103 protein-coding genes are annotated in these 109,174 nt (G+C 67.1%); 60 read left to right on the plus strand and 43 right to left on the minus strand.

Translation table 11 applies throughout. The features are described from left to right. Nucleotides 1-169: 169 nt before the first annotated feature. The 6 genes from cheZ to DBV14_RS22325 all read left to right on the plus strand — a co-directional run bounded on the left by cheZ (nt 170) and on the right by DBV14_RS22325 (nt 8,276). A complete protein-coding gene (gene cheZ / locus DBV14_RS22300; protein ID WP_124462174.1) occupies nt 170-811 on the plus strand; it encodes a protein phosphatase CheZ in 642 nt (213 codons plus the stop codon). 120 nt (nt 812-931) lie between these two features. Continuing rightward, nucleotides 932-2,074, plus strand: coding sequence for a flagellar biosynthesis protein FlhB (gene flhB, locus DBV14_RS22305; protein ID WP_124462176.1), 1,143 nt, complete (start codon nt 932-934; stop codon nt 2,072-2,074). Next, nucleotides 2,071-4,167: a flagellar biosynthesis protein FlhA gene (flhA, locus tag DBV14_RS22310; RefSeq protein ID WP_124462178.1), complete on the plus strand. Its 2,097-nt coding sequence runs from the start codon at nt 2,071-2,073 to the stop codon at nt 4,165-4,167. The genes flhB and flhA overlap by 4 nt, the downstream gene beginning before the upstream one ends. Beyond that, the gene (gene flhF / locus DBV14_RS22315) at nt 4,164-6,647 is read left to right on the plus strand and encodes a flagellar biosynthesis protein FlhF (RefSeq protein ID WP_260397183.1); all 2,484 of its coding nucleotides are present in this window, start codon (nt 4,164-4,166) and stop codon (nt 6,645-6,647) included. The genes flhA and flhF overlap by 4 nt, the downstream gene beginning before the upstream one ends. 10 nt (nt 6,648-6,657) lie before the next feature. Beyond that, nucleotides 6,658-7,506: a flagellar biosynthesis protein FlhG gene (locus DBV14_RS22320; RefSeq protein WP_124462180.1), complete on the plus strand. Its 849-nt coding sequence runs from the start codon at nt 6,658-6,660 to the stop codon at nt 7,504-7,506. Between the two features lie 35 nt (nt 7,507-7,541). Then, on the plus strand, nt 7,542-8,276 hold the full coding sequence (locus DBV14_RS22325) for an RNA polymerase sigma factor FliA (RefSeq protein ID WP_124462182.1): 735 nt from the start codon (nt 7,542-7,544) through the stop codon (nt 8,274-8,276). Between the two features lie 58 nt (nt 8,277-8,334). Here the strand turns inward: DBV14_RS22325 and DBV14_RS22330 are convergent, their stop codons facing one another. From DBV14_RS22330 to DBV14_RS22345, 4 genes are read right to left on the minus strand one after another with little or no spacing between them, the layout of a single operon-like run. Then, nucleotides 8,335-8,673, minus strand: coding sequence for a hypothetical protein (locus DBV14_RS22330; protein ID WP_124462184.1), 339 nt, complete (start codon nt 8,671-8,673; stop codon nt 8,335-8,337). A 46-nt stretch (nt 8,674-8,719) separates the two neighbouring features. Further along, complete coding sequence (locus DBV14_RS22335; RefSeq protein WP_124462185.1) at nt 8,720-9,625, minus strand: NAD(P)-dependent oxidoreductase; 906 nt, start codon at nt 9,623-9,625, stop codon at nt 8,720-8,722. Continuing rightward, nucleotides 9,622-10,191 carry a gluconokinase gene (locus tag DBV14_RS22340; protein WP_124462187.1) on the minus strand — a complete coding sequence of 190 codons (570 nt, stop codon included), beginning with the start codon at nt 10,189-10,191 and terminating at the stop codon, nt 9,622-9,624. The genes DBV14_RS22335 and DBV14_RS22340 overlap by 4 nt, the downstream gene beginning before the upstream one ends. A gap of 3 nt (nt 10,192-10,194) precedes the next feature. Beyond that, entirely contained in the window at nt 10,195-10,956 is a 762-nt protein-coding gene (locus DBV14_RS22345; protein WP_124462189.1) for an SDR family oxidoreductase, read from the minus strand. Nucleotides 10,957-11,147: 191 nt separating this feature from the next. On the opposite strand from DBV14_RS22345, the gene DBV14_RS22350 reads away from it, so the two are divergent. Together DBV14_RS22350 and DBV14_RS22355 are read left to right on the plus strand one after the other, a co-directional pair. After that, nucleotides 11,148-12,101, plus strand: coding sequence for a 2-hydroxyacid dehydrogenase (locus DBV14_RS22350; protein WP_124462191.1), 954 nt, complete (start codon nt 11,148-11,150; stop codon nt 12,099-12,101). 18 nt (nt 12,102-12,119) lie between these two features. Next, nucleotides 12,120-13,181 (plus strand): L-idonate 5-dehydrogenase, encoded by a 1,062-nt coding sequence (locus DBV14_RS22355; RefSeq protein WP_124462193.1) that lies wholly within the window; start codon nt 12,120-12,122, stop codon nt 13,179-13,181. A gap of 5 nt (nt 13,182-13,186) precedes the next feature. Here the strand turns inward: DBV14_RS22355 and DBV14_RS22360 are convergent, their stop codons facing one another. Next, nucleotides 13,187-14,197 (minus strand): LacI family DNA-binding transcriptional regulator, encoded by a 1,011-nt coding sequence (locus tag DBV14_RS22360; protein WP_124462346.1) that lies wholly within the window; start codon nt 14,195-14,197, stop codon nt 13,187-13,189. Between the two features lie 232 nt (nt 14,198-14,429). On the opposite strand from DBV14_RS22360, the gene DBV14_RS22365 reads away from it, so the two are divergent. From DBV14_RS22365 to DBV14_RS22380, 4 genes are all read left to right on the plus strand, one after another. After that, nucleotides 14,430-15,365, plus strand: a complete 936-nt coding sequence (locus tag DBV14_RS22365) for an SMP-30/gluconolactonase/LRE family protein (RefSeq protein WP_124462195.1) — start codon at nt 14,430-14,432, stop codon at nt 15,363-15,365. Beyond that, nucleotides 15,362-16,894 (plus strand): sugar ABC transporter ATP-binding protein, encoded by a 1,533-nt coding sequence (locus tag DBV14_RS22370; protein WP_124462197.1) that lies wholly within the window; start codon nt 15,362-15,364, stop codon nt 16,892-16,894. The genes DBV14_RS22365 and DBV14_RS22370 overlap by 4 nt, the downstream gene beginning before the upstream one ends. Next, entirely contained in the window at nt 16,891-17,979 is a 1,089-nt protein-coding gene (locus DBV14_RS22375) for an ABC transporter permease (protein WP_124462199.1), read from the plus strand. The genes DBV14_RS22370 and DBV14_RS22375 overlap by 4 nt, the downstream gene beginning before the upstream one ends. Before the next feature lie 67 nt (nt 17,980-18,046). Further along, complete coding sequence (locus tag DBV14_RS22380) at nt 18,047-19,174, plus strand: substrate-binding domain-containing protein (RefSeq protein WP_124462348.1); 1,128 nt, start codon at nt 18,047-18,049, stop codon at nt 19,172-19,174. Between the two features lie 41 nt (nt 19,175-19,215). Here the strand turns inward: DBV14_RS22380 and DBV14_RS22385 are convergent, their stop codons facing one another. Next, on the minus strand, nt 19,216-19,617 hold the full coding sequence (locus DBV14_RS22385) for a phage holin family protein (RefSeq protein ID WP_124462201.1): 402 nt from the start codon (nt 19,615-19,617) through the stop codon (nt 19,216-19,218). Then, nucleotides 19,611-20,012 (minus strand): VOC family protein, encoded by a 402-nt coding sequence (locus tag DBV14_RS22390; protein WP_124462203.1) that lies wholly within the window; start codon nt 20,010-20,012, stop codon nt 19,611-19,613. The genes DBV14_RS22385 and DBV14_RS22390 overlap by 7 nt, the downstream gene beginning before the upstream one ends. Nucleotides 20,013-20,168: 156 nt before the next feature. Here DBV14_RS22390 and DBV14_RS22395 point away from each other — a divergent pair, with 156 nt between their 5' ends. Further along, nucleotides 20,169-21,593 carry a HAMP domain-containing sensor histidine kinase gene (locus DBV14_RS22395; protein ID WP_260397185.1) on the plus strand — a complete coding sequence of 475 codons (1,425 nt, stop codon included), beginning with the start codon at nt 20,169-20,171 and terminating at the stop codon, nt 21,591-21,593. 601 nt (nt 21,594-22,194) lie between these two features. Beyond that, entirely contained in the window at nt 22,195-22,959 is a 765-nt protein-coding gene (locus tag DBV14_RS22405) for a hypothetical protein (RefSeq protein WP_124462207.1), read from the plus strand. A gap of 126 nt (nt 22,960-23,085) precedes the next feature. Here the strand turns inward: DBV14_RS22405 and DBV14_RS22410 are convergent, their stop codons facing one another. The 8 genes from DBV14_RS22410 to DBV14_RS22445 all read right to left on the minus strand — a co-directional run bounded on the left by DBV14_RS22410 (nt 23,086) and on the right by DBV14_RS22445 (nt 31,148). After that, on the minus strand, nt 23,086-23,685 hold the full coding sequence (locus DBV14_RS22410; RefSeq protein ID WP_124462209.1) for a response regulator transcription factor: 600 nt from the start codon (nt 23,683-23,685) through the stop codon (nt 23,086-23,088). 73 nt (nt 23,686-23,758) lie between these two features. After that, complete coding sequence (locus DBV14_RS22415) at nt 23,759-25,099, minus strand: tryptophan--tRNA ligase (protein WP_124462210.1); 1,341 nt, start codon at nt 25,097-25,099, stop codon at nt 23,759-23,761. 25 nt (nt 25,100-25,124) lie between these two features. Further along, a complete protein-coding gene (locus DBV14_RS22420) occupies nt 25,125-25,796 on the minus strand; it encodes a site-2 protease family protein (RefSeq protein WP_124462212.1) in 672 nt (223 codons plus the stop codon). Nucleotides 25,797-25,840: 44 nt separating this feature from the next. Further along, nucleotides 25,841-26,476: an L-threonylcarbamoyladenylate synthase gene (locus DBV14_RS22425; RefSeq protein WP_124462214.1), complete on the minus strand. Its 636-nt coding sequence runs from the start codon at nt 26,474-26,476 to the stop codon at nt 25,841-25,843. Between the two features lie 16 nt (nt 26,477-26,492). Then, a complete protein-coding gene (locus DBV14_RS22430) occupies nt 26,493-27,470 on the minus strand; it encodes a DMT family transporter (RefSeq protein WP_124462216.1) in 978 nt (325 codons plus the stop codon). Further along, on the minus strand, nt 27,467-28,324 hold the full coding sequence (locus DBV14_RS22435) for a 3',5'-nucleoside bisphosphate phosphatase (protein WP_124462218.1): 858 nt from the start codon (nt 28,322-28,324) through the stop codon (nt 27,467-27,469). The genes DBV14_RS22430 and DBV14_RS22435 overlap by 4 nt, the downstream gene beginning before the upstream one ends. A gap of 109 nt (nt 28,325-28,433) precedes the next feature. Continuing rightward, on the minus strand, nt 28,434-29,477 hold the full coding sequence (locus DBV14_RS22440) for a transporter (protein WP_124462220.1): 1,044 nt from the start codon (nt 29,475-29,477) through the stop codon (nt 28,434-28,436). Nucleotides 29,478-29,510: 33 nt separating this feature from the next. After that, on the minus strand, nt 29,511-31,148 hold the full coding sequence (locus tag DBV14_RS22445) for an inorganic phosphate transporter (protein WP_124462222.1): 1,638 nt from the start codon (nt 31,146-31,148) through the stop codon (nt 29,511-29,513). Nucleotides 31,149-31,304: 156 nt separating this feature from the next. On the opposite strand from DBV14_RS22445, the gene ppk2 reads away from it, so the two are divergent. Both ppk2 and DBV14_RS22455 read left to right on the plus strand, forming a co-directional pair. After that, a complete protein-coding gene (gene ppk2 / locus DBV14_RS22450) occupies nt 31,305-32,228 on the plus strand; it encodes a polyphosphate kinase 2 (RefSeq protein WP_185546092.1) in 924 nt (307 codons plus the stop codon). A gap of 57 nt (nt 32,229-32,285) precedes the next feature. Then, nucleotides 32,286-33,329, plus strand: coding sequence for a PHB depolymerase family esterase (locus tag DBV14_RS22455; protein WP_124462224.1), 1,044 nt, complete (start codon nt 32,286-32,288; stop codon nt 33,327-33,329). An 18-nt stretch (nt 33,330-33,347) separates the two neighbouring features. Here DBV14_RS22455 and DBV14_RS22460 read toward each other — a convergent pair whose 3' ends face one another. Further along, nucleotides 33,348-34,277, minus strand: a complete 930-nt coding sequence (locus tag DBV14_RS22460) for an AraC family transcriptional regulator (protein WP_124462226.1) — start codon at nt 34,275-34,277, stop codon at nt 33,348-33,350. A gap of 116 nt (nt 34,278-34,393) precedes the next feature. Between DBV14_RS22460 and DBV14_RS22465 the strand changes: the two genes are divergently transcribed. Together DBV14_RS22465 and DBV14_RS22470 are read left to right on the plus strand one after the other, a co-directional pair. Next, on the plus strand, nt 34,394-34,780 hold the full coding sequence (locus DBV14_RS22465) for a hypothetical protein (RefSeq protein WP_124462228.1): 387 nt from the start codon (nt 34,394-34,396) through the stop codon (nt 34,778-34,780). 64 nt (nt 34,781-34,844) lie between these two features. After that, nucleotides 34,845-36,314 (plus strand): MFS transporter, encoded by a 1,470-nt coding sequence (locus tag DBV14_RS22470; RefSeq protein WP_124462230.1) that lies wholly within the window; start codon nt 34,845-34,847, stop codon nt 36,312-36,314. A 17-nt stretch (nt 36,315-36,331) separates the two neighbouring features. On the opposite strand, the gene DBV14_RS22475 is transcribed toward DBV14_RS22470, so the two are convergent. Beyond that, nucleotides 36,332-36,760 carry a hypothetical protein gene (locus DBV14_RS22475; protein WP_124462232.1) on the minus strand — a complete coding sequence of 143 codons (429 nt, stop codon included), beginning with the start codon at nt 36,758-36,760 and terminating at the stop codon, nt 36,332-36,334. After that, nucleotides 36,744-37,433, minus strand: a complete 690-nt coding sequence (locus DBV14_RS22480; protein WP_260397186.1) for a nucleotidyltransferase domain-containing protein — start codon at nt 37,431-37,433, stop codon at nt 36,744-36,746. The genes DBV14_RS22475 and DBV14_RS22480 overlap by 17 nt, the downstream gene beginning before the upstream one ends. Before the next feature lie 9 nt (nt 37,434-37,442). Between DBV14_RS22480 and DBV14_RS22485 the strand changes: the two genes are divergently transcribed. From DBV14_RS22485 to DBV14_RS22520, 7 genes are all read left to right on the plus strand, one after another. Beyond that, on the plus strand, nt 37,443-37,775 hold the full coding sequence (locus tag DBV14_RS22485) for a nucleotide pyrophosphohydrolase (protein WP_124462234.1): 333 nt from the start codon (nt 37,443-37,445) through the stop codon (nt 37,773-37,775). A 116-nt stretch (nt 37,776-37,891) separates the two neighbouring features. Further along, on the plus strand, nt 37,892-39,160 hold the full coding sequence (gene urtA / locus DBV14_RS22490; protein WP_093058616.1) for an urea ABC transporter substrate-binding protein: 1,269 nt from the start codon (nt 37,892-37,894) through the stop codon (nt 39,158-39,160). A 204-nt stretch (nt 39,161-39,364) separates the two neighbouring features. Further along, nucleotides 39,365-40,921: an urea ABC transporter permease subunit UrtB gene (urtB, locus tag DBV14_RS22495; RefSeq protein ID WP_124462236.1), complete on the plus strand. Its 1,557-nt coding sequence runs from the start codon at nt 39,365-39,367 to the stop codon at nt 40,919-40,921. Beyond that, the gene (urtC, locus tag DBV14_RS22500; RefSeq protein WP_124462238.1) at nt 40,918-42,147 is read left to right on the plus strand and encodes an urea ABC transporter permease subunit UrtC; all 1,230 of its coding nucleotides are present in this window, start codon (nt 40,918-40,920) and stop codon (nt 42,145-42,147) included. The genes urtB and urtC overlap by 4 nt, the downstream gene beginning before the upstream one ends. Further along, nucleotides 42,144-43,022 (plus strand): urea ABC transporter ATP-binding protein UrtD, encoded by an 879-nt coding sequence (urtD, locus tag DBV14_RS22505; RefSeq protein WP_124462240.1) that lies wholly within the window; start codon nt 42,144-42,146, stop codon nt 43,020-43,022. Before urtC ends, urtD begins: the two co-directional genes overlap by 4 nt. Nucleotides 43,023-43,565: 543 nt before the next feature. Further along, nucleotides 43,566-44,258 carry an urea ABC transporter ATP-binding subunit UrtE gene (gene urtE, locus DBV14_RS22515; protein WP_124462243.1) on the plus strand — a complete coding sequence of 231 codons (693 nt, stop codon included), beginning with the start codon at nt 43,566-43,568 and terminating at the stop codon, nt 44,256-44,258. Between the two features lie 133 nt (nt 44,259-44,391). Then, the gene (locus DBV14_RS22520) at nt 44,392-45,657 is read left to right on the plus strand and encodes an MFS transporter (RefSeq protein WP_124462245.1); all 1,266 of its coding nucleotides are present in this window, start codon (nt 44,392-44,394) and stop codon (nt 45,655-45,657) included. Nucleotides 45,658-45,686: 29 nt separating this feature from the next. On the opposite strand, the gene DBV14_RS22525 is transcribed toward DBV14_RS22520, so the two are convergent. The 3 genes from DBV14_RS22525 to DBV14_RS34005 are packed head-to-tail and all read right to left on the minus strand — an operon-like array spanning nt 45,687 to nt 46,938. Then, nucleotides 45,687-46,385 (minus strand): anti-sigma factor, encoded by a 699-nt coding sequence (locus DBV14_RS22525; protein WP_124462247.1) that lies wholly within the window; start codon nt 46,383-46,385, stop codon nt 45,687-45,689. Beyond that, nucleotides 46,372-46,761: a sigma-70 family RNA polymerase sigma factor gene (locus DBV14_RS22530; protein ID WP_260397192.1), complete on the minus strand. Its 390-nt coding sequence runs from the start codon at nt 46,759-46,761 to the stop codon at nt 46,372-46,374. The genes DBV14_RS22525 and DBV14_RS22530 overlap by 14 nt, the downstream gene beginning before the upstream one ends. 15 nt (nt 46,762-46,776) lie before the next feature. Beyond that, on the minus strand, nt 46,777-46,938 hold the full coding sequence (locus tag DBV14_RS34005; protein ID WP_260397187.1) for a sigma factor: 162 nt from the start codon (nt 46,936-46,938) through the stop codon (nt 46,777-46,779). Nucleotides 46,939-47,075: 137 nt separating this feature from the next. Between DBV14_RS34005 and DBV14_RS22535 the strand changes: the two genes are divergently transcribed. From DBV14_RS22535 to DBV14_RS33490, 17 genes are all read left to right on the plus strand, one after another. Beyond that, nucleotides 47,076-48,386: a plastocyanin/azurin family copper-binding protein gene (locus DBV14_RS22535; RefSeq protein WP_260397188.1), complete on the plus strand. Its 1,311-nt coding sequence runs from the start codon at nt 47,076-47,078 to the stop codon at nt 48,384-48,386. Nucleotides 48,387-48,461: 75 nt separating this feature from the next. Then, entirely contained in the window at nt 48,462-50,033 is a 1,572-nt protein-coding gene (locus tag DBV14_RS22540; RefSeq protein ID WP_124462250.1) for an alkaline phosphatase, read from the plus strand. Nucleotides 50,034-50,114: 81 nt separating this feature from the next. Further along, nucleotides 50,115-51,125 carry an aldo/keto reductase gene (locus DBV14_RS22545; protein WP_124462251.1) on the plus strand — a complete coding sequence of 337 codons (1,011 nt, stop codon included), beginning with the start codon at nt 50,115-50,117 and terminating at the stop codon, nt 51,123-51,125. A gap of 238 nt (nt 51,126-51,363) precedes the next feature. Next, nucleotides 51,364-52,860, plus strand: a complete 1,497-nt coding sequence (locus DBV14_RS22550; RefSeq protein ID WP_124462253.1) for an efflux transporter outer membrane subunit — start codon at nt 51,364-51,366, stop codon at nt 52,858-52,860. 4 nt (nt 52,861-52,864) lie between these two features. After that, nucleotides 52,865-54,121, plus strand: a complete 1,257-nt coding sequence (locus DBV14_RS22555) for an efflux RND transporter periplasmic adaptor subunit (protein ID WP_124462255.1) — start codon at nt 52,865-52,867, stop codon at nt 54,119-54,121. Next, entirely contained in the window at nt 54,118-57,312 is a 3,195-nt protein-coding gene (locus tag DBV14_RS22560) for an efflux RND transporter permease subunit (protein ID WP_124462257.1), read from the plus strand. The genes DBV14_RS22555 and DBV14_RS22560 overlap by 4 nt, the downstream gene beginning before the upstream one ends. A gap of 50 nt (nt 57,313-57,362) precedes the next feature. Beyond that, the gene (locus DBV14_RS22565) at nt 57,363-58,067 is read left to right on the plus strand and encodes a heavy metal response regulator transcription factor (RefSeq protein ID WP_124462259.1); all 705 of its coding nucleotides are present in this window, start codon (nt 57,363-57,365) and stop codon (nt 58,065-58,067) included. Between the two features lie 23 nt (nt 58,068-58,090). Further along, nucleotides 58,091-59,473, plus strand: coding sequence for a heavy metal sensor histidine kinase (locus DBV14_RS22570; RefSeq protein ID WP_124462261.1), 1,383 nt, complete (start codon nt 58,091-58,093; stop codon nt 59,471-59,473). Nucleotides 59,474-59,592: 119 nt separating this feature from the next. Beyond that, nucleotides 59,593-60,531, plus strand: a complete 939-nt coding sequence (locus tag DBV14_RS22575; RefSeq protein ID WP_124462263.1) for a DedA family protein/thiosulfate sulfurtransferase GlpE — start codon at nt 59,593-59,595, stop codon at nt 60,529-60,531. Between the two features lie 88 nt (nt 60,532-60,619). Next, entirely contained in the window at nt 60,620-61,918 is a 1,299-nt protein-coding gene (locus DBV14_RS22580) for an MFS transporter (protein ID WP_311732858.1), read from the plus strand. 59 nt (nt 61,919-61,977) lie between these two features. After that, a complete protein-coding gene (locus DBV14_RS22585) occupies nt 61,978-62,907 on the plus strand; it encodes a phosphotransferase family protein (RefSeq protein WP_124462265.1) in 930 nt (309 codons plus the stop codon). A 122-nt stretch (nt 62,908-63,029) separates the two neighbouring features. Next, nucleotides 63,030-63,986 (plus strand): TraB/GumN family protein, encoded by a 957-nt coding sequence (locus DBV14_RS22590; protein ID WP_260397189.1) that lies wholly within the window; start codon nt 63,030-63,032, stop codon nt 63,984-63,986. 22 nt (nt 63,987-64,008) lie between these two features. Continuing rightward, nucleotides 64,009-64,893 carry a DUF4272 domain-containing protein gene (locus tag DBV14_RS22595; RefSeq protein WP_221621909.1) on the plus strand — a complete coding sequence of 295 codons (885 nt, stop codon included), beginning with the start codon at nt 64,009-64,011 and terminating at the stop codon, nt 64,891-64,893. A gap of 26 nt (nt 64,894-64,919) precedes the next feature. After that, complete coding sequence (locus DBV14_RS22600) at nt 64,920-66,305, plus strand: cache domain-containing protein (RefSeq protein ID WP_124462269.1); 1,386 nt, start codon at nt 64,920-64,922, stop codon at nt 66,303-66,305. Continuing rightward, entirely contained in the window at nt 66,302-66,943 is a 642-nt protein-coding gene (locus DBV14_RS22605; RefSeq protein WP_124462271.1) for a response regulator transcription factor, read from the plus strand. The genes DBV14_RS22600 and DBV14_RS22605 overlap by 4 nt, the downstream gene beginning before the upstream one ends. A gap of 365 nt (nt 66,944-67,308) precedes the next feature. Further along, nucleotides 67,309-67,551: a hypothetical protein gene (locus DBV14_RS22610; protein ID WP_124462273.1), complete on the plus strand. Its 243-nt coding sequence runs from the start codon at nt 67,309-67,311 to the stop codon at nt 67,549-67,551. Nucleotides 67,552-67,561: 10 nt separating this feature from the next. Beyond that, nucleotides 67,562-67,735, plus strand: coding sequence for a hypothetical protein (locus tag DBV14_RS33490; RefSeq protein ID WP_185546093.1), 174 nt, complete (start codon nt 67,562-67,564; stop codon nt 67,733-67,735). Nucleotides 67,736-67,816: 81 nt separating this feature from the next. On the opposite strand, the gene DBV14_RS22615 is transcribed toward DBV14_RS33490, so the two are convergent. Next, nucleotides 67,817-69,154: a glycosyltransferase gene (locus DBV14_RS22615; RefSeq protein WP_124462275.1), complete on the minus strand. Its 1,338-nt coding sequence runs from the start codon at nt 69,152-69,154 to the stop codon at nt 67,817-67,819. Between the two features lie 444 nt (nt 69,155-69,598). Here DBV14_RS22615 and DBV14_RS22620 point away from each other — a divergent pair, with 444 nt between their 5' ends. Beyond that, on the plus strand, nt 69,599-71,056 hold the full coding sequence (locus tag DBV14_RS22620) for a beta-propeller fold lactonase family protein (RefSeq protein ID WP_185546094.1): 1,458 nt from the start codon (nt 69,599-69,601) through the stop codon (nt 71,054-71,056). A gap of 129 nt (nt 71,057-71,185) precedes the next feature. On the opposite strand, the gene DBV14_RS22625 is transcribed toward DBV14_RS22620, so the two are convergent. Next, entirely contained in the window at nt 71,186-71,491 is a 306-nt protein-coding gene (locus tag DBV14_RS22625) for a hypothetical protein (protein WP_124462278.1), read from the minus strand. Next, entirely contained in the window at nt 71,469-72,137 is a 669-nt protein-coding gene (locus DBV14_RS22630; RefSeq protein WP_124462280.1) for a hypothetical protein, read from the minus strand. Before DBV14_RS22630 ends, DBV14_RS22625 begins: the two co-directional genes overlap by 23 nt. Nucleotides 72,138-72,361: 224 nt before the next feature. Between DBV14_RS22630 and DBV14_RS22635 the strand changes: the two genes are divergently transcribed. Both DBV14_RS22635 and DBV14_RS22640 read left to right on the plus strand, forming a co-directional pair. Further along, nucleotides 72,362-72,817 carry a DUF5990 family protein gene (locus tag DBV14_RS22635; protein ID WP_124462282.1) on the plus strand — a complete coding sequence of 152 codons (456 nt, stop codon included), beginning with the start codon at nt 72,362-72,364 and terminating at the stop codon, nt 72,815-72,817. Between the two features lie 132 nt (nt 72,818-72,949). Beyond that, entirely contained in the window at nt 72,950-73,573 is a 624-nt protein-coding gene (locus tag DBV14_RS22640) for a DUF938 domain-containing protein (protein WP_124462284.1), read from the plus strand. 58 nt (nt 73,574-73,631) lie between these two features. On the opposite strand, the gene DBV14_RS22645 is transcribed toward DBV14_RS22640, so the two are convergent. Together DBV14_RS22645 and DBV14_RS22650 are read right to left on the minus strand one after the other, a co-directional pair. Then, the gene (locus tag DBV14_RS22645; RefSeq protein ID WP_185546096.1) at nt 73,632-74,474 is read right to left on the minus strand and encodes a HEAT repeat domain-containing protein; all 843 of its coding nucleotides are present in this window, start codon (nt 74,472-74,474) and stop codon (nt 73,632-73,634) included. A gap of 81 nt (nt 74,475-74,555) precedes the next feature. Next, nucleotides 74,556-74,981: a VOC family protein gene (locus DBV14_RS22650; protein ID WP_124462288.1), complete on the minus strand. Its 426-nt coding sequence runs from the start codon at nt 74,979-74,981 to the stop codon at nt 74,556-74,558. A gap of 125 nt (nt 74,982-75,106) precedes the next feature. On the opposite strand from DBV14_RS22650, the gene DBV14_RS22655 reads away from it, so the two are divergent. From DBV14_RS22655 to DBV14_RS22670, 4 genes are all read left to right on the plus strand, one after another. Next, a complete protein-coding gene (locus DBV14_RS22655) occupies nt 75,107-75,799 on the plus strand; it encodes a YafY family protein (RefSeq protein WP_124462290.1) in 693 nt (230 codons plus the stop codon). Between the two features lie 91 nt (nt 75,800-75,890). Continuing rightward, complete coding sequence (locus DBV14_RS22660; protein WP_124462292.1) at nt 75,891-76,619, plus strand: hypothetical protein; 729 nt, start codon at nt 75,891-75,893, stop codon at nt 76,617-76,619. Between the two features lie 27 nt (nt 76,620-76,646). Continuing rightward, complete coding sequence (locus tag DBV14_RS22665; RefSeq protein WP_124462294.1) at nt 76,647-77,156, plus strand: hypothetical protein; 510 nt, start codon at nt 76,647-76,649, stop codon at nt 77,154-77,156. A gap of 78 nt (nt 77,157-77,234) precedes the next feature. Beyond that, entirely contained in the window at nt 77,235-78,338 is a 1,104-nt protein-coding gene (locus DBV14_RS22670; RefSeq protein ID WP_124462296.1) for an SMP-30/gluconolactonase/LRE family protein, read from the plus strand. Between the two features lie 12 nt (nt 78,339-78,350). On the opposite strand, the gene DBV14_RS22675 is transcribed toward DBV14_RS22670, so the two are convergent. After that, nucleotides 78,351-79,559: a serine hydrolase gene (locus DBV14_RS22675; protein WP_124462299.1), complete on the minus strand. Its 1,209-nt coding sequence runs from the start codon at nt 79,557-79,559 to the stop codon at nt 78,351-78,353. A gap of 160 nt (nt 79,560-79,719) precedes the next feature. On the opposite strand from DBV14_RS22675, the gene DBV14_RS22680 reads away from it, so the two are divergent. Together DBV14_RS22680 and DBV14_RS22685 are read left to right on the plus strand one after the other, a co-directional pair. Continuing rightward, nucleotides 79,720-80,826 carry a helix-turn-helix domain-containing protein gene (locus DBV14_RS22680; RefSeq protein WP_260397190.1) on the plus strand — a complete coding sequence of 369 codons (1,107 nt, stop codon included), beginning with the start codon at nt 79,720-79,722 and terminating at the stop codon, nt 80,824-80,826. A gap of 182 nt (nt 80,827-81,008) precedes the next feature. Then, nucleotides 81,009-81,287, plus strand: coding sequence for an HU family DNA-binding protein (locus DBV14_RS22685; protein WP_124462301.1), 279 nt, complete (start codon nt 81,009-81,011; stop codon nt 81,285-81,287). 10 nt (nt 81,288-81,297) lie between these two features. Here the strand turns inward: DBV14_RS22685 and DBV14_RS22690 are convergent, their stop codons facing one another. Beyond that, entirely contained in the window at nt 81,298-82,707 is a 1,410-nt protein-coding gene (locus tag DBV14_RS22690) for an MFS transporter (protein ID WP_124462302.1), read from the minus strand. A gap of 106 nt (nt 82,708-82,813) precedes the next feature. On the opposite strand from DBV14_RS22690, the gene DBV14_RS22695 reads away from it, so the two are divergent. Beyond that, nucleotides 82,814-83,764 (plus strand): LysR substrate-binding domain-containing protein, encoded by a 951-nt coding sequence (locus tag DBV14_RS22695; RefSeq protein WP_124462304.1) that lies wholly within the window; start codon nt 82,814-82,816, stop codon nt 83,762-83,764. Nucleotides 83,765-83,814: 50 nt separating this feature from the next. Further along, nucleotides 83,815-84,309, plus strand: coding sequence for a C40 family peptidase (locus tag DBV14_RS22700; protein ID WP_124462306.1), 495 nt, complete (start codon nt 83,815-83,817; stop codon nt 84,307-84,309). Between the two features lie 17 nt (nt 84,310-84,326). Here the strand turns inward: DBV14_RS22700 and kdsA are convergent, their stop codons facing one another. Further along, nucleotides 84,327-85,172, minus strand: a complete 846-nt coding sequence (kdsA, locus tag DBV14_RS22705; RefSeq protein ID WP_124462308.1) for a 3-deoxy-8-phosphooctulonate synthase — start codon at nt 85,170-85,172, stop codon at nt 84,327-84,329. 186 nt (nt 85,173-85,358) lie between these two features. Here kdsA and DBV14_RS22710 point away from each other — a divergent pair, with 186 nt between their 5' ends. The 3 genes from DBV14_RS22710 to DBV14_RS22720 all read left to right on the plus strand — a co-directional run bounded on the left by DBV14_RS22710 (nt 85,359) and on the right by DBV14_RS22720 (nt 90,060). Then, nucleotides 85,359-87,431: a carbon starvation CstA family protein gene (locus DBV14_RS22710; protein WP_124462310.1), complete on the plus strand. Its 2,073-nt coding sequence runs from the start codon at nt 85,359-85,361 to the stop codon at nt 87,429-87,431. Nucleotides 87,432-87,436: 5 nt separating this feature from the next. Next, entirely contained in the window at nt 87,437-87,643 is a 207-nt protein-coding gene (locus tag DBV14_RS22715; protein ID WP_124462312.1) for a YbdD/YjiX family protein, read from the plus strand. Nucleotides 87,644-87,894: 251 nt separating this feature from the next. Next, nucleotides 87,895-90,060, plus strand: a complete 2,166-nt coding sequence (locus DBV14_RS22720; RefSeq protein ID WP_124462314.1) for a TonB-dependent siderophore receptor — start codon at nt 87,895-87,897, stop codon at nt 90,058-90,060. A gap of 27 nt (nt 90,061-90,087) precedes the next feature. Here DBV14_RS22720 and DBV14_RS22725 read toward each other — a convergent pair whose 3' ends face one another. After that, nucleotides 90,088-91,035, minus strand: coding sequence for a LysR substrate-binding domain-containing protein (locus DBV14_RS22725; protein WP_221621910.1), 948 nt, complete (start codon nt 91,033-91,035; stop codon nt 90,088-90,090). A 70-nt stretch (nt 91,036-91,105) separates the two neighbouring features. Between DBV14_RS22725 and DBV14_RS22730 the strand changes: the two genes are divergently transcribed. Both DBV14_RS22730 and DBV14_RS22735 read left to right on the plus strand, forming a co-directional pair. Next, on the plus strand, nt 91,106-92,158 hold the full coding sequence (locus tag DBV14_RS22730) for a YeiH family protein (protein WP_124462316.1): 1,053 nt from the start codon (nt 91,106-91,108) through the stop codon (nt 92,156-92,158). A gap of 126 nt (nt 92,159-92,284) precedes the next feature. Further along, the gene (locus tag DBV14_RS22735; protein WP_124462318.1) at nt 92,285-92,704 is read left to right on the plus strand and encodes a sel1 repeat family protein; all 420 of its coding nucleotides are present in this window, start codon (nt 92,285-92,287) and stop codon (nt 92,702-92,704) included. Nucleotides 92,705-92,712: 8 nt separating this feature from the next. On the opposite strand, the gene metC is transcribed toward DBV14_RS22735, so the two are convergent. From metC to DBV14_RS22755, 4 genes are all read right to left on the minus strand, one after another. After that, on the minus strand, nt 92,713-93,915 hold the full coding sequence (gene metC / locus DBV14_RS22740; RefSeq protein ID WP_124462320.1) for a cystathionine beta-lyase: 1,203 nt from the start codon (nt 93,913-93,915) through the stop codon (nt 92,713-92,715). Between the two features lie 39 nt (nt 93,916-93,954). Further along, the gene (locus tag DBV14_RS22745; RefSeq protein ID WP_124462364.1) at nt 93,955-94,953 is read right to left on the minus strand and encodes a tripartite tricarboxylate transporter substrate binding protein; all 999 of its coding nucleotides are present in this window, start codon (nt 94,951-94,953) and stop codon (nt 93,955-93,957) included. A gap of 107 nt (nt 94,954-95,060) precedes the next feature. After that, nucleotides 95,061-96,668 carry a rhodanese-like domain-containing protein gene (locus DBV14_RS22750; protein WP_124462322.1) on the minus strand — a complete coding sequence of 536 codons (1,608 nt, stop codon included), beginning with the start codon at nt 96,666-96,668 and terminating at the stop codon, nt 95,061-95,063. 122 nt (nt 96,669-96,790) lie between these two features. After that, nucleotides 96,791-97,381, minus strand: coding sequence for a cysteine dioxygenase family protein (locus tag DBV14_RS22755; RefSeq protein WP_124462324.1), 591 nt, complete (start codon nt 97,379-97,381; stop codon nt 96,791-96,793). Between the two features lie 107 nt (nt 97,382-97,488). Here DBV14_RS22755 and DBV14_RS22760 point away from each other — a divergent pair, with 107 nt between their 5' ends. Continuing rightward, the gene (locus DBV14_RS22760; protein WP_124462325.1) at nt 97,489-98,367 is read left to right on the plus strand and encodes a LysR substrate-binding domain-containing protein; all 879 of its coding nucleotides are present in this window, start codon (nt 97,489-97,491) and stop codon (nt 98,365-98,367) included. A 33-nt stretch (nt 98,368-98,400) separates the two neighbouring features. On the opposite strand, the gene DBV14_RS22765 is transcribed toward DBV14_RS22760, so the two are convergent. The 9 genes from DBV14_RS22765 to DBV14_RS22805 form a co-directional block, all read right to left on the minus strand. Next, the gene (locus tag DBV14_RS22765) at nt 98,401-99,945 is read right to left on the minus strand and encodes a GGDEF domain-containing protein (RefSeq protein ID WP_260397191.1); all 1,545 of its coding nucleotides are present in this window, start codon (nt 99,943-99,945) and stop codon (nt 98,401-98,403) included. Nucleotides 99,946-100,101: 156 nt separating this feature from the next. Continuing rightward, nucleotides 100,102-101,307 (minus strand): lysophospholipid transporter LplT, encoded by a 1,206-nt coding sequence (lplT, locus tag DBV14_RS22770; RefSeq protein ID WP_124462326.1) that lies wholly within the window; start codon nt 101,305-101,307, stop codon nt 100,102-100,104. Beyond that, nucleotides 101,304-102,146: a GNAT family N-acetyltransferase gene (locus DBV14_RS22775; protein ID WP_124462328.1), complete on the minus strand. Its 843-nt coding sequence runs from the start codon at nt 102,144-102,146 to the stop codon at nt 101,304-101,306. The genes lplT and DBV14_RS22775 overlap by 4 nt, the downstream gene beginning before the upstream one ends. A 16-nt stretch (nt 102,147-102,162) precedes the next feature. Continuing rightward, complete coding sequence (locus DBV14_RS22780; protein WP_124462330.1) at nt 102,163-103,257, minus strand: hypothetical protein; 1,095 nt, start codon at nt 103,255-103,257, stop codon at nt 102,163-102,165. Beyond that, the gene (locus DBV14_RS22785; RefSeq protein WP_124462332.1) at nt 103,257-104,228 is read right to left on the minus strand and encodes a methyltransferase; all 972 of its coding nucleotides are present in this window, start codon (nt 104,226-104,228) and stop codon (nt 103,257-103,259) included. Before DBV14_RS22785 ends, DBV14_RS22780 begins: the two co-directional genes overlap by 1 nt. Next, nucleotides 104,222-105,112, minus strand: coding sequence for an iron-containing redox enzyme family protein (locus DBV14_RS22790; protein WP_124462334.1), 891 nt, complete (start codon nt 105,110-105,112; stop codon nt 104,222-104,224). The genes DBV14_RS22785 and DBV14_RS22790 overlap by 7 nt, the downstream gene beginning before the upstream one ends. Nucleotides 105,113-105,227: 115 nt before the next feature. Beyond that, nucleotides 105,228-106,058 carry an urease accessory protein UreD gene (locus tag DBV14_RS22795; RefSeq protein WP_124462336.1) on the minus strand — a complete coding sequence of 277 codons (831 nt, stop codon included), beginning with the start codon at nt 106,056-106,058 and terminating at the stop codon, nt 105,228-105,230. A gap of 44 nt (nt 106,059-106,102) precedes the next feature. Further along, nucleotides 106,103-106,657 carry a nucleoside deaminase gene (locus DBV14_RS22800; protein WP_124462338.1) on the minus strand — a complete coding sequence of 185 codons (555 nt, stop codon included), beginning with the start codon at nt 106,655-106,657 and terminating at the stop codon, nt 106,103-106,105. Next, nucleotides 106,654-107,700: an ABC transporter substrate-binding protein gene (locus DBV14_RS22805; RefSeq protein WP_124462340.1), complete on the minus strand. Its 1,047-nt coding sequence runs from the start codon at nt 107,698-107,700 to the stop codon at nt 106,654-106,656. The genes DBV14_RS22800 and DBV14_RS22805 overlap by 4 nt, the downstream gene beginning before the upstream one ends. A gap of 341 nt (nt 107,701-108,041) precedes the next feature. On the opposite strand from DBV14_RS22805, the gene DBV14_RS22810 reads away from it, so the two are divergent. After that, entirely contained in the window at nt 108,042-109,130 is a 1,089-nt protein-coding gene (locus DBV14_RS22810; protein ID WP_124462343.1) for an aromatic ring-hydroxylating dioxygenase subunit alpha, read from the plus strand. Nucleotides 109,131-109,174: the final 44 nt, after the last annotated feature.

The following is a 109,174-nucleotide window of genomic DNA, read 5'->3' on the forward strand; positions in this document are numbered from 1 at the left end:
TGCCGCAGCTCGCGGTGCTGGGCTTTGCCGACGTGCGTGCGCGCGGCACCACCTACCGCGTGTTCTGTGAGCGTCGCCCTGAATGAACCCGAACCGAACAGCAGCGCGCAAAACAACAGCACTCGAATTACAAGCAAGCCGCAACACAAACGCGTGATGGAACACTGACATGACCTTAGATGCATCGGGAGCCGCAGACCCGACAGACACCGCGGAAAAACTGCTGGGCCGCATTGGCCAGCTCACTCGACAACTCAGAGAGGGCCTGCGCGAGCTTGGGCTCGACAAACAGGTTGCCAAGGCCGCGCAAGCCATCCCGGATGCGCGCGACCGCCTCAGCTACGTTGCCGCCACCACCGAGCGTGCCGCGCATCGGGCGCTCAACGCCATCGACGTCGCGCAGCCGCTGCAGGAAGCGCTTGCCACCGACGCCAAGGGCCTCAGCCAGCGCTGGGACGAATGGTTCGAGAACCCCATCGAGCTCGACCATGCGCGTGAGCTGGTCCTGGACACCCGCGGCTACCTCAACGAAGTGCCGCAGCGTGCCAGCGCCATCAACTCCCAGCTCATGGAAATCTTGATGGCCCAGGACTTCCAGGACCTTACCGGCCAGGTCATCAAGAAGATGATGGAAGTCGTCAACGACGTCGAGACGCAACTGCTCCAGGTGCTGATCGACAACTCCCCGCCCGAGAAGCGCCAGGAGGCCGTGCACAGCCTGCAGAACGGCCCGCAGATCAAGCCCGGCAACCCCGACGCCGTGACCGACCAGGCCCAGGTCGACGACCTGCTGGAGAGCCTCGGCTTCTGAGCCCCATTGTCCGAATTGCAGGGCGATACCGGCCCTGATCGACGGATTGTTCCGAGCGACCGGATTCAATAATTTGGTCTTGAGCAAGGCGTACTTCGCCAGTGCTGGTTCGGAGCATGAATGGCTGAGGAAAGCGATCTCGAGAAAACGGAACCCGCCTCCGAGCGGCGCCTGGAAAAGGCGCGCGAGGAAGGCAACGTGGCCCGTTCGCGCGAGCTCACCACCTTCGTCATGCTGGCCACCGCCAGCGCCGGGCTGTGGTTCGCGGGGGAGTCGCTCAACACCGGCATGAACGGCGCGCTGCGCCGCGGTCTGCAGTTCGACCGCGCCAGCGCCTTCGATCCCTCGCACATGCTGTCCCAGACCGGGCTCATGGCGCTGCAGGCGTTCATTGCCATCGGCCCGCTGTTCGCCATGATGGTGGTCGCGGCGGTGGCCGCGCCGCTGATGCTGGGCGGCTGGATGTTTTCCACCGAGGCCGTGGCGCCCAAATTCAGCAAGCTCGATCCGCTGGCCGGCATTGCCCGCATGTTCTCGGCGCAGTCGCTGGCCGAACTGGTGAAGGCGCTGGCCAAGTCGGCGCTGATCGGCGGCGTGGCGTGGTGGGTCATCGTGGACGACATCGAGGCCGTGATGGCGCTGATGGCGCAGCCCGCGCACTACGCGCTGCCCCACGCGATCATCCTGGTGGCCAAGCACTGCGCGCTGATCGCGGCCACGCTGCTGCTGGTGGCGCTGGTCGACGTGCCGTTCCAGCTGTGGAGCTACTACCGCAAGCTGCGCATGTCGCGTGAAGACGTGCGCCAGGAGCACAAGGAAAGCGAAGGCGATCCGCACATCAAGGCGCAGATCCGCCGGCAGCAGCAACAGATGGCACGCCGCCGGATGATGTCTGAGGTGCCCAAGGCCGACATCGTGCTCACCAACCCGACGCACTTCGCGGTGGCGCTGCAATACCTCGACAGCGACATGCGCGCGCCGCGCGTGGTGGCCAAGGGCACCGAGCTGGTGGCCGCGCGCATCCGCGAACTGGCCAAGGACAACAAGGTCGCCATTCTCGAAGCGCCGTCGCTCACGCGTGCGCTCTACAAGCACACGAGGCTGGGTGAAGAGATCCCGACCGGGCTCTACACCGCGGTGGCCGAGGTGCTGGCGTGGGTCTACCAGCTCAAGCGCTGGAAGAACGAGGGCGGCGACGCGCCCCGCACGCCGACCGACCTGCCGGTGCCCGCAGATCTTCAATATTCAGTGGACACCGCATGAACGCGATGACAAACCTTTTGCGTCACCCGACGCGAATGCTCTCCGGCGTGCCGCTCAAGGGGCTCGCGGGCCCGGTGCTGATCATCCTGATCCTGAGCATGATGGTGCTGCCGCTGCCGCCCTTCCTGCTCGACCTGCTGTTCACCTTCAACATCGCGATGTCGGTGATGGTGCTGCTGGTGAGCATGTACACCATGAAGGCGCTGGACTTCGCGGCCTTCCCGGCGGTGCTGCTGTTCTCGACGCTGCTGCGCCTGTCGCTCAACGTGGCGTCCACGCGCGTGGTGCTGATGCACGGCCACACCGGGCCCGATGCCGCGGGCAAGGTGATCGAGGCCTTCGGCCACTTCCTGGTGGGCGGCAACTTCGCCGTCGGCGTGATGGTGTTCATCATCCTCGTGCTGATCAACTTCATGGTGATCACCAAGGGCGCGGGCCGCATTGCCGAGGTGGGCGCGCGCTTCATGCTCGACGCGATGCCGGGCAAGCAGATGGCCATCGACGCCGACCTGAATGCCGGCCTGATCGGCGAGGAAATTGCCCGCAAGCGCCGCACCGAAGTCGCGCAGGAAGCCGACTTCTACGGCTCCATGGACGGTGCCAGCAAGTTCGTGCGCGGCGACGCGATTGCGGGCCTGCTGATCATGGTGATCAACATCATCGGCGGCCTGGTGGTCGGCATGGTGCAGCACGGGCTGGACTTTTCCACGGCCGGCAAGACCTACACGCTGCTGGCCATCGGCGACGGCCTGGTGGCGCAGATTCCGGCGCTGGTGATCTCCACCGCGGCCGGCGTGATCGTGTCGCGCGTGACCACCGACGAAGACGTCGGCAGCCAGCTGACCGGCCAGCTCTTCTCCAACCCGCAGGTGCTGTTTCTCACGGCCGGCATCATCGGCCTGATGGGCATGATCCCGGGCATGCCGAACCTGGCGTTCCTGCTGATCGCGGGTGGCCTGGTGTGGCTGGGCCGCCGCCTGCTGATGCGCAAGCCGCGCGAAGCCGCTCAGCAGGCCGCCGCCGCCGAGGCCGCGAACCTTGCGCCGGCGGCCGAGATGGCCGAGGCCACCTGGGACGACGTGGCCATGGTCGACCCGCTGAGCATGCAGGTCGGCTACCGGCTGATTCCGCTGGTGGACCAGTCGCAACAAGGCGAACTGCTGGGCCGCATCAAGAGCATCCGCAAGAAGATCGCGCAGGAGATCGGCTTCCTGGTGCCGGTGGTGCACATCCGCGACAACCTGGAGATCAAGCCCAACACCTACGTCATCAGCCTGAAGGACGTGGAGATCGGCCGGGGCGAGGCCTTCCCCAACCAGTGGATGGCGATCAACCCGGGGCAGGTCACAGGCACCTTGCCCGGCACGCCCACGCGCGACCCGGCTTTCGGCCTGGCCGCCACCTGGATCGACGCCAGCCTGCGCCAGCAGGCGCAGGTGTACGGCTACACCGTGGTCGATGCCTGCACCGTGATGGCCACGCACCTGAACCACCTGATCCAGACCCACGCGGCCGAGCTGCTGGGCCGCCAGGAAGTGCAGCAGCTGCTCGACCAGATCGCCAAGACCGCGCCCAAGCTCACCGAGGACTTGGTGCCCAAGGTGCTGTCGCTCAGCACGCTGCACAAGGTGCTGCAGAACCTGCTCGACGAGGAAGTGCCGATCCGCGACATGCGCACCATCCTCGACGTGATGGCCGAGCACGCGCCGACCATCAAGGACCCGACCGAGCTGACCACGCTGACGCGCCTGGCCCTGGGCCGCGCCATCACGCAGCAGCTGTTCCCGGGCGACACCGAGATGCAGGTGATCGGCCTGGACGGCTCGCTCGACGGCGTGCTGCAACAGGCACTGACCAACAGCAGCGGCATCGAGCCCGGCATTGCCGACAACCTGCTGCAGCAGGCGCAGGCCGCCATCGTTCGCCAGGAGCAGATGGGCCTGGCGCCCGTGCTGGTCGTGCAGCACTCGCTGCGCGTGCTGCTGTCCCGTTTCCTGCGGCGCAGCCTGCCGCAACTCAAGGTGCTCTCGCATGCCGAGATCCCTGATTCCCGGACCATCAAGATCACTGCCGCCATTGGAGGACGCGTTTGAATTCCCAGCAGACCGACATGCGCGACGTGCGCACCACCGCACGCAAATTCGTCGCGGCCACCGGCCGCGAAGCCCTGCGCCTGGTGCGCGAGACGCTCGGCGCCGAAGCCATCGTGCTCACGCACCGCGCCACCGCCGAGGGCGTGGAGATCGTCGCCATGGCCGAGGGCGACGTGCAGGAGGCACTGGAGAACGCGGCGCCCGCGATCCAGGTGGAGCCCGTCGTGCCCGTGGCACCGGTTGCCGCGCCGGCACCGATGCCGCTCGCCGCGATTGCCGCTGCTGCTGCTGTAGCTACGGCCTCCACTGCTGCTGCAGCGGCCGCGCCGGCCGACACCACGGTGCTGAGCGAACTGCACTCGATGCGCGGAATGATCGAGGAACAGCTGGCCAGCGTGGTCTGGAACGACAAGCAGCGCCGCGACCCGGTGCGCGGCCGTTTGCTGCGCACGCTGCTCGGCGCCGGCTTCAGCGCGCGGCTGTCGAAGGCCATGCTCGAGAAGCTGCCGACCGGGCAGAGCTACGCCGAAGGCATGGCCTTCGTGCGCTCCGAACTCATTCGCGCCGTGCCGGTGCATGAAGACGAAGACGCCCTGTTCGCGCAGGGCGGCGTGTATGCGCTGATGGGCCCGACGGGCGTGGGCAAAACCACCACCACGGCCAAGCTGGCCGCGCGCTGCGTGATGCGCTTCGGTGCCGACAAGCTCGCGCTGGTCACCACTGACAGCTACCGGATCGGCGCCTACGAGCAACTGCGCATCTACGGCGAAATATTGAACGTGCCGGTGTACGCCGTGAAGGACGCGGCCGACCTGCACCTGGTGCTGCAGGACCTGCGCGACAAGCACATGGTGCTGATCGACACCGTCGGCATGAGCCAGCGCGACCGCGCCGTGTCGGAGCAGATCGCCATGCTCGGGAACAGCCACCGGCCGGTGAAGCGGCTGCTGCTGCTGAACGCCACCAGCCACGGCGACACGCTCAACGAAGTGGTGCATGCCTACCGCAACGGCCACGACCTGACGGGCTGCATCTTCACCAAGGTCGACGAGGCCACGCACCCGGGCGCGCTGATCGACACGGTGATTCGCCACCGCCTGCCGGTGCACTACATCTCCAGCGGCCAGAAGGTGCCCGAGAACCTGATGCAGGCCGACCGCGCGCAGCTGGTGGACAGCGTGTTCCAGCCGCGCCAGCACAGCCCCTTGTTCGTGCCCGCCGAGACCGACCTGAACGACGAACCGGCGGGTGCCGGCCCGTCGGCGCAGGTGGTGCAGGCGCAGGGCGAGACCGACCGGCTGCGCCTGAAATACCAGAACCTGATTCGCGCCATGGCGCACGACGCGCAGGAGCTGGCCACGGCCGCCAGCGCGCTGGCCGGCGCGCAGATCGGCTTCGAGCGCGCACGCGGCCTCTGGCGCCAGGCGGGCGACGACGAGATCGGCCACAAGGCCGTGCTGCAAGATCTTGCCGAGCATGCCCGCAGCGAAGTGGCCGCCGGTTGCGAGACCCATGTGCTCGCCCTGAGCGGACAAGTCGGTCTGCGTTCCAGCGAAAGCGGCGACGCGTATGAATGCCACGGCAGCCTGCTGCTGTCGGACCGCACCGGCCTGCCGCTGGCGGCGCCGAACCAGTGGCTGTCGACCGCCGCCGTGCGCGGTGGCGCGACGGATGCCGCGCGCAGGTCCGGCATGCGTCAGGCGCAGTGGCTGCGCCAGCAGGACTTCGGCAAATCGCTGGTGCACGCGCTGGGCAAGCTGCCCGGCCTCGATGCGATGGTGCAGTGGCAGGCGTCGGGCCAGCGCTGGCTGGCGCGCGCGCCGGGCTCGACCCCGGTGACCGACGTGCGCACCGGCGCGGCCTGCACGCTCGCGCGCATCGGCTTCGAATTCGGCGAGGCGCGCCCGGTGAGTTTCCGTGGCAAGCCCGCGCTGCAATGCGAGGCGCATGCCGAGGTGGTGCCGCGCGCCGGTGCCGCCGCATTGGCCGCCGGCATCGACCGCGATGCATTGCCCACGCTGCGTTGCGTGGCAACGCAGGTGCTCGACGCGCGCAGCCGCAAGGTGCTGGCGCAGGGCTATGCGCTGTCCAACGTCGGCGCCGAGGTCGGCGTGCAGCAGCTCGCCCAATGGCAGGGCTGGGCCAGCGAGGCCGAGCCGTGCTTCCGCCTGATGCGCGACGGCGTGCAGCTGGCCGGCGGCATGGGCGAGCTGGGCGACCCGAACATGATGAAGCGGCTGCTGATTGCCGGCCAGATGAGCACCACCGTGTGGCGCCTGCTGCAGGCGGACGGCGATTGGGCCGAGCGCACACGCATGCTGCTGGGCCAGCTGACGGGGCGCCCGGTGCGTGCCGGCCGGCCGATGACCGGCGGCGCGCTGTATGCGGGCGTGGGCAAGTTCTTCCTGCTGCTCGAAGCGCTGGGCACCGAGTCGACCGCGCCGACGCAGGCGCCTCGCGCATTGGCGCGGATGGGGTGAGGGGGATCGCATGAGCAAGCTGGTCACGGATCAGGCGGACGGGCTGCGGCGCCTGCTCGCGCAGACGCCGACGCGCGTCGTTGCCGTGGCGGGCATGGGCCAGGGCGCGGGCGCCACCACGGCCGCCATGAGCCTGGGCGCGGCGCTGGTGCAGCAGGGCAAGAACGTGCTGCTGCTCGACGAACACTGCCCGAAGGAAGGATCGGCCTGCGACGTGTGGGGCATCGATCCGCTGGGCAACCTGGCCGACGTGGCGGCCCATCGCCTGGCGATAGAGCAGGCCGCCATGCGCGCGGCTTCTGGTGTGCACGTGCTGCCCGCACCGCCCGGCGTGGCGCCCGACGCGACCGACCCGCGTTCGATGTGGCCCAGCGGCGTGGTCATCGTCGATGCGGCCTTCGACGGCGAAGGCCGCCTGTCGGCACTGGCCCAGGGCGCGGACGAACTGCTGCTGGTGCTGCAGCCGCAGCCCTCGGCCATTACTTCGGCCTACGCCGGCATCAAGCGGCTGCACTACGCGCATGCGCGCAAGCAGCTGCGATTCCTGGTCAACGGCGTGGCCGATGTCGAGGCCGTGCAAAAGATCATGAGCAACCTGGCCAATGCCGGCAGCCGCTACCTGGCGGTGTCGCTGCAACCGGCCGGATGGGTGCGCGCCGACCCCCGGCTGGCCGATGCGTGGCGGCTGGGGCAGACCATCGTCGAGGCCTTTCCCACCAGCGCGGCGGCCGTCGACTTCCGGCGCATTGCCGACGACATGGGGCGCTGGCCGTGGCGCGAGGCGGCGGTGCCGCGCGCGCCTTTGCTGTCGCCGTCCTTGTCGTCGATGCCATCGACGTCGCACGCGGTCGCGGCCTGACCCCGCCGCCACGGGAAGAAACGGAAAGGACGGCCGTGTACACCGCACAGGGAACCATCGAGAAATCGCATCTGCTGGCGCAGCATCAGCCGCTGGTGCGCCGCATCGCGTTGCAGATGATGGCCAAGCTGCCGGCCAGCGTGGAGCTGGACGACCTGATCCAGGCCGGCATGCTGGGCCTGCTGGACGCATCGAGCCGCTACCAGGACAACCGTGGTGCGCAGTTCGAGACCTTCGTCAGCCAGCGCATCCGCGGCGCCATGCTCGACGAGTTGCGCGCCAACGACTGGGGCTCGCGCGGCCTGCGCCAGTCGGCGCGCGGCATCGAGAAGGCCATCCAGGCGCTGGGCCACCGGCTCGGGCGCGCACCCTCCGAAGGCGAGATCGCCAAGGAGCTGAAGATGGACCTGGAGGCCTACCAGTCGATGCTGCAGGAAATCCAGGGCTGCCAACTGCTGTATGTCGAAGACTTCGCCAAGGGCGAGCCCGACAACCCGTTCCTGGACATGCACGCGCAGGAAGTGCGCAAAGACCGCCGGGGCGGCGACGACCCGCTGGCGCAACTGCTCGAAAGCGGCTTCCGGCACCAGCTGGTGGACGCCATCGGCACGCTGCCCGACCGCGACCAGCTGCTGCTGAAGCTCTACTACGAGGAAGAGCTGAACCTGCGGGAGATTGGCGCCATCCTGGAGGTGAGCCAGTCGCGCGTGTGCCAGTTGCACAGCCAGGCGATCAGCCGGCTGCGGGCGAAACTGAAGGACGTGCTGTAGGCGCTGGCATGCGCTGGCACGCGCTGGCACGCGCTGGCACGCGCTGGCGTGTGCCGCTTCAGCCGTTCGGCAGCGGAAATTCTTCGGCGCCGAACACCGTGTGGAAGACCGTGCCGTCGAACATCTCGAACAGCGTCTTCGAGACCTCGCGGCTTTCGAAGCGCACCGGGGATTCGAGCGCGCGTGCAATGTCTTCGCGGCTCGCATAGCGGATGGACAGCACCATCGCCAGCTCGGGGTCGGTCACGTCGCTTTCGAGCTGGCGCAGCACGCGCACTTCGAGCGCACCGGGAAAGCGAGTCCACAGCGGCACCAGCTTCTGTTGCACGTGGCGGTTGAAGGCTTCTTCCATGCCGGCCTTGACCCGGCCTCTGAAAAACGCGCAGCGAATGAACATGGGTGTCTTCCTTCGGGTTTGAAATGGGTGGGTGCGAGCGTGCCGTTCAGGCCCGGTCGTAGCCGCTGAACTGCCGCATCATCGCGGCCGTGTCCTCGGCACCGAGCCCGGCTGAAACGAAGGTGCGGTGCAGCTCCGAGACGGCACCGGTCAGCGGCAACGGCAGGCGCTGGCCTTGCGCAAAAGCCTGCACCGCTTCGAGATCTTTCAGCATGTTGTCGATGCGGCCGGTGGGCGTGTAGTCGCGTGCGGCCATCTTGGGACCGAACTCGCGAAGGATCTGGCTGTCGGCGCGACCACCCGCCAGTGCGGCGGGCAGCTTCGATGCATCGACGCCGCCGGCTTCGGCCAGCCGCACGGCTTCGGCCACGGCCTGGAAGCCGATGGCGCACAGCAGCTGGTTGACCAGCTTGGTGGTCTGGCCCGCGCCGCTGTCGCCCATGTGCGTGTAGTTGGCGCACAGGCTGTCCATCACGGCGCGTGCGCGCTGCACGTCGCCGGCGCCGCCGCCCGCCATGACCGTCAGCTGGCCGAGCAGCGCCTTGGGCGCGCCGCCCGACAGCGGCGCATCGACGAAGCCCATGCCCGTGCGTTCGCGCAGCGACTGCGCCAGCTTGCGGGTGGAGGGCGGGTCGATGGACGACATGTCGATCAGCAGCCGCTGCGCATCGGCGGGCGCGGCGGCAATGCCGGCGTCGCCGAAGATCGCGCGCTCGACCACGGCGGCGGAGTTCAGGCTGGTGATGACGAAGTCGCTCGCCGCCGCCGCGTCGGCCGCGGAGTCGGCGACGCGCGCGCCGTGCGATGCCAGCGCGGCGAGCTTCTGCGGATCGAGGTCGAACACGCTGACGGCGTGGCCGCATTCGAGCAGCCGGCGCGCGATGGCCGAGCCCATGATGCCGACGCCGATCACGGCCACGCGCCGGCCGGGAGTGGGGGGTGAAGAAATCATGCGGGGGCTTTCGTTGAATCGGCTTTCTTGCTTTGAAGCAGCCGCGCGCCGATGTGGGCAACGGCCAGCGCAACCGGCGCGTCGATGCCGGCATGCAGCACGTCGGGCTCGTCGTCACCCGGCCGTTCGAGCGTGTGCAACTGGCTGTCGAGCAGCGCCGGCGGCATGTAGTGCCCGCGGCGCTGTTCGAGCCGCTGGCGGATGAGCTGCGCCGGGCCGTCGAGAAACACGAACCGGAGGCCAGGTGCCGCGGCGCGCAGCCGGTCGCGGTAGGCGCGCTTCAGTGCGGAGCAGGCCACCACCACGCCACCGGGCGCGGCCGTGCCATCGGCCAGGCAGGCACCGATGCGGTCCAGCCAGGGCCAGCGGTCGTCGTCGGAAAGCGGCAGGCCGGCCTGCATGCGTGCCACGGCCGCGGGCACGTGCAGGTGGTCGCCATCGACCCAGGGCAACCGCAGCGTGCCGGCCAGTGCCGCGGCCACGCTGCTCTTGCCGGTGCCCGACACGCCCATCACCACCACGGCCAGCCGCTGCCGAGGCTGCTGCTCCTGCTCCGGAGGGGACATGGGCTACAGGCTCGCGGTGATGCCGCCGTCCACGTACAGGATGTGGCCGTTGACGAAGCTCGATGCGTCGGAGGCCAGGAAGATGGCAGCGCCACCCAGTTCTTCGACGTCGCCCCAGCGGCCGGCCGGCGTGCGGCCCGAGAGCCAGGCCGTGAAGGCCTCGTCGGCCACCAGCGTTTGCGTGAGCTCGGTCTTGAAGTAGCCCGGCCCCAGGCCGTTGACCTGGATGCCGTACTTGCCCAGGTCGATGGCCATGCCCTTGGTGAGCATCTTCACCGCGCCCTTGGTGGCGGCGTAGGGCGCAATGCCGGGGCGGCCCAGCTCGCTCTGCACCGAGCAGACGTTGATGATCTTGCCGCGCTTGCGCTCGATCATGCGTTGCGCCACGAAGCGGCCCACCAGGAACACGCTGTCGATGTTGGTGCTGGTGATCTTGTGCCACGCATCGATGGGAAATTCGGCGAACGGCCCGCGGTGCTGCATGCCGGCGTTGTTGACGAGGATGTCGATGGCGCCGATGTCGGCCTCGATGGCGGCCACGCCGGCCTCGACCGCGGCGGCATCGGTGACGTCGAAGGCCATGGCCTCGGCCGCCACGCCCTGGGCGCGCAGCGTGTCGCGCGCGGTGGCGAGCGACGCGGCATCGCGCGCATTGAGCACGACGCGCGCGCCCGCCGCGCCAAGCGCCTGTGCCAGCGCAAAGCCGATGCCTTTGCTGGAGCCGGTGATGAGCGCGGTGCGCCCGGACAGGTCGAACAGTTTCAAGAAAAGCTCCTGGGAGTGGGCGCGGCGAGGCGCCTTGTGCGTGACAGCGGGAGATACGTTACCGGTATCTTGTTTGAGCGTCAACCCGGTGAAACCTGCGTTGCCGCGTTCGGCGCATGCTCATAGAGTTACCGGTATCCATTCAATCGAATCACCCGATCGAATCCGAACGCCATCCGCAGGAGACACGCTTGACCGCTACCGCAACTTCCCCGCACGTGCTGATGCCCGGCCCCTACCCGGAATGGGACATGGCGCCGATGCAGGCGGCCTACACGCTGCATCGGCTGTGGGAGTCAACGGACCGCGCTGCTTTCATCGCGCAGCACGCGCCGGGCATCCGTGCCATCGCGACGCGCGGCGAACTGGGCGCCAATGCCGAGCTCATCGCGGCGCTGCCCCAACTGGAGCTCATCGCCTGCTACGGCGTGGGCACCGATGGCATCGACCTGGCCGCCTGCCGCGCGCGCGGCATCCGCGTGAGCAACACGCCCGACGTGCTGAACGGCGACGTGGCCGACCTGGCCGTGGGGCTCACGCTGGCGCTGCAGCGGCGCATTCCGGCGGGCGACGCGTTCGTGCGCAGCGGTGCCTGGGCCAACGGCGGCATGCCGCTGACCACGCGCGTCTTCGGCCAGCGCATCGGCATTGCCGGCTTCGGCCGCATCGGCGGCACCATCGCGCGGCGGCTTTCGGGCTTCGACGTGGAGCTGGGTTACTTCAGCCGCACCCCGAAAGCGGACAGCCCGCACCGCCACTTCGCCAGCCTGCCGGCCATGGCCGACTGGTGCGACGTGCTCATCGTCATCCTGCCCGGCGGCGAGGCCACGCGCGGCATCGTCGATGCGCAAGTGCTGCGTGCGCTCGGCCCCAGCGGCTGGCTGGTGAACGTGTCGCGCGGCACCACCGTCGATGAAGGCGCGCTGCTGCAGGCGCTCGAGCAGAAGGCCATTGCCGGCGCCGCGCTCGACGTGTTCCTCAATGAGCCGCGCATCGACCCGCGCTTTGCGGCGCTCGACAACGTGGTGCTTCATCCGCACCATGGCAGCGGAACAGAGCAGACGCGCCGCGCCATGGGCGAGCTGGTGCGCCGCAACCTGGAGGCCCACTTCGCGGGCCTGCCGCTCGTCACACCCGTGGCTTGACTGAAGGAGAAAAACATCATGCGTCTGCGTTGCATGTGCCTCGTGATCCACGCCCCCGACGACCTGCGCCTGGACGAGCAGGATGCCGGCGAGATCGGTCCCGGCCAGGTGCTGGTGAAGGTCGGCATGGGCGGCATCTGCGGGTCCGACCTGCATTACTTTCACAACGGCGGCTTCGGCACCGTGCGCATCAAGGAGCCGATGGTGCTGGGCCATGAAGTGGCCGGCACCGTGGTGGCCGTGGCGCCCGGCGTCGAGAGCGTGCGCATCGGCGACAAGGTGGCCGTCAACCCCAGCCGGCCTTGCGGCGCCTGCAAGTTCTGCCTCGAAGGCCTGCCCAACCAGTGCCTCGACATGCGCTTCTATGGCAGCGCGATGCGCACGCCGCACGTGCAGGGGGCATTCCGCAACATGCTGCTGTGCGAGGCCACGCAATGCGTGAAGGTGGCCGAGCACGTGCCGCTGCGGCTGGCGGCATTGGCCGAGCCTTTCTCGGTGGGGCTGCACGGCGTCTCGCGCGCCGGGCCGCTGCTGGGCAAGCGCGTGCTGGTGTCGGGCTGCGGGCCCATCGGCGTGCTGGCCATCGCGGCGGCACGCGCGCATGGGGCGGCCGAGATCACCGCCACCGACGTGGTCGACGAACCGCTGGCCATTGCGCGCGCCATGGGCGCCGACCAGGTCATCAACGTCGCGCAGGACAAGGCCTGGGTGTCGCGCTATTCGGTCGACAAGGGCACCTTCGACGTGATGCTCGAATGCTCGGGCAACGAGCGCGCGCTGCGCGACGGGCTGGAAGTGATGCGCCCGCGCGGCGTGGTCGTGCAGCTCGGGTTGGGCGGCGACGTGAGCATTCCGCAGAACATGGTGGTGGCGAAGGAACTGAGCATCTGCGGCTCGTTCCGCTTCCATGCGGAGTTCGCGCTGGCGGTGCGGCTCATCAACGAAGGGCGGGTCGATCTGTCGCCGGTGGTGACGCATACCTTCCCGATGCTGAAGGCGCGCGAAGCCTTTGAGCTGGCGAGCGACCGGAAGCAGGCGATGAAGGTGTTGATCGACTTTGCGGATGCGGCGGCTGCGTAGCCGCCTCAGGAGCTTTCGCGCTGCTCGATGTGGAACGGGATCATCACCGTCTCCGCCGGCGGCCGGTGCCCCTCGCGCGCACCGTCCATCACGCGCAGCAGCAACTCGCCCGCCGCCTTGCCGATGCCCACGCAGTCCACCGCCACCGTGGTGATGCGTGGATGGCAGGCACGCGCGACTTCGAAATCGCCGAAGCCGGCGATCGCGATGCGGCCCGGCACGTCCCAGCCCTGGCGCTGGCATTCCATCAGCGCGCCGAAGGCCGAGAGGTCGGACACGCAGAGCACAGCGTCCACGTCGGGCCACTGGCGGATCAGCTGCACCACCGCCTCGCCGCCCTGCGCCATCGAGATGGGCGGCTGGCCGAAGCTGATGACGCGGCCGTCGGGCAGGCCCAGTTCGCGAACGGCCTTGGCGTAGCCGCGCTGCCGGTCGGCGCCGCGCGTGTCGCGGTTCGAGGTGCCGCCGATGAAGGCAATGCGCCGGTAGCCCTTGCCGTGCAGGTGCCGCACCATCGCGGCGGCAGCTTCGGCATTCGAAAAACCGACGGTGTGACCGATGGGCGTGGCGGGCAGGTCCCAGGTCTCGACCACCGGCACGCCGGCCGCCTGCAGCATGGCGCGCGCGGCGGGCGTGTGGGCGCCGCCGGTGAGGATCACACCTTCGGGCCGGCGCATCAGCATCGAGCGGATGAGCTTCTCTTCGTTTTCCTGCCGGTAGTCGGTGTAGCCCAGCAACACCTGCAGGCCGCGCGCTTCCACCGCCGCGGTAATGCCCTGCGCGGTCTCTGAAAAGTTGGAGTTGTTGAGCGACGGGATCAGCACCGCGATGAAGCCCGAGCGCTTGGTGGAGAAGGTGCGCGCCGTCTGGTCAATCACGTAGCCCATCTCTTCGCAGGCCTGCAGGATGCGCTGGCGCAGCGCCGCCGAGGTGACGCGGTCGCTGCCCACGCTGCGGTTGAGCGCGCGCGAGACGGTCATCTTCGAGACGCCGACGCGCGCGGCCACGTCGGCCATCGTGGCCGGGCGGGAAGGGGGAGCGGGGGCGTTGGTCGGGGGCAAGGGACTCTCTCTTGAAATCGGTCTCGAGGATATGCGACGCTCGATGAGATACCGATAACTGATTGGACGACTGGACAGGGGCTGCGAGAAATCTCCCTCTGCCAAAAATTCTAGGGGCAGATGCCGTCCGCGGCATCTGCGGGAAAAGCCTAAGTTACCGGTATCTTTTTAATGCCAGACTCCGGCCATGTCCATCGAAGTCTTCGACGCCCGCTTTTCCCTGGCCGTGCCGCGGGCCGGTGCCACGCTCGAGCGCCTGTGCACCGGCGCCATCTGGAGCGAAGGCCCGGTGTGGATGCGGGAAGACGGCTCCGTGCTGTGGAGCGACATCCCCAACAACCGCATGCTGCGTTGGCACGCCGACAGCGGCATGCAGGTGTGGCGCGAGGCGGTGGAGTTCACCAACGGCCACACGCGCGAAGCTGATGGCGCGTTGCTGCATTGCTCGCACGGCCTGCGCGCCATCGTGCGCACGCGCTTCGCACCGGGCACCGTGCCGCCGCAGCCATTGGCCGACGAAATGCTGGTCGATCGCTACCAGGGCCGCCGCCTCAACTCGCCGAACGACGTGGTGGTGAAGCGCGACGGCAGCATCTGGTTCACCGACCCGCCCTACGGCATTGCGTCCGACCACGAAGGCCACAAGGCCGAGAGCGAACTGGGCCGCAACCATGTGTTTCGCTTCGACCCCGCCAACGGCGCGCTGCGTTCGGTGAGCGACTTCGTCGAGGAACCCAACGGCCTGGCCTTCTCGCCCGACGAAAGCACGCTCTACGTGAGCGACACCTCGGCCGCCTTGCGCACCGATGGTTCGGGCCATCACCACATCGTCGCGTTCGACGTCATCGGCGGGCAGGACCTGGCCAACCCGCGCGTGTTCGCGGTGGTGAACCCGGGGCTGGCCGATGGCTTTCGCGTCGACGTGCACGGCTTCGTCTACACCAGCAGCGGCGACAGCGTGCAGGTCTATCACCCCGACGGCACGCGCATGGCGCGCATCGCGGTGCCGGAGAAGGTGGGCAACCTCACGTTCGGCGGTGCCGGCGGCAACGAGCTGTATGTGTGCGCTTCGACCTCGCTCTACCGGATCTGCCTGAACACACGGGGAGCGACCTGCGCATGAGCAACGCCACGACGCCCCTGCTGCAGTTCCAGGCCATCAGCAAGCGCTTCGGCGGCACGCAGGCCGTCGACAGTGTGACGCTCGACGTGCGCGCCGGCGAAATTCTTGCGCTGCTCGGCGAGAACGGCGCGGGCAAGTCGACGCTCATCAAGCTGCTGGCGGGCATCTACCCCGCGGACCAGGGCGAAATTTTCTTCGATGGCCGTGCGCAGGCCGACTGGCGGCGCAGTGACCGGCGCGAGCAGCCGGTGGCCTTCATTCACCAGGACCTGGGCCTTGTCGAGTGGATGACGGTGGCCGAGAACGTGTGCCTGGGCACCGGCTACCCGCGCCGATTCGGCCTGATCGACTGGCCGGCCGCCAGCGCCACCGCGCGCCGCGTGATGGCGCGCGTGGACTGCGACATCGACCCCGGCCGCCGCGTGTTCTCGCTCACGCGCGCCGAAAAATCATTGCTGGCCATCGGCCGCGCGCTCGAAGTGAAGGCGCGGCTGCTGGTGCTCGACGAGCCTTCGGCCAGCCTGCCGATGAGCGACGTGGAGCGCATGTTCGGCGTGCTGCGCGAACTGCGCCGCCAGGGCATGGCGATGCTGTATGTGTCGCACCGGCTCGACGAGGTCATGGCCATCTCGGACCGCGCGGCCGTGATGCGCGACGGCAAGCTGGTGGCCGTGAAGACCACCGCCGAAACGAACGAGGCAGAACTCGTGGGCCTGATCGTCGGCAAGGCCTTGTCGGCCTCGGTGCAGAAGGCCAGGGCGCCTGCGCGCAGCGAGCCCGCGTTGCTGCGGCTCGACGGCGCGGCCAGCGGCAACGCTGGGCCGCTGAGCCTGTCGGTGCATCGCGGCGAAGTGCTGGGGCTGGTGGGCCTGCGCGGCGCGGGGCATGAAGCCATCAGCCGCGCCATCTTCGGCCGCGAGCCGCTGTCGGCTGGCCGCATGCACCTGCTGGACAACGCCTGCGATTTCACTTGCCCCGCCGATGCCATCCGCGCGGGCGTGGCCTACGTGGCCGGCGAGCGGCTCGAAGAAAACCTGGCCGGCGCGATGACGGTGCTGGAGAACCTTTTCCCCAACGCCGCGATGCATGGCGACCGCGGCCTGGCCTTCGGCCGCCCGCGCCGCGAGAACGACAGCGCGCTGGGGCTGATCCGCCGCTTCGACATCAACCCGCCCGCGCCTTCGGCCGAGGTGCAGCAGCTGTCGGGCGGCAACCAGCAGAAGGTGGTGCTGGCGCGCTGGTTCCACCTGGACAAGCCGCTGGTGGTGCTCGAAGAGCCCACGGCCGGTGTCGACGTCGGCGCCAAGCGGCAGATCTACGGCGTGCTGCGCGAACGCGCGGAGGCCGGCACCGCGTTGGTGGTGGTGTCCACCGACTTCGAGGAAGTCGCGACCGTCTGCACCCGGGTGCTGGTGTTCCGCGATGGCCTGATTGCCGCCGAACTCGAAGGCGAGGCAATCACGGTCGAAAAACTTCTGGCATTGGCAGCAGGCGCCGTCGTGGCGCGCGACGAGGAAATTTCCGCATGAGCAGTTCGATCAAATCCACCGCGCTGGAACCCGACAAGTCCCTCGACGGCGAGGCGCTGTCCCTGGCGCAGCGCATCGGCCGCGCCATGCCGGTCTACGGGCTGGTGGTGCTGATGGTGGGGCTGGCGCTGTTGTTCTCGCTGCTGCTGCCCGACACTTTTCCGACGCTGTTCAACCTGCGCGCGATCCTGGCCGACAAGTCGGTCATTGCCTTGCTCGCGCTGGCCGCGACCATTCCGATGATCACCGGCAAGATCGACCTCACGGTGGGCTACGGCATCGTGCTGTGGCACATCCTGGCGATCAGCCTGCAGACGCAGCTGGGCCTGCCATGGCCCGCCGCCGTGCTGGTGGTGCTGGCCTGCGCCGCGCTGTTCGGCGTGCTCAACGGCCTGCTGGTCGAGCTGGCACAGATCGATTCCTTCATTGCCACGCTGGGCACCGGCACCGTGATCTATGCGGTGGCCATGTGGCACAGCGGCGGGCGGCAGGTGGTGGGCGAGCTGCCCGACGGCTTCGTCGGCATCGCGGGCGGCGACCTGCTGGGCCTGCCCATCGGCGCCTTCTACGTGCTGGCGGTGAGCGTCACCCTGTGGGTGGTGACCGAGTTCACGCCGCTGGGCCGCGCGCTGTATGTGATCGGCGCCAACCCGAAGGCGGCGCAGCTCAACGGCATTGCGGTGCGCAAGCACGTGATGGGCGCGTTCGTCGCGTCGGGCCTGCTGTCGGGCTTCGCGGGCGTGCTGCTGGCTTCGCGGCTGCAGATCGGGCAGGCCAGCGTGGGGCTCGAATTCCTGCTGCCGGCGCTGGTGGGTGCCTTCCTTGGCTCGACCACCATCCGGCCCGGCCGCGTGAACGTGTGGGGCACGCTGGTCGGCGTGGCCATCCTGGCCATCGGCATTTCGGGCATCCAGCAGTTCGGCGGTGCCTTCTATGTCGAGCCGCTCTTCAACGGCTTGACGCTGCTGGTGTCCATCGGCATTGCGGGCTGGGCGCAGCAGCGCCGCAACCGCTCGATCAAGCGGCGCATTGCCGAGCGGCAGCTCGACCACGCGCAACCGGTTCCCTCGGCGCCGTCGAAGTGACGGCCTCTTTCAACGACTGCAATTACTTCAACTATTGCAACGACCACAACGACTGGAGACACGCATGATGATGAAGAAGAGTGAGCGTATTCACGCAGCACGCACCGTGGCCGCCGCCGTGCTGGCCCTGTGCGCCGCCACGCTGGCGCCCAAGGCCATGGCCGACGACTTTCTCGACGCTGCAAAGAAGAAGGTCGAGGTCGCCACCATGACCAAGGAAAAGTGGGACGGCCCCACCACCGGCCCCAAGGCCAGTGCGGGCAAGACCATCGTCTTCGTTGCCGGCGACATGAAGAACGGCGGCATCGTCGGCGTCAGCAAGGGCGTGGAAGAAGCGGCCCGCGCCATCGGCTGGACGGTGCGCGTCATCGACGGGCAGGGCACGGTCAGCGGGCGCACCGCGGCGCTCAACCAGGCGCTGGCCGTCAAGCCGGCCGGCATCGTGGTCGGCGGCTTCGACACCACCGAGCAGAAGGCCGCGTTCTCGGGCGCGGCCAAGTCGGGCATTCCGCTGGTCGGCTGGCACTCGGGCGAGCAACCCGGCCCCAACGACAAGGCCGGCCTGTTCGCCAATGTGACCACCGTGACCGACGACGTGGCCGATGTGGCGGCCTCGTGGGTGGTGGCCGATTCGGGCGGCAAGGCGGGCGTGGTGATCTTCACCGACTCGCAGTACGCCATTGCGCTGTACAAGGCCCGCGCCATGGAGGCCGTCATCAAGAAGTGCGGCGGCTGCACCGTGCTGAGCTTCGAGGACAGCCCGATTTCCGAAAGCTCCACCCGCATGCCGCAGCTCACCACCTCGCTGCTGCAGCGCTTCGGCGACAAGTGGACGCATTCGCTGGCCATCAACGACCTGTACTTCGACTTCATGGGCCCGTCGCTCACGGCGGCGGGCAAGAAGGGCGACGGCGCGCCCAAGGCGGTGTCGGCCGGCGACGGCTCCGAGGCCGCTTACCAGCGCATCCGCACGCAGCGCTACCAGGCCGGCACCGTGCCCGAGCCGCTGAACATGCAGGGCTGGCAGATCGTCGACGAACTGAACCGCGCCTTCGCCAAGGAGAAGTGGTCGGGCTACGTGCCCAAGGTGCACCTGGTGACGGCCGGCAACGTGGGCAAGGACGGCGGGCCGAAGAACGTGTTCGACCCCGACAACGGCTACCGCACGCAGTACAAGACGGTCTGGGGCAAGTAGGGCCGGGCCGGCAAGCGGCAAGCGGCAGGAGACTCAGAGCCTTAGAGCCAGTTGCCGCTTTGCGGCATCTGCACCTTCTCGGCCGGGTCGTTGCTCGTGACGAACGAGCCGATGACGATGCTCAGCAGCGAGATGAAGATGCTCGCGAACAGGGCGGTCCAGAAACCGGACACCCGGAATCCCTTCACCAGCGCCGCCACCAGCAAAATCATCAGCGCGTTGATGACCAGCAGGAACAGCCCGAAGGTGACCAGCGTCAGCGGCAGCGTGAGCACGATCAGCAGCGGCTTGACGATGGCATTGGCCAGGCCGAGCAGCAGCGCCGAGACCACCAGTGCGCCGGTGCTGTCGAACTTCAGCCCGCGAAACAGGTGGCTGGCCACCCAGAGCGACACGGCGGTAATGGCCCAGTGGATGAGGAAAGGGGTCAGGTTGTTCAGCATGTCGGTGAAGGGGTGTGGCAGCAGACGCAGAGTTTGTTTCCGTCCGGATCGCGGAAGTAGGCGCCATAGTAGTTGGGGTGATAGTGCGGCCGCAGCCCCGGCGGGCCTTCGCACACGCCGCCCTGGCCCAGCGCCGTGGCATGGGCGCGGTCGACGCTGGCGCGGTCGGCGGCCATCAGCGCCACCATCTGGCCGTTGCCCGGCGCCGCGGCATGGCCGTCGAACGGACTGCCCACCAGGAACAGCGGACGCGGCGCATCGGGGCTCTGCCAGCCGGCCCAGGGCCTGGTGTCGTCGCGAAACCTGAGCTTCAGGCCGAGTTCGTGCATGAGAGCCGTGTAGAAAGAAAACGCGCGCTCGAAGTCGGTCACGCCGATGAAAACATGGGACAGCATGCGGAGTTTCCTTCCTTGGTTTTCAGCATTATCGGGGTCTGTTTTGATTTGTTGCCCCGTGAAACAATGCACGACGGCCCGTTAAGATCGCCGACTTCTTCCCGCCCCCTCTTTCGTCCGATGGGGCTTTTTTCAGTGGCCGGATAAATAAGGGTCATGCGCCATATGGCCAATGCGTCGATCGCCAGCTTGACACCCGCCCCGGCTTCGGCCGACGAGGCCGAATCGTGGGTGCGCGGCGAGCTCATCCGCAGCCTGATGCGCTCGGCGCGCGGCTCGTACTTCGTTTCCTTCGCGCTCATGCCGGCCATGGTCGGCCTGAACTGGGCCTATGTGCCCCGCTGGGAACTGCTCACCTGGCTGATGGCCGGCATCATTGCCACGGCCTGCCGTGCCTGGGGCGCGCGCGTTTATGCGGTGCGCTACGCCGGGCGCAGCGCCACGGCGCAGCAGCAGTTCACCGAGCGCTATGGCTTCATCTGGAGCACCAGCGCGGTGGTGTGGGGCTTCTCGATCCTGCTGTTCTTCGAGCGCACGCCGCAGGTCAACCAGTTCATGAGCTGGCTCATCGTGGCCGGCGTGGGCACCTTCCCGCTCAACGGGCTGGCGCTGCATCCGCCGCTGCTCAAGCGTTATGTGAACACGCTGTTCATCACGATGCTGGGCGCGGTGCTGATCCGTCTGACGGTGCTCGTGTTGCAGCACCCGCAGTTCCAGTACAGCTACCTGATGCCGATCTTGCCGATCCTTCACTGGTTCCTGCTGCTCAGGGCGGGGCGGCACATCCACGAGACGGCGCGCAACAGCCTGGAGCTGCTGTTCCACAACCACATTCTGATCAAGTCGCTGACCCAGCAACGCCAGGCGGCGGTGTCGGCCGTGGCCATGAAGAACCGCTTCCTGGCCAGCGCCGAGCACGACATGCGCCAGCCCGTGCTGGCACTTTCGTTGTATGCCGACTGGTTGCGCAACGAGCCCGAACTGGTGCTGGAGCTCGCCCCCAAGATCGTGCGCGCCACGCACGCGGTGAACGCGCTGTTCGACTCGATGTTCGACCTGGCGCGCATCGACTCGGGCCAGGTGCGCCTGCACATCGAGCGCGTCGACGTGTCGGAGCTGCTGCACGACCTGGAGCTGCAATACCGCCCGGTGGCCGAGAGCCGCGGGCTGGACTTTCGCGTGCACCTGACCGAGGGCTCGTTCCTGACCGATCCGATTCGCGTGCGCCGCATGATCGGCAACCTGCTGGCCAACGCGATCAAGTACACGACCGAAGGCGGCGTGTTGCTGGCCGCCCGGCAGACGCGCGAAGGCATGCGCGTGGAGGTGTGGGACACGGGAATCGGCATTGCACCGGAGCATCTGCGCGATGTGTTCCTGGAGTTCTACAAGGTGGCGGACCATGCGGGAACGTCCGACGGTTTCGGCCTGGGGCTGGCCATCGTGGCGCGGCTGTCGCATGTGCTGGGGCACCCGGTGAGCGTGCGTTCGCGGCTGGGTGGGGGCAGCGTGTTCCGCGTGGCTTTGCATGATGCCGACGAGGCTGTGGCGCAGGCCCGTGTGAGTGCTTCGGGCGGGTGAGTGAGTGCCTGCGCGAAAGCCCACGGCGCGATTCAGTAGTTGTTCGTGCTCCGACCGCGCGCGTCGCGTTCACGAATCTCTACAGCCCGCTCTTTCATAGGGTTGCCAAGGGCCTCGGGTAACTTGACCTGCTATCTTCATCCGCCATGTACAAGCTCCAGAACCGAGATTCTGCGAGCAGGAGACCATCTTCAAAAGGGCGGGGGATCAAACAGGTATGACGCGTCAATTCAGGTACGTCTTGGGCGGGATCGCGCTCGCGTTGTTGGGCGCATGCGGAGGAGGCGGTGGTTCATCAGGCGGGGGTTTCCCGTTGCCGCTGCCAGTGACGGGTTTACCTGGCGTCGCTTCGCCGCCGGTCGCTGTGGTGACGAAATCTTCCAGTGGCATATTGGGCCAGATACTTACTCTCGATGGCAGCGCGAGCACCACGTCAAACGGGAAGTCGCGGACGTTCACGTGGACATTGGAGTCCCAGCCTCTGAACAGCCAGGCTGTGCTTGCGGACCCGGGTAGCGCAAGGCCATCCTTTGTCTTGGATGTTGTGGGCGACTACGTCGTGCGCCTCGTCGTGAGCGATGGAGAAAGGGACAGCGACCCCGTGCTCACCACGATCACACCGGTGGTGCCGGCTGTCGCTGGTCCACTGTTGAAGTTCGCGATCATTGAAACGACCGCGGCGCTTGGTGCGCAAAGGTCCGCAACGTATTCGGCATGCGATGCAGACAGACCAGAAAAATACCTTGCCGACTTCTGGCCTCCCGAATTGAGCGCAGGAACTTGCTATGGCGCAGCTGGAGTTCCCTCCGATTTCTATAGCAGCGCCAGGCTTTTCCTGGGCGGTGTGCTGATCGACAAGGACGGGGTCGTCGGAAGAATCGCGGGGCTGACTGACACTGCGCCCGGCGTATTCCCTGTTGATGCGCCGGCGACGCCGGTCAGCATGAGCTATGAGGCAAGCACAAACGTCGTGGGACTGGCACGTACGCCTCTTGGGAGGGGCGCTGGGGCCTCGATGGCCTACCGCATTCCTGGTTACCGGATGGTCTACATGCCCGACGTGATGGGGCTGCCACCCCAACGCCCCAAGGCCAGCTACCGAATCGTGGGTGCAGTAACTCCACAGAACGCGCCGCCGGGATGGGAAGCCTATGTTGAAACGCTGGTGCAGTTCGATGTTGCTACCTATACCGGCTCGAGTTTCAATTCCCGCTTCACTGCTTATTCAAAGAAATTCACCACGGATTTTTCCGAGGACTTCGAGTTCGATCTGAATGCGGTCGCTCACAGCCAGTTCACCGGTGATCAGGCGGCTTATGAAATAGCGGTAATCCACCAAGTGGCATACCGACGAAAGTCGAACTGAGGGTAGGGCCGACGCGCCATTGCACGGGCGTTTGTTTTCCCAAGAAAAAAACCGCGCACAAAGCGCGGTTTCTTTTTTGGGGAAACCCTGAGGAGCCGGCGTTGCCGGTCCTCGGGTGAGGGGCGTTCAGCCCGACAGCAATCCGTTGGTACGCGCGAAGTGCAGTGCCTGCGTGCGGCTCTTCACACCCAGGCGGCGGAACAGGCGCCACAGGTGAACCTTCACCGTGTGCTCGCTGATTTCCAGGTCCGTCGCGATGTCGCGATTGCTCATGCCCTTGTCGAGCATGGCGATCAGCTGCGTCTGGCGCTTCGACAGCTTGCCGCTGTTTGCCGCCGGTGGTTCGTCGGCCTCTTCCGAGCCCGCCATCAGCAGCCCGCGCAGGGCCGCCGCCAGCTCGTTCGAGCTTGCCGACTTCTCGATGTACGTGTCGGCACCCGCTTCGATGCATGCGTCTTCCATGTCCGCTGCCGGCGCCGCCGAATACACGGCGATCGGCACGTTCGGATAGACCTGCTTGACCGCGATCACACCCGAGACGCCGTTCGTGTCCGGGAGCTTCAGGTCCAGGCAGAAAAGGGTGGGAGCGCCACGCTGCTGGACCGAGCCCGCGAGCTTGTCGAGGCGTTCGAGCTCGACGATGTTCTCGGCCGGTCGCAAGCGCCGCAAGACCATCACGATCGCGTCGCGCATCAAGGGGTGGTCGTCGATGACATAAATGCTCATGTTTTCTTCCTTTGTGATCGCACCGTCTTCTCTCTTCCTGCTCACCGGCGGATCGGCCGGTGGGTCTGCCGGCTCAACGCCCGTCGGTTGTGGTCGTCGTTGCCTCCGCCAGTGCCTCCAGCGCCTCGGTGACGGCGCGTGTTCCTTCTGTGTCGAGCGGCTCGAGCTGCGCGGCCAGGGTGGCCAGTGCAGCGCCGCGCTGCTCTTGCAAAACCGCGATGGTACGGCCGGCTTCTTGCGGCGACGTGAAACCACGGCTTTGCAGCAAGGTTTCGCCACGCGCATCGAGCAGCTTGAAGTAGAAGAGCCCGTCGGCACGCTCGCGGTATTGCTTGAAGCTGGGTTTGGCGGCCTTGTGGGCCGCCTTGCCGGCGCCGCCCTTGTCCTTGCCCGCCGCGAGGTTGCGCAGGCCGACAGCGTGGCGCAGGCGCGTCAGGAAGGGCTTGGAGAGGGCGCGTGCCTTCTCCGCGCCGACGAGCAGGATGCGCTCGATCTCGGCGGGGTCGTTCATGAGGGCTTCGTAGCGGGCGCGCAGCGGTGCCACTTCGAGGTCGATGCGCTCGAACAGAAGCTGCTTGGCGTCGCCCCAGCCGATGCCGTCGGCGTAGGCCTTGCGGAGCATCTCGGTTTCGTCGGCGTCGGCAAAGGCCTGGTAGATCTGGAACAGGGCCGAGCCTTCGGTGTCCTTGGGTTCGCCGGGCGCGCGCGAGTCGGTCACGATGCTGGCAATCTGCTTTTGCAGGTACGCACGCGGCGCGAACAACGGGATCGTGTTGTTGTAGCTCTTGCTCATCTTGCGGCCATCGAGGCCGGGCAGGGTGGCAACCGCATCGTCGATCTCGGCGTCGGGCAGCGTGAAGTGCTCGCCGTACTGGTGGTTGAAGCGCTGCGCCATGTCGCGCGCCATCTCGATGTGCTGCACCTGGTCGCGGCCCACGGGCACCTTGTGGGCGTTGAACATCAGGATGTCGGCGCCCATCAGCACCGGGTACATGAACAGGCCGGCCGTGACGTCCGCATCGGGGTCGTCGCCCTTGGCGATGTTCTTGTCGAGCTGCGCCTTGTAGGCATGCGCGCGGTTGAGCACGCCCTTGCCGGTGACGCAGGTCAAAAACCAGGTCAGCTCGGGAATCTCGGGGATGTCCGACTGGCGGTAGAAGGTCACGCGCTCGGGGTCAAGCCCGCAGGCCAGCCAGCTGGCGGCAATTTCGAGCGTGGAGCGCTGGATGCGCGCGGGCTCCTGCACCTTGATGAGCGCGTGGTAGTCGGCCAGGAAGAAGAAGCTCTCGACACCGGGCGCGACGCTTTGCCGCACCGAGTGGCGGATCGAGCCGACGTAGTTGCCAAGGTGCGGCGTGCCCGACGGCGTGATGCCGGTCAGGACGCGCAGGGGAGCGGAGGAAGACGAAGCCATGTGACGTGCGTGCGAGAAAACCTGCCTAGAGCAGCAATGCCTTGAGCGGCGTAATGATCAGGTTGATGACGAAGTAGCCGACGTCCATCAGCGGCCGCAGCCAGTAGGTGCTGACGACGCCCGCAATGACCAGGCCCATCACGATGAAGAAGCCATAAGGCTCGATGCGCGCCAGGAAATTCTGCGCCGGTCCGTTGGGCAGCAGGCCCGCCAGCACGCGCCCGCCGTCGAGCGGCGGCAGCGGAAACAGGTTGAAGGCCCACATCACGAGGTTGACGAGCACACCGCCCTGCGCCATCTTGATGAAAAAGGTTTCATTGACGCCGGCCGCGACCAGCGACACCAGCACCAGCGCCCACAGGATGGCCTGGATGAAGTTGGAGGCCGGCCCCGCCAGCGCCACCCACACCATGTCGCGCTTCGGATGGCGCAGCCGCCCGAAGTTGACCGGCACCGGCTTGGCATAACCGAACAGGAAGGCGCCCGAGGTTGCGAAGTACAGCATCAGCGGCATCAGGATGGTCCCGATGGGGTCGATGTGCTTCATCGGGTTGAGGGTGACGCGTCCCATCACCTCGGCCGTGTTGTCGCCGAAATGGCGCGCCACATAGCCGTGGGCCGCTTCGTGCACGGTGATCGCGAAGATCACGGGCAGTGCGTAGATGAGAACGGTCTGTATCAGATTGGAAATATCCACCGGGCGATTGTGTCAGACAGGCAATGGTTATCAGGCGCAACTTTTCAGAGGCCGAGCACGGCCAGCGCGCCGCGTCCCTGGCGCACCACGACCGGGTCGTCGCCCGTGCCCATGGGCGTCAGGTCGACCACCGTGGTCGGCTGCGAAGGGCAGGCGCCGGCGTCGATGACGGCGCCGATCTGCTTCTCGAAGCGCTCGCGGATGGTCTGCGCGTCGTTCAGCGCCTCGGTTTCTCCGGGGGCGATGAGCGTGGTGGCCAGCAGCGGCGCGCCGTGCAGCGCGAGCAGCTCCAGCAGCACCTTGTGGTCGGGCACGCGCAGGCCGATGGTCTTGCGCTGCGGATGGCTCACGCGGCGCGGCACTTCCTTGGTGGCTTCGAGCAGGAAGGTGTACGGGCCGGGCGTGGCCGCCTTCAGCAGGCGGTATTGCTTGTTGTCGACGCGCGCGTAGTTGGCCAGCTCGCTCAGGTCGCGGCACAGCAGCGTGAGGTGGTGCTTGTCGTCGACCTGGCGGATGCGGCGCAGCTGGTCGACCGCGTCCTTGTCGTCGAGGTGGCAGGCCAGGGCGTAGCTGGAGTCGGTGGGCACGGCCACGATCTCGCCGCGCTCCAGCAGCGTGACGGCCTGCTTCAGCAGGCGCTGCTGCGGGTTCTCGGGGTGGACTTCGAAGTACTGGGCCATGAAAACTATCTCCTGATCAGGATTCCGCGGGTTCGATCGGCACGCGCCGCTCGCGCACCGTGAGCCACGCGCCGGCTGCGCCGCAGACCGCGATCATCGCCATGCCGATGAGCGAAAAGCGGTCGGGCACATGGGAAAAAATGAGCCAGCCGCCCAGCATGGCAAAGGCGATCTGCGCATAAAGATACGGCGTGAGCGTGGATGCGGGCGCGCGCTGGTACGCAAGGATGAGCATGAAGTGTCCCACCGTGCCCATGAAACCCATGAGGCACAGCAGCGCCCACCACTCCCACGAGGGCAGGGCGGTCCACACGAAGGGCAGCGCCAGCGACGCGATCAGCGTGCCCACCCAGCCCGTATAGAAATGCATGGTCAGCGGGTTTTCGGTCTGCGCCAGCTTGCTGGTGAGCACCTGGAACCACGCGTTGGTCAGCACCAGCCCCAGCGGCAGGAAAACGGCCCAGCTGAAGCTGCCGCCGCCCGGCCGAAGAATGACCAGCGTGCCGATGAAGCCGCCCGCCACCAGCGACCAGCGCAGCGGCGACACGTGCTCCTTGAGCGTGGTGGCCGCCAGCAGCGTGATCACCAGCGGCGCGATCAGCACGATCGACGTGAACTCGGCCAGCGGCATGTAGCGCAGGCTCAGGAACGCGAAGATGCTCGACGCCAGCAGCAGCGCGCCGCGCAGCAACTGGTAGCGCGGATGCCGCGTGCGCAGCAGCGCGGTGCCGTGCAGCGGCAGCAGCACCAGCGTGGTCGCCACGGCCTGGAAGGCATAGCGGAACCACACGCCCATGAGAATGGGCACGGCCAGGGTGGAGTACTTGGTGGCGGTGTCCAGCGTGGCAAAGCAGCCCACGGCCAATATCACGAGGCCGATGCCCGCGAGGATGCGTTCCGACTCCTTGCTGCGGCTGTGCTGTTGCGCCGCGCGTGCATTCGCCAGTGCAACGCTGGCCGCGTTGTCGATACCGGGCCCGGGGCTCTGGCTCACTGCTGGATGCGATCGCCGAGCAGTTCCCACACCGGCGTGAGCGCGCCGGGCAACGGTGGCAGCTTGCCGAGATCGCAATGGCTTTCGTCGGGGCTGTGGAAATCGCTGCCGCGCGAGGCGGCGAAACCGAACTCGAGCGCCTTGTCGGCGTACTCGACGTACTCGGCGGGCGTGTGGCTGCCGGTGACGACTTCGATCGCCTGGCCGCCATGCGCCTTGAATTCGAGGAACAGCGCGTATTCCTCGTTGGCCGTGAACTTGTAGCGGCCGGGGTGCGCGATCACGGCCATGCCCTTGGCGGCGGTGATCCAGTGCACCGCATCTTTCAGCGAGGCCCAGCGGTGCGGCACGTAGCCGGGCTTGCCTTCGGTGAGGAACTTGCGAAACACCTCGGGCGTGTCGCGGCAGTGCCCCTGCTCGACCAGGAAGCGCGCGAAGTGCGTGCGCGAAATGAGCTCGGGATTGCCGACGAAGCGCAACGCGCCTTCGTAGGCGCCCTGGATGCCGACCTTGGCCAGCCCCTCGGACATTTCTTGCGCGCGCTTGCCGCGACCGCCGCGCGTGTCGTACAGGCCCTGCGTCATGGCGGCGTCGTCGGGGTCGAAGCCCAGGCCGACGATGTGCACGGTTTCGTTCGCGAAGGTCACCGATATCTCGGTGCCGGTGAGGTAGCGCATGCCGTTCTCGCGCGCTGCCGCGGCGGCGCGGTGCTGGCCGCCGACTTCGTCGTGGTCGGTGAGGGCCCAGAGCTCGACCCCGTTGGCGGCTGCGCGCGCGGCCAGCGCTTCGGGCGTCAGTGTGCCGTCGGAGACCACGGAGTGGCAGTGAAGATCGGCATTGAGAATGGAGGACACCCCGCCATTCTATGGGGTCTGGAACATCGATGCGGGCGCATGGATGCTGCGTCAAACGCTACTAAATAAATAGCATTACTGCGCCGCTGCATGCGCCATTGCGCGGGGTTCAGCGCTTCTTGCGAAAAGCCGCCCAGGCCGCCACCGCGGTGAAGCTGGCGACGATCGCCACCACGATCCAGAAGCCGTGCTTGTGCTCCGCCAGCGGAATGCCGCCCACGTTCATGCCGAACAGGCCGGCCAGGATGTTGATGGGCAGCGCCAGCACCGTGACCACCGTCAGCACGAACAGGCTGCGGTTGTTGTCCTCGTTCACGTTGGCGGCTATTTCTTCCTGCAGCAGCTTGATGCGCTCCTGCAGCGCCTGCATGTCGCGCAGCACCACCGAGAATTCTTCGGTCGAGCCGCGCAGCGCCTGCGCATCGGGCTCCGACATCCAGGTCGGCGGACCCTGCAGCAGGCGGAACAGCGCGGCCGGCTCGGGTGCCAGCAGCCGCTGCAGCCGCACCAGCAGCCGGCGCAGCACGCCGAGCCGCGCGCGCTTGTGGTCGAGGCGGCCGGCCAGCAGCTCGTCTTCGATGTGGTCGATGCGCGAGGTCACGCCGCGCACGATCTTCACCAGCACGTCGGCCTGCGCGCGCAGCAGGTGTTCGAGCAGCTCGGTGCTGGAGCGTGGCGCGTCGCCCGCCTTCACGGCCGTGCGCAGCGCATCGACCGAGCGCAGCGGCTTGGTGCGCGCCGTGACCACCAGCCGCGGGCCCACGCTGATCCAGAGCGTGGAAATGTCCGAGGGCTCGAAGCTGAACTCGAAGTGCACGTCGTTGATGACCGCGATCAGCGAATCGTCGGCGCGCTCGATGCGCGTGGAGGGCAGCCCTTCGTGCAGCGTCTCGTAGAAGATGTCCGACAGCCCGGCGTGCCGCACCAGCCAGCGTTCCGCATGGGCGTGGCTCAGGTTGAAGTGCAGCCAGACGTACGGAGGGTTCTCGCCCTCGTCGCCGCGCTGGCCATGCTCGGCCAGCCACGCCGCGGCCTGCGCCGAGTCGATGGGCCGCGCGGGCTCCGGCGCCGAGGCGTCGAACAGGTAGCCGGAAATCAGTCCGGCTTCGTCGCCGCCATAGGACTGGGCGGCGAGGTCATGAAATGCCGACAAGATGCTGCGTGATGAAAAGGTAGCTTCAGGAAATCAGAAGAGGCGGGTGAACAGCCAGTACAGCGAGCCCGACAGCAGCATCGCCACCGGCAGCGTCAGCACCCAGGCCAGCGCAAGGTTGCGCAGCGTGGACATCTGCAGGCCCGAGCCGCTCGCCGTCATGGTGCCGGCCACGCCGGAAGACAGCACGTGCGTGGTCGATACCGGCAGCCCGTACATGTCGGCCGCGCCAATGGTGACCATGGCCACCAGCTCGGCCGAGGCGCCCTGCGCGTAGCTCAGGTGCGTCTTGCCGATCTTCTCGCCCACGGTAACCACGATGCGCTTCCAGCCGATCATGGTGCCCAGCCCGAGCGCGATGGCCACGGCGATCTTGACCCACAGCGGAATGAAGCGCGTTGCGGTGTCCAGTTCCTGGCGGAACGTGTTGACGCGCAGCTTGGTCTCGTCGTCGAACTTCGCGGCGCCGCTCTTGTCGAGGTGGCGAATGGCTTCCGAAGCCAGGTACATGTCGTTGCGAACGTTGGCAACGGAGTCGGCCGGCACGGCAGCCAGCGAGCCGTGCGATTTGACCTGCTGGCCGATGCTGCCGGCGGTGACGGCCAGTGCCGGCACGACCGAGGCGTTGAACTCGCGGGTGCGCACATAGGTCGAGAGCGTGTCGCGCGCGGCCGTGGGTTGCAGTGCGGGCAGCGACGTGGGCAGGCTGCGGTTCAGCGCGGTCTGCGCCATTTCGGCCACGGCCACGAACTTGATCGTTTCGTTGGCCGGCATGGCGCGGTTCAGCGCATAGGCCATCGGCACCGTGCCCACCAGGATCAGCATGATCAGGCCCATGCCTTTTTGCCCGTCGTTGGAGCCGTGCGCGAACGACACGCCGGTGCAGGTCAGGATGAGCAGGCCGCGAATCCACCACGGCGGCGGCGCGCTGCCCTTGGGTTCTTCATACAGCGCGCGGTTCTTCACGAAGGCGCGCAACGCCAGCAGCAGCAGGGCGGCGCAGCCGAAGCCGACCATCGGCGACAGCAGCAGCGAATAGCCCACCTTGGTGGCCTGTGCCCAGTCGACACCGCTGGTGCCGTCGCGGCCATGCATCAGTGCGTTGGCCACGCCCACGCCGATGATCGAGCCGATCAGCGTGTGCGAAGAAGAAGCCGGCAGCCCGAGCCACCACGTGCCCAGGTTCCAGATGATGGCGGCGATGAGCAGCGCGAACACCATGGCAAAGCCGGCGCCCGAACCCACCTGCAGGATCAGCTCCACCGGCAGCAGTGCAATGATGCCGAAGGCCACCGCGCCGCTGGACACCAGCACGCCCAGGAAGTTGAAGAAGCCCGACCACACCACCGCGAAGTTGGGCGGCAGCGAGTGCGTGTAGATCACCGTGGCCACGGCGTTGGCCGTGTCATGGAAGCCGTTGACGAATTCGAAGCCCAGCGCAATCAGCAGCGCCACGCCCAGAAGAATGTAGGGAACCCATGTCGTGACCGGTGCGCCGGAGGCGGTGACGTCGCCGACCAGGCTCCAGGCCGTGAAGAGCAGGCCGGCGGCCAGCAGGCCCACGAAAGTGATCAGCGTGATCGGGCCCGGCTTGGCGTCGAGCTTGGGGCGATGTGCACCGGAGGGCGCGGGCGGCATCTCGGCGGCGTGCGGAGCGGCTAGCGTGTTCATGGACGGTTTTTCCCCTGTTGTATTGGCTGCAGATGGTGTTCGCGCTATATGACAACGGCGTGTCGGCTTACAGAAAGCAACCATCAAACCGTCACGCCGCAGTCATATGGGGCGTGCAGCATGCTTTTTTCTTCCCCCACTTTCCTTCTTCCCATCATGCTGACGAGCTCTCTTCCAGACCACGAAGAACTGATGCAACGCATCGCCCGCGACCTGATCGACAGCTACGACGAAGAGCTCGAGCTGGAGATCGAAGACCGCAACATCGACGGCCTCGACGCCGCCACCGCCAACACCCCGACCGACAAGGCGGCCCGCCAGGCCTACTTCAAGGAGCTGTTCCGCCTGCAGGGCGAACTGGTCAAGCTGCAAGATTGGGTGCAGCACAGCAAGCAGAAGGTCGTCATCCTGTTCGAAGGCCGCGATGCGGCGGGCAAGGGCGGCGTCATCAAGCGCATCACGCAGCGGCTGAACCCGCGCGTGGCCCGCGTGGCCGCGCTGCCGGCGCCCAACGACCGCGAACGCACGCAGTGGTACTTCCAGCGTTACGCGGCGCACCTGCCGGCCGCCGGAGAAATGGTGCTGTTCGACCGCAGCTGGTACAACCGCGCCGGCGTTGAGCGCGTGATGGGTTTCTGCAGCGACGACGAGTACGAGGAGTTCTTTCGCACCGTGCCCGAGTTCGAGAAGATGCTGGTGCGCTCGGGCATCAAGCTCATCAAGTACTGGTTCTCCATCACCGACGACGAGCAGCACATGCGCTTCCTGGGCCGCATCCACGACCCGCTCAAGCAGTGGAAGCTGAGCCCGATGGACCTCGAAAGCCGCCGCCGCTGGGAGGAATACACGAAGGCGAAGGAAATCATGCTGGAGCGCACCCACATTCCCGAGGCACCGTGGTGGGTGGTGCAGGCGGTCGACAAGAAGAAGGCGCGCCTGAACTGCATCAGCCACCTGCTGGGCCAGTTGCCCTACCAGGAAGTGGCGCATCCGCCGGTCGAGCTGCCATCGCGCGTGCGCCACGACGACTACCTGCGCCAGCCCGTGCCGGCCAACATGATCGTTCCAGAAATCTACTGACGTGCGACGGCCTTCGCGGTCGTTTGGCCGCCCGGCGCTTTGCCCTCACACTGCGCCATGGCCCGTCGATCCACCGCTTCCGTCTTTGCCCGCGCTTACGAGCGCAACCTGAAGGCGCTCACCCGACTCACGCTGAGCAGCAGCAAGCGCGTGGCGGGGCAGGTCCAGCGCGCGGCCGCCAAGCGGCTCAAGCCACCGCCCGGCAAGGGCGACTGGCTGAGCGGCATGGCAATGGGCGCGGGCGGCGCGCGCGGCTATCACCTGTTCCGCCCGGCCGACCTGCAACTGCAGCCCGGCGAAAAACTTCCGTTGATGGTCATGCTGCACGGCTGCGGCCAGACCGGGCGCGACTTCGCGGCCAGCACGCGCATGAACGCGCTGGCCGTGCGCCAACGCTTCCTGGTGCTCTACCCCGAGCAAGACCGGCTGGCCCATCCGCAAGGCTGCTGGAACTGGTATGAGCGCCGCTCGGGCAAGGCCGATGCCGAGGCCGCCACGCTCATGGCCGCCGTCGACCAGGCCTGCGTGCTCTACCCGGTGGACCGCGATCGCATCGCGCTGGCTGGCCTTTCGGCCGGCGCCAGCATGGCGGCCTTGCTGGCCACGCGTTACCCGAACCGCTTTCGCGCGGTGGTCATGCATTCGGGCGTGGCACCCGGCGCCGCCAAGTCGTCGGCCACCGCACTCGGTGCCATGCGCGGCCAGAACGTGCCGCCGATGCCCGTTACCGCGGTCGGCAAGGCGATGGGTGCCGCGGCCGTCTTTGCGACCCTGCCGCCGATGCTGGTGCTGCACGGCGACGCCGATGCCGTGGTGGCGCCCAGCAATGCCGTCAGCAGCGCGGCCGTGTGGGCCACCGCCATGGGTGCGCGGCCGGGGCTGGCGCGCGACGTCCAGCGCGGCAAGCGCCGGGCGATGCGCGTGACCGACTTCAAGCGCAAGGGCCGCACCGTCGTCATGCTGTGCGAGATCGCGGGGCTCGGGCACTCGTGGAGCGGCGGCGCGGCAAGGCTGATGTTCAGCGACCCCGACGGTCCCGACGCCACGCGCATGGCCTGGGCTTTTGCGAGCGCGCAGTTCAAGCAGGCAGCCAAGGCCTGACCAGAAGCAGGGCCGTTGCTACGCGGCCACCGCCGTTTCGCGTGCGGCCGTGCGCCAGGCACCCGGCGCCATGCCTTTCTCGCGCTTGAAGGCCTTGCTGAAAGCGGCCTCCGACTCGTAGCCCACCGCGCCGGCGATCGTGCCCACCGCGGCATTGCCCTGGCCCAGCATGTTGCCGGCCTTGAACATGCGCCATTGCGTGAGGTACTCCAGCGGCGCCTGCCCCACGCGCTCGCGAAAGCGCTGCGCGAAGGCCGAGCGCGACAGGCTCGCGGCGGCCGCCAGCGATTCGACGGTCCAGTCGCGCGCCATGTCCTTGTGCATCGCGCGCAGGGCCGGGCCGATGCGCGCGTCGGCCAGCGCGGCCAGCCAGCCCGTCTGCGATTCGCCGTGGGCTGCGGCGTGGGCACGCACCGCCTGCACGAACACGATGTCGGCCAGCCGGCTCACGAGCAGGCTGGAGCCCAGGCCGGGCTCACTGGTTTCCATCGCCAGCAATTGCAGCGTGCCCTGCAGCGCCAGCGCGCGCGCCCGTTCCATCTTCACGTGCAGCAGCACCGGCAGCAGGTCGAGCAGCGGCTTCGCGGCGCGCTGGTCGAAGTGAAACCAGCCGCAGATCACGGAAGCGGCCGTGCCCGTGCCACCCAGTTCCACGAGGCCGCCGATACGGTCGCGCACGACCGAGACGCAACTCACCGTGGGCGTGTCGGGATGGTCGCGCAGCACATAGGGCGTGCCGTGCGCCAGTACGTAGCAGTCGCCCGCAGCCAGCGCCACGGGCTGGTCCATGCCCTCGACTTCGAGCAGGCAGCCACCGCGCACGACGAGGCCGAACCTCGCGCTTTCTCCGCCCGCCAGGCTCACGCCCCAGGGCGCGCCGGCTTCGAGGCGCGCATACACCGCGCTGCGCACGCGCATGGCGGCGAAAACGTCGTCGAGTGGGTCCATTGAAGCTCCTGCATTGGTGGACGAATGGACAAGATTGTCGGCTCTTCAGGCATTCATTGTCCATCGATGGCGGAAGAAACTGCAGCCTCACTATTTCGCCGCACTGGAGAAGACCCATGAATGCCAACACCGCTTTTGCCGAACTTGCCGACCGCTACGTCGCCGTCTGGAACGAGACCGACGCCGGCGCGCGGCGCGATGCCATCGCCAGCCTCTGGACCCCTGAAGGCGAGCACTTCGTGCGCACGCTGCAGGCCAAGGGCTACGAAGCGCTGGAACAGCGCGTCACCAGCTCGCACGAAAAGAACGTGCGCGATGGCGGCTTTCGCTTCATTGCCACGGGCGATGCCCAACTGTTGCGGAACACGCTGATGTTCCATTGGCAGATGGTGCCGACCGGCGGTGGCCCCGTGGCGGCACTCGGGCTGGAGTTCCTGCAGTTGGCCGAAGACGGCCGCATCGACAAGGACTACCAGTTCATCCTGCCGACGCCCGCCGTCTGAAGCCCGGCGATGACCTTCGAGGTCATTGCCGCCATGCGCCGCCAACCCAAGACTTGAGTCCACCATGACCACTTCCAACTCCGCTGCTTCCGCGGCATCGCTTTCCTCCCCGGGCGTTCACGGGGCGGGCGCAACGAAGCCCGGCCCGCTGGGCTTGTGGGTCATGCTCAGCGGCACCTTCCTGGTGGTGCTGGACTTCTTCATCGTCAACGTTGCGTTGCCTTCGATGCAGCATGAGCTGCAGGCCGGCACCGCCACCCTGCAACTCGTGGTGGCCGGCTACGGCCTGGCCACCGCCGCCGGCCTCATCACCGGTGGCCGGCTCGGCGACATGTTCGGCCGGCGCCGCATGTTCATGCTGGGCCTGCTGCTGTTCACGCTGGCATCGGCCGCCTGCGGCTTCGCGCCGAACGCCGAGCTTCTCGTGGCGGCGCGCGTGCTGCAGGGCCTGGCCGGCGCGCTGCTGCAGCCGCAGGTGCTGGCGATGATCGGCCTGGCCTATGCAGGTGAAGACCGTGCGCGTGCCTTTGCCGCCTATGGGCTCACGCTGGGGCTCGGCGCCACGCTGGGGCAGCTCGTGGGCGGCCTGCTGATCCATGCCGACCTGGCAGGGCTGGGGTGGCGCAGTTGCTTTCTCATCAACGTGCCCATCGGCCTGCTGGCGCTGGTGCTTGCACCGCGCGTGATTCCGCCGACGGCAAATAGCGGCAGCCACAACAGCAAGCTCGATCTGGTCGGCATGCTGCTGGTGGCTGCGGGCTCGGTCGCGGTGGTGCTGCCGCTGGTGGAAGGCCGCCAGCAAGGCTGGCCGCTGTGGAGCTGGCTGTGCCTTGCCGCCGCGCTGCCCTTGCTGGCCGCGTTCGCCTTCCAGCAGCGCCGGCTTGCCGCGCGCGGCGGCGCGCCACTGGTGGCGCCGGCCTTGTTGGCGAACAGCCGCTTCGTCATGGGGCTGCTCACCGTGCTGGCCTTCTACGTGGGCAATGCCTCGCTGTACTTCGTGGTGGCCCTCTACCTTCAGCAAGGGCTGGCGCTGGGCCCGCTGACCTCGGGCATCGTCTTCACATCGCTGGCGGTCGGCTTCCTCGCCACCTCGATGGCCGGCGCGCGCCTGGCACGCCGCTTCGGCGGCAAGCCGCCCATCGCGCTCGGTGCCCTCGTGCTGGCCGCGGGCCACGCGCTGCAATTCGTCAACGTGGCCGGGTGGGCCGGTCACACGCATGTGGTCGCGTGGATGGTGCCGCTGCTGCTGGTGCAGGGCGCGGGGCTCGGCATGGTGATGGCGCCGCTGGTGTCGACCGTGCTGGCCGGCCTGCCGCCGCAGCATGCGGGCGTGGCGTCGGGCGTGCTGTCGATGGTTCAGCAGGGGAGCAATGCGCTGGGGGTGGCGTTGATTGGCATCCTGTTCTATGGACGGTTGGGCGATGCATTGAACGAAGCCAGCTACAACAGCGCATTCGGCATTGCATTGCTGTACCTGGCGGTCTCCGCGTTGGTGGTGGCCGTGCTGCACCACAGGGGAGCGCGCCAGCATTAGACGCGGGGCCGGCTTGTTCAGCCCTGCCCGGGCGGAGGAAGAGCGAAGAGCCTTGAGGCCACGCGCTGGCATGCGGCGATCAGGTCGCGAACGATGCGTTCATCGACGTTCATGTCGCCTTCATACTCGCCAAGGTTGCGTATTTCGTGCCCCTTGGCCAATACGCGCCATACCTCCGGCCCCAACTCCAATGTGTGGGGAAGCACCTGGAAGACGATGAAGCGGTTGCTCGACCGGTAGCCATGCCAACGCAGCGCCGCAAGGCACATGGCGTGCGCCGCGTTGTAGGCAAGATCGAAGCGCCCCTCGACGGAGAGTTGCATCACCTGGGCATCTGCCAGGCGCGCAAGGCCGGAGCGCATCAGGCCTGCAAACTCGCGCGCATCCGGGGATTCCGCGGTCAGCGGCTTGGCCGGACCGCACAGGTTCTCAAGCGGGGAGGGCATGCGGGTCGCCGATGACCCAGAGCTTGGGTTGCTCCATGACGCGCTTCACGAACGATTCGGCATCCTTGTGTTTTCGCATCAGTTCTTTTCTTGTGAACATGGTCGGGTTCACTGTACGGCCGAGGCGCGCCGATACCGCGTCGAGCGCAAGAAACAGATCCGAATACGCAAGTTCATCACTGATCAGAAGCAGGTCGATGTCGCTCGAGGCCGTGTCGCTCTTCTTCGCCACCGAACCGAACACGAAGGCAGCCTCGATTTTTTTGGCGACCGGTTCCAATGCCTCGCGCAACGGACCGGCCAGGCCGAAGGTCTTGCGAACGATGCTGCTCAACTCGTCGTAGATCGGCGCTGCGGCGTTGGCCTGGTAGTGCTTCTGATTGCCGACACGGGAGGTGATGAGCAGGCCGCTGTCGGTCAACTGCTTGAGCTCGCGTTGCACGGCGCCCGAGCCCGCGCCGGTAAGCTTGATCAACTCGCTGGAAAAAAAACTGCGGTCGGGCTGGCCGAAAAGGTAGCCAAGCACGCGCTGTTGAGTCGTCGTGAAAAGGGCATCCGCCAGGCTGGCGGGCTTCTCGGTTCTTGATGGCAAAGGCGATTTACCCATTTTGGGCATTTTAAAGCCCAAATTGGGTTTGTTGGTGTCGAGGTTGATGAGTTTGGCTTTGGACAATGGAGTGACATGGCTACCGATCTGCAACAGCTGAATCAGGCGCTGCGCGAATTCGCCCAGGCCCGGGACTGGGAGCAGTTCCACTCCCCCAAGAACCTCGCGTCGGCCTTGTCGGTCGAAGCGGCCGAGCTGCTGGAGCATTTCCAGTGGCTCACCGAAGCGCAGAGCCGCTCGTTGCCGCAAGACAAGCGGGCCGAGGTCGGCGCCGAGATGGCGGATGTGTTTCTGTACCTGCTGCAACTGGCCGACAAGCTCGGCATCGATCTGGTCGAAGCGGCGCGAAACAAGATGGTGTTGAACGCGCTCAAGTACCCGGTGCCACCGCGAGCGCCACCCGCCTGAGTACCTCCGTGTACGCCACCCGGCGTATTTCCCCTTGTTGGTGCATTCCGCAGACTCCTCTCCATCGCCAGCCATGCGCTGTCGACAAGGTTCAACCCACCGGAGCAGGAGTCCACATGCAACGTCGTTTCACACTCAAGGCGCTCACCGCCGCCGTCGCGCTGGCCAGCATTTCTGCTGCGCCCGCATTTGCCGCCGACACCATCAAGGTCGGCGTGCTGCACTCGCTGTCGGGCACGATGGCCATCTCGGAAACCGTGTTGAAAGACACGGTGCTGATGGCCATCGACGACATCAACAAGAAGGGCGGCGTGCTGGGCAAGCAGTTGGAGCCCGTGGTGGTCGACCCGGCCTCCAACTGGCCGCTGTTCGCTGAAAAAACCAAGCAGCTGCTCGGCCAGGACAAGGTCTCGGTGATCTTCGGCTGCTGGACCTCGGTGTCGCGCAAGTCGGTGCTGCCGGTGGTCGAGGAAATGAACGGCCTGCTGTTCTACCCGGTGCAGTACGAAGGCGAAGAGCTCTCGAAGAACGTGTTCTACACGGGCGCCGCGCCCAACCAGCAAGCCATTCCGGCGGTCGATTACCTGATGAGCAAGGAAGGCGGCGGCGCCAAGCGCTGGGTGCTGCTGGGCACCGACTACGTGTACCCGCGCACCACCAACAAGATCCTGCGCGCCTACCTGAAGAGCAAGGGCGTGAAGGACACCGACATCGACGAGAAGTACACGCCCTTCGGCCACAGCGACTACCAGACCATCGTCGCCGACATCAAGAAGTTCTCGGCCGGCGGCAAGACGGCGGTGGTCTCGACCATCAACGGCGACTCGAACGTGCCCTTCTACAAGGAACTGGGCAACGCGGGCCTGAAGGCCAAGGACGTGCCTGTGGTCGCCTTCTCTGTCGGTGAAGAAGAACTGCGCGGCGTGGACACCAAGCCGCTGGTCGGCCACCTGGCCGCATGGAACTACTTCATGTCGATCAAGAACCCGACCAACACGGCGTTCATCAAGCAGTGGAGCGACTACGCCAAGGCCAAGAACATCGCCGGCCACAAGGACAAGCCGCTCACCAACGACCCGATGGAAGCCACCTGGATCGGCATCCACATGTGGAAGCAGGCGGTCGAGAAGGCCAAGAGCACCGACACCGACAAGGTGATCGCGGCGATGGCCGGCCAGACCTTCACCGCGCCCTCGGGCATCGTGTCGAAGATGGACGAGAAGAACCACCACCTGCACAAGAGCGTGTTCATCGGCGAGATCAAGGCCGATGGGCAGTTCAACGTGGTGTGGAAGACGCCGGGTCCGGTGAAGGCGAAGCCGTGGAGCCCGTACATCGAAGGCAATGACAAGAAGCCGGATTACCCGGCTGGCAAGTCGATGTAACTCTTCGACAACTCCCTTGCTCTTGCTCCCTCTCCCCTTGGGGAGAGGGCAGGGGTGAGGGCAACGGCGGTCGATCTGGCCGCCGCGCTCGTTGGAAGGCCGCAGGCCCTCACCCCAACCCTCTCCCCGAGGGGAGAGGGGGCAATACCAAATTTCATGATGCTTCGACGAACCCTTCACTGCGTGATTCCTGCCTTGGCCGCCATGCTCCTCATGGCATCGGCCGCCCACGCGCTGACCGCCGACGAAGCCAGGGCCATCGCCTCCGGCGAGTCCGAAGCCCGCATTGCCGCGCTCAACAAGGCCGTGCTCACGGCCGACGACAAGACCGCAGCGTTCATCCAGGCCATGTCCGACGACGCGGTCAAGTACACCGAAGACAAGGTCTTCGTGATGAAGGACAGTCCTGAAGGAAAGGGCTACGACCCCGTCACCGGTGCCGAGCTGAAGGTGCCCGACACCGCCGAAGACGTCGTCAACAACAACCTCATGCGCGGCGCGCTCGATGCCGCGCAAGCTGCGCTCAAGCTCACCAGCAAAGACGACGCGGTGCGCGCCGAAGCGGCGCAGGCGCTGTTCAAGGAGCCCGACGAATCGCGCATCCCCATGGTCGAGAAGGCGCTGGCCGCCGAGACCAATCCGAAGATCAAGGCACAGCTCGAACTGGTGCGCGCCGCCAGCATGCTCACCAGCGCCGACAAGACCAAGCGCCTCGTGGCCGCGAAAGAGCTGGGCAACAACCGCAACCCCGACACCAAGCTGCTGCTCAACCAGCGACTGGCCGACGAGACCGAAGCCGACGTCAAGGCCGCCATCGTCGCGTCCATCGCCAGCATCGACGGCTCGCTGGTCTGGGGCGACCGCATCAACGCCGTGTTCAGCGGCATCAGCCTGGGCTCGGTGCTGCTGCTGGCAGCGCTCGGCCTGGCCATCACCTACGGGCTGATGGGCGTCATCAACATGGCGCACGGCGAGCTGATGATGATCGGCGCCTACGCCACCTACGTGATGCAGGGCATCTTCCAGAAGTACATGCCCGAGGCGGCGTTTGGCTGGTACCTGGTCGCGGCGATTCCCGTGTCGTTCCTTGCATCGGCGCTGGTGGGCGCGGTGCTCGAGCGCGGCGTCATCCGCTTCCTGTACGGCCGGCCGCTCGAAACGCTGCTCGCCACCTGGGGCATCAGCCTGATGCTGCAGCAGCTGGTGCGCACGCTGTTTGGCGCGCAGAACGTCGGCGTCGAGAACCCCGGCTGGATGAGCGGGGGCTTCACCATGCTGAGCAACGTCACGCTGCCGTGGAACCGTATCTGCATCATCATCTTCGCGGTGCTGGTATTGCTTGCGATGGGCTGGCTCATTGGCAAGACACGCCTTGGTCTGTTCGTGCGCGGCGTCACGCAGAACCGCCCGATCGCTTCGTGCATGGGCGTGAACACCGCGCGCATCGACACCTACGCCTTCGCGCTCGGCTCCGGCATCGCGGGCCTGGCGGGCTGCGCGCTGAGCCAGATCGGCAACGTCGGCCCCGACCTCGGCCAGAGCTACATCGTCGACAGCTTCATGGTGGTCGTGATGGGTGGCGTCGGCCAGCTCGCGGGCACCGTGTACGCGGCGCTGGGGCTGGGCATTCTCAACAAGTTCATCGAAGGCTGGGCGGGCGCTGTGCTCGCGAAGATCGCGGTGCTTGTCTTCATCATCATCTTCATTCAGAAGAGACCTCAGGGCATCTTTGCCATGAAGGGCCGGAGCGCGGAAGCATGAGCAAGGTTGCACTACCCACCAAAGGTCCGCTGCTGAGCGGCAAGGGCTGGACGGCCTTCTTCGTCGCGCTCATCGTGGTGTGCGCGGTGGCGCCGGTACTCAACATCTGGGTGCCGGTCGACAGCCCGCTGCACATGAGCGACTACGCCGTGGCGCTGGTCGGCAAGATCATGTGCTACGCCATCTGCGCGTTGGCCATGGACCTGATCTGGGGCTACACCGGCATTCTTTCGCTGGGCCACGGCCTCTTCTTCGCGCTCGGCGGCTACATGATGGGCATGTACCTCATGCGCCAGATCGGCCGCGACGGCAACTACAAGAGCGACCTGCCCGACTTCATGGTGTTCCTCGACTGGAAGACGCTGCCCTGGCACTGGACCTTCAGCGACAGCTTCATCGCCACGCTGGTCCTCATCGTCGCGGTGCCGGGCCTCATCGCCTTCGTGTTCGGCTTCTTCGCCTTCCGCTCGCGCATCAAGGGCGTGTACTTCTCGATCATCACGCAGGCCATGACCTTCGCGGCGATGCTGCTGTTCTTCCGCAACGAGACGGGCTTCGGCGGCAACAACGGCTTTACCGACTTCAAGCGCATCCTGAACATTCCCATTGCCACGCAAGAGATGCGCATGACGCTCTTCGCGCTCACCGGCCTCACGCTGCTCGGCTTCTTCCTGTTCGCCAAGTGGCTCATCGGCAGCAAGTTCGGCCGCGTGCTGCAGGCCATCCGCGATGCCGAAACGCGCGTGATGTTCTCGGGCTACAACCCGCTGCCGTACAAGCTCACCATCTGGGTCATCTCTGCCGTGATGTGCGGCGTGGCCGGTGCGCTGTATGTGCCGCAGGTCGGCATCATCAACCCCGGTGAAATGAGCGCGGCGAATTCCATCGAGATCGCGATCTGGGCGGCAGTGGGTGGGCGCGCCACGCTGATCGGGCCGATCATCGGCGCCTTCATCGTCAACGGCGCGAAGAGCTGGCTCACCGTGGCCTACCCCGAGTACTGGCTGTACTTCCTGGGCGCCTTGTTCATTGCTGTCACGCTGTTCCTGCCGAACGGCATCGTGGGTCTGGTGAAGAAGTGGTTGTCGCGCGAGAAGAAGGCAGCGCCTGCCGATGCGGCCGATGCGGTGCAGGAGGCACGCCGCGCGGTGGCAACGGAGCAGGGCGTGGAGCCCGATGCACTGCTGGCCTCGTTGCCCGTGGACGCGAAGGGAGCCCGCACATGACGCCCGACCTGATGGAAGCCGGCGCCGAGCGCGCCGCACGCGCCCAGGGCGCCGTCTACAACAGCGGCAGCACCGAATCGGGTGGCCGCGCCGCCGACTTCGGCCGCCACGTCACGCCGGGCGAAGTCGACGTGACGCACGGCCGCATCCTGTACCTGGAAGACGTGAGCGTGAGCTTCGACGGCTTCAAGGCCATCAACAAGCTCTCGCTCGACATCGCACCGGGCGAGCTGCGCTGCATCATCGGCCCGAACGGTGCCGGCAAGACGACGATGATGGACATCATCACCGGCAAGACCCGGCCCGACTCGGGCACGGTGTTCTTCGGCAGCACCATCGACCTGTTGCGCCACCGCGAGGCCGACATTGCGCAGCTGGGCATCGGCCGCAAGTTCCAGAAGCCGACGGTGTTCGAGCACCTGACCGTGTTCGAGAACCTCGAGCTGGCGCTCAAGACCAACAAGGGCGTTCGCGCCTCGATGCTGTTCAAGCTCGACTCGGCGCAGAGCGACCGACTGGCCGAAGTGCTGGAGACGATTCACCTGGCCGACAGCGTGTCGCGCCTGGCGGGCAACCTGAGCCACGGCCAGAAGCAGTGGCTCGAAATCGGCATGCTGCTGATGCAGGACCCGAAGCTGCTGCTGCTCGACGAGCCGGTGGCGGGCATGACCGATGAAGAGACGGCCCGCACGGCCGAACTGTTCCTTACCCTCAAGGGCAAGCATTCGCTGATGGTGGTGGAGCACGACATGAGCTTCATCCGCACCATTTCCGAAATCGTCACCGTGCTGTGCGACGGCTCCGTGCTGGCGCAAGGCACGCTCGACGAAGTGCAGGCCGACGAACGCGTGATCGAGGTTTATCTTGGGCGCTGAGATGGTCGCTGCTGTTGTCCGGGGTTCGGCGATGGAGGTTGAGTCCTTGGGCGGCCGACGTCACCGGCCCTTCGGGCTTCCCTGCGCTGCTCACGACGGGCGGGGTCTCGCAGAACTCGCTTCGCTCAAACAGCTGCGAGCCCTGATCCGCCCATCGCTCCGCTGCTCGGCGGTGCCTCAACGGCCGCCCAAGGACTCAACCTCCATCGCCTTATTCAGCGCCGTAGTTGATCGCCCCTCTTCGGCGCCTTGTCCCCATGTATTCCTCCCTCTCCCTTCGGGAGAGGGTTGGGGTGAGGGCAGCAGCCTCAACGCCACGGCAAGCGCCCGGTATGCGGCACGGCGCGCTCAGCCCCTCTGGGCCGCCGAGGAGCGCAGCGTTTCGCGGATCAGGGCTCGCAGCTGTTTGAGCGCAGCGAGTTCTGCGAGACCCCGCGAAACGCGAGCACCGCAGGGAAGCCCGAAGGGCCGGCACAGCGGGGCTGAGCGCGCCGTGCCGCGTACCGGGCGCCTCTGCCAAAGTCAAAAGGAAGGCGTCCCAAAATGCTGACAGTAAAAAACATCCACCAGTACTACGGCGGCTCCCACATCCTAAGAGACGTGAGCTTCCAGGCCACCCTCGGCAAGGTCACCGTGCTGCTCGGCCGCAACGGCGTAGGCAAGACCACGCTGCTGAAATCGCTTATGGGCCTCGTCCCCATCAAGAGCGGCAGCATCGAACTCGAAGGCAAGCCCATCCAGAAGGCCACGCCCTACGACCGCGCAAGAGCAGGCATAGGCTTCGTCCCGCAGGGCAGAGAAATTTTCGCAAGGCTCACGGTAGAAGAAAACCTGCGCATGGGCCTGGCCTACAAGAGCGGCAGCACGCCCATTCCCGCCGAGCTGTACGAACTGTTCCCCGTGCTCAAGCAGATGATCAACAGAAGAGGCGGCGACCTCTCCGGCGGCCAGCAACAGCAGCTCGCCATTGCGCGCGCCCTTGCGCCCAAGCCCAGGCTGCTCATCCTCGACGAGCCCACCGAAGGCATCCAGCCCAGCATCATCAAGGACATCGGCCGCGTCATCCGCATGCTCGCCGACCGCGGCGACATGGCCATCGTGCTCTGCGAGCAGTACTACGATTTTGCGCAGGAGCTGGCCGACGACTACCTCGTCATGGAGCGCGGCGAAGTCATTGCCCGTGGCCTGGGCAAGGACATGGAAGCGCAGGGTGTGCGCCAGCTCGTGGCCATCTGACCCCTCTGGGCAGTGCCCGCAAAGCCACGCCGATACAGGGCGTCCGGCATCTGCGTATCGGCACGATTTCAGGGTTTACCCTAAAATCGCGGCTCTGCCCGTCGCCGCCGGGCATCCTCCCAGGAGCCTGGCCGTGAACGCCTCCCCACCCGCGCTGGACAGCGCGGACACCGACATTTCCGCTTCCTCTTCCTCTTCGACGCCTGCGTCGGCCACATCGCCCCCCAATTTCCTGAGGGCGGTGCTCGCGCTCGGCGTCGGCGGCTTTGCCATCGGCACCGGCGAGTTCGTCATCATGGGCTTGCTGCCCGAAGTCGCGAAAGACATCGACGTCAGCATTCCCCAGGCCGGCCACGTCATCAGCGCCTATGCGCTCGGCGTGGTCATCGGCGCACCCGTGCTGGCGGTGCTGGCCGCCGGCTGGGGCCGCCGCGCATTGCTCATCGCGCTCATGGCCGTGTTCGCCGCCGGCAACTTCGCCAGCGCATTGGCGCCGGGCTACATGTCGCTGAACCTGCTGCGCTTTGCGACAGGGCTGCCGCACGGCACCTACTTCGGGGTTGCGGCACTCGTGGCCGCCACGCTCGCGCCGCCGGGGCGCCGGGCCCGCGCCGTGGGCCTCGTGATGCTGGGGCTCACCGGCGCCACGCTGGTCGGGGTGCCCATTGCCGCATGGCTCGGCCAGCTCTTCGGCTGGCGCGCGGCCTTCGTGTTCGTCGGCGTCATCGCGCTGGTCGCCGTAGTGCTGCTGCGCCGCGACATTCCCGACATCGCGGCACCCGCGGGCGCCAGCCCGTGGCGCGAACTCGGCGCGCTCAAGCGCAAGCAGGTGTGGTTCACGCTCGGCATCGGCGCCATCGGCTTCGGCGGCATGTTCGCGGTGTTCAGCTACATCAAGCCCACGCTCACCGAAGTGGCCGGCCTGCCGCTGGGCGGCGTGCCTTTCGTGCTCGCGCTGTTCGGCCTCGGCATGGTCATGGGCAACCTGGTCGGTTCGCGGCTGGCCGACAAGTCGCTGATGCGCACCATCGGCGGCCTGCTGGTCTACGCGGCGCTGGTGCTGGCGATGTTCACCTTCGCGGCGCACAACGTGTACACAGCGGCGTTCAACGTGTTCCTGATCGGCACCACCGTCGCCATCGGCCCGGCCCTGCAGATCCGCCTGATGGACGTGGCCGGCGATGCGCAAACGCTGGCCGCCGCGCTCAACCATTCGGCCTTCAACATGGCCAATGCGCTGGGCGCGTGGCTCGGCGGCGTGGCCATTGCCGCGGGCCTGGGCTGGACCTCGACCGGCTGGGTCGGCGCATTGCTGGCGCTGGCGGGCATGGGCGTGTTCGGCTGGGCCATTGCCAGCGCGCGCGCCGAGGCGCGGCAGCCGAGCACGGTGGCCTGCTGAGTTCCGCTCGCGCCACCGTCCACTGAGGGCTAGGGGCGCGCGACGGCCGGCGCGGTGCGCTCGCGCATCAGCGACGCGAAGTTCTGCAGCTCGGCCGCATTCAGGTCCGACACCGCCCAGGCCTGCATGCCGCCCTGGGTCCAGCGCATGAGCTGGTAGCCCTGCCTGGTGGAGAGCACAGGCGCCGCCGGCTTGGCATCCGCCGCCGCGGGCCAATAAAAGAGATTGATGACGTGCGGCCCCGACCGGTAGACCAATGCGGCCACCGTGCGCCCATCGAGGTAGTCGAGCCGCCCGCCCGTCAGCGGAAAGCCTTCGGCCGCCAGGTCGACCACGGGCGGCGAGAAATCGAGCTTGCCCGCAAACCACGGCTTCACCGTGTGCTGGTCGGACGAGGCCACGTCGGCCAGGTGCGATGCCATCAACGAGCGCACGTGGTTGCCCGTGACCGCTTCGGCGAGCACGTCCTGCGGTGGCACCGGGCTCGCCAGCAGGACGAGCGCCAGGCCCCATGCCGTTGCCGCGCCGGTGCCGAACCAGGCCAGGCCCTTCCATGCGTCGCGTGTCTTTCGAGGCGGTGCTGACACCGACACCGGTACCGGCGCAGCGGCGGCCGCCTCGGCCCGCACCGACTGGCGGATGCGCTCCGCCAGCCCCTCGGGCGGTGCGTGCCGCTGCGCATGCCGGCGAATCAGCGGGCCCAGTTCGTCGTTGTCAGAAGCCTGCATGGTGTGTCCTTTCTCCCGAGCCGCCGGGGCGTTCCGCGCGCAGGCTGTCGCGCAGCAGGGCGCGTGCGCGCGACAGGCGCGACATCACCGTGCCCAGCGGCACGCCGGCAATGCGTGCGATGTCTTCGTAGCGCATCTCTTCCAGTTCGCGCAGCACGATGACCTCGCGGTAGACCGGCGGCAATGCGTCGATGGCGGCGTTGACGCGCTCGCCTTGCGCGCGCTGTTCCCACAGCCGCGCCGGATCGCCCGCATCGGCCGAAGCCGGCGCGCCTGCCGATTCGCTGTCGCGCAGCTCATCGAATTCCACCTGGTCGGCCAACTGCCGGTTCTGCCGCATCCAGTCGTAGCAGGCATTGCGCACGATGCCGAGCAGCCATGGCCGCGCGCTCTAGCCGCGCAATCCGTCGAAGAAACGGAACGCGCGCAGGTACGCCTCCTGCACCGCGTCGTCGGCCAATTGGTCGTCGCGCAGAAGCCAGCGCGCAAGGTTCCACGCCGCATCGAGATGCGGCAGCGCGGCGGCTTCGAACTGGCGTGTGCGGTCGATCAATGGGCTTCTTCTTCCTGCATGACGTGGCGGCCCCGCGCTTTATTCCCACTTTTTTTCAACGACCTGCAGGGAATAAGCAGGGCACGCCATGCGTCATGCCCTGTGCAGATTTTGCGCTTCACCAGGAGTTTTTCACCATGACCGCCACGTCTCGCTTCATTCGATTCACCCGACTCACCCGCATCCTCATTGCGCTCGCGGCCCTGTCCGCCTTCGCCGCCACGGCTTCCGCCGCCGGCCCCAAGGCCTACGTAGGCAACTTCAAGGACAGCACCGTCAGCGTGATCGATACCGGCAGCGAAGCCGTCATCGCCACCGTGCCCGTTGCCGCCGGGCCGGACGGCATCGTGGTTTCCGCCAACGGCCGCGATGTGTATGTCAGCGGCTCCAGCGCGTCGGCGGTGAGCCAGATCGACACCGCCTCCGACCGCGTGGCGCGCAGCATCGACGTCGGCAAAGGGCCGCAGGGCCTGGCGCTCACGCCCGACGGCAAGTGGCTGCTGGTGGCGGTCAACGGCGACGACCGCATGGCCTTCATCGACACCGCGACGCATGCCGTGAGCGCCAGCGTGCCGGTGCCCAAGCCGCACACCATCGCCGTGCAGCCCGATGGGCGGCTGGCCTACGTGGCGTCGCAGGAGCCGGGGCATTTCGCGCTCGTCGTCATCGACCTGGCGGCGCGCAAGGTGGTCACCGAGCTGCCGCTCGACAAGGCGCCGCGCGACCTGGAGTTCGGCCCCGACGGCAAGGCGCTGTACCTCACGCTGGCGGGCGTGCCGGCGGTGCAGGTGCTGGACGCGGCAACCAACCAGTGGGGCAAGGCGATTCCCACCGGTGTCTCGCCGCACATCGCCCAGCATTTCGCCGGCATGGCAAGCGGCGTGGTGGTGGTGCAGGGCCCCGGCGAAGTGATGCTGTTCGACCCCGCCGCGCGCACGGCGGTGCGCAGCATCGGCGTGGGCAAGCAGCCGCACTGGCTCGACCTCTCGGCCGACGGCAAGAAGCTGTGGGTGAGCAATGAGGGCTCCAACGACGTCAGCGTGGTCGACCTGGCGGGCGGGCCGATGCGCACCGTGGCCGTGGGCAACGCGCCGCGCAAGATCGCGGTGCAGCGCACGGGCGCTTCACAAGGTAACTCGCAAGGCACCTCGCAGAGCACCTCGCAGAGTGGGCATGCCGCCGGATCGGCGCACGTGGCCATCCGCAACTTCGCCTTCGAGCCCGCGCAGATCACCATCAGCGTCGGCCAGACCCTGACCTGGCAGAACGACGACGGCGCGCCGCACGGCGTGGTCTTCAAGGACGGCACGACGGGCATCGACCTGCTGCTGCCCGGCAAGGCCTTTGCCCGCAGCTTCGACAAGCCGGGCGTGTACGACTACGCCTGCTCGGTGCACCCGTACATGACGGCGCGCGTCACGGTGGTGGCGCGGCAGTCCCGGTCGTGAACCGCCGGGTTGACAGGAGCGAGCGAGGCGAACGATATTGCCGTGGATGAGCCATGTGGACAGCGTCGCGTGCGAATGAAACTGCAACAACAACTACTACAACTCTCGCGCCGGCGCCTCCTGTGCGGCGGGCTGGCCGCCGCGTCGCTGGGCCATCCGTTTCTGCGGCTGCATGCGCAGGATGCGTCACGCGATCTGTTCACGCTGGGCGTGGCCTCGGGTGCGCCGCGGCCCGACGGCTTCGTGCTGTGGACGCGGCTCGCGCCCGATCCGTTGAAAGGTGGCGGCATGGGCAGCGCACCGGCCGAGGTGCGCTGGGAGGTTGCGGACGACGAAGGCTTCAGGCGTGTCGTGGCCAAGGGCTCGGCCACCGCGGTCGAAGCGTTCGCGCACTCGGTGCACGTCGAAGTGCGCGGGCTGCTGCCGGGCCGGCCGTACTGGTATCGCTTTGCGGCCGCCGGCGCGAACAGCCCCATCGGACGCACGCGCACCACGCCGACCGAAACCGATGAAGCCACCCGGCCGGTGCGCTTCGCCGTCGCCTCCTGCCAGCAGTATGAAGAGGGCTACTACGCCGCCTACCGCGACATGGCCGCGCAGCCGCTCGACTTCGTCGTGCACCTGGGCGACTACATCTACGAGAGCTCCCGGGGCTCGCGCCACGTGCGCCACCACGAGGGCGGCGTTCCCACGCAACTGTCCGCGTTCCGCGACCGCTACGCGCTCTACAAGACCGACCCGCACCTGCAGGCCGCGCACGCCGCCTTTCCGTGGCTCGTGACCTGGGACGACCACGAGGTGGCGAACGACTACACCAACGACGTGTCACCGCGCATCGCCGACCCGGCGCAGTTGCTCGCGATCCGGGCGGCCGCGTACCAGGCCTGGTACGAGCACATGCCCGTGCCCGCGAGCATGCGTCCGCGCGGCGCCGACGCGACCATCTACGGCACGCATCGCTTCGGTCGCATGCTCGACCTGCTGCTGACCGATGGGCGCCAGTACCGCTCGCACCACGCCTGCGTTACGGGCCGCAGCGCCTCGCCGCTGGCGGACTGCGCGGACCGGTGGGCGCCCGGGCGCAGCCTTTTCGGCGCGGCGCAAGAGGCGTGGCTGGCACGCGAGCTGGCGGCACCGCCGGCGCGCTGGACCGTCATCGCGCAGCCCACGCTGCTGGCCGAGGCCGACCGCAAGCGCGGCACCGACCACGGCTACTGGATGGACGGCTGGGACGGTTATGCCGCGGCCCGCGCGCGCCTGCTCGACGGCGTGGCCGGGAACAAGGCGAACGGCGGCAGCGCTCTGGTCGTCAGCGGCGACGTGCATGCCTTCTGGGCGGCCGACCTGCGGCAGGGCGCGGAGCAGGGTGTGGAGCGCCCCGTCGTGGCGACCGAGTTCGTCTGCGGCGCCATCACCTCCGAGGGGCCGAGCGCCGCCAGCGTGGCGAACATGCTCGGCAAGAATCCGCGCCTGCGCTACGGCCGTGCCGACAAGCGCGGCTATGCGCTCATGACGCTCGACGCACGCGGCTGCGCGGTGGAGTTTCGCGCGGTCGACGACGTGAAGCAGGCCGATTCGGGTGTGCAGGCCATGGCCCGCTTTTCCGTGGAGCGCGGCGCGCCCGGCGTACATCCAGAGACCGCCTGAAGCCCGCGCTGCCTGCAGGATCGCGCGGCCGTGTCTATGATGGCCGCCGCCCTTTTCTCCCCCTCTCAGAGCGAAAACACCATGAGCATTCCCACCACGCGGCTCGGCCGCACCGGCCTGACCGTGTCCCGCCTTGCCCTGGGCACCATGACTTTCGGCCTGCAGACCGACGAGACGGTGTCGCACCAGATCCTGGACAAGGCGGCCGACGCCGGCATCAACTTTCTCGACACCGCCGACGTGTACCCGCTGGGCGGCACCGTCGAGACCACCGGCCGCACCGAGGAGATCATCGGCAACTGGCTCGAAAAGCAGGGCCCGGCCGGCCGCCGCCGCTTCGTGGTCGCCACCAAGGCCGTCAACAAGGTCGGCCCCAACCCCTGGGACCAGGGCGCATCGCGCAAGCATCTGCTCGATGCCATCGACCTCTCGCTCAAGCGGCTGAAGACCGACCACGTCGACCTGTACCAGCTGCACATGGACGACCGCGAGACGCCGCTCGAAGAAAGCCTGGAGGCGCTCGACATCATCGTGAGGTCGGGCCGCGCGCGCTACATCGGCGTGTCCAACTTCCTGGCCTACCGGCTGGCGCGCGCGCTCGGCAAGTCCGAGCTGCACAAGCTCACGCGATTCGTGTCGGTGCAGCCGCGCTACAGCCTGCTGTTCCGCGAGATCGAACGCGAGCTGCTGCCGCTGGCGGGTGAAGAGGGCCTGGGCGTCATTCCCTACAACCCGCTGGCCGGTGGCCTGCTGACCGGCAAGTACAAGGCCGGCGCCAAGCCGGAAGACAACACGCGCTTCACGCTTGGTACGGCCGGCGGCATGTACCAGGACCGGTACTGGAACGAGCGCAGCTTCAACACAGTGACGCAACTGCACAAGCTGGCCGATGAGGCGGGCGTGCCGCTCGCGACGCTGGCCGTGGCGTGGGTGATGGCGAATCCGCTGATCACCGCGCCGCTGCTGGGTGCGAGCCGGCCGGAGCAACTGGACGCGACCGTTGCGGCGGCGGAATACACGATCGAGCCGGCGTTGAAGCAGAAGCTGGACGAGTTGACGGCGGAGTACCGCAAGGGCGACGCCCCGCGCTGAGTTTGTATTGCTCCTTCCCCCTTTGGGGGAAGGTTGGGATGGGGGCAGGCCTTCGAAGAGGCGCTGCGTTTTTTCGCATGCCGTCGTGCCCCCACCCCAACCCTCCCCCAGCTGGGGAGGGAGCAAGGCAGGAGCAAGGCCGGAAGGCGAGGCAAGGCCGGGCAAAACCCGAAACTGTCAGAACTGTCAGTCAGACGACAGCGAGGGGTTTGACGGGTGTTCCTAGAGTGAACCCATCATGGTTCTCTCTTCTCCCGCCAACCCCTTTTCGCGCAGGGCGCTCGCGCCGACAGCCGTTGCGCTCGCTGCGTTGCTCCTCGCGGGCTGCGCCGTCGGCCCCGACTACGTCCGGCCGCAAATGGACGTGCCGGCCGCCTTCAAGGAGGAAGCGGCCGGCCCCTGGAAAACCGCCACGCCGCAGGCCATCGACGCCACCCACCCATGGTGGGACGCCTACGGCGACAGCACGCTCGGCGCGTTGATCGCGCAGGCCAACGCGGCCAACCAGAACATCCGTCAGGCCGAGGCCCAGTACCGCGAAGCGCAGGCCATCACCGCCGCGGCGCGCGCCAACTTTTTCCCCACCATCGGCCTCAACGCCGGCGCCACGCGGGCGCAGAGCAACAGCACCGGCGCCGTCAAGCTCGGCACCACCGACACCCTTGGCCTGGGCGCCAGCTGGGAGCCCGACCTGTGGGGCGCCGTGCGGCGCTCGGTCGAGGCCGGCAACGCCAATGCGCAGGCCAGCGCCGACGACCTGGCCGGTGCGCGGCTCAGCATCCAGACCACGCTTGCGCAAGACTACTTGCAGCTGCGCGTGATCGACCTGCAGCGCGACCTGTACGCCAGCACCACCGCGGCCTATGCCAAGGCGCTGGAGCTCACGCAGCACCAGTACGCCGCCGGCACCGTGCTGCGTTCCGACGTGGCGCTGGCCGAGAGCCAGTTGCGTACGGCGCAAGCCCAGGCGGTCGACCTCGAAGCACAGCGCAGCCAGCTCGAACACGCCATCGCCGTGCTGACCGGGCAGGCGCCCGCATCGTTCTCCTTGTCGCCGCTCGCATCGGCCGCGCAGCCACCCACGGCGCAATCGCTGTCGTCGGCCGCCGCGCTGCATGTGCAGTTGCCGGTCGCACCGGCGGGTTTGCCTTCCGAGCTGCTCGAGCGCCGCCCTGACATCGCCGGCGCCGAGCGCCGCGTGCAGGCGGCCAACGCCAACATCGGCGTTGCCAAGGCGGCTTTCTTTCCGCAGATCGTGCTCAGTGCCAGCGGCGGTTTCAGCGCGGCCAACCTGGCGTCGCTCTTCAACACGCCCAGCCGCGTGTGGTCGCTCGGCGCGGCGCTGGCGCAGACCGTGTTCGACGGCGGCCTGCGGCAGGCGCACAGCGACCAGGCCGTGGCCGCCTACGACGCATCGGTCGCGCAATACAAACAGACCGTGCTGAGCGGCTTCCAGCAGGTCGAAGACAACCTGGCCACCCTGCGCGTGCTCGACAACGAATCGGGCCTGCAGGCGCAGGCCGTGCAGGCCTCGCAACTTGCCGAGCGCCTGGCGCTGAGCCAGTACCGCGCCGGCACCGCCACCTACCTTAGCGTGGTGACGGCGCAGACGCTGTCGCTCACCAACCAGCGCACGGCCGCGCAGGTGCTGGGCCGCCAGCTTTCTGCCAGCGTCGCGCTCATCGCGGCCACGGGCGGTGGCTGGACCGCCGCGCAAACGACTTCCGGGAATTGATGCCATGACGACGACCACAGCAGCAGCCACCACCGCCCCCGCCCCCGCTTTCTTCCAGCGCCGATCCACCTGGCTCGCAGCCGCCACGCTCGCGGCCGTGCTGGGCGGCGGCATCTGGGCAATCAACCACCACACCGCCCATGCCGCCACGGCCGAAGCATCCAAGACCCCGCCGGTGCAGGTAACCACCACGCGCGTCAGGCAGCAGGAAGTGCAGGTCTATCGCTCGGGCATCGGCACCGTCGCCTCGATGGCCACGGTCACGGTCAAGGCGCGCATCGACGGGCAGCTCGACAAGGTCGGCTTTGTCGAAGGGCAGGACGTGAAGGCCGGCCAGCTGCTGGCCCAACTCGACCCTCGCACCCTGCAGGCGCAGCTTGCGCAGGCGCAGGCCACCAGGGCCAGGGACCAGGCCCAGCTCACCAACGCCCGCGCCGACCTGCAGCGCTACACCACGCTGCTCGCGCAAGATGCCGCCACCCGGCAGCAGGTCGACACGCAGAAGGCCCTGGTCAACCAGCTCGAAGCTTCCGTGCAGAACGATGCCGCGCAGGTGCAATACGCCGAGGTGCAACTGAGCTTTACGCGCATCGCCTCGCCCATGAACGGGCGCGTCGGCGCACGGCTGGTCGACCCCGGCAACATCGTTCATGCGGCCGATGCCAACGGCCTGGTCGTCATCAACCAGATCGACCCCATCGCCGTGCAGTTCACGCTGCCCGAAGACGCGGTGCAGGACATCAACCGCGTGCAGCAGCAACAGGGCGCGCAGCCGCTGTCGGTCACGGCTTTCGACCGCGCCGGCAACCAGATGCTGGGCACCGGCAAGCTGATCCTGCTGAACAACCAGATCGACACTGCCAGCGGCACCGTGCAGCTGAAGGGCAGCTTCGCCAACCCGCAGCACACGCTGTGGCCCGGCCAGTACGTCAACGTGCGGTTGCAGCTCGACCGCCGTCCCGATTCGCTCACCGTGCCCGCTGCCGCCATCCAGCGAGGACAGGACGACACCTACGTCTGGGTGGTCGATGACCAGAACAAGGCCAGCAACGTGCCGGTGCACGTGGTGCAGATTGCCGACGGCACGGCCGTGATCGACAAGGGCCTTGCCGCCGGCCAGCGCGTGGTGGTCGATGGCCAGTACAAGCTCAAGCCCGGCGCCACCATCGTCGAGCCGCCGCCCGCGCGGAAGGGCGCGGACGGCAAGCAGGTCGCCAGCCAGGGCACCACCGGCACCACGCGCAGCGGGAGCCGCAATTGAGCATTTCCGCCGCCTTCATCAAGCGCCCCATCGGCACCACGCTGCTGGCGCTCGCCATTCTGCTGGTCGGTGCGGCGGTGTTTCCGCTGCTGCCGGTGGCGCCGTTGCCGCAGGTCGACTTTCCGACCATCCAGGTGTCGGCCAACCTGCCGGGCGCCAGCCCGGAGACCATGGCGTCGAACGTGGCGCAGCCGCTGGAGCGGCAGTTCTCGCTGATCGCGGGGCTTTCGCAGATGACCTCGACCAGCGGCCTCGGCTCCACGCAGATCACGCTGCAGTTCGACCTCGACCGCAGCATCGACGCCGCCGCACTCGACGTGCAGGCGGCCATCAATGCTTCCACCGGCCAGCTGCCCGCCAACCTGCCGAGCCCGCCGACCTTTCGCAAGGTGAACCCGGCCGACTCGCCCATCCTGATTTTGTCGGTGCAGTCGAAGACGCTGCCGCTGACCGAGGTGAACGACTACGCCGACAACATCCTGGCGCAGCAGATCTCGCAGATATCCGGCGTGGGGCTGGTCAACATCGGCGGTGCGCAAAAGCCCGCGGTGCGCGTGCAGCTCGACCCGGCCAAGCTTGCCGCGCTGGGCCTGAGCCTGGAAGACGTGCGCACCGTGCTCTCGTCGGCCACGGTCAACGCGCCCAAGGGCACCATCGACGGGCCGAACCAGAGCTTCACCGTCTACACGAATGACCAGTTGCTGAAGGCGCAACCGTGGAACGACGTGGTGCTGGCCTACCGCAACGGCGCGCCCATTCGCGTGCGCGACCTGGGCGTGGCGGTCGATGGCCCCGAAAACGCCAAGATCGCCGGCTGGGCCTATGCCGGCGCCGCCGCGCCCGAAGGCAGCAGCGTGCAGAACGGCCGCTCCATCGTGCTGGCCATCACCAAGCAGCCGGGCGCCAACGTGATTGAAACGGTGGACCGCATCAACGCCGCGCTGCCGCGGCTGAAGGCGTCGATTCCACCGACGGTGGACGTCAACGCCATCATCGACCGCACGCAGACCATTCGCGCATCGGTGAAGGACGTGGAGTTCACGCTGCTGCTGACCATTGCGCTGGTGGTGGCGGTGATCTTCGTGTTCCTGCGCAACGTGCCAGCCACGCTCATTCCCAGCGTGACCGTGCCGCTCGCATTGCTGGGCACCGTGGCGGTGATGTACCTGCTGGGCTACAGCCTGGACAACCTCTCGCTCATGGCGCTGACCATCGCGGTCGGCTTCGTGGTCGACGACGCCATCGTGATGCTGGAGAACATCTACCGCTACGTCGAAGAGGGCATGTCGGCGGTGGAGGCCGCGTACAAGGGCGCGAGCGAAATCGGCTTCACCATCATCTCGATTTCCGTGTCGCTCGTCGCGGTGTTCATTCCGCTGCTGCTGATGGGCGGCATCGTCGGCCGGCTGTTCCGCGAGTTCGCGGTAACCGTCACGCTGACCATCGTGGTGAGCGTGGTGATTTCGCTCACGCTCACGCCCATGCTGTGCTCGCGCTTCTTGAAGAACGAGCACGGCAACAAGCACGGGCGGCTGTACCAGCTGTTCGAGCGCGGCTTCGACGCCATGCTCAACGGCTACAAGCGCGGGTTGCACGTGGTGCTCGACCACCAGTTCATCACGCTGATGGTGTTCATTGCCACGGTGGCCGCCACCGGCGTGCTGTTCGCGGTGATTCCCAAGGGCTTCTTTCCGCAGCAGGACACGGGCTTCATTTCGGGCTTTGCGGAGTCGGCGCAAGACGCCTCGTTCGCGTCGATGAACGCCCGCATGCTGGAGCTGGCCGACGTGGTGCGCAAAGACCCGGACATCACCGGCTTCGGCATGAACGGCAGTTCGTCGACCTACAACACCGGCAACTTCTACATCAGCCTGAAGCCCAAGGACGAAGGCCGCACGGCCACCGCCGACGAGATCATTGCGCGGCTGCGCCCGCAGCTGGCCAAGGTGCAGGGTGTGAACCTGTTCCTGCAGGCGGGGCAGGACATTCGCGTGGGTGGCCGCTCGTCGCGCACGCAGTACCAGTACACGGTGACCGATGCCAACCTCGACGAGCTGAACACCTGGGCGCCGCAACTGCTCGCGCGCTTCAAGCAGCTGCCCGAAATTACCGACCTGGCATCGGACCAGCAGAACGCCGCCGCATCGGCCGTGCTGACCATCGACCGCGACCGCGCATCGAGCTTCGGCATTTCGCCGGCCACCATCGACGCCACGCTGTACGACGCCATCGGCCAGCGCCAGGTGGCGCAGTACTTCACGCAGCTCAACAGCTACCACGTGGTGCTTGAAGTGACGCCCGCGCTGCAGCAAGACCCGGCGCTCTTCAGCAAGCTGTACCTGAACTCGCCGCTCACCGGGCAGCAGGTGCCGCTGTCGACCTTTGTGAAGGTCGACACCAGCAAGACGGCCTACCTGTCGATCAGCCACCAGGGGCAGTTTCCGGCGGTGACGATTTCGTTCAACCTCGCGCCGGGCCATGCGCTGGGCGATGCGGTGAACGCCATCAACAAGGCGCAGGCCGACATGGGCCTGCCGCAGTCGCTGACCGGTTCGTTCCAGGGCACGGCGCAGGCCTTCCAGGATTCGCTGGCCTCGCAGCCCTACCTGATTGCCGCGGCGCTGGTGGCGGTGTACATCGTGCTGGGCCTCTTGTACGAGAGCTACATCCACCCGCTGACCATTCTGTCGACGCTGCCCTCGGCCGGCGTGGGCGCGCTGCTGATACTGATGGCCGGCGGCTACGACCTGAGCGTGATCGCGCTCATCGGCATCATCCTGCTGATCGGCATCGTGAAGAAGAACGGCATCATGATGATCGACTTCGCGCTCAAGGCCGAGCGCGAGCAGGGCATGTCGCCGCACGACGCCATCTACCAGGCCTGCCTGCTGCGCTTTCGCCCGATCATGATGACGACGATGTGCGCGCTGCTCTCGGGCCTGCCGCTGATGCTGGGCCATGGCTCCGGCTCCGAGCTGCGCCGGCCGCTGGGCTACGCGATGGTCGGCGGGCTGATACTCTCGCAGGCGCTCACGCTGTTCACGACCCCGGTGGTGTACCTGTACCTCGACCGCGCCCACTACTGGTACTTGCGCCGCAAGGAAGCGCGCAAGGCCCGCAAGGCGGCCAGGCCGGGTGGTTCGGGTGTCTCGGGCGAGGCGCCGCCGGCCGCCGCCGAGGCCCACGGATGAGCACCGGATGAGCACCGGTTGAACGCAGCGACCAGGGACATCGCAACGCCATGAAGATACTGATAGTCGAAGACGAACTCAGAACCGCGGACTACCTCTCCAAGGGGTTGACCGAGCAGGGCTGCGCGGTCGACATGGCGCACAACGGCATCGACGGCCAGCACCTGGCGCTGACGCACGACTACGACGTGATCGTGCTCGACGTCATGCTGCCGGGGCAAGACGGCTTTTCGGTGCTGCGCGCGCTGCGTGCCGTCAAGCAGACGCCGGTGATCATGCTCACCGCCCGCGACCGCGTGGAAGACCGCATCAAGGGCCTGCACGAAGGCGCGGACGATTACCTCATCAAGCCGTTTTCGTTTCTCGAACTGCTGGCCCGGCTGCAGGCGCTCAACCGGCGCGGCCGCAAGCAGGAGCCGATGCAGCTGCGCATGGCCGACCTGCAGGTCGACCTGCTGGCGCGCAAGGCTTTCAGGGGCAGCACGCGCATCGACCTCACGGCCAAGGAATTTGCGCTGCTCGCGGTGCTGGCACGGCGCCAGGGCGAGATTCTCTCGAAGACCGCCATTGCCGAGCTGGTGTGGGACATGAACTTCGACAGCAACACCAACGTGGTCGAGGTGGCCATCAAGCGGCTGCGCGACAAGATCGACGTGCCCTTCAGCCCCAAGTTGTTGCACACCATCCGCGGCATGGGCTACGTGATGGAGCTGCGCGAGGGCGAAGAGGGCCAGGGGGAGGGCGGCGCCCCGTGACACCCGTGGCACCTGTGGCATCAGTGAAAGGCTCCATCACCGCGCGGCTGGTCCTCATGTTCGCCGCGGTGGCGCTCGCGACCTTCGCGCTGGCCGGCTTCGCGCTGCACAGCGTGCTGGCCCGCGAGCTCGAGCGGCACCAGTACGAAGAACTCGACACCACCTTGCGGAACCTGCAGTTCTGGATCAAGGCCATCGGCACCCCCGAACGCTGGGCGCGCGTGCAGGCCCGCATGGACACGCTCACGCCCGAAGACGGCAGCGTGCGCTTCTGGGTGCTGAGCGACGACCCGCGCTTCCAGTACGGCAAGGGCCTGGCCGAGATCGACGGCCTGGCCCGCGAAGCCGACGGCCGCTCCAGCAGCGTTCTGCTGCCCGGGCAGGAGCGGCCGTTCCGGACGCTGTCGGTGCGCATCCCCGCGAACGAGCAGCGGCCGGCCGTGCGATTGATCGTCGGCCGCAATGTCGAGCCTTATGCGCGCACGCGCCAGACCTTTTTGACCGCGCTCGTGTCGCTGGGGCTCGGCGCGGTGCTCGTGGTGGCCATGGCGGGCTACTGGATCGCGCGGGTGGGGCTGCGGCCGCTGGAGCTGCTGTCGACGGAGGCGCAGGCGCTGCGGCCCAAGACGCTGTCGCAGCGCCTGCAGACCACCGCGCTGCCGGTCGAGCTGTCGGCGCTGGCCGAGGCCTTCAACGGCGCGCTCAGCCGGCTCGAAGAAGCCTATGCCCAGCTCGAAGCCTTCAACGCCGACGTGGCCCACGAGCTGCGCACGCCGCTGGCCAACCTGATCGGCAGCACCCAGGTGGCGCTGTCGCGCCAGCGCAGCGCGGGCGAGTTCCAGGAGGTGCTGCAGGCCAACCTCGAAGACCTGGAGCGTGTGCGGTCCATCGTCAACGATATGCTGTTTCTTGCGCGCGCCGACCGCGGCGAAGTGGCCACCGGGCTGGTGCTCACGCCCGTGGCGCAGGAGGTGCGCAAGACCATCGAGTTCTTCGAGTTCGTGCTCGACGAAACCCGCGCGCAAGTTGCCATCGAAGGCGACGTGCTGGCCGAAGCCCGGCTCGAAAGCGCCTTGTTCCGGCGCGCCATGTCGAACCTGCTGCAGAACGCCATCGAGCACTCGAAGCCGGGCGCGCGCATTACCGTGGCGCTGCGCGAAGAAACGGCCGCCACCTGGATCACCGTGTCCAACCCCGGCGCCGCCATCGGCGAGCCGCACCTGCAGCATCTGTTCGACCGCTTCTACCGCGTCGATGCCGCGCGCAACGACGGCGGCGAACACCACGGCCACGGCCTGGGCCTGGCCATCGTGAAGGCGGTGGCGAGCATGCATGGCGGGCAGGTGAGCGCGTCCAGCGCGGGTGGAGTGAACACCTTCGGTTTCAGTGTGTCGCGGGCCGGCTGAACCGGTGGCCTGCAAATGGCCCATGCGCGGTACGTTCATGGGCCATGCTGGAGAATCGCGGGTGGCATGAACCCCATTTCTCCAACGCGAACCCTCCCCGCACCGACCCGAAGGCTGCCATGGCACAGCTGATGTCGCTGCTGGTGCAGAACGCGATCCTGGTGGTGTTCGTCGTGAGCTTCGCGGCCCGCCTCGGGCTGCCGGTGCCGGCCGCCGCCGTGCTGGTGGTGACCGGTGCGCTGCTGGCGGCGGGCGATGTCTCGGTGGCCGGCGTGGTGCTGGCCGCCGTGGTCGCCAACCTGCTGGGCGACGGGGCCTGGTTCTATGCCGGCCGGCGCTTCGGCTACCGCTTCATGCGCCTGCTGTGCCGCATTTCGCTGTCGCCCGACTCGTGCGTGCGGCGCGGCGAATCGCTCATCACCGACTGGGGCGGCCTGTCCCTGGTGGCCGCCAAGTTCGTGCCGGGCGTGTCGGTGGTGGCGCCGCCGATGGCCGGTGCGCTGGGCATGTCGGTGCGGCGCTTCATCGGCTTCGACGTGGGCGCCGCGCTGGTCTGGACCGGTCTGTTCCTGGGCCTCGGCTGGCTCTTTCGCAACCAGATCCAGGAAGTGCTGGCCGTCATGGCGCAGGCCGGCGGCATTGCCACGGCCGCGCTGGCGGTGCTGCTGGTCGTGATCCTGGCGGTGCGCTACTGGCGCCGGCTGGCTTTCAAGCGGCTCACCGGCATGCCGCGCATCACGGTCGATGAGCTGCACGAACTGCTCAGTGGCGAGCAGCCGCCGATCATCATCGACGTGCGCGGCAAGGCCGGCATACAGGTCGATCCGCGCCGTATTCCGGGGGCGCTGCCGTACACCCTCAAGGCGCTGCAACAGCGCACCCTCGACCTGACGATCGACCCCGAACGCGACGTGGTGCTGTACTGCAACTGCCCCAACGAAGTGTCGGCCGCCCAGGCCGCGCGCGTGCTGCTGGCGCGCGGCGCCCGCCGTGCCCTGCCGCTGACCGGCGGGCTCGACGCCTGGGTCGCCTCGGGCCGGCCGACCAGCCTGCATTGACGGGCGCAGGCAGAAGTCAGCCTGCCGTGCTATGGTGCCGAGCCAAGGGTTAACCCTTGGCTCCTCTGATAGCCCAACGAGGCCCTCCGTGCCACTGCCCGACGCTCCCCTTCCCAACGCAGCCCAGTCGGCCAAGGCCGATGCGGCCGACAAGGCGCACGACGCCAGCCATGCCAGTTCCGCCAGCCACACCGGCCTGTCCCCGGCGCTGACGCTGGTCTTCGCCATTGCCTGCGGCCTGTGCTGCGCCAACATCTACTACGCCCAGCCGCTGATCGGCCCCATCTCCGAAACGCTGCAGCTGCACGCCGGCCTTGCCGGGCTGATCATGACGCTCACCCAGCTCGGCTACGGCGCGGGCCTGCTGCTGCTGGTGCCGCTGGCCGACGTGGTCGAGAACCGGCGGCTCATCCTCGGAGCGCTGTTCGGCGCCGTCGTCGGGCTGGTGGGCATTGCGCTGTCTGACTCTGCCACGACCTTTCTCGCGGCTTCTTTCGTGGTCGGCGTGTGCGCTGTCGCGGCGCAGGTGCTGCTGCCCTTTGCCTCGCACCTCGCGCCCGAGGCCACGCGCGGCAAGGTCGTCGGCAACATCATGGCCGGCCTGCTGGGCGGGATCATGCTGGCACGGCCTTTCGCGAGCGTGGTGGCGGCCAGCCTGGGATGGCGCGCCGTGTTCTGGATCTCGGCCGTGCTGATGGCCTTGCTCATTGCCGTGCTGTGGCGCGCGCTGCCCCAGCGGCGCCCGCATGCGTCCATCGGCTACGCGCGCACCATGGCGTCGCTGCCCGGCATCGTGTGGAACACGCCGCTGCTGCGCCGGCGCGGCCTGTACCAGGGAATGATGTTCGCCGCGTTCCAGGCCTTCTGGACGGCAGTGCCGCTGGCGCTGGTGCACGAGTTCGGCATGGGCCAGCGCGGCATCGGGCTGTTTGCGCTGGCGGGCGCGGCAGGCGCGCTGCTGGCCCCGGTCGCCGGCCGGCTGGCCGACCGTGGCCTGACCCGGCCCGCCACCGGCGCGGCCATTGCCATCGCGCTGCTGTCCTTCGTGCTGGGTGCCGTGTCGATGCACTTCCATTCGCTGGCCGGGCTGGTCGCGGCGGGCATTCTGCTCGACGGCGCGGTGCAGTTGTGCCAGGTGCTCAACTTCCGCAGCCTCTTCATGCTGGCACCCGAATTGCGCGGACGGCTCAACGGCCTGTTCATGACCTTCATCTTCCTCTGCGCGGCCGTGGCCTCGGGCATTGCGGCCGCCGTGTACGCCTTCCATGGCTGGACCGGGCTGAGCCTGCTGGGCGGTGGCTTCGTGACCGTGGCGCTGCTGTACTACGCGACCGAGTTCACTGGGCGGACGATGCCGGCCACGGCCGTTGGCGCCACGGGGCGCTGAGCCTTCAGGGGCACGCCCCGCACGCACCTAGCGGCCCTACCGGCCCTACGATACGGGCCGTGAAAAAGACCAAGGCCCTGCCCGCATCGATCCTCGCCGCGCTGACGCGCACCATGGCCGGCGTTGCCGAACTGGTTCCGCTCGTGGAGGGCGAGGAATCGCAGGCCTTTGCCTTCGAATGGCGGGGCGATGGCTACGTCGTTCGCATCAACCGCGAAGCCAGGGGTTTTGAAAAAGATGCGTTTGCCGCCCGCCGGTTCGCGGCACCCGGGCTGCCCGTTCCCGAGGTGACCGCCATCGGCCGGCTCGACGAAGGGCCGTTCTATTGCGTCTCCCGGCGCGCTCCCGGCGTCACGCTGCAAGACCTCGCCCCCGCCCGGCTGCCGGCCATCGTCGGCCCCGTGGCAGGTGTGATGGATGCCATTGCCGCGTCGAGCCTTGCTTCGACAAAAGGCTACGGCCGCTTCGATGCCGACGGCATCGGCGAGCACGCCAGCTGGCACGGCTTTGTGACCTGCATCGCCGATGAGGCCCGCTTCGACTGGCGGCCGGTTGCGGGCCTCGCCGGACGGGCCGGCATGCGGCGCATCGACCGCCATCTGAAAGAAGTGCTGGCGCTGGCCGCGCATTGCCCCGAGACCCGCCAGCTTGTGCACGGCGACTTCGGCGCCAACAACGTGCTGACCGACGGCCAGGCCATCACCGGCGTGATCGACTGGTCCGAAGCCCTGTTCGGCGATGCGTTGTACGACGTGGCCAACATCTTCTTCTGGCGCACCTGGCTCGACTGCATGGACCAGCAGGCCCGCTTCTTCGAGGCTGCCGGCGGCAGCGGCGAGACGGCTGGCCATGGCGAGCGGTTGCGCTGCTACCAGTTGCGCATCGGGCTGCAGCAGGTCCATGAGTGCGCCGTAATTGGCGATGCGCAAGACCTTGCGTGGGCGCTGAACCGCTGCGACGAAATCGCCACCATAGACTGGGCGCCATGAAGTCTTCATCCATCTTGACAGCTGCACTGGGTGCGCTCATCGCAATAGCCGGCTGCACGAGCGCATTCGCCTCGGAGCCCCCGGCCGGGCCAGCGACTGCGCCATCAGCTGCAACCGCCGTCGTGGCCGACGCCGCAAGCACCGAAAGCCCCGGGGCCAGTGCATGCCCGCCGAGCGCGACGGATGTCTTGCCCAAGTCCGGATGGGAGTCCGCCGCGCGCCGCGCCATCGATCGCGGCCTGTTGTGGCGCATCGAGAAAGACGGCCGCACCTCGTGGCTCTACGGGACCATTCACATCGCTAGGTTCGATTGGGTCATGCCCGGCCCGACCGTGAAGGCGGCGCTGCAGCAAAGCGACACCATTGCACTGGAGATCAACCTCCTGGATGCCGAGGCGATGAAGGGTGCGCTCGCCAGCCGCCAGGCCGAACCCGCCGCGAAGGAAAAGCTGTTGAGTGGCGAGCGCGGCCAGCGCATGGCACGGCAGATGACCCTGGCCTGCGCGACCGACGAGTTGCAGGCCCGGCTCAACCGGGTGCAGCCCATTCTGCAGGCTATCGCGCTGACCATGCTGGCCGGGCGCGCCGACGGGTTCTATGCGGAATTCGGCATCGACATCTTCCTGTCCGCCTTCGGACGCAGCGCCAACAAACCCGTGGTGGCCCTCGAGACAGTCGCGGACCAGATGAAGCTGCTCGGCGCCAACGGCGGAAGCAGGGAGGCCGAACAGGTCGACCAGATGCTGGACCAGCTGGAGTCGGGCAACGCGCGCCGGCAACTGCGTGAACTCGCCGAGGCCTGGGCGCGCGGCGACCGGGACATGCTGGCCAACTACGCCGACTGGTGCAATTGCCTCCAGTCCTCCGCCGCGCAACGGCAATGGAAGCGCCTCGTCGACGACCGCAACCCGGGCATTGCCGATGGCATCGAGCGACTGCATGCGAGCGGCAAGCGCGTCTTCGGCGCTGTCGGTGCGCTGCACATGGTGGGGCCGCGTGGCCTGCCGGGGCTGCTCGCGCAGCGGGGCTTCACGGTGACTGCTGTGCTGCCGGTGGGCGAAGCAAAGGCCGCGAACTGACCACGCCCCTGGAACCCAATCCATGAACCTTCTTCGCCGCTGGTGGGACCGGCAGAACGAACGCGATGCCTTCAAGAAAGGCATGGCCGCGTTCAGCAGGCATTGCGCGGACGTCGTGAAGCACCATGTGCCCGATGCCACCAGCGTTCGCACCCGCGCCATCTGGTACGGCGACCAGACCCGCTCGCGCGTCGTGTGGACCGATGCCAGTGGCCGCAAATGGCAATGGCCTCTGTACTTCGCATTCAACGCCTGCTTGCGGAAACCCGCGGAGCGCGACGCCATCGTCCTGCGTTCGCTGCAGGCCGTGTTGAACCCGCCCCAGCCGCAAGACGAAGACGATGCAGAAGAAGAGCTCTGGGTGCCCCGCACCGCGGAGCAGGTCGCGCAGCGCCTGCTGGCGCTGATCGCCGTCGTGTGGCGCGCCAATGCCAGCGAAGAGATCGCGCAGCAGGGCATTGCCTGGGCCAGGGAACATGGCATCGATGCCTTTCTTTCTCCCCAAGAACTGCGCTTCGTGTTCAACGCGCAGCGCCCGCCGCAGCAAGACCTTGTCAACTTCGGATGGCGCGCCGAAGCCATGCTGCCGATGGCCTGGGCGCTGGGCGCCATTCCCACGCTGCCGCCGTCGCATCGGCGCGCCGACATCTGGAAGATTCCGCTGGTGCAGCAGGCCCGCCAGTCGCCGGCCGACTTCATCGCCAGCGCCAGCCTGCGGCCCGATGGCGAGGTGAGCGACGAAGAACACCGCCTGCTCGACGAGCACTGGCATGTGCGCGATGCCCAGCTCCGCCGCCAGCCCATTCCCTCGGGCCTCGACGCGGGCATCGTCCTGGAGCGCCGCTATGCGCTGAGCTGGATGGTCGGCTACGGCAAGAACTGGGACGAGGTACCCACCGATACCTGAGGCCCCGGTGGTAGCCTTCCACCCCGATGAACCTCCGTACCAAGATCGTTGCCCTTGCCGTGGCACCTTTGCTCATTGCATTGGTGCTCGTGGCCCTGGCGGTGCGCCACCAGGAGCACGACCTTGCGCAGCGCGAGCGCGCCCTCATCGAGCGCAGCTACATGGCCCAGCGCCGCAGCGAGCTGCGCAGCTACGTCGAGCTGGCCATCAGCAACCTGCGCCCCCTGTACGAATCGGGCCAGGACGACGAGGCCACCCGCAACGAAGCCTTGCGCCGGTTGGCTTCGCTCGACTATGGCGATGACGGCTACTTCTTCGTCTACGACCTGCAGGGCAATTCGCTCATGCATTCGCGCCAGCCCGAACTGGTCGGCCAGAACCTGTGGGAGCTGCGCGATTCGAATGGCCGCTACACCATCCAGGAGCTGATCAAGGGCGCCCAGGAAAAAGGCGGCGGCTACGTCGAGTACGAATGGCGCAAGCCGTCGAGCGCGCAGACCGCGCCCAAGCTCGGCTACGTCACCGCGCTGCCGCGCTGGAACTGGATGGTCGGCACCGGCCTGTACCTGGACGACATCCAGTCGACCATGGACACGCTCGACCGGCAGATGAACGCCAACGTCACCGCCACGCTGCTGTGGATTGCCGGCATTGCCGCGCTGTGCCTGGGCGTCGTCAGCGCGGCCGGCCTGCTGCTCAACCTCAGCGAACACCGCACGGCCGAAGCCAAGCTGCGCCTGCTCGCACGGCGCGTCGTGCAGTCGCAGGAAGAAGAGCGCGGCCACCTTGCACGCGAGCTGCACGACGGCACCAGCCAGACGCTGGTGTCGGCCAAGCTGCTGATTGAATCGGCCGTCGATTCGCTCGACCGCCAGCAGCAGCCCACGCCGCCCGCGCTCGGCAAGGCGCTGCAGCGGCTCAACGATTCGCTGCTCGAGGTGCGCCGCATCTCGCATCGCTTGCGTCCCGCGTTGCTCGACACGCTCGGCCTGCCCGCCGCGCTCGAACGGCTGGTCGACGAGTTCAGGGAAGAGGGCGGCGGCGTCGATGCATCCATCATGCGGCAGGGCGAAGCCTTCGAGCTGTCGCCCGAGGTCAAGACCGCGCTGTTCCGGCTCACGCAAGAGGCGCTGACCAACGTGCGCAAGCACGCGCAGGCGCGCCACGTGCACATTTCGCTGAGCTTCGACGAAGAAGAGGGCGTGCGGCTCGAAGTGAGCGACGACGGCACCGGCTTCGACATCGACGCCGTGCAGCTCGACCCACGGCGCGGCATCGGCCTGCGCAACATGCGCGAGCGCATGGAATCCATCGGCGGGCGGCTCACCATGTGCAGCAACGCGGGGCGCACATCCATCGAGGCCGAAGTACCGACCCGCAGTGCGAGGGCCGAAGCAGCGGCATCCACATGACAAGCACCACGAACACCATCCGGCTTTTTCTTGTCGACGACCATCCGCTCGTGCGCGATGGGCTGCGCGCGCGGCTCGGCAGCATGCCCAACCTGGAGATCGTCGGCGAGGCCGGCAGCGCTGCCGAAGCGCTCGCGCTCGTCGGCACCGTGCAGCCCGACCTGTTGCTGATGGATGTCGGCATGAAGGACATGAACGGCATCGACCTTGCGGCGCTGCTGCTGCAACGCCAGCCCGCGCCGCACATCGTCATGCTCAGCATGTACGACAACCCCGAGTACGTGCAGAAGGCCCTGCAGGTGGGCGCGCGCGGCTACGTGCTGAAAGATGCGCCGGCCGCGGAGATCGTCGCTGCCATCGAGGCCGTGTCCGCGGGCGGCACCTTCCTGAGCCCGGCCGTGTCGAAAAAACTGTTTCGCAACCAGGAGCCGCGGCCGCTGCTCACGCCGCGCGAGAGCGAGATTCTTACGGCGCTGGGCCGGGGCGAATCAAGCAAGCAGATTGCGCGCGACCTGGGCTTGAGCGTGCGCACGGTGGAGGCGCACCGGCAGAGCATCAAGCGGCGGCTGGGGATCGAGGGGCAGGCCGAGCTCATCAAGTACGCGGTGGAGCATGCGCGGGAATTCGGGGGGCGCTGAGTTGCTGGTTGCTGCGCTGTTCTGTTTTTGCGCTGACTGACCGACTGACTGTCAGGGCTTTGTGTATCGCTGCTGCCGCGCAGTGATTACTTGAGCGAATCGAGCATTTCTCGGCAGAAGTTTTTTCTGCGGCGGGCTGGTGTTCTCTACAGTGAATGCCCCTGTGATGAAACGACCCGCTATGTGGGTGAGGAAGGCCGCACACACGACACACCACGGATGAATGAACCGCTTCGCTTCACGGCGGGCTGTCGATGCGACGAGCATTGATGCGAACGTGAAGCACAAAAGGCGACGGCCAAGGTGCGCGAACACCATGACCGTCTGACCAAGTGACGTGCATTACCTTCGAAGGAGCACAACAAATGGCTAAACGAATTATGGCCCGGCCTGCTCGGCTGGAATCTTCTGGCACCAACCCGCCGAGTGCAGCGGACCTGCTGGAGAACAAGCTGGAGCAACTGAACTCATTGCTGTGGTGCTGCTACGGCGCCGGCGATGGATGGTTCGAAGATGCGGGGGAAGCGCATCGGGACAATCTGCTTTGGATTGCCTCTGATCTGGCGAGGGAGGCTGTGGCGTTGTTTCAGGAGAGTGAGCGGAGGTAGGCGGCTCACGATGTCAGCGGCCTCGGTGGATCCCCGCCAAGTATTGCTGGTCGACGATTTTGAGAAGTACGTTCATCCCGGCCAGAAAGCACAGTGGCTGCAAGTTGAGCACTTCGACCATCCCTATAGCTCAGCGGACAGCGGCCTCGCCAAGATGCTCGAAACATTGGCGGCGCGGATCTGAGTGATGGACGTTGCGTAACTCTGCGGCGGGAATCGGCCAACACCGGGCGTCATCGCGCGGGCGCAATGTGAATTCACTCGGTCATCCTCGGCTTGCGGCCGCCCCGAAGAGCGCGGCTTCAATTCGATCCAGCAACCAAGGCAACTCGTGCTTTTGCGCCATCTTTTGCGCGATGGCGCGGCATGCCTGTGCGACATCGTGGCTGACAAGTAAATGGGCCAGTCGTTTTTGCATTCGCCCGACGGACAAACGCTTTGCCTGCAGTACGTCGGCGACACCCAGTCGCTTGGCACGAAGACCGTTGTCAAACTGATCGTAGGCGAATGGCACGATCAGTTGAGGAGTTCCCGCGCGAAAGGCGTCGGCGGTTGTGCCAATGCCACCGTGGTGCACAACCGCTGCCACACGTGGTAGCAGTGACGCGAAAGGCGCATGTGCTTGCCACATGACGGAGGATGGCAGTGGATCGGGCAGTTGCGCAGCATGGGGGGTGACAAAGATCCCCCGCCGACCCAGCCGCTTCAATGCCTTCAACGCAGTATTGAAATACCGAGCAGCGTGCTGATGCCCTGTACCCGGAGTGAAAACAATCGGCGGGGCGCCGCCGGACAGGAACTGCTCCAATTCGGGCGAGAACGCCACCTTGCCCTGCGCGGTTGTACTGACAAACTCACCTTCCGAGAAAGATTGCGGCCAATCTGGCTGAACGGCTGCGTACCAGTTTGGAAAAAATCCAAGCGAAGCACTTGGCGCGGTCAACATGTGCTCAAAAAAATGCGGCACCGGAGGCTGCCCGATCTGGCCTCGCGTGGCATTGAGGCTGGGCAATGTGACCGGATTGATCCAGCCCTTGTGGATCAGTTTCCACAGCGCCTGCCGCCAACTGATCGGGATCCAATCTGGTATGCGCAATGACCCGGCGGTCAGCATGTCGTGACTGCTGCACAGGTTTGATGGCGCCAGGTGGCCCGCAACAATGCGCAAGTCCGGGCGAACAGACCTTGCCAACGCTGCCATCGGAATCAGAATCGGGTGACTCAACACCACGCAAGAGTCATTGGCGGAAAACTGCTGCAGGAGCTGACGCAGGGCGCCAAGGTGAGGCGCCAGCCGACTCCATATCACGCCCCAACCCTTGCGTTCATCCCAAAGGTCTGGGTCATTCAGCAGGGCTCGCCATTCATCATGGGTTCCGAAGGTTTGGCAAGGCACGCCTGCCGCCAGAACGATGGACTCATGAAATTGAGGCACCAGCATCAACACGCGATGTCCGCGTTCCAGGAGACCCTGGCTCAGTGTGATGAAGGGAAATATGTCTCCACCCGTTCCGCTGGCAGCGACGACGATGAGCGAGTTTGGAGTCTGATCGAGGACACCATGCGGCAAGGCGAATGTCGGCGGCTTGCTGCCGTCAGTCATGTTTCCATCTCAATCCCATAGTCGTTGCGTTCTTCATCGTAGGCATCCTGGTGCACTATGGGCAGTCGCTTGAGAAAAAATCCGGTAGTGCTGCCTGCATGGTATGCGACGCACATCGAGGTTGATGTCGAGGCAGCCGTGGGCGATGCGATTGAGCGTCGAGCGTTTTGCGCGCGCGCCCCTATGGCGATTCGACTCGCCGGGAATGGCTGCTTCTAGGAAGTACGACCGTCTCTCGTGGGCCCATCGCGGCTGTACACCACGCTCCCAAGCGGCTGCTCGGAAGACCCGGTGCGACATGTGCTTGCACGCTGCCCCTGCGGCCCGGCCGCCCCAGGGTTCCCGTGCGCACTCACACGTTTCGGTGAGTGACTCCTCGTCATGAGGAGACTACGCTTACATAAGTCCACATCTTGTTGCGCCTGTTCTACGGTGCCCAATTCCATGCCCAAGCTTTCCATGCACCGCGCCGCTGTCGCGCTTCTTTCGTCTGGGCGTGCAAGACGCATCGGCTTGAGCCTCGCGGCCGCTGTGACGCTGTCACTCCTGGCTTGTGGTGGTGGGAGTGGCGGCGGTGGTGGCCTGCCCTTCGCGCCGCCCTCTGGCAACGCAATTGCGCCCTCCGCGCCGGCTCCGGGCAACACGGCGACCTACCAGGTCACCGGTTCGCTCTCGGGTCTGGCCGCGGGGGAGTCGGTCACCCTGCTGAGCAATGGCCAGCCTATGGTGATGTCACAGAACGGGACATTCCAGGCCGCATCCGGTCTGGTCACCGAGGCGGCCTACACGGTGACGGTCGGCACCCGGCCCCGGACTCAGGCCTGTGTGGTGACGAACGGGACTGGGGTCATTGGCACGAGCAATGTGAGCAACGTGAGCGTGGCCTGTGCCACCAGGCAGCAATTCGCCTACGTGACGAGCGTTCGCGGCAGCATCGCGGCCTACCGCATCGATGCCACCACCGGCGCGCTCACCGCCATCACGGGCAGCCCGTTCACCACGGGAAGTGACGCCTTCTCCATCACTGTCAATCCAGCAGGCACCTTCGCCTATGTGCTGAACTGGACCGACAAAACCGTCTCGGCCTACCGCATCGATGCTGGCACCGGCGCGCTCACGGCCATCACGGGCAGCCCGTTCGACACGGGAGCCGCCCCCAACGAAGTCACAGTCAACCCCGCAGGCACCTTCGTCTACGTGGCGAACAAAGACAGCAACAACGTCTCGGCCTACCGCATCGATGCCGCTACCGGCGCGCTCACGGCCATTACGGGCAGCCCGTTTGCCACGGGAAACAGTCCCAGCTCGGTCACAGTCAACCCAGCAGGCACCTTTGCCTATGTGGCGAATCAGGGCGACAGCACCGTCTCGGCCTACCGCATCGATGCCGACACCGGCGCGCTTACCATCGCGGGCAGTCCGTTCGCCGCGGGATATGGTTCCAAATCCGTCACAGTCAATCCAGCAGGCACCTTCGCCTATGTGGTGAACGCTGGTGCAAACACCGTCTCGGCTTACCGCATCGATGCAGACACCGGCGCGCTCACCGCCATCGCGGGCAGCCCGTTTGCCACGGGATCCGGTCCCATCGCCCTCACAGTCAACCCCGCAGGCACCTTCGCCTATGTGACGAACACTGGCGGCAGCTCCGTCTCGGCCTACCGCATCGATGCCGCCACCGGCGCTCTCACCGCCATCACGGGCAGCCCGTTCGCCACGGCATTCGGCCCCTGGGCGATCACGATCAACCCCATAGGCACCCTCGCCTATACGGCGAACATAGGCAGCGACACCGTCTCGGCATTCACCATCGATGCGGCCACCGGCGCACTCACCGCCGTCACGGGCAGTCCCTTCCGCACGGGATTTGGCCCCAACTCCATCACGGTGGCTCAGCCTTGACTTGAAATGGTTTGCTGCACAAGTCTTCATTGAAACAATGGACGATGGCCTGGGGTGAGCTTCGGCATCGTCAGTCAGCGCGGCTCAATTGAGAGGGCGTTGCGAAGGTCCGTTTGTGGCTGACAGTCGTCAACGGCTCTTGGTGCGTCGCACTCGTCCAATCAGCGCCAGCAAAATTCCGAGCGCAGAGAGAACTGCGGCCATGATCCAACCGTTCTCGACCGGCGCCACGCGGTAGTAGTGTCGATGATCACCGAAGAGGTTGATTGGTAAGACAGAGCTGAGCAGTATCAGCAGCAAGATGCCAACGCCGGCCAGAACATAGCCCGTCCTCTCAAGCCATGTTCGGCGCGTCCGTGTCGCTTTATTCGACGTGTTTCGCATGAAGTCCTGAATGTCCGGTTCTGACCAACTAGGGGCGATTTCGCGCGTCATCAACGGCTAGCACCTCCACGGAAATCGAGGCGAGTCCGCGGGCGTCGATGTCTTCGCATTCGACCCATCGATGGGTTCCGAACCCGGAAGGTTCTTTGTGCTGGGAAGCAATGATGACTGTCGCCACAACCCCAGCTACAAGGCCAAGCTGGGTTCCCACCGCAGATCCAATCGATCCGCCCAGGTGGTCTGGATTACTCAACGCGGTGGAGACGTAGAAGAACCGCCGTTCTCCCGCTTTGAGTTCGATCGACAAGCTGTCAATCTTCGAGTCGGGTGTATTGGACTTGGCACCGGCGAGGCGGTGTGTGCCAGGTGGCAGGCGCAGGGCAATGTATGTGTCTACCGGCAAGGTCTGAGTGGGCGAGCCATCAACAGACGGAACCAGCACGGACTTGTCGTGGGGCGATCGCAGAAGGTAGACGATCGCGTCGTCTGCTGTTGGCTTCTGCCAGACAATTTCTCTGGGCGCAACAGGTTGCTTTGCGGAATCCCTTGGACCTGCGCAGCCTGCGACCAATCCGATCAACACGAGCCCGAAGATGACGCGCTTCATCAAGTTTCCCTTTTCTCGTCGCCTGGTGCTCCAGACAGCCAGTTGACCCAATGTATTCGTTCGAATGCGATGTGAGCCGATGGCGATCATGAAATCGGAAGGGCTGTGACGAATGTCTAGTTGTGGTCGCACTTTGACATCTCTCCGCACGCTCATATTCGGCCAGCATGCCGTGCCACTCGCGCCGGATTCTGCCTCAGTATCGAGGCCGCAGAATGCCCTGCGCGCATCCCACCTGGCCCTTGGCTGCGCAGCCAGGGCGGCTTCGGCGTGCGGATCAAGCCGGTGCGAGCGTGGCCTCTAAACTGCAGCCTATGCAGACCGATCAAGCGAGACACCTTCAACTCATTCTCACCCTGCAGTCGCCTCCGTCTGGCGTGGACTTTGCCGTGCAATGCGGTCGCGATGGCTTGGTGAAGCCCTTCCTCGCCACGACAGACGTGGTGTCGTTCGCAATCACGCTGGCGCTTGGACCTTCACTCGCAGATGGGTCCCCCAACTTCCGGGGCCCTTTTGCACAAGGCACGCCCACAGACCGGTTCGTGTACGTGAACTCCGGCTTCTACGCAGGCCAGATGGGGACGCCGTGGGAGCGAAGGGCGAAGATCAAGCTGGCGGGTATTCCAATCGAGCTTGCGGAAAGCGCGGCAGGCAAGCCGGATGCCGCGATCGAGGCTCGCATCCACGGAACCATGAAGGATGGTGGGCCGGTGTGCGCCAGTGTTCGGCCTCCGCAGATTTCCTGGCAAATGGTGACGCGGCCAGCTTGAGCGGGTGAGCTGCCGTCGGCGTCGGTCACTCACCTTGGGCGATGGATGATGCGCGGGCAAGTGACTGCTGCATGTGCCTGCTTTATCTTGCCCTGATACCCTTCAAACCGCCCTCATCAAAGTCCAATCCGCATGCCCGACCTTCCCTACAGCCCCGCCGCCGACCGCAACAAACAGCCCATCCTCGATGCACTGACCCGCATCCTCGGCGAGCGCGGCACTGCACTGGAGATCGCATCCGGCACAGGTCAGCACGCCGCCTGGTTCGCAGCAGCAATGCCCCAATGGATCTGGCAGCCCACCGATGCAGATGCGCGCATGCTCCCCGCGCTTGCCGGTCGGGTTGCAGAAGCTGCGCTCCCCAATCTCCGTTCACCACTCCTGCTCGACGTGATGTCACCTCAATGGCCATCGGAGGGCTTCGCATTCGCTCAAGGGGAAGAAAAGTTCGACGCGATCTACTGCGCCAACATGCTGCACATCGCGCCGTGGGCCACGTGCGCGGCCCTGATGCAAGGGGCCGCACGTCATCTGCTTCCTGGCGGGGTGCTGATCACATACGGACCTTACTTCGAAGAAGACGTCCCGCCAGCGCCGAGCAATCAAGCGTTCGATGAAGACTTGCGTGCCCGCAATCCCGCGTGGGGCATCCGCCGCCTGAAGGACGTAGCGGAAGAGGCTCACCGATCTGGCCTCGCGTTGCGCGAGCGGCATGCGATGCCTGCGAACAACTTGCTGTTGGTCTTCGGTTTCTAGCGGGCAGCGAAACCATGGAGACGGATGCGCTGCGGCGTCGGCCGCCTTCCTTGTCGCGCTAGGCCGTCACGGTGCACGCAGCAATGGCTGCGTGCAGGCGAGCAAGCCAATAGCTACCAACCTCTGACTCTTTCAAGTCACGCGCAGTTCTTCGCAGCGCATCCAGTAGCAGAGGACTTGCCAACTTCTCCGCCGCATCCAGTTCGAACACGCGGCAATCGGCGTTCAGGTGTTCGGCCAAATAGTCAGTGGCTCTCGGGTCACCTCGCTCCGCCAGCCCCACCAGCGCCTCGCCGCGGACCTCTGGGTCACGGTCCTGCAGGTTCTTCCATAGAAGCTCGCGGATCGCCGGCGTGTCCACATCCTGCATCGAGCCCAGGCCGAACGTAGCCCAGTTGCGCACGAGGTCATCTGCGTCACCCGCAAGCCGAAGCAGCGCTTCAATGGCGGCCGGTTCAGGGTATCGACCCAGTGCGACCGCAACGTCCCACCGAAGCAACGCATCGCGATGCGTCGACAGTCGAACGAGTTCGCCCAGCGCCGCAGGGTGCGGCCGATGACCGAGCCCTGAGACCGCCGCGCGAACCACCTCATCGTGCGCATCGTGCAGGCCCGCGAGCAACAGCGATTGCGTCTCGTCCATGGCGTACTCGATGCTGCCGAAATCGCCATCGTGTTTGCGCTGCCGCAATTGGGATGCGATGTACAGGCCGAGGCTTCGACGTCTCCAACTCGCACTCCCCGCCAGTCGTTGCGCAAGGCCGAGCGTGTGCGGCGAACCGCGCAACTGCAACTCGACAATCGCGCACCAGTGCCGGTCACTTCCCCAATCACGCAGCGCGATGCGCACCAACTGCTGCTGGGTCCGCTTTCTGTTGAGATTTTTCGCCGGTTTCTTCATGGCGGCCGATGTTAGCTGTCGGTGCATCGGACCTGAAGCGATGCCTTGCGGCGTCACGTAAACAGCGGGCCACAGCGCCCATCAACCCGCGCTGTACTGCGCCGCCACATCCAAAACCCACACCACCCCAAACCGATCCTTCAACATCCCATACAGCGCAGACCACGCCGAAGCCGCAATCGGCTGCAGCACCGTCGAACCTTCGGCCAGCTTCTCCCACAGCGCGGCGATCTCTTGTGCCGTCTCGCCGCGCACGGAAACGAAGAACGCGTTGTCGCCCTGGTTCCACGGCGTGCCGGTCGGCACGTCGAACGCCATCACGCAGAACCCCTTGTCGGCCGCCACCTGGCCCCACACCACGTGGTCGGCGTCGGCGGGGTCTTGCACATGCCCCATGTCCTTGTACGTGATGACCTGCATCTGTCCTCCGAAGACAGACTGATAGAACGCGAGCGCCTCGCGGGCGTTGCCTCGAAGATTGATGTGCGCGGTTGCTTTGACAGACATGGCTGGCTTTCTTTCTGTAGCGTTGAAGAAGAGAAGAACGGTTAGCGAAATTGCTGCTGTTACTCTAGCCAGACCACCTGTCAATTCCTGGCAGTTGCTATCACCTCCGAAACCTCGAACTCCCGATGGCCCGCCCCGACCGCCTCTTCCGTCTTCTCCAGGCCTTGCGCACGCTGCCCGCGCCCGTCACCGCGGCCGTGCTGGCGGAAGAAACGGGCGTGTCGGTGCGGTCGATCTACCGCGACATCGAGAGCCTGCGCACGGCCGGCGCCGACATCGGCGGTGAGCGCGGCTATGGCTATTGCCTGATCGAAGACGGCACGCTGCCGCCGCAGATGTTCAGCCGCATCGAGATCGAGGCGCTGGCGCTGGGCCTGGCCGAGGTGCGGCACATGGGCGATGCGGCTCTGGCCAAGGCGGCCGCGTCGGTGCTGGGCAAGGTGGTGGCGACCTTGCCGTCGACGAGCCAGCAGCACATCGTCCATGCCGTGTCGCAGGTGCATCGCTTCGACGACGAACAGCAGCGCTACGCGCCGTTGCCCGACATGCGCGTCATTCGCGAGGGCTGCTGGCGCGAAGAGGCGCTGATGATCCGCTACACCGACCGCGGCGGCGAGGCGACCGAAAGAAAGATCTGGCCGCTCGCGATCATGTATCTCGACAGGATGCTGGTGGTGCTTTCGTGGTGCTGCCTGCGCGAAGACTTCCGCATGTTCCGCGCTGAGCGCATCCAGTCGGTGGAGGCCACGGGCGCCAGCTTCAGGCCGCAGCGGGTGGCGTTGCTGCGGCGCTATCAGGCCGAGCTGGCGGGGCACTAGCGCCTGGCTGCGTCGGCGACTTGACGAACGCACCGGTGCATTCGGTGCATGTACATTTGCCAATCCCTGCACGGCTCCGTTCGTTGGCCGCATGAACACAACACAGATCAGTAGAAGGCGCTTTATGGGAGGAGTCGCGAATCTCGGAAGAAGCCTCGACAGGTCGAACTGGAAATCGGCAGGGCTTGTGTTGCGCTCGATATCGGTCCGAGGTACGGTCGTGTGTGGCGCCCTTGTCGCGTGCATGCTTTCCGGCTGTGGTTCGGTGCCGAAGGAGCATTCGGCAGAGGTTCTCCAGATCGGAAAATCGTTGGGTGCGGAGAGGCAGAATTTTCTTCTCTGCAGTTCCGAAGGCCTTCTGGCGCTTCATATGGCGCGCAGCTACATTTCGAGCCATCGCGACCGCAACGCTGTGCTCCCCTACATCGGCCCGTCGACATTTGACAAGGAGTTGGCGGCCGAACTTTTCCGGCGGGTCGATGCAGGCGAAATCGCCTACCACTTCGATTTTGCGACCGACAAAATCTACGCATGCGGGGCGAGATTGGGTGTTCCTCTGCCGCGCCCCTGGACCGTCGCCCGCACGTGCTACGCAAGGCTTGATCTGCCCCTTCTGTACCACTACGCCAAGCAGCGTCGCGTTCCGAAGGTCGAGGCGATCCAGATCGCATTGAAGAAGACGCCAGATCGCAACATCTATCCCGAAGCGATGCTGGTTTCGCTTGCCGACGAGGCCTACAAGGTGGATACCGAAGACGATCAGCGCAGCTTCATGGAGGCCGTCTTCTGGCGCTGCATGCTCGCCGAAAAAAGCAAGTGAACCTCCATTGAAAAAACAGGTGCAAACATGAACCGCTCATTCTTCGGCGCTCCCTTTCGCCCCGTGCGACTCGCTCTTCTCCTTGGCCTTCTTGTGTCTCACGCCGTGGTCAACGCGCAGCCCGTTCCGTCCCCCGGATCGAAGCTTCAATTGGCGCCCGCCGATCTTGCCAAGTGCGCCGCCGCGGCGGGGCGAAAGGTGCAGCTCCTGAAGGACACGAAGACGTTGTTTCCCGACCAGAAGATCGACACGTCGAGCACCGTCGCGCAGATGGCGGACTTCATCAAGACAAGCTGCGCCTTCTCCACTGCAACCTTCGCCTTCGATACGCTGGCGGCGGAACAAGACAAGTACCAGATCAGGGAAAAGCAATTGGTCGCGCGCTGCAAGGTAACGAACAGCTGCATCTCCGAATACATGGAAGAGCTGGACGCGACACTCCGTCGTTGCGAAATCTACAAGGCCGAGAACGCGGAGATGGTGCACAAGCTGGTCAGCGCTGCGCCGGTGCAGTGCAGCCCGATCATCAACGAATGACAGGTGATGGCCGGTTGCCGACAGACTGACGAAAAGTCACCGGAATCGAGGTCTTTCCCAAAAGCAGGACACAACGACATGCTGAAGAAAACTCTTGCGCTTCTCGGCCTCCTGCTCCTGGCAGCCATCGCCTACCTCGCGCTGTGGCCGGTGCCCGTCAAACCCGTCGTCTGGTCCGCTCCCACCGATCCCGGCTACACCGGCGCCTTCGCGGTGAACGACAAGCTGTCTCACCTGAACATGATCGACCTCGGCCGCGAAGAGGGCCCGGAGCACATCGCCATCGGCCCCGACGGCAAGCTCTACACCACGGTGCTGAGCGGCAACATCCTTCGCATGAGCGCCGATGGCAGCGCGCAAGAGGTGTTCGTCAACACGGGCGGCCGCGTGCTCGGTTTCGACTTCGACGCGGCGGGCAATCTCATCGCGGCCGACGCCATGAAGGGGTTGCTGTCGGTCAGTCCATCGAAGCAGATCAGCGTGCTCACCAACCAGGTCGAAGGGCAGCCGATCCTTTATGCCGATGGCGTGGTGGTGGCGCGCAGTGGCACGATGTATTTCACCGACGCGTCGACCCGTTTTGCGCCGGCCGATTGGGGCGGTACCTTCGAGGCCAGCGTGCTCGACATCCTGGAGCAGGCGGCCACGGGCAGGGTGCTGGCCTACGACCCGGCCACGAAGGCCACGCGTGTCGTGGCGCGCGGCCTGGCGTTCGCGAACGGCGTGGCATTGAGCGCCGACGAAAAGAACCTGTTCGTCGCGGAGACGGGCAAGTACCGCATCTGGAAGATCGATGTGGAGGCGCGGAACCTCGACGTGGGTGCGAGCGCCAACTCGCAAGCCACCGTGCTGCTCGACAACCTGCCCGGCTACCCCGACAACCTGATGCGCGGGCTCGACGGCAAGATCTGGGTGGGGCTGGTGAAGCCGCGCAACCCGACCATCGACAAGCTGGCCGGCAAGCCCTTTCTGCGCAGCGTGACGATGCGCCTGCCGCGCGCGCTCTGGCCGGTGCCGAAAGCCTACGGCCATGTGGTCGCGTTCAGCGAAGACGGCAAGGTGCTGTCCAGCCTGCAGGACGAGACGGGCGCCTACCCCGAGACGACGGGCATCACCGAAACGCGCGATCGGCTCTATGTGCAGAGCCTGCATGCCAAGGGGCTGGGCTGGTTGAAGCGATAGCCAACCCGTTCGCTATCCGGCGGCCACCGCCGCCTGAAACAGCGAATAAATCTCGCGCTGCCAATCCCCCGCGCTGTCGATGCCGGTCTGCGCCAGCACCGTCTGGGTCTTCATGTCGATCAGCACGCGTTGCCCTTCTGCGCCGCTGAAAAGCGGCCAGGAACCATCCGCCTTCGCGTGCCAGATGAAGGCCTTGTAGGCGGCGGGCGCCGGCGTGCCGAGTGCGCCATACCGGACCTGCGCTTCGTTCGATTCCCAGCGGCTGTAGCTCTCGATCCATTCGCGGCTAACGATCTGCCGGCCGTTCATGTGGCCGCGCTGCGCGACCAGCCGGCCCAGGCGGCTCCAGTCGCGCAGGCGCGCGGCAAAGCCGATGCAGTTGAACTCGTTGCGGTGGCTGTCGGTGAGCCACGTCGCGTTGGCCTCGGCGCCCATCGGCTTCCAGAGAAACTGCTCGGCGTATTCGGACAGGCTCATGCGGCAGGCCGCCCTCAGCACCATGCCGATAGTGAGCGGGCACAGTTCGTTGTAGTTGAAGCGGGTGCCGGCCGCTTCCTTGCGGGTGTTCCAGTTGTGCACGGTCGATTCGATGTCCGCGCGCGGCCCGGTGAGCGCGGCGGGGTAGATGGTGTTGTTGCCTTGCTCATGAACGATGTCGGCGCCGCTGGACATGTTCATGAGGTTGCGCAGCGTAGTTTCGCCGTGCAGCGTGCCGGCCAGCGAAGGCACGTACACGGCGGCCGTGTCTTCGAGCGAGGCAATGTCCTTGCGGTCCAAGGCGATGCCGAGCAGGAGCGATGTCACGCTCTTGGACATCGACCAGCCCATCATGCGCATCTCTGCGTTGCGGCCGAACTGGTACTTCTCGAACCAGACTTCGCCGCGCCGTGCAATGAGCAGGCCGGTGACCGGTGCCGTCGCCATGTAGTCGTCGGGCGTCTTCGAGGCGCCATTGAAGTTGTAGCGAAGATTGCCGCGGGGCGCGTCGCGCAACACGTCTTCCGGCCCGCACTGGATGGTGCGGTTCGAGAGCATCGACTCGAAGCCGCCCGAAAAATTGCCGACCCTCATCCGCTTGTCGCGAGACAGCCCGCGCGGCGAACCCCAGCCGGTGGGGTAGCCCGCCGCGGCACCCCAGGGGTCGGCGGCATCCTGGGCCAATGCCAGCGTGGGTTGCATGATGGCGGCGGAGCCTGCGGCAAGAAGTGTTCTGCGGTGCATGGGGTTCCAGGTGCTGAAGTTGGGTCACCGGATTCGACCACAGCAGTGGGCTGTGCGGCACGCGGCCCGTCGTGGCTCTTGAACCCGATGCTTCTCGATGAAAATCGCTGGCCACCAGCACCTTCGCGCACCTTCACACAATTCCGCCCTGCCCACCTTCATGTCCTCAGATCGCGTTGTTGCAGAACGAGAACGCCTGCTGCTGCCACCGGTGCCGCCGGTGCTCGCGCCCGGCATCGTCCACACGAGTTTCAGCGTGCAGGGCGACGCCCGCCAAAGCCTGTCGGCCTGGCAGGAGCGCATGAGCCCGGTGTATGACATACGCCCGACATCGGCGCATGGCGAAGAAAGCTTCGACGCCTCGCTGTCCCGTTTCTCCATAGGCGACCTGACTTTCTTCGACATCCACACCAGCCCCAACGTGGCGGTGCGGTCGCTGGGCCGCGTGTCGACGGAGAGCGTGCGCGACATCACTTTCAGCGTGTTCCTGGAAGGCGCGCCCGCTCACTTCCACGGCCACAAGCGCCAGGCCGAGACACCGCACGCGCCTCCCGTGCCGTCCGCGCCGAGCATCCTGGCGCTGGACATGGACCAGCCGTGCACCATCCGGAGTTTTCGTGGGCGGATGCTGCTGTTCTTCGTGCCGCGCGCGCTGGTCGAGAGCGCCTTTCCCGATGCGGCGTCGTTGCATGGCCGCCGCGTCGAGGCGACCACGCCGTTGGCGCGCACGCTGGTGGCGCACCTGGTCGCGCTCAATCGGCAGATCGTAGGTCTTGGCAGGGAAGAGGCAAGCGAGGCCTTTTTCACCGCGATTCAATTGCTGGCCGCGGTTTTCAGCCGGCAGGCGGGGCTGTCGGGTGGCGCCCGCGCGGCGGTGCGGGCGGCGGTTCATGGGCAGGTGCGGCGCCATGTCGAGGAGCATCTGCATGACCCCGACCTGTCTCCCGACAGCGTGTTGCAGTCGCTGCGCCTGTCGCGTGCCAGCGTGTACCGCCTGTTCGAGCACGAAGGCGGCCTGGCCGCATACATTCGCGCCCGCAGGTTGCGAATGGCGGCCGACGAGCTGGTTCGTTTTCCGCATGTGGCGGTGCAGGACATCGCGGCGGGGCTGGGGTTCAACAACGCATCGAGCTTCACGCGTGCGTTTCGCCGGGCCTACGACATCGCTCCCCAGGAGCTGCATGCGTACGCGCCGTTGCTTCGGCGCGAAAACCCGGCAGGCTCGTCGGGCCGGCATTCTGCCTGGCGGGCACGGGGTTTCGGGTAGGCGGAGCGCCGCGATGGCGGTCGGCGCCGACGAACAAGACCCGGTCATCAATCACGATGTTTCAGTTTTGAAACGCCTGCGTCCCACGATACGGGCTCCGGGGCGTTTAAATTCGGTGCCGGTGCGCTTTGCGCGCACTGACATTTTTACCAACCCTTCCATTGAAGAAAGAATCCCTCGTTTTGAACAAGACCGAACTCATCGCCGCCATCGCCACTGACACGGACCTCAGCAAGGCCGACGCAGCCCGCGCGCTCGACTCCGCCATCGCCAACCTGTCGAACGCCCTGGCGCGTGGCGAAACGGTGCAACTGATCGGCTTCGGCACCTTCACGGTGGCGAGCCGTCCCGAGCGCTCGGGCCGCAACCCGTCGACCGGCGAGCCGATGACCATCAAGGCCAGCAAGGCGCCCAAGTTCACGGCCGGCAAGGCACTGAAGGACGTGGTCAACGCGGCCTGATCTTCGTCAGTCAGCTTCCGGCGGCATCCGCGTCGCGCGGCCTCCACTGCGCAAGCAGGGTCAGCACCGCGAACACGAGGATGACCGCCACGCCCGGATACAGCATCGACAGCTGTGTGCCGGGCAAGATCGCTGCGGTGACCACCGCGAGGCCGCAGGCCCCGCCCACCTGCAGCGAGCTGTTGAGCAAGCCGGCGGCAAGCCCTTGCTCTTCGTCGGCCACGCCACTGGTGCCGGCGACCATCAGCGCCGAGATGCTCAGCGCAAAACCCACGCCCCACAGCACCGATGCGGGCAGCAACACCCCCCACAGATCCGGCTCCGGGCCGATGCGCAGCATCAGCAGGTAGCACGGCACGAAGGCCGCGAGCCCGACCCACAGCACCCGGCCGACGCCGAACCTGCTGATGAGCGCGCCGATCTTCGGCCCGATCACGACCACCATCAGCCCCGCGGGCAGCAGCACCAGCGCCATCTGCCACGGCTTCCAGCCTTGCAGGTTCTGCAGGTACAGCGCGATCAAGAACTGAAAGCCCATCGCGCCGCCATACAGAAGCGCCGCGCTGATGTTCGCCGCCACCAGGCGCCGATTGCGGAAGATGCCGAGCCGAATCAGCGGCTGCTTCGCGTTGCGCTCGATGACGACGAAGCCCGCGAGCAGCAGGAGGGCGGTCACGAATCCGCCGATGGTTCGCAGCGACGCCCAGCCCGCTTCTTCGGCGGAGACGACGGTGAACACCAGCAGCAGCGTTCCCGCGACCAGCGTCAGCGCGCCGCCCATGTCGAGCCGCAGCCGCTCGGTGCGCGGCGGGTCCGGCGGCAGAAAGCGCAGTGCGGCCCACAGCAGCAGCAGGGCCACCGGAATCGGCAGGATGAAAATGAAGCGCCAGTTCATTGCCGCGAGCAGGCCGCCGATCAGCAGGCCCGACGAGTAGCCCGAGGCCTCGAAGAGGTTGAAGATGCCGAAGGCCCTGTTGCGTTGCGGGCCCTCGGCAAAGGTGGTGGCCAGCAGCGACATGGCGGCCGGCCCGGTAAAGCCCGCGGCCATGCCCTTGACGAAGCGCGAGACGATCAGCAGGAACGCGTTGTCGGCGAACACACCGAGCACCGACACCAGCGCGAACACCGCCAGCCCGGCGACCAGCACGCGCCGCCGGCCGAACAGGTCGGCGCAGCGCCCGCCCAGCAAAAGAAAGCCGCCGAACGCCAGGATGTAGGCGCCGACGAACCATTGCGCGGTGCCCGCGCTGATGCCGAACTCGCGCTGGATCTCGGGAATGGCGACGGCGATCATCGAGATGTCGAGCCCGTCCAGCAGGATCACGCCACTGAAGATCAAGAGCGCGATCCACAGGCGCGCGGGCCATTGCAAGGCCCCGTGGGCCGTCCGTTCTTCGCAGGGGGTGGCGCTTGCCGACATCTATATTCGCTCCATCGTTGTCAATCCGGACGATCATTCCCCGTCGGGCACGCACAGGGAAACGAGCAGTTCTTGACGAACCATCAAATGGAGCTTGAAGATCGATATGAACCGCATGCTGCCGGGCACCCGCGCCCTTCGGACTTTCGAGGCGGCCGCGCGGCTCTTGAACTTCACGCGCGCGGCCGACGAGGTGGGGCTGACGCCCGCGGCGGTCAGCTACCAGATCAAGGAAATCGAAGACCAACTGGGCGTGGTGCTGTTCACGCGCACCAGCCGCACCATCCAGCTCACACCGGCCGGCGCTGTGCTGTTCGAGGCCACGGCCGATGCGCTCGACACGCTGCATCGCGCCGCCGGTCGCGCCCGCCGCATGACGCGCAACGCCGCGCACCTGCGTGTTTCGCTCAGTGCCAGGTTCGCGACCAACTGGCTGCTGCCCAGGCTCGCGCAGTTCAGGGCAGCCAACCCGGGGCTGGAACTGACCTTCGACATCAGCGACGAGATCCGCAGCTTCGACATGGACGACATCGACGTTGCCATCCGCTTCGGCACGGGCGCTGGCGCGAACACGCGCGCGGACAAGCTGTTCGACACGGTGATCGTGCCGGTCTGCACGCCCAGGCTGCTCGAAACCGGTCCCAGGTTGCAGGCGCCGGGCGATCTGTTGAATCACACGCTGTGCTACGTCGACTGGAAGGCCGGCGACATGGTCTGGCCCGACTGGCGCATGTGGATGAAAGCGGCCGGCATCGACGATTTCGACGACAGCCGCTGCGTGGCGTTTGCCGACACGGGTTTCGTGGTGCAGGCGGTCATCGAAAGCGGCGCAGTGGGCCTGGCGGATCTTGAAATGATCGCCACCGATCTTGCGCAGGGCCGGCTGGTGCGGCTGTTCGACGTGGGCGTGAGCGTGGCGCAGCCCTATGCGTACCACTTGGTCTACCCGGAGGGCAGCAGCGAAGACCCGCGCGTGTTGGCGTTTCGCGAGTGGATGCTGGCGGAGGCGGGGCAGTGGATTTCCCCGCGGATGCGGGTCATTGCGCCGGGTGGTTGAAAGGCAGTCGCGCTAGAGTCTGCCCACGTCCACAAGACCCGCCATTCCACATGCACGTGCCACAGCTTCTCCGATGGCTCCCGATAGGGGCCTGCCTCCTGGTGGTGGGCTGTGCAACGAGCCCGCCGCCATCATCAACCTCGACACCCTCAACGCCCGTCATCTCGTCGCTGACGCCCGAGCAATCGAACGGCATTGCCATCCACGCGCTGGGCCTGGTCGGCACGCCGTACCGCTACGGTGGCAACACGCCCGACGGCGGTTTCGATTGCAGCGGGCTCATCGGCTATGTGTACCGCAGCAGCGTGGGGCAATCGACGCCGCGCACGGTGGCGCGAATGAGCACCTTCGGCCGGCCGGTGCCCACGTCGGACCTGCGCACCGGCGACCTCGTTCTGTTCGGCTCATCGACACCGACACACGCGGGCATCTACGTCGGCAACGGGCGCTTCGTGCATGCGCCGTCGACGGGCGGCGAGGTGCGGCTCGACCGCCTCGATGGCGTGTATTGGTCGCGCCAGACGGTGCAGGCGCGCCGGCCCTGAGCCCCTGAAGGCTCTTGTCAGATCTTCAGCACCGGGAACGACTTCACCAGGTCGTCCAGTGCCTTGAGCTGCGTCAGCAGCGGCTCCAGCTGCGCCAGCGGCAGTGCGCTCGGGCCATCGCACAGGGCTTGCGCCGGATCGGGATGGGCTTCAAGAAAAAGGCCTGCCAGGCCGATGGCCATGCCGGCGCGGGCCAGGTCCACCAGCTGTTCGCGCCGGCCACCGGAGGCGGCGGCGCCGGCTTCGCGCTGCTGCAGCGCGTGGGTCACGTCGAAGATCACCGGCAGGTCTTGCGTCACCTTCTTCATGACGCCGAAGCCCAGCATGTCGACCACCAGGTTGTCGTAGCCGAAGCAGGTGCCGCGGTCGCACAAGATGATCTGCTCGTTGCCGGCTTCCTTGAATTTCTCGACGATGTTCAGCACCTGCGACGGGCTCAGGAACTGGGGCTTCTTGATGTTGATGACGCGGCCGGTCTTGGCAAGCGCGACCACCAGGTCGGTCTGCCGCGCCAGGAAGGCGGGCAGTTGCAGCACGTCGACCACCTCGGCGACAGGGGCGGCCTGCCAGGGCTCGTGCACGTCGGTCAGCAGGGGCACGCCGAATTCGGTCTTGACCTCCTGCAGGATCTTCAGGCCTTCGTCCAGGCCGGGGCCGCGGTACGAATGAATCGACGAGCGGTTGGCCTTGTCGAAGCTGCCCTTGAACACATAGGGAATGCCCAGCTTGCCGGCAACGCGCACGAACTCGGCCGCGGTGCGCAGGGCCAGGTCGCGCGACTCTAGAACGTTGACGCCGCCGAACAGCACGAAGGCGCCGTCGTTGCGAACGTTGATCTGGGGGTGGATGGTGACGGTGGACATGGGGAAATTCTCCGGGTACGTGGCGGCATTCTCGCGCCCCGCGGGGGAGGGCGATCCGGTTTGGCCCGGGCAGCCTTCGGGTTTTCCATTACGCAATGCCACGCAGGCGGCCCACGCGGTCCGACGGATGCGCCGGCACCCCCGTCCGGCAAAACTCCCGGGCATCAATATTGAGGAGACATCCGCATGCAAACCCTCCGCCGCCACCTGGTGTGGCTGGTCGTGGCCGTCGTCGGCGCCTTCGCGCTCGGCACGGTGGCCCTGACCCGCGGCGAAAGCGTCAACGCCCTGTGGGTGGTGGCCGCCGCGATCTGCACCTACCTTATCGCCTACCGCTACTACAGCCTCTTCATCGCCGACAAGGTGCTGGGCCTGGACGGCAACCGCAAGACGCCGGCGCACCGCCACAACGACGGCCTGGACTACGTGCCGACCGACAAGAACGTGCTGTTCGGCCATCACTTCGCGGCCATCGCGGGTGCGGGCCCGCTGGTCGGCCCGGTGCTCGCCGCGCAGATGGGCTACCTGCCCGGCCTGCTGTGGATTCTGGCGGGCGTGGTGTTCGCCGGCGCGGTGCAGGACTTCATCGTGCTGTTCATCTCGACGCGGCGCGACGGCCGCTCGCTGGGCGACCTGGTCAAGCAGGAGATGGGCGTGGTGCCCGGCATGATCGCGCTGTTCGGCACCTTCATGATCATGATCATCATCCTGGCGGTGCTGGCGCTGATCGTGGTGAAGGCGCTGGCCGAATCGCCGTGGGGCACCTTCACGGTGGCGGCCACGGTGCCGGTGGCGCTGTTCATGGGTGTGTACCTGCGCTTCATTCGCCCAGGGCGCATCGGCGAGGTCTCGCTGATCGGCTTCGTGCTGCTGATGCTGGCCATTTTCGGTGGCCAGGCCGTGAGCCAGAGCGCCGAGTGGGCGCCGCTGTTCACCTTCGACGGCAAGGCGCTCACGTGGATGCTGGTGGGCTACGGCTTCGTGGCCGCGAGCCTGCCGGTGTGGCTGCTGCTCGCGCCGCGCGACTACCTCTCGACGTTCCTGAAGATCGGCACCATCATCGCGCTGGCCATTGGCATCGTGTTCGTGATGCCGACGCTGCAGATGCCGGCTGTCACGCAGTTCGCGCAGGGCAACGGGCCGGTGTGGTCGGGCAGCCTGTTTCCGTTCCTGTTCATCACCATCGCGTGCGGCGCCGTCTCGGGCTTCCACGCGCTCATCTCTTCGGGCACCACGCCGAAGATGCTCGACAACGAACGCCACGCGCGCTTCATCGGCTACGGCGGCATGCTGGCCGAATCGTTCGTGGCCGTGATGGCGCTGGTGGCTGCCTCGTGCATCGAGCCGGGCATCTACTTCGCGATGAACAGCCCGGCCGCGCTGGTCGGCAGCACCGCGCAACAGGCGGCGCAGACCATCTCGAGCTGGGGCTTCGTGATCACGCCCGAGATGCTGATGCAGACCGCGAAAGACGTGGGCGAAACCACCATCCTCGGCCGTGCGGGCGGCGCACCGACGCTGGCCGTGGGCATGGCCCACATCCTTCACCAGGTGATCGGCGGGCAGGCCATGATGGCCTTCTGGTACCACTTCGCGATTCTGTTCGAGGCGCTGTTCATCCTCACGGCGGTGGACGCCGGCACGCGCGCCGGCCGCTTCATGCTGCAAGACCTGCTGGGCAGCTTCGTGCCCGCGCTCAAGCGCACCGATTCGCTGCCGGCCAACCTGATTGCCACCGCGCTGTGCGTGGCGGCGTGGGGCTACTTTCTGTACCAGGGCGTGGTCGATCCGCTGGGCGGCATCAACACGCTGTGGCCGCTGTTCGGCATCTCCAACCAGATGCTGGCCGCTGTGGCGCTGATGCTGGGCGTGGTGGTGCTGTTCCGCATGAAGCGCGAGCGCTATGCGTGGGTGGCCATTGCGCCGGCCGCCTGGCTGCTGGCCTGCACGCTCACCGCGGGCTGGCAGAAGATTTTCTCGGCCGACCCGAAGATCGGCTTCCTGTCGCATGCCGCCAGGTACACCGAAGGCCTGGCCAACGGCGTGCTGGTGGCGCCGGCCAAGACGCCCGAGGCCATGTCGCGCATCGTCTTCAACGACCGGCTCGACGCGGCCCTGTGCGCGCTCTTCATCTTCGTGGTGCTGAGCGTGCTGGTGTACAGCATCAAGGCCTGCATCGCGGCGCGCGCGGCCAACCGGCCGACCACGCACGAAACGCCGTTCGAGCCGATGGGCGCGGCATCGTCCGCCGTCCACTGAACGCCATGGGCCTCGCATTGCCGGAAGCCGGGCGCTACTTTGCGCGCTCGCTCAAGCAGTCGCTGCGGCTCATGGTCGGGCTGCCCGACTACGACGCTTACCTGACCCACATGGCGGCCACCCACCCGGACCAGCCACCGATGAGCTACGAGGCCTTTTTCCGCGAGCGGCTGGAGGCGCGCTACGGCGCGGGCAAGGGCCGCTGCTGCTAGAGCGGTGCGCCGCGGCCAGCTTTCGCCATTGGCCGCAAAAATAAGCGCGCATTTATAATCCTTTGGTTCGCGCGATGCGAATCCTCTTGCAGCAAGCCCGGCCCCGCGCCGGTGCCGGCCGGCAAGGGCACCCAACCCAGATTTTTCCAGGCAGGGCACATCCGGCTTCTCCACCCAGGCGGTGGCGAAGCCGCATGTCGCTTCGCGATTGACACAAAACAAATCGCAAATCGCCTTGAGGGAAATCAACCATGTCCGTTCGTTCGCCTGCGCCGCGCTTTCGCCTGCGCCATCCGTCCCTGTTCCTTGCCGTGCTGGCCGCCCTGAACGGCGCCGCGCATGCCCAGCAGGGCACCGGCGGCACCACGCTCAAGGAGGTCACCGTCAGCTCCGAGCAGGATGCCGGCTACGCCCCTTCGGTCAGCAGTACCGCCACCAAGGGCAGCGCCCCGCTGCGCGACATTCCGCAGGCGGTGAACGTGCTGCCGGCGCAACTGCTGCGCGACCAGGGCGCGACCTCCATGCAGGACGCCCTGCGCAATGCGCCCGGCGTGTCTTTCAACGCCGGTGACGGCCAGCGCGATCAGGTGGTCATTCGCGGCTTCACCGCCATCGCCGACTGGTTCGTCGACGGCGTGCGCGACGACGCGCTGTACTTTCGCGACCTGTCGGACACCGAGCGCATCGAGGTGCTGAAGGGCCCGGCCGCCGTGCTGTACGGCCGTGGCTCGTCGGGCGGGCTGATCAACCGCGTGACCAAGAAGCCGGTTTTCGAGCGCCCCTTCGGCGAAGTCTCGCTCGGCCTGGGCACGCACGACTTCAAGCGCCTGACCACCGACCTCAACACGCCCATCGGCGAGAACATGGCGTTTCGCCTGAACGTCGCGCGCGAAAAGTCGGGCAGCTTTCGCGACCAGCAGTTCATCGACCGCTACAGCATCGCGCCCTCGCTGGCCATGAAGTTCAGTCCGCAGACCGACCTGCTGCTGCAGTACACCAACGCCTACGACCAGCGCCTGACCGACTTCGGCATTCCCGCGCTCAACGGCCGCCCGGTGAACGTGCCCATCGGCACCTACTACGGCTCGGCCTTCGGCAAGCGCGACGACACCACCACCACGCGCGTGCAGTCGTTCACCGCCACGCTGAACCACCGCTTCAACGAATCGCTGAACCTGCGCAACACCACGCGCTACTACAGCTACAAGCTCGACCGCTTCAACACCCTGCCCAGCGGCACCACCGACCCCGTGCGCCTGACGGTGGGCCGCACGCGCGGCTTCGTCGATCGCGACGAAAGCGGCTGGTTCAACCAGACCGACCTGACCTGGCGCAACGACATCGGCGGCTTCAAGCAGGAGTGGCTGGTCGGCGCCGAAATCGGCAAGCAGGAGAAGCGCCTGTACTCGGTGTCGTCGGCCACCGGCTTCGAGCGCGTGAGCATCCTGAACCCGGTGTCCGCGCCCGCGCCCATTCCGTTCGCGAGCTACCAGGCGGCCAGCGCGATCCCGAGCAACTCGACCTTCAAGACGGCCGCGGTGTACGCGCAGAACCAGATCACGCTGGCGCCGCAATGGAAGGCACTGATCGGTGGCCGCTACGACGTGTTCGGGCAAGAGACTTCGTTCGAGCGCACGCAGGCGCCCATCGAACGCACCGACCGCAAGTTCAGCCCGCGCGCGGGCGTGGTCTGGCAGCCGAGCGAAACGCAGTCTTACTACGTGTCGTACAGCCGCTCGTTCCAGCCTTCGGCCGAAACCTTCGCGTTGTCGAGCGGCATCGCGGCCAATGACCCGGAGATCACCGTCAACAAGGAAATCGGCGCCAAGTTCGACTTCTTCGACGGTGCGCTCAACCTCACGACCGCGCTGTTCAACCTCGAACGCTCGGGCATGAAGAACACCGATCCGGCCAACCCGGCGCGGCAGATCAACGTGGGCACGCAGCGCACCAACGGGCTCGAGCTGGCGCTGGCCGGCAAGCTGCCGGGCCGCTGGGACGTCAGCGCGGGCTATGCCTACCTCGACGGTCGCATGGTGAAGTCGCTGGCCACCGTGAGCTCGCTGCAGCTGCCGGTGGGCGCCGCGCTGCCGGTGCAGGGCAAGGTGGCTGCGCTCACGCCGCGCCACTCGGCCTTCGTGTGGCTCATGAAAGACCTGGGCAACGGCCTGAGCGCCGGCGGCGGCGTGAACTACGTGGCCTCGCGCTACGCATCGCTCACCAACCTGGTCACGCTGCCGGGCTACGTGACGGCCGACCTTGCGGCCAGCTACAAGACGGCGCGCTACGAGCTCTCGCTGAACCTGAAAAACCTCACCAACAGGAAGTACTACGTGTCCGGGCACGGCAGCGTCGACAACCTGATCATGCCCGGCGCAGGGCGCGAGCTGCAGGTGATGCTGACCGCGAAGTTCTGACGGCGGTTGCCGGACGGCGCTTGCTGATCAAGCCCGCGGCGTGCGGGCCGGCGCGCCCTTGCGCTCCAGCAGCTCGACCATCTTGAGCGCGGCGGGCGCGAGCGGGCGGTTCTTCAGCGCCAGCCGGTAGAGCGGGCGCGACAGGGCCGCAGCGCCGCCGCCGCCCGCCAGCTTCAGTTCGCGCAGCGTGCCCAGCGCCAGCATGTCGGCCACCACCACGCGCGGCAGCATCGAGATGCCGACGCCGCTGGCCACGGTGCGCGCAATGGCTTCGTTGCTGGCCATTTCCATCCACGGCGGGGCAGAGATGCCGTGGGCCTCGCACAGCGCCTCGGTGGCCTGCCGCGTGCCCGAGCCGGGCTCGCGCAAGATCCAGTTCTGGTGGCCCAGCGCTTCGGCCGTCACCGTGCGGCGCGGCAGGTCGGAGCCCGAGTCCGGTGCGACCACCAGCGTCAGCGGGTCGGCCTTCCATTCGCTGACCTCGATGCGCTCTTCGTCGACACGGCCTTCCACCAGTGCCAGGTCGATGCGGCATTCGAGCAACTGCTCGCACACCCACTGCGTATTGCCGACCGTCACGCGCGGCACCACCGCCGGATAGGCCGCGCAAAACGCCGCGATGTACGGCGGCAGCCAGTAGCTCGCGACTGTGGTGCTGGCGCCGATGGTCAGGCTGCCGCGCTGCACCCCGACACGCGCGCGCACGTCGTCGAGCGCCGCGCGCTCCATCGCGAAGATGCCGCGCGCATGCGTGAGCAGCGACGCGCCCGCCTCGGTGAGCCGCAGGCCCTTGCCGGAGCCCGTGCCAGTGCTGGCACCGCGCTCTATGAGCGTCAGGTCGAGCTGGTTCTCCAGTTCGCGGATGCCCTTGGACACTGCGGGCTGGCTGATCCACAGCCCTTCGGCCGCGCGGGAAAAGCTGCCTGTTTCGGCCACGGCGACGAAGAGGCGCAGCAGGTGCAGGTTCATTGCCATAACTTGAATTCATGCATTGGTGAAGTTTATGTCTTTGACTCATGGGGCGTCCATTCCTAACCTCGGGTCCATGCACTCCCTTGTTGCTTCCTTGCCCGGTTTTTCTTTCGTTCGCACCCGCTGGCCCGGCCTGCTGCTCGCCGCCTTGCTGGCCGCCATGGCCGCGCTGCTGGCGCAGTGGAACCCGATGGTGCAGATGGGCCTCAGCGCGATGACGCTGGCCATCGCCCTGGGCATGCTGGTGGGCAACACCGCCTTTCCCGCGATGGCCGACCGTGCCGGTGCCGGCGTGGACTTTGCGCGCAGCGTGCTGCTGCGCGCGGGCATCGTGCTGTATGGCTTTCGCATTTCGCTGCACGACATCGGCGCGGTCGGCTGGCCCGGCCTGCTGATCGGCATGGCGATGGTCGCGCTGACCTTCGGCATCGCCGTGCACGTGGGCACGCGCTGGCTGGGGCTCGACCGGCAGACCGCCGCGTTGATCGGCGCGGGCAGCGCCATCTGCGGCGCGGCGGCGGTGATGGCCACGCAGCCGGTGGTGCGCGGCGAAGAGCACAAGGTCTCGATTGCCGTCGCCACGGTGGTGGTGTTCGGCACGCTGTCGATGGTGCTGTACCCGCTGGTGTTTCCGTACCTCGGGCTGTCGGAGCATGCCTTCGGCCTGTTCGCCGGATCGACCATCCACGAGGTCGCGCAGGTGGTGGCCGTGGGAGAAACCGTCGGCCCCGCCGCCGCCAATGCGGCCGTGGTCGAGAAGATGCTGCGCGTGATGATGCTCGCGCCTTTCCTGATGTGGCTGTCGTTCCAGTCGGCCGCATCGATGAAGGGCGCCACCAGCCTCAAGGCCTGCTGCAAGCAGGTGCGCATTCCATGGTTCGCGGTGCTGTTCATCGTGGTGAGCGCGGTGCATTCGCTCGACGTGCTGCCGCATGCGCTGGTCGCCGCGCTGGTGCAGCTCGACACGTTGCTGCTGGCCACCGCCATGGCAGCGATGGGCCTGCGCACCAGCGCCGTGAGCTTGCGCCGCGCCGGCGTGCAACCGCTGAAGCTCGGTGCGCTGCTGTTTGTGTTCCTGACGGTTGGCGGCTACTTCGTGAATGCGCTGGTGCTGTCGATGTTCTGAGCCTTGATTTGCAGCAATATCACACGAGGCTCAGGCGGCGGCTGAGGCCGCCTGCGTGAATTCCAAGTTCTATTTTTTTGGGCTTCGCGCGACGATGACATCCACGTAATTTTGTGGAGAACCACGATGTCATCCGAACTCAACCAGATCGCCAGCTGGTCGCTGCGCTGGCGCATTTTTCTGTCGGGCACGCTGTGCCTCGTGGCCGCGCTCGCATCGGCAAAGCCCTTCGACGAAGCCACCGATCTTCATGCGGAGCAGCGCTACCAATTGGCGCTTGAAGCGCAGGCCGGCCGCGACTACCGCGGCATGCTCGAACAGCTTCGGCAAGCCGCCACCGAAGGCCACGCCGAAGCGCAGGAAATGCTGGGCATGGTGCTGCTCACGGGCCCCACGCTGTACGGAGCGGCCGTGAAGGCCGACCGCTGCGAAGCGCGCACGTGGATGCTGCGCGCCGCGGGGCAGGGGAGCGAAACGGCCAGGGTGCAGCTGGCGTTTCTGAACCGGTTGCGCGGGTCTCCGACGGGAAGGAACGCCTGCGGCTGAAGGCGCTTTCAGCCCGCGAGCTTCATCGCCGTGAATCCGCGCTCCAGGTCGGCCACGAGGTCCGAAGGCGCCTCCAGCCCGATGTGCAGCCGCACCACCGCGCCGCGACGGCTCCAGTCCGTCACGCTGCGCGCGGCGTGCATGTTGGTCCAGGCCACGAGGCTCTCGTAGCCGCCCCATGACGAGCCGCGCCCGAACAGTGTGAGTGCATCGACGAAGCGCTCGACCGCCGCGTTGTCCGTGCCCGGCTGCAGCTCGATCGACAGCAGCCCGTTGGTGCCGCGACAGTCGCGCTGCCAGATGTCGTGGCCAGGGTGCCGGGGCAGCGCGGGGCAGAACACCGTGGCCACCTCGGGCCGTGTTTCGAGCCAATGCGCCACTTCGAGCGCATGCCGCTCGTGCATCTGCAGCCGCGCCGACAGCGTGCGCATGCCTCGCAGCACCAGCCAGGCGTCGTCGGGGCTCACGGTCATGCCGAAGGCGTCGCAGCGTTCGTTCAGCGGTTGCCAGGCTTCGCGCGTGGTCGCGACGGTGCCCATCATCACGTCGGAATGGCCCGAGAGGTATTTGGTGGCGGCCATGGTCGAGATGTCCGCGCCCAGTGCGAGTGGGCGGTACTGCACGCCCGACCCCCAGGTGTTGTCGGCCGCCAGCAGCGCGCCGCGTGCATGCGCCAGCGCGGCCAGTTTCGGCAGGTCGCACATCTCGTAGACCAGCGAGCCGGGGCATTCGGCGTACACCAGTCTGGTGGTGGGCTCGAACAGCGCCTCGATGCCGCTGCCGTCCGCCGCGAAGAAGCTGCTGCGAATGCCATAGGGCGCCAGGAACGAATGCACGAGGTTGCGCGTGGGCTCGTACACGCTGTCGGACAGCAGCACGTGGTCGCCGGGCTTCAGGTACGACAGCAGCACCATGCCGATGGCCGCCAGGCCCGTCGGGAAGAGCCGCGTGCGGTAGGCGCCTTCGAGTTCGCTCACCGCGTCTTCGAGCGCGAAGGTGGTGGGCGTGCCACGCGCGCCGTAGCTGAAGGCGCGCTCGTCGCCGCGGCGTGCGCGGGTGTCGCGCATCGCGGCCACGCTGTCGAACAGCACGGTGCTGGCGCGCACCAGCGGCGTGTTGACCGGCGTGCCGCCGAAGAACGCCGGTGCCTTGCCGGTGCGCGTGAGCCGGGTGTCGAGGGAGAGGCCGGAAGCGTCTTTGTTGTCGTGCATGGTGTTCATCGAGCGTGGGCAGGCAGCGGTTGCAGGGTGTCAGTCTGCCTTGGCACCCGAGAGTTTGACGATTCGCGACCAGCGGTCAATGTCCTGGCGCAGTTGCGCGGCAAAGGCCTCCGACGAGTTGGCCACCACTTCGCTGCCGCCGTCGTTCACGAGCTTGGTCACTTCGGGCAGGCGCAGCGTGCGCACGATGGCTTCGTTCAGGTAGGCCACGCGTTCGGGCGGCGTGCCGGCCGGCGCGAAGAATCCATACCAGTCTTCGAAGCGCGCACCGGCGTAGCCCAGCTCTTCGAGCGTGGGTGACTTGGCGAACACGCCGATGCGGCGCGGGCTGGTCACGGCCAGCACGCGCAGCTTGCCGTTCTGCACCAGGCCCGCGACGGAGGACGTCGAGGTCACGAGCACGTCGACCTGTCCGCCGAGCAGGTCGGTGAGCGCGGGGCCGGCGCCCTTGTAGGGCACGTGCGTCATGGCGATGCCGTCGTCCTTCGACAGCACCACGCCGACCAGATGCGACAGCGTGCCGTTGCCGGGCGTGGCGTAGGTCACCTTGCCGGGGCTGGCCTTGGCCTTGGCGGCCAGGTCGGCGAAGTTCTTGAGCGGCGAATTCGCATCGACCACCAGTGCCAGCGGCGCGGCGTTGATCTGCGTGATGGGAATGAAGTTCTTCACCGGGTCGAAGCCGGCCGACGCATAGAGCGTGGGGTTGACGGCCATGATCGACACCTGCGAGGTGAGCACGGTGTAGCCATCGGGCTTGGCGTCGGCCACGGCCTTGGCGCCGATGTTGCCGCCCGCGCCGCCGCGGTTGTCGACCACCGCGGCCTGTCCCATGATTTCCGGCAGGCGCGTGGTCACCAGCCGCGCCGTGGCGTCGTTGCCACCGCCCGGCGGGAAGGGCGAGACGAACTTCACCGTTTGCGACGGAAAGCCGTTGCGCGCGGGCAGCGGATCGGCCGACGCCGGCTGCAGCGACAGCGCGGCCAGCCATGTGGCGGCGACGGCGATGCGGGCGAGATGCGGGGCGCGCATCACGGACAAGACGGACGGCATGGACAACACAGACGACATGACAGGACTCCTGGAATAGGAACGGACAACGACGAGCGGAAGGAAAGAAAAAAAGAAACCGGAACCGGCTAGGCGCGCGATGCCGCGACGTTGGCGGCGCTCGCGGGCAACCGGAAGGCGGCCCGCTCCTGCGCATCGAGCTGCGCGACCAGGCCGGTTTCCCAGGCGAGGTAGCGCCGTGCGGCTTCCTTGTTGCCGTCGTGCCGGTCGTGCACGAAGAACAGGTAGTCGATGCAGTCCGCATCGGCGGGCAGCTCGGGCGTGGCCTCGACGGGCAGGCCGGCGCCGCGCCAGACGGCCATGCCGCCTTCGAGCAGCAGCGGCGCGGGCGTGTGGCCGGCAAGTTCGGACGCGGCAGTCCATGCCGCGAGCGCGGCGTCGTCGGCGAGCAGTACCACTTGGCGCGTCTCGCCCTTCAGGTCGTCGGCAAGGCGCGGGCGAATCGACCAGCGCGCGCCAGGAACATGGCCGGCACGAAACTGCATGCCGGCGCGCAGGTCGATCAGCACGACGTCACCTTGTTCCAGCCGCGCGGACAGCGCGGGCGCATCGATGGTCGACAGCGCGGGCGCGCAAGGCGCGGCCACGGGCACCAGCGACAGGCCGCTCGCAAGCCCGCCTTCGAGCACGCTCGCGTCGTGCCCCATCTGCCGCAGCCAGCTCGCGATGGTGGGCGCGCGCACGCCGTCGTTGTCGAACAGCACCAGCCGCGCACCGCGCACGCCGACGTACTGGTCGCCGGCCTGCATCAGCTGGCCGCCGGGCGTGTGCTGCGCGCCGGGCAGGCTGCCGGCCGCGAATTCTTCCGGTGTGCGCACGTCGCAGAGAAACAGGCTGCGGCCTGCATCGGCGGCCCATTGCTGCACGGTCTGCGCGGATACGGAAGGCACGTCGAAGCGCGCGGCCAGCGCCTTGGCGGCGGCGCGCAGGTCGGTGTTGCTGCTGTCGTCGGCATAGCGTTGCGTGCCGCCGTGTTCCAGCACGTGGTCGCCCAGGTACCAGCCCTGGGTGCCGTTCTCCAGCGCATACACGGGGTTGGGCAAGCCCAGGTTGATGAGCGTCTGCGCGCCGATGATGCTGCGCGTGCGGCCCGCGCAGTTGATGACGATGGGCGTGGTGGTGTCGGGCACCAGCCGGCGCACGCGGTAGGCCAGTTCGCCGTTGGGGCAGCAGGTGGCGCCCGGAATGTTCATCTTGTGGAACTCGCTGACGGGGCGGCCGTCGAGCACCACCACCTTGTCGTGCCGCGCCAGCATGTCGGCCAGCTGGTCGGCGCTGACGCGGGGCGTGTGGTACGTCTCCTCGGCCAGTTCGCCGAAGGTCTTGGAGGGCAGGTTGACGCCCGCGAACAGCACGTAGCCCTCGGCCTTCCAGGCCAGCGTGCCGCCCTGCAGCACATGCACGTCGGTGTAGCCCAGCGACGCGAGGCGCGCCGCGGAGCGCTCGGCGACCTTGGCCGTGCTGTCGTCGCCGGCGTCGTACGCCACCACCCGCACGCCGCGCCGCGGCAGCAGGCGCGGCGCATCGATTTCCAGCCGGCTGAAGGGCAGGGGAATGCCGTAGAACAGGTGCGCCTCGCCGTACTGGCCGTGCTCGCGCACGTCGAGCAGCGCGATCTCGCCGCCGTCGTGCAGCCAGGCCTTGAGGGTCTTGGGGTCGATGTAGGAAGTCGTCATGAACAGGGAGAAAAAAAGTCCGGTCGGCACCGGATGCGGCGGGACGAACGCGCCCCTGCGAGGCCGCCGGGGCGGCCCGCATCCGTAACCTGCAAAAAGAAAAAGGGGGAAAGAGGCGCTGGCTAGCGGCGCGTCTGCACGCCGATGCCCATCGTCTGGTATGTGCCGGCGGCCATGTCGTAGGCGGTGCGCTGGTTCAGCGTTTCCAGCGCGCGGCCGTACATGTGCAGGTGGCGAATGACCTGCTCGCCCTGGATCTCGACCGAGTGGATGTCTTCGGGCATCAGCGCGATGCCCTTGCCCGGCGCCACGACCACCAGCGCCGTTTCCTCGAGCTTGCCCACGCCCGGCACCGAGCCGTCGTCGGTGCGCTGGTACACGCGGTTGTGCTCGGTGCCTTCCACGGCCGCGATGCAGGCCCAGGTGGTGTGGTTGTGCGGCACGATCTTCTTGCCGGGGCGCATCACGTTCAGGTAGAGCGCATAGCTCTGGTCCGGGTCTTCGGCGATCAGGTAGCGGGCCTGGTGCTCGCCGGCCTCGGGCGGCGGAAAGTCGGCGGCGCCCCAGTACGCGGTGTGCGCGGCCAGCCCTTGCAGCGAGTCCAGCACCGCCGCCAGCTTTTCGCGGGTGGGTTCAGCACCGCCGATGGTTTGCTTCATGTCGGCGATGGACGCCGCTACGGCCTGGCGGCGTTGCTCGGATGGGGTGCTCATGCAGTGTTCTCCAGTGGGGTTGCCTGTTTCGTATGCATTCACTGTAGTGACGGCCGCGTGACGCAACAATCCAAGCGGCGCAAGAAACACATCAATAAAATTAATGAATGCCCACGCTCGATCTTGAACTGCTGCGCTCCTTTGCGGCCGTCGTCAGCCACCACAGCTTTGCCGCGGCGGCCGTTCACCTGGACCGCACGCAGTCGGCCATCACGCAGCAGATGCAGCGGCTCGAGGAGCAGATCGGCCATGCGCTGTTCGTGAAGCAGGGCCGCCAGAAGCGGCTGACCGAGCAGGGCGAACGCCTGCTCACCTACGCGCACCACATGCTGGCGCTGAACGATGAGGCGCTGCGCAGCCTGCGCCAGGGGCCGCTCGAAGGCAACCTGCGCATCGGTGCGCCGCACGACGTGGCCGAGACCATGCTGCCGCTGCTGCTGACCGAGGTGGCGCGCACCTCGCCGCTGCTGCAGCTGGACATCCACATCGGCCGCAGCCCCTACCTGATGACCTCGCTCAAGAGCGGCGAGGTCGACATGATCATTTCCAACCGCGCCGATCCGCAGTCGCAATTCGAAGGCGTGGTGCTGCGCAACTCGCCCACCGTGTGGCTGTGCGCCGCGGGCTACGTGCACGACCCGACCAAGCCGGTGCCGTTGATCATGGCCGACGGGCCGAGCATCTTCCGGCGCATCGGGCACGAGGCGCTCGATGCCGCCGGCGTGGCCTGGACGCCGCGCTACACCTCGTCGAGCCTGATCGGCATCAAGGCGGCGTTGCGGGCCGGGCTGGGCGTGACGGCGCGCGGCGTGGAGCAGCTCGACGCGGGCCTGCGCGTGCTGGGCGCGGGCGACGGCATGCCGCGCCTGCCCGACCTGGCCTACTACCTGTACGTGCGCAGCCACGTGGTGAACCCGGTCACGCGGCAGGTGTTCGAAACGCTGAAGAAGCACCTGCGGCTGCCGGGCACCGACGCGCCGGGCTGACGGGCACGGCCACGGCGCCGGGCAGGGCGGTGCTCAGGCCGGCGTGGGCGCGGGTGTCATTGCATAGCTGCCGCGCCCGCCCTGCTTGGCCCGGTACATGGCCTTGTCGGCCGCGGCGAGCAGGTCTTGCGGCGTTTCGCCGCCGGTGCCCAGGGCGATGCCGATCGACACGCCGATGACGGCCGGAGACTGTGCCGGTTGCGCCAGCTGTTCCAGCGGCTGGGCGATCGCGTCGATGCATCGCCGCGCCAGCGCCAGCGCGCCCTGTTCCGCGGCCCCGTCGAAGTCGGCGGCCAGCAGCACGAATTCGTCGCCGCCGATGCGCGCCACCGTGTCGGTCTGCCGCACCAGGCCCTGCAGCCGGCGCGCGATTTCGCCCAGGGCCCGGTCGCCCGCCTCGTGCCCGAAGGTGTCGTTGAGGTTCTTGAATCCGTCCAGGTCGAGGTAGAGCACCGCCACCTGGTGCGAGTGCCGCCTGGCGCGCACCAGCGCCTGCTGCAGCCGGTCGTCGAGCAGCTTGCGGTTGGGCAGGCCGGTCAGCGTGTCGTGGTGGGCCAGGCGGGCCAGCGCCTCCTGGTTGTCAAGCAGCTTGGCCAGCAGCCGGTTGAAGGCCTGCGTGAGGTGCCCGATCTCGTCGTCGCGCACCACCCGCAGCGGTGCCAGCGCCAGTTCGCCGCGGGTCATGCGGTCGGCCTGGTCGGCGGCGCGCAGCAGCGGCCGCAGCAGCCAGGCCATGATCAGCCCGATGACGACCAGCACCGTGATGACGGCCGGCGCGCGCTGCTCCAGGATGAAGGTCTGCATGCGCCCCACCGGGGCCAGCGCCTGTGCCACGGGCACTCGCGCCACCACGAACCAGCCGCTGTTGGGCACCGATGCAATGGCGGAGATTTCGTCGATGCCCCGGGCGTTGCGCGTCGTGCCGCTGCCCCTGAAGCCCTTCATGGCGCGGTCGTGCAGCAGGTTCACGCCCTCGGGCGGCGTGGAGGTGAGCGACATGGTGACGTCCGTCGAGGCCACGAAGAGGTGGTCGCGCGGCGACACCACCAGGATGCCGCCGTCCTGCCCCACGCGTGCCCGTTGCAGGTGGTCGAGCAGGCCGTCGGCCGAGAGGTCCGCCGTGCCGAGCAGCATGGCGATGACCTGCCCGGCGGCGTTGCGCACGGGCACGGCCATGGGCAGCACCGAGTTGCCGGAGGGCGTGGCCTGCGCACGGCCCAGCGCGGGCTGGCCCGCGCGGGCGCCGGCGAATTCCGGACCGTCCGTGACCATTTGTCCGGTGCCGTCGAGCCCCTTGCCGTCGAGGCCGATGACCCGCAGGCCGAGCGGAAAGACCGGGCTCAGCGTGCTGCGTTCCTGCAGCCACGCGTGCAGCGCTTCGGGCTGCGACAGGCGCTCGGGCGGCAGGTGGGTCGCAAGGCGCTCCAGGAACGACAGCCGTTCGCCCAGGTAGTTGTCGACGTTGCGCGCCACGTAGGCGGCCAGCGCCGTCTGCTGCAATGCCACCGACTTCGTCAGGTCTTGCCGCAGGAAGCGGCTGAGCTGGAAGTAGCTGGCGGCGGTTCCCACAATGGCCATCAAGAGGCCCATCACGACTAGGCGGGCAACCAGGCTGTTGGCAGATTTTCTGAGGTTCACACTGGCGGCGGGGCGTGGGGGGCGGTGCGGGACTGTATCTCAAGCGCGTGAAGCCGGGCCGCCGCGCAGGCCCGGTGCGGCGGGTTCCCGCGGGCGTTACACCTTCTGGGCGGCGAGTGCGTCGCGCGCCGGCCGCAGCCGCCGCGACCAGGCCGCGATGCCGCCCATGGCCAGCACCAGGAAGCCGCCGAAGCCCGCCAGCGTGGGCAGCAAAGGGGCGTCGAGGTAGATCAGCGCGCCGTACACCCCGAGCATGGCCAGCGAAGCCAGGCTTTCGTTGAAGTTCTGCACGGCAATCGACTGGCCCGGGTTCATGCGCAGCAGGCCACGGCTTTGCAGCAGCGCGTTCATGGGCACCAGCAGCAGGCCGGCGAGCGCGCCGATCACCACAAGCAGCGCGGCCGCGACGGCGGGGTGCGTCACCAGCGTCATCAGCAGTACCGCGGCGCCGAGCACCACGCCCAGCGGCAGCGCGCGCCGCGCACGCGGCAGCGGAAACCAGCGCGATGCGCCCAGCGCCCCCATCGCCATGCCGATGGCCACCGCGATCTGCAGCAGCGCGCCTTGCGACAGCGCCAGGCCCAGCCGTTCGGCGGCGAAGCGCAGCACCAGGAACTGCAGCGTGGCCGAGGCCGCCCAGAACAGGCTGGTCACGGCCAGCGAAATGCGGGCGTCGGGGTCGCGCCACAGCAGCGCCAGCGAATGCCCGAAGCCGCGCAGCAGCGCGCCCGGATGCGCCAGTGCCGCGCGGTCGCGCGCCGGGCTGTGGGGAATGGCCAGCGTGCAGGCGGCGGCCAGCAGGTACACGCCGGCCAGCACCGGCAGGGCATGGCCGTCTTCGGCCAGCGCGCTGCCCAATGCCACGCCGAGCAATATCGACAGCACCGTGGCCGCCTCGATCCAGCCGTTGGCGGCCACCAGCTCTTCCTGTGCCAGCAGCTCGGGCAGGATGCCGTACTTGGCCGGGGAGTAGGCGGCGGCGCCGAGCCCGACCAGCGCATACGCCACCAGCGGCTGCACATGCCACAGCAGCAGGCCGCAGCCGCCCAGCTTCACGAGGTTGGTGACCATCAGCACGCGGCCCTTGGGCGCGGCGTCGGCCACGGCCCCCGCGAAGGCGGCCAGCAGCACATAGGAAAGGTAGAAGAACAGCCGCAGCGCGGGCGTCATCCAGCCGGGTGCATGGCGCTGCATCAGCAGGCCGATGGCCACGATCAGCAGCGCGTTGTCGGCCACCGAGCTGAAGAACTGGGCCGCGACCACCGAGCCCAGCGCGCGCCGCGAACGCCGGTGCACCGTCACGCGGGGGCGCCGAAGAAATGCTGGCGGTAGCGCGGCGCCACGTCGTTCACGCGCAGCATCAGCGGCAGGTCGGCGGTGTTGAAGGCCACATCGAGCGCGGGCGGGCCGAGCAGGCGCGCACCGCAACGCAGGTAGCCCTTGATGAGCGGGGGCGCGGCGGGTGGCGGGGCGTCGGTGTCCGCGTCGCCGTCCGTGTCGTTGTTGCCCGGATCGGCGTGCAGCGGCAGCGCGACGCGCGGCTCCACGCGCCATTGCCGGTCGGCCAGGTGGGTGCGGCACAGCCGGTGCCACAGCCGCGCGGCGGTCAGGCCCTGGTCGTCCAGGCCGATGCTGGCGCAGCCGATCATGGTGTCGAGCCGGTGCTCGACCATGTACTGCCCCAGCGCGGCCCACAGCGCCATGATCACGCTGCCCGAGCGCCAGTCGGCGTCCACGCACGAGCGGCCCAGTTCCAGTGCGCTGCCCCGCAGCGGTGCCAGCGGGGCCAGGTCGAACTCGGTGTCGGTGTAGAAGCCGCCCGCGCGCCGCGCCGCCTCGGGCGTCAGCACGCGGTAGGTGCCGATGAGCGGGCCAGTCCCATGCACTGCGTCCACCGCGCGCACCAGCAGGTGGTCGCAGAACGGATCGAAGCGGTCGGCGTCCAGGCCGGGCGGCGTGCCTTCGGGCGGTGTCAGGTGCGCGCCCATTTCCTGCGCGAACACGCGGTAGCGCAGGCGCTGCGCGTCGCGCACGTCGTCTTCGCAGTCGGCCCAGTGCGTCTGCAATTGCAGCGCGCGGGTGCCGGCGGGCCGGTGATGCGGTGGCGGGCTGTGCCGTGCGAGAGTGTCCGTCGTCTGCATGCGTTGACTCGTTGCGTCAGTTGGAAGGTGGGTAGCGGTCGACCAGCCGGTTCTGCCGCCGGTTGAGCCGCGCGAGCGCGAGCAGGCCGATGGGCCGCACGCCGGCCCTGCACTGGGCGGCGCCAATCTCGAACAGCAGCCGCTGCTTGGCGAACACCATGCGAAAGCCCTGCAGCACGCCGGTGTCGGGGTCCCAGGCCTCGATGGCTTCGGAGCCCGCGCCGTTGATTTCCATCAGGGTAAAGCCGCGTCCGGCGCCCAGCTCGCGCAGGCTCTCGTAGCGCACGTCGAAGCGCCCGAAATGAAAGTCGGGCATGTCGCGCGCAACCGCGTCGATGGCGCGCGCCAGCTCCGGCGTGATGAGCGCCGCGCCGTCGCGGTACAGCCCGCCCACGCGGGTCGAGCCGATGGTGGCCAGCCGCACCTGCTGCCCCGCCGCCGGCACGCTGTCGGGCGGCACGCTGCACTGGTGGCGCGGCGAACGCGCGATGCGGCGGGCGCGCACGTCGGCCGCCACCAGTTCGGCCACCGTGCTGCGGCCGTCGCCCGTCACGCGGGGGAAGTAGCGCAGCGCCAGCCCGATGATGCGGCCCTGCCCGCTGGCCGGGTCGCGCGAGTAGAAGATGCCGGCCTCGCCTTCCTGCGGCAGGTAGCGCTGCAGCACCACGGTTTCGTCGCGCGGAAAGGCCGCCAGGTAGGCCAGCAGTTCCGGCATGTCGGCCAGCAGGCGCACGCCGTAGCCGCACAGGCCCAGGTTCGGCTTGGCGACCACGGGGAAGGCAAGCCCGCTCTCGGTCATCGCCTGCTGAAGCGAGGCCGGCGTTGCCGAGCCGTCGTTGAAGACCCCGCGGTAGTCGGCCGTGAGCGAGCGCGCCAGCGGCCCCATGCCGCTGAAGTATTCGAGCTTGCCTTCGCCGACCAGCCCGCCCGAGGTGATGTGCGGGTTGGCGGCGGAGGGCACCGTGACGCCGCCGTAGCGCAGCGAAAGCCACAGCCACTGCACGACCAGCGGCACGCAGATGAGCCACTTGGGCATGCGCTCCAGCAGGCTGCATTCGCGCACCACGGCCAGCCGGCCGGTGTCCACGCCAAGGTCGAGTTCGGCGGCCATCAGGCAGCCTCCCCGGGGCGTGTGGCGACGAGGCCGACCGCAGCGATGCGGTCGATGTGCGCGTACACCGGCCGATCGAGTTCTTCGCCGAACACGTCGGGATCGATTTCCGCGTACGACCATTCGCAGCCCGATGCTTCCAGCAGCGGCCGCATCTCCGCCAGGAACGGGTCTTCGCCATCGACCACGGCCACGCCGGTGTAGAGCAGCAGTTGCCCGCCCGGTGCCAGCCGCCGGAGCGACTCGGCCGCGATGCGCGCGCTGAGCGCCCGGCCGAGCCGCGCGCCGCCATGCCGGTAGGCGCGCTGCGCCGCGTCGTCCAGGTAGGGCGGGTTGGAAATGACGAGGTCGAAATCGCCTTCGACCGCCGACAGCGCATCGCCTTGCGCCAGCGTCACCGGCACGCCGGCCACTTCTGCGTTGACGGCGGTGAACTGCAGCGCCAGCGGGTTGATGTCGTTCATGACCACCGCGGGGTGCAGTCCCGCTTGCGCCAGTGCGCGCGCCGCGGCAATGCCGCCCGCGCCGCTGCCGCAGCCCACGTCCAGCACGCGCAGCGGGCGTGGCGTGTGCTGCGTGCGCTGCGTGTGGGTTTGGCGAGGCCGCAGCGCATGGCCGATGAAGCGCGCGAAGCGGCTGGTGTCGGGCCCGAAGAACACCGCGTTCTCCTGCACGGTGGGGTAGGCCGAATGAAAGAACAGGTCGTCGCCAAGGCTGGCGATGCGCACCGTGCTTTGCAGCAGCGTGCTGCCCGAATGCCGCACGATGCCGGCGTCTTTCATGCTTCCCAGCAGGGCCGGCGCAACGGCGCGGGCTTCGAACGGCAGGTTCCAGCCGAAGATGTCCCGCAGCGTGGTGCCGGGTTCGCGCCCGCGACGGGCCAGTACGCGCTGGTGGGTGAGCGGCGTGACCGTGGTGAAGCGGTAGCCGGTGGCGGCCACCTCGCGCAGTACGCCGGCGGCATTCAGCATGCCAGCGCCTCCTCGGTGCGCAAGGCCTTGCTGTAGCGCGCGAAGCAGCGCTCGCCGCACACCAGCCGCATGAGCGCGCCTTCGGCGATGAACTGCCCGCAGGCCGGGTCGGCCTCGACCAGCGGGTGCACCACCTCGCGCAGCCATGCGCGCGCATGCGATACGTCCAGCGCGCCATGCAGGTCGAAGTAGGCCCGCGCACGGCCGCTCAGGCCCAGGCGGCGCATGCCGGCCGCCACCTGCTTCACGCGGCCGGGGGCCGTGAGCTCGATGACGCCGAGCGCGCCGATGGCGTGGTAGCCGTAGCGGCGCGTGGTCGCCAGGCCCACCATGGTGTTGGCCAGCGCCAGCGATTCCCACACCGTGGTGTCGATGCCCGGGTGCAGGTCGAGCTCGCGCACCATGTGCTCGAGCATCTGGCCGTGCATGGCGCTTTGCTTGCCATGGCCCATCTCGTCCCAGAAGTTGCGCGCGCATTCGAGCTTGGGCCGCGGCGGCAGCTTGACCTGGGTGTAGGCCAGCAGGTCTTCGAAGCCCGCTTCGCCCGCGGCTTCCTGCGTGAGGAACCAGTGCATCTGCGGCAGCGTGGCCTCGTGCGCCAGCCAGTCGAACAGCGGGTGCTGCTGGCCGGGGCCCGTGTGTTCGAGGGCCTGGAACCATTCGATGAAGTGCGCCGCGTTGCCTGCCGCGCCGGCTGCCTTCGATTGAACGGTGGCGCGCAGGCTTTCGAGCCAGTGGCCTTCCATCAGCCGGAAGCCGTGCTCGCTGGCCAGATCGTCCTGCCACTGCGGCGAGGGCGTGCCCAGCCCGAGCCGCCCGGCGTTGAACTTCGCGAGGCGCCGATGAAACTGCGTGTTCTCGTCCGGTGTGTCGTGCGCAGACATGGCCGTTCCTTGTTGTCCAGCAGGGAAAGGGCAGCGTGCACCTTTGCGGCCTGGCTGTCCGTCAGACGGCGCCTACACATTCATCCCCGGTGGCAGGGGCCCGGGCGGCGGGGCTTCAGGTCGCCCAGATGCGCGGGGTGGCCGCGCTCAGTTGCCACAACTCGCTGCGCCATGCCAGCCAGACCTGCCGCAGCAGTTGCATCGCGGGCTCGACCACGGGCGTCAGCACGCGCAGCACGACCACCTCCGGGTGCGGGCTGGTGGCGCCGGCGCTGTCGTGCAGGCCGTGCGCGTCGAGCAGGTCGCGTGCCTGCGCCAGCAGCGCGTCGCGGCGCGCGCGTGCAATCGGCGAGCCCGACACGAAGAACAGCGAGGCCATGCAGCGGTGGCCGCCCAGCCCGATCGGGCTTTGCAGCAGGCGGTGGTCGGCTGCGTCGATGCGCCCACGCTCCAGCCACACGCCGGGCACTTCGATGTGCTGCAGGTAGGTGCCGCGCTCGAAGGGCTGGCCGGCATTCGGCAGGCCGAGCGCGGTCACGTCCCAGCCGAGCAGTTCGGCACCGGGTGCGGCCTCGATGGTCAGCCGGTTCTCGGCCCGGCAGCCGCTGTAGCAGATGGCTTCGAGCGGCAGCCATTCGAGCCGCGCGCCGGCCGCGAGCCGGATGCGCGTGCGCTGCAGCGCCAGTTCGCCTTCGGAGCGGTAGAAGCGCGAGGCGCCGGGCGTGGTGATCAGGCCGTGGCTGCCATCGGCGGCCTCGATGTCGATGTCGAGCGTGTCGCCGCCCACCAGCCCACCCGGCGGATGCACCAGCACGTTGTGGCAGACCGTGTCGCCTTCGGGGTACAGGCTCTGCAGGATGCGCAGCGGGCCGTCATGCCTGAAACGGGCGACGGTGCGGTCGGCTTCTTTTTGGTAGTCGAGGTGGAGACGGGCGTGCCAGGGCATGCGGCGAGTCTAGTGCGCGGCCGTCGGCTCTTGCTTTGGCCTGGTCAGGCCTTCCATGCGCCGTCGTGTGCCGCGCTCGCCTCGTCGATCAACGCCGGGCCGATGCATTCGATGGGGTGCGGCGAGGCACGGAACACGTCGCGGCACGACAGCTGTGCATCGCGCTGGTCTTGCCGCTCGCCTCGAAACACGCGCAGGCGCTCGGCGTCGATGCCGAACACCACGCGGCCGATGTTCGACCAGAAGATCGCGCCGGCGCACATCACGCAGGGCTCGCCCGAGGCGTAGAGCGTGGCGCCCGCCAGCTCTTCGCGCGTGATGTTGCGCCCGGCCAGCGCGCGCAGTGCGTTGACTTCGGCGTGCGCGGTGCAGTCGCCGGTTTCGGCGTTGCTGTTGGCCGCCTCGGCCAGCACTTCGCCGGCCGCCGAGACGATGACCGATCCGAAGGGCCGGTTGCCGCGCCGGCGCGCCGCGTGCGACCAGACGATGGCCTTGCGCAGGTAGCGGCCGTCGCGCTCCTCGAGCGCGATTTCCTCGGGGTAGGCGGTGGAGTGGTTGTTGTTGCTGCTGTGGCTGTTGCTGCTGTTTGAGAAGTTCATGCCTTGGTGGGGATCGTTCGTTCGCTGCGCGAGGGGAGCATGGTGCCGTTGAAGATGGCGTCGGACGCGGGCTTGACCTTGAGCCCGAACACGTCGGCCACTTCATCGACCTGCTGTTCGAGCGTGAGCTTTTTTATGTCGCCAAGGCCGTGGCCGCGCGTGTCCGCAGCACCCACATATTGCGCGGTGATGGCCCAGCGTTCAAGCTCGATCTTCTCGTCGAGGATGGGCTCGCGCTGGCGCATGGCGGCAATGCTGGGCGCCGGATTGGCAAAGGTCTCGACGATGGCGCGGTTGGTCGCGCGCAGGAAGGCGGCCACCACCTTCGGGTTCTGCGCGACGAGGTTGCTGCCCGCAAGAATTGCGTTGCCGTACAGGTTGACGCCCGCATCCGAGTACTTCAACACCGAGAGCTCTTCGGGCTTCATGCGTGCGAACAGCGAGATGGCCGAGTCGTGGAAGTAGGTGGCGGCATCGACGTCGCCGCGCACCATCACGTTGTCGCGCGCGCTGAAGTCGGTGGTCTGCCACTGGAAGGCGTCGCCGCGCATGCCCTGCTTGCGCGCCACCATGGGCCAGGCGCGGCGGGTCGATTCGACGGCAGCGGCAGCCACCTTCTTGCCCGCGAGGCTCTTGAAGTCGCTGGTCACGCCGCGGTCCTTGCGGCCGATGATCACGAACGGTGCGCGGTTGTAGTACTGGTACACGGCCTGCACCATCGGCGTGCCGGCGTTCTGCGCATTGAACTCGACCAGCGAGCTGATGTCGCCCAGGCCCAGCTGGTACACGCCGCTGGCGATGCGCGTGATGGAAGCGACCGAGCCGGCACCGGTGTCGATGGTCACGTCGAGGCCTTCGTCCTTGTAGTAGCCCTTGGCCTGTGCCAGGAAGAAGGGCGCGGTCTGTCCGTTGATGCGGAAATCGAGCGTGAATTTGAGCGGCGTGAGCTTGGCGCCGTTGTTCTGTGCAAAGACGGAAGGAGCGGCAAGAGCAGTTGCCGCAGCGACTGCGGAGGTGGCTGCGAGAAAGGATCGGCGTTGCATCGTGAGGCCTCGGAATCGTGGGTCTTGAAAACCCCCTGCCTTTTCTTTCAAAGAAGAAAAGAAGCAGCAGAAGGCGCTTCAAGAGCAATTTCCGGGCGGCGCACTTGGGTGGTGCGTGCGCTGCTGAACGCTTCTACTCTTGCGAGCAGCCATGCATGACGCATGCCAAGGCGTTTCGCTCGGGCTTTGCCAGAAAGTGCGTGCATCGGGCGCGGGCCCGCGCCACAATCCGGGCGCGCAATTTGCAAGGCATCTGGCGCAGAGTAGAAGCGTTCAGCCCATCGTGGTCGGAAATTGCTCTTTCACGTTCGTCCCCACACGCACACAGAAGGAGTCCGCGCATGCTCGTCACCCAACAACCCGTCTTCCGCAAGTTCTGGCATGCCGTCATGCCGCTCACCGAACTGGCCCACGGCCCCAAGCCATTCACGCTGCTGGGCGAAGACATCGTTCTGTTCATCGACGCCAGCGGCCAGCCGGCCGCGCTGCGCGACCGCTGCTGCCACCGAACGGCCAGGCTGTCGAAGGGCTGGTGCGTGGACGGCGAAGGCAAGGCCTGCGGGCAGGGCGCCATCCAGTGCGGCTACCACGGCTGGACCTACGACCGCAGCGGGCAGGTGGTGCGCATTCCGCAGTACGAGCCCGACCGCAAGATATCGCCGGAGTACCGCACGACGGCCTACCGCTGCACCGCGCGCTATGGCTATGCGTGGGTGGCGCTGGAAGAGCCCATTGCCGACATTCCGCTCATTCCCGAATTCGAAGATGCAAGCTACCGCACGATCTTCCAGTTTCATGAAGAGTGGCAGACCAGCCCGATGCGCGCGCTCGAAAATTCGTTCGACAACTCGCATTTCAGCTTTGTGCACCGCGCAACGTTCGGGGTGGCCGCGAGCCCGAAGCCGAGCAAGTACGAGCTGGTGGAAAACGAATCGGGCTTCTACGCCGAGACGGTGATCGAAGCGAACAACCCCGAAAAATTCCACGCGATCAGCGGCGTGACGGACCCGATCACGACGCGCCACATGCGCAACGCGTATTTCCTGCCGTTCTCGCGCCGGCTGGACATCGAGTACCCCTCGGGGATTCGCCACATCATCATCAACTGCTTCACGCCGATCGACGATGGCCGCATGCAGTTGTGCCAATGGCTGTTCCGCAACGACACGGAGGCGGATTGCGCGGCGCAGATGCTGATCGATTTCGACGAGGAGATCACGCGGGAGGACAAGGACATCCTAGAGTCGACGGACCCTGATGCGCTGGTGGATACGCGGCGGCGAGGGGTCGAATACTCGATGGAGTCCGATCGGCCGGGGATGCTGATTCGCAAGCACCTGATGCAGTTGCTGGCGAAGCATGGCGAGGCGGAGGTTTACCGGGGCATGTCTTCCGGTACGACTGTTGTTCCTATTGCCAGGGTTGCTTGAGGGCTGGCTGCTGTTCGGGTTCGGGTGCGGGAGCGGGGTCATTC

This window comes from Variovorax sp. KBW07 (genome assembly GCF_003852515.1).
Taxonomy (GTDB): domain Bacteria; phylum Pseudomonadota; class Gammaproteobacteria; order Burkholderiales; family Burkholderiaceae_C; genus Variovorax.

What these genes read in the sequence shown, in the direction of transcription:
- cheZ (WP_124462174.1), top strand. Translation starts at nt 170, where the DNA reads ATGACCTTAGATGCATCGGGAGCCGCAGACCCGACAGACACCGCGGAA.
- flhB (WP_124462176.1), top strand. Translation starts at nt 932, where the DNA reads ATGGCTGAGGAAAGCGATCTCGAGAAAACGGAACCCGCCTCCGAGCGG.
- flhA (WP_124462178.1), top strand. Translation starts at nt 2,071, where the DNA reads ATGAACGCGATGACAAACCTTTTGCGTCACCCGACGCGAATGCTCTCC.
- DBV14_RS22320 (WP_124462180.1), top strand. Translation starts at nt 6,658, where the DNA reads ATGAGCAAGCTGGTCACGGATCAGGCGGACGGGCTGCGGCGCCTGCTC.
- DBV14_RS22330 (WP_124462184.1), bottom strand. Translation starts at nt 8,673, where the DNA reads ATGTTCATTCGCTGCGCGTTTTTCAGAGGCCGGGTCAAGGCCGGCATG.
- DBV14_RS22335 (WP_124462185.1), bottom strand. Translation starts at nt 9,625, where the DNA reads ATGATTTCTTCACCCCCCACTCCCGGCCGGCGCGTGGCCGTGATCGGC.
- DBV14_RS22340 (WP_124462187.1), bottom strand. Translation starts at nt 10,191, where the DNA reads ATGTCCCCTCCGGAGCAGGAGCAGCAGCCTCGGCAGCGGCTGGCCGTG.
- DBV14_RS22355 (WP_124462193.1), top strand. Translation starts at nt 12,120, where the DNA reads ATGCGTCTGCGTTGCATGTGCCTCGTGATCCACGCCCCCGACGACCTG.
- DBV14_RS22360 (WP_124462346.1), bottom strand. Translation starts at nt 14,197, where the DNA reads ATGGCCGACGTGGCCGCGCGCGTCGGCGTCTCGAAGATGACCGTCTCG.
- DBV14_RS22365 (WP_124462195.1), top strand. Translation starts at nt 14,430, where the DNA reads ATGTCCATCGAAGTCTTCGACGCCCGCTTTTCCCTGGCCGTGCCGCGG.
- DBV14_RS22370 (WP_124462197.1), top strand. Translation starts at nt 15,362, where the DNA reads ATGAGCAACGCCACGACGCCCCTGCTGCAGTTCCAGGCCATCAGCAAG.
- DBV14_RS22375 (WP_124462199.1), top strand. Translation starts at nt 16,891, where the DNA reads ATGAGCAGTTCGATCAAATCCACCGCGCTGGAACCCGACAAGTCCCTC.
- DBV14_RS22380 (WP_124462348.1), top strand. Translation starts at nt 18,047, where the DNA reads ATGATGAAGAAGAGTGAGCGTATTCACGCAGCACGCACCGTGGCCGCC.
- DBV14_RS22385 (WP_124462201.1), bottom strand. Translation starts at nt 19,617, where the DNA reads ATGCTGAACAACCTGACCCCTTTCCTCATCCACTGGGCCATTACCGCC.
- DBV14_RS22390 (WP_124462203.1), bottom strand. Translation starts at nt 20,012, where the DNA reads ATGCTGTCCCATGTTTTCATCGGCGTGACCGACTTCGAGCGCGCGTTT.
- DBV14_RS22395 (WP_260397185.1), top strand. Translation starts at nt 20,169, where the DNA reads ATGCGCCATATGGCCAATGCGTCGATCGCCAGCTTGACACCCGCCCCG.
- DBV14_RS22410 (WP_124462209.1), bottom strand. Translation starts at nt 23,685, where the DNA reads ATGAGCATTTATGTCATCGACGACCACCCCTTGATGCGCGACGCGATC.
- DBV14_RS22415 (WP_124462210.1), bottom strand. Translation starts at nt 25,099, where the DNA reads ATGGCTTCGTCTTCCTCCGCTCCCCTGCGCGTCCTGACCGGCATCACG.
- DBV14_RS22425 (WP_124462214.1), bottom strand. Translation starts at nt 26,476, where the DNA reads ATGGCCCAGTACTTCGAAGTCCACCCCGAGAACCCGCAGCAGCGCCTG.
- DBV14_RS22445 (WP_124462222.1), bottom strand. Translation starts at nt 31,148, where the DNA reads ATGAACACGCTAGCCGCTCCGCACGCCGCCGAGATGCCGCCCGCGCCC.
- ppk2 (WP_185546092.1), top strand. Translation starts at nt 31,305, where the DNA reads ATGCTGACGAGCTCTCTTCCAGACCACGAAGAACTGATGCAACGCATC.
- DBV14_RS22455 (WP_124462224.1), top strand. Translation starts at nt 32,286, where the DNA reads ATGGCCCGTCGATCCACCGCTTCCGTCTTTGCCCGCGCTTACGAGCGC.
- DBV14_RS22460 (WP_124462226.1), bottom strand. Translation starts at nt 34,277, where the DNA reads ATGGACCCACTCGACGACGTTTTCGCCGCCATGCGCGTGCGCAGCGCG.
- DBV14_RS22465 (WP_124462228.1), top strand. Translation starts at nt 34,394, where the DNA reads ATGAATGCCAACACCGCTTTTGCCGAACTTGCCGACCGCTACGTCGCC.
- DBV14_RS22470 (WP_124462230.1), top strand. Translation starts at nt 34,845, where the DNA reads ATGACCACTTCCAACTCCGCTGCTTCCGCGGCATCGCTTTCCTCCCCG.
- DBV14_RS22475 (WP_124462232.1), bottom strand. Translation starts at nt 36,760, where the DNA reads ATGCCCTCCCCGCTTGAGAACCTGTGCGGTCCGGCCAAGCCGCTGACC.
- DBV14_RS22485 (WP_124462234.1), top strand. Translation starts at nt 37,443, where the DNA reads ATGGCTACCGATCTGCAACAGCTGAATCAGGCGCTGCGCGAATTCGCC.
- urtA (WP_093058616.1), top strand. Translation starts at nt 37,892, where the DNA reads ATGCAACGTCGTTTCACACTCAAGGCGCTCACCGCCGCCGTCGCGCTG.
- urtB (WP_124462236.1), top strand. Translation starts at nt 39,365, where the DNA reads ATGCTCCTCATGGCATCGGCCGCCCACGCGCTGACCGCCGACGAAGCC.
- urtC (WP_124462238.1), top strand. Translation starts at nt 40,918, where the DNA reads ATGAGCAAGGTTGCACTACCCACCAAAGGTCCGCTGCTGAGCGGCAAG.
- urtD (WP_124462240.1), top strand. Translation starts at nt 42,144, where the DNA reads ATGACGCCCGACCTGATGGAAGCCGGCGCCGAGCGCGCCGCACGCGCC.
- urtE (WP_124462243.1), top strand. Translation starts at nt 43,566, where the DNA reads ATGCTGACAGTAAAAAACATCCACCAGTACTACGGCGGCTCCCACATC.
- DBV14_RS22525 (WP_124462247.1), bottom strand. Translation starts at nt 46,385, where the DNA reads ATGCAGGCTTCTGACAACGACGAACTGGGCCCGCTGATTCGCCGGCAT.
- DBV14_RS22535 (WP_260397188.1), top strand. Translation starts at nt 47,076, where the DNA reads ATGACCGCCACGTCTCGCTTCATTCGATTCACCCGACTCACCCGCATC.
- DBV14_RS22540 (WP_124462250.1), top strand. Translation starts at nt 48,462, where the DNA reads ATGAAACTGCAACAACAACTACTACAACTCTCGCGCCGGCGCCTCCTG.
- DBV14_RS22545 (WP_124462251.1), top strand. Translation starts at nt 50,115, where the DNA reads ATGAGCATTCCCACCACGCGGCTCGGCCGCACCGGCCTGACCGTGTCC.
- DBV14_RS22550 (WP_124462253.1), top strand. Translation starts at nt 51,364, where the DNA reads ATGGTTCTCTCTTCTCCCGCCAACCCCTTTTCGCGCAGGGCGCTCGCG.
- DBV14_RS22555 (WP_124462255.1), top strand. Translation starts at nt 52,865, where the DNA reads ATGACGACGACCACAGCAGCAGCCACCACCGCCCCCGCCCCCGCTTTC.
- DBV14_RS22565 (WP_124462259.1), top strand. Translation starts at nt 57,363, where the DNA reads ATGAAGATACTGATAGTCGAAGACGAACTCAGAACCGCGGACTACCTC.
- DBV14_RS22575 (WP_124462263.1), top strand. Translation starts at nt 59,593, where the DNA reads ATGGCACAGCTGATGTCGCTGCTGGTGCAGAACGCGATCCTGGTGGTG.
- DBV14_RS22595 (WP_221621909.1), top strand. Translation starts at nt 64,009, where the DNA reads ATGAACCTTCTTCGCCGCTGGTGGGACCGGCAGAACGAACGCGATGCC.
- DBV14_RS22600 (WP_124462269.1), top strand. Translation starts at nt 64,920, where the DNA reads ATGAACCTCCGTACCAAGATCGTTGCCCTTGCCGTGGCACCTTTGCTC.
- DBV14_RS22605 (WP_124462271.1), top strand. Translation starts at nt 66,302, where the DNA reads ATGACAAGCACCACGAACACCATCCGGCTTTTTCTTGTCGACGACCAT.
- DBV14_RS22610 (WP_124462273.1), top strand. Translation starts at nt 67,309, where the DNA reads ATGGCTAAACGAATTATGGCCCGGCCTGCTCGGCTGGAATCTTCTGGC.
- DBV14_RS33490 (WP_185546093.1), top strand. Translation starts at nt 67,562, where the DNA reads ATGTCAGCGGCCTCGGTGGATCCCCGCCAAGTATTGCTGGTCGACGAT.
- DBV14_RS22615 (WP_124462275.1), bottom strand. Translation starts at nt 69,154, where the DNA reads ATGACTGACGGCAGCAAGCCGCCGACATTCGCCTTGCCGCATGGTGTC.
- DBV14_RS22620 (WP_185546094.1), top strand. Translation starts at nt 69,599, where the DNA reads ATGCCCAAGCTTTCCATGCACCGCGCCGCTGTCGCGCTTCTTTCGTCT.
- DBV14_RS22625 (WP_124462278.1), bottom strand. Translation starts at nt 71,491, where the DNA reads ATGACGCGCGAAATCGCCCCTAGTTGGTCAGAACCGGACATTCAGGAC.
- DBV14_RS22630 (WP_124462280.1), bottom strand. Translation starts at nt 72,137, where the DNA reads ATGATCGCCATCGGCTCACATCGCATTCGAACGAATACATTGGGTCAA.
- DBV14_RS22635 (WP_124462282.1), top strand. Translation starts at nt 72,362, where the DNA reads ATGCAGACCGATCAAGCGAGACACCTTCAACTCATTCTCACCCTGCAG.
- DBV14_RS22640 (WP_124462284.1), top strand. Translation starts at nt 72,950, where the DNA reads ATGCCCGACCTTCCCTACAGCCCCGCCGCCGACCGCAACAAACAGCCC.
- DBV14_RS22645 (WP_185546096.1), bottom strand. Translation starts at nt 74,474, where the DNA reads ATGAAGAAACCGGCGAAAAATCTCAACAGAAAGCGGACCCAGCAGCAG.
- DBV14_RS22650 (WP_124462288.1), bottom strand. Translation starts at nt 74,981, where the DNA reads ATGTCTGTCAAAGCAACCGCGCACATCAATCTTCGAGGCAACGCCCGC.
- DBV14_RS22655 (WP_124462290.1), top strand. Translation starts at nt 75,107, where the DNA reads ATGGCCCGCCCCGACCGCCTCTTCCGTCTTCTCCAGGCCTTGCGCACG.
- DBV14_RS22660 (WP_124462292.1), top strand. Translation starts at nt 75,891, where the DNA reads ATGAACACAACACAGATCAGTAGAAGGCGCTTTATGGGAGGAGTCGCG.
- DBV14_RS22665 (WP_124462294.1), top strand. Translation starts at nt 76,647, where the DNA reads ATGAACCGCTCATTCTTCGGCGCTCCCTTTCGCCCCGTGCGACTCGCT.
- DBV14_RS22670 (WP_124462296.1), top strand. Translation starts at nt 77,235, where the DNA reads ATGCTGAAGAAAACTCTTGCGCTTCTCGGCCTCCTGCTCCTGGCAGCC.
- DBV14_RS22675 (WP_124462299.1), bottom strand. Translation starts at nt 79,559, where the DNA reads ATGCACCGCAGAACACTTCTTGCCGCAGGCTCCGCCGCCATCATGCAA.
- DBV14_RS22680 (WP_260397190.1), top strand. Translation starts at nt 79,720, where the DNA reads ATGTCCTCAGATCGCGTTGTTGCAGAACGAGAACGCCTGCTGCTGCCA.
- DBV14_RS22690 (WP_124462302.1), bottom strand. Translation starts at nt 82,707, where the DNA reads ATGTCGGCAAGCGCCACCCCCTGCGAAGAACGGACGGCCCACGGGGCC.
- DBV14_RS22695 (WP_124462304.1), top strand. Translation starts at nt 82,814, where the DNA reads ATGAACCGCATGCTGCCGGGCACCCGCGCCCTTCGGACTTTCGAGGCG.
- DBV14_RS22700 (WP_124462306.1), top strand. Translation starts at nt 83,815, where the DNA reads ATGCACGTGCCACAGCTTCTCCGATGGCTCCCGATAGGGGCCTGCCTC.
- kdsA (WP_124462308.1), bottom strand. Translation starts at nt 85,172, where the DNA reads ATGTCCACCGTCACCATCCACCCCCAGATCAACGTTCGCAACGACGGC.
- DBV14_RS22710 (WP_124462310.1), top strand. Translation starts at nt 85,359, where the DNA reads ATGCAAACCCTCCGCCGCCACCTGGTGTGGCTGGTCGTGGCCGTCGTC.
- DBV14_RS22715 (WP_124462312.1), top strand. Translation starts at nt 87,437, where the DNA reads ATGGGCCTCGCATTGCCGGAAGCCGGGCGCTACTTTGCGCGCTCGCTC.
- DBV14_RS22720 (WP_124462314.1), top strand. Translation starts at nt 87,895, where the DNA reads ATGTCCGTTCGTTCGCCTGCGCCGCGCTTTCGCCTGCGCCATCCGTCC.
- DBV14_RS22725 (WP_221621910.1), bottom strand. Translation starts at nt 91,035, where the DNA reads ATGGCAATGAACCTGCACCTGCTGCGCCTCTTCGTCGCCGTGGCCGAA.
- DBV14_RS22730 (WP_124462316.1), top strand. Translation starts at nt 91,106, where the DNA reads ATGCACTCCCTTGTTGCTTCCTTGCCCGGTTTTTCTTTCGTTCGCACC.
- DBV14_RS22735 (WP_124462318.1), top strand. Translation starts at nt 92,285, where the DNA reads ATGTCATCCGAACTCAACCAGATCGCCAGCTGGTCGCTGCGCTGGCGC.
- metC (WP_124462320.1), bottom strand. Translation starts at nt 93,915, where the DNA reads ATGCACGACAACAAAGACGCTTCCGGCCTCTCCCTCGACACCCGGCTC.
- DBV14_RS22745 (WP_124462364.1), bottom strand. Translation starts at nt 94,953, where the DNA reads ATGCGCGCCCCGCATCTCGCCCGCATCGCCGTCGCCGCCACATGGCTG.
- DBV14_RS22750 (WP_124462322.1), bottom strand. Translation starts at nt 96,668, where the DNA reads ATGACGACTTCCTACATCGACCCCAAGACCCTCAAGGCCTGGCTGCAC.
- DBV14_RS22755 (WP_124462324.1), bottom strand. Translation starts at nt 97,381, where the DNA reads ATGAGCACCCCATCCGAGCAACGCCGCCAGGCCGTAGCGGCGTCCATC.
- DBV14_RS22760 (WP_124462325.1), top strand. Translation starts at nt 97,489, where the DNA reads ATGCCCACGCTCGATCTTGAACTGCTGCGCTCCTTTGCGGCCGTCGTC.
- DBV14_RS22765 (WP_260397191.1), bottom strand. Translation starts at nt 99,945, where the DNA reads ATGGCCATTGTGGGAACCGCCGCCAGCTACTTCCAGCTCAGCCGCTTC.
- DBV14_RS22775 (WP_124462328.1), bottom strand. Translation starts at nt 102,146, where the DNA reads ATGCAGACGACGGACACTCTCGCACGGCACAGCCCGCCACCGCATCAC.
- DBV14_RS22780 (WP_124462330.1), bottom strand. Translation starts at nt 103,257, where the DNA reads ATGGCCGCCGAACTCGACCTTGGCGTGGACACCGGCCGGCTGGCCGTG.
- DBV14_RS22785 (WP_124462332.1), bottom strand. Translation starts at nt 104,228, where the DNA reads ATGCTGAATGCCGCCGGCGTACTGCGCGAGGTGGCCGCCACCGGCTAC.
- DBV14_RS22790 (WP_124462334.1), bottom strand. Translation starts at nt 105,112, where the DNA reads ATGTCTGCGCACGACACACCGGACGAGAACACGCAGTTTCATCGGCGC.
- DBV14_RS22795 (WP_124462336.1), bottom strand. Translation starts at nt 106,058, where the DNA reads ATGCCCTGGCACGCCCGTCTCCACCTCGACTACCAAAAAGAAGCCGAC.
- DBV14_RS22800 (WP_124462338.1), bottom strand. Translation starts at nt 106,657, where the DNA reads ATGAACTTCTCAAACAGCAGCAACAGCCACAGCAGCAACAACAACCAC.
- DBV14_RS22805 (WP_124462340.1), bottom strand. Translation starts at nt 107,700, where the DNA reads ATGCAACGCCGATCCTTTCTCGCAGCCACCTCCGCAGTCGCTGCGGCA.
- DBV14_RS22810 (WP_124462343.1), top strand. Translation starts at nt 108,042, where the DNA reads ATGCTCGTCACCCAACAACCCGTCTTCCGCAAGTTCTGGCATGCCGTC.